At 66.0% G+C, this 112,317-nt stretch carries 108 protein-coding genes and 1 tRNA gene (1 of these 109 running past the window's edge); 75 read left to right on the top strand and 34 right to left on the bottom strand.

Annotated features, from left to right (window positions below; genetic code table 11):
* From HOP58_RS10285 to HOP58_RS10260, 6 genes are all read right to left on the bottom strand, one after another.
* A protein-coding gene (locus tag HOP58_RS10285) for a DUF501 domain-containing protein (RefSeq protein WP_234260235.1) crosses the window boundary here: on the bottom strand, positions 1–382 show its 5' portion. The gene continues 140 nt to the left of window position 1, outside the view; the window shows 382 of its 522 coding nt (coding positions 1–382); the start codon lies at positions 380–382; its stop codon lies beyond the left edge, outside the window.
* Complete coding sequence (locus HOP58_RS10280; RefSeq protein ID WP_010630238.1) at positions 354–683, bottom strand: hypothetical protein; 330 nt, start codon at positions 681–683, stop codon at positions 354–356. Before HOP58_RS10280 ends, HOP58_RS10285 begins: the two co-directional genes overlap by 29 nt.
* An 85-nt stretch (positions 684–768) precedes the next feature.
* Positions 769–1,239 (bottom strand): Cys-tRNA(Pro) deacylase, encoded by a 471-nt coding sequence (gene ybaK / locus HOP58_RS10275; protein WP_234260234.1) that lies wholly within the window; start codon positions 1,237–1,239, stop codon positions 769–771.
* Positions 1,236–1,649, bottom strand: coding sequence for a thioesterase family protein (locus HOP58_RS10270; RefSeq protein WP_010630236.1), 414 nt, complete (start codon positions 1,647–1,649; stop codon positions 1,236–1,238). The genes ybaK and HOP58_RS10270 overlap by 4 nt, the downstream gene beginning before the upstream one ends.
* Before the next feature lie 79 nt (positions 1,650–1,728).
* A complete protein-coding gene (locus HOP58_RS10265) occupies positions 1,729–2,544 on the bottom strand; it encodes a hypothetical protein (protein WP_234252337.1) in 816 nt (271 codons plus the stop codon).
* A 20-nt stretch (positions 2,545–2,564) separates the two neighbouring features.
* Entirely contained in the window at positions 2,565–2,999 is a 435-nt protein-coding gene (locus HOP58_RS10260) for a hypothetical protein (protein WP_234252785.1), read from the bottom strand.
* Between the two features lie 33 nt (positions 3,000–3,032).
* Here HOP58_RS10260 and HOP58_RS10255 point away from each other — a divergent pair, with 33 nt between their 5' ends.
* Positions 3,033–4,211: a PatB family C-S lyase gene (locus tag HOP58_RS10255; protein ID WP_234260233.1), complete on the top strand. Its 1,179-nt coding sequence runs from the start codon at positions 3,033–3,035 to the stop codon at positions 4,209–4,211.
* A gap of 53 nt (positions 4,212–4,264) precedes the next feature.
* Here the strand turns inward: HOP58_RS10255 and HOP58_RS10250 are convergent, their stop codons facing one another.
* Positions 4,265–5,197, bottom strand: a complete 933-nt coding sequence (locus tag HOP58_RS10250; protein ID WP_234260232.1) for a tetratricopeptide repeat protein — start codon at positions 5,195–5,197, stop codon at positions 4,265–4,267.
* A gap of 199 nt (positions 5,198–5,396) precedes the next feature.
* Between HOP58_RS10250 and HOP58_RS10245 the strand changes: the two genes are divergently transcribed.
* From HOP58_RS10245 to HOP58_RS10235, 3 genes are all read left to right on the top strand, one after another.
* Entirely contained in the window at positions 5,397–6,065 is a 669-nt protein-coding gene (locus HOP58_RS10245; protein WP_010630231.1) for a VWA domain-containing protein, read from the top strand.
* A gap of 116 nt (positions 6,066–6,181) precedes the next feature.
* Positions 6,182–7,162 (top strand): kinase, encoded by a 981-nt coding sequence (locus HOP58_RS10240; protein WP_234260231.1) that lies wholly within the window; start codon positions 6,182–6,184, stop codon positions 7,160–7,162.
* A gap of 91 nt (positions 7,163–7,253) precedes the next feature.
* Positions 7,254–8,021: a protein phosphatase 2C domain-containing protein gene (locus HOP58_RS10235; protein ID WP_234260230.1), complete on the top strand. Its 768-nt coding sequence runs from the start codon at positions 7,254–7,256 to the stop codon at positions 8,019–8,021.
* Between the two features lie 277 nt (positions 8,022–8,298).
* On the opposite strand, the gene HOP58_RS10230 is transcribed toward HOP58_RS10235, so the two are convergent.
* Positions 8,299–8,375: transfer RNA gene (locus HOP58_RS10230), tRNA-Met, on the bottom strand.
* Positions 8,376–8,574: 199 nt separating this feature from the next.
* Here HOP58_RS10230 and phbB point away from each other — a divergent pair.
* Positions 8,575–9,321 carry an acetoacetyl-CoA reductase gene (phbB, locus tag HOP58_RS10225; RefSeq protein WP_234252349.1) on the top strand — a complete coding sequence of 249 codons (747 nt, stop codon included), beginning with the start codon at positions 8,575–8,577 and terminating at the stop codon, positions 9,319–9,321.
* Positions 9,322–9,380: 59 nt separating this feature from the next.
* Here the strand turns inward: phbB and HOP58_RS10220 are convergent, their stop codons facing one another.
* A complete protein-coding gene (locus HOP58_RS10220; RefSeq protein ID WP_234260229.1) occupies positions 9,381–12,164 on the bottom strand; it encodes a DUF349 domain-containing protein in 2,784 nt (927 codons plus the stop codon).
* A gap of 278 nt (positions 12,165–12,442) precedes the next feature.
* Between HOP58_RS10220 and minC the strand changes: the two genes are divergently transcribed.
* The 4 genes from minC to sbcB all read left to right on the top strand — a co-directional run bounded on the left by minC (position 12,443) and on the right by sbcB (position 15,918).
* A complete protein-coding gene (gene minC, locus HOP58_RS10215) occupies positions 12,443–13,177 on the top strand; it encodes a septum site-determining protein MinC (RefSeq protein WP_234260228.1) in 735 nt (244 codons plus the stop codon).
* Between the two features lie 53 nt (positions 13,178–13,230).
* Complete coding sequence (gene minD / locus HOP58_RS10210) at positions 13,231–14,049, top strand: septum site-determining protein MinD (RefSeq protein WP_010630225.1); 819 nt, start codon at positions 13,231–13,233, stop codon at positions 14,047–14,049.
* Complete coding sequence (gene minE, locus HOP58_RS10205) at positions 14,046–14,297, top strand: cell division topological specificity factor MinE (protein WP_010630224.1); 252 nt, start codon at positions 14,046–14,048, stop codon at positions 14,295–14,297. The genes minD and minE overlap by 4 nt, the downstream gene beginning before the upstream one ends.
* Before the next feature lie 130 nt (positions 14,298–14,427).
* Positions 14,428–15,918, top strand: a complete 1,491-nt coding sequence (sbcB, locus tag HOP58_RS10200) for an exodeoxyribonuclease I (RefSeq protein ID WP_234260227.1) — start codon at positions 14,428–14,430, stop codon at positions 15,916–15,918.
* An 88-nt stretch (positions 15,919–16,006) separates the two neighbouring features.
* On the opposite strand, the gene HOP58_RS10195 is transcribed toward sbcB, so the two are convergent.
* Both HOP58_RS10195 and HOP58_RS10190 read right to left on the bottom strand, forming a co-directional pair.
* Positions 16,007–18,895 (bottom strand): insulinase family protein, encoded by a 2,889-nt coding sequence (locus tag HOP58_RS10195; RefSeq protein WP_234260226.1) that lies wholly within the window; start codon positions 18,893–18,895, stop codon positions 16,007–16,009.
* Complete coding sequence (locus HOP58_RS10190; RefSeq protein ID WP_234260225.1) at positions 18,892–19,575, bottom strand: SOS response-associated peptidase; 684 nt, start codon at positions 19,573–19,575, stop codon at positions 18,892–18,894. Before HOP58_RS10190 ends, HOP58_RS10195 begins: the two co-directional genes overlap by 4 nt.
* Positions 19,576–19,736: 161 nt before the next feature.
* Between HOP58_RS10190 and HOP58_RS10185 the strand changes: the two genes are divergently transcribed.
* The gene (locus HOP58_RS10185) at positions 19,737–20,354 is read left to right on the top strand and encodes a TetR-like C-terminal domain-containing protein (RefSeq protein WP_010630220.1); all 618 of its coding nucleotides are present in this window, start codon (positions 19,737–19,739) and stop codon (positions 20,352–20,354) included.
* Entirely contained in the window at positions 20,351–21,070 is a 720-nt protein-coding gene (locus HOP58_RS10180) for a 1-acyl-sn-glycerol-3-phosphate acyltransferase (RefSeq protein ID WP_010630219.1), read from the top strand. The genes HOP58_RS10185 and HOP58_RS10180 overlap by 4 nt, the downstream gene beginning before the upstream one ends.
* Here the strand turns inward: HOP58_RS10180 and HOP58_RS10175 are convergent, their stop codons facing one another.
* On the bottom strand, positions 21,071–22,357 hold the full coding sequence (locus HOP58_RS10175) for an HlyC/CorC family transporter (RefSeq protein WP_234260224.1): 1,287 nt from the start codon (positions 22,355–22,357) through the stop codon (positions 21,071–21,073).
* 75 nt (positions 22,358–22,432) lie between these two features.
* Complete coding sequence (gene ccsA / locus HOP58_RS10170; protein WP_234260223.1) at positions 22,433–23,233, bottom strand: cytochrome c biogenesis protein CcsA; 801 nt, start codon at positions 23,231–23,233, stop codon at positions 22,433–22,435.
* A gap of 292 nt (positions 23,234–23,525) precedes the next feature.
* On the opposite strand from ccsA, the gene ffh reads away from it, so the two are divergent.
* The 11 genes from ffh to HOP58_RS10115 all read left to right on the top strand — a co-directional run bounded on the left by ffh (position 23,526) and on the right by HOP58_RS10115 (position 34,710).
* Complete coding sequence (gene ffh, locus HOP58_RS10165; RefSeq protein ID WP_010630216.1) at positions 23,526–24,938, top strand: signal recognition particle protein; 1,413 nt, start codon at positions 23,526–23,528, stop codon at positions 24,936–24,938.
* 298 nt (positions 24,939–25,236) lie between these two features.
* The gene (gene rpsP / locus HOP58_RS10160) at positions 25,237–25,485 is read left to right on the top strand and encodes a 30S ribosomal protein S16 (RefSeq protein WP_010630215.1); all 249 of its coding nucleotides are present in this window, start codon (positions 25,237–25,239) and stop codon (positions 25,483–25,485) included.
* Positions 25,486–25,507: 22 nt separating this feature from the next.
* Positions 25,508–26,065: a ribosome maturation factor RimM gene (gene rimM, locus HOP58_RS10155; protein ID WP_026038340.1), complete on the top strand. Its 558-nt coding sequence runs from the start codon at positions 25,508–25,510 to the stop codon at positions 26,063–26,065.
* Positions 26,066–26,103: 38 nt separating this feature from the next.
* Positions 26,104–26,892, top strand: a complete 789-nt coding sequence (gene trmD, locus HOP58_RS10150; RefSeq protein ID WP_234260247.1) for a tRNA (guanosine(37)-N1)-methyltransferase TrmD — start codon at positions 26,104–26,106, stop codon at positions 26,890–26,892.
* A 134-nt stretch (positions 26,893–27,026) separates the two neighbouring features.
* Positions 27,027–27,383: a 50S ribosomal protein L19 gene (rplS, locus tag HOP58_RS10145; RefSeq protein ID WP_010630212.1), complete on the top strand. Its 357-nt coding sequence runs from the start codon at positions 27,027–27,029 to the stop codon at positions 27,381–27,383.
* A gap of 187 nt (positions 27,384–27,570) precedes the next feature.
* Complete coding sequence (gene xerD, locus HOP58_RS10140) at positions 27,571–28,452, top strand: site-specific tyrosine recombinase XerD (protein ID WP_234260246.1); 882 nt, start codon at positions 27,571–27,573, stop codon at positions 28,450–28,452.
* A 3-nt stretch (positions 28,453–28,455) separates the two neighbouring features.
* Complete coding sequence (locus tag HOP58_RS10135; protein WP_010630210.1) at positions 28,456–29,211, top strand: DsbC family protein; 756 nt, start codon at positions 28,456–28,458, stop codon at positions 29,209–29,211.
* 63 nt (positions 29,212–29,274) lie between these two features.
* Positions 29,275–30,591, top strand: a complete 1,317-nt coding sequence (locus HOP58_RS10130; protein ID WP_010630209.1) for a homoserine dehydrogenase — start codon at positions 29,275–29,277, stop codon at positions 30,589–30,591.
* A 4-nt stretch (positions 30,592–30,595) separates the two neighbouring features.
* Positions 30,596–31,984: a threonine synthase gene (thrC, locus tag HOP58_RS10125; RefSeq protein ID WP_234260222.1), complete on the top strand. Its 1,389-nt coding sequence runs from the start codon at positions 30,596–30,598 to the stop codon at positions 31,982–31,984.
* A gap of 290 nt (positions 31,985–32,274) precedes the next feature.
* Positions 32,275–34,092 carry a DHH family phosphoesterase gene (locus HOP58_RS10120; RefSeq protein ID WP_234260221.1) on the top strand — a complete coding sequence of 606 codons (1,818 nt, stop codon included), beginning with the start codon at positions 32,275–32,277 and terminating at the stop codon, positions 34,090–34,092.
* On the top strand, positions 34,093–34,710 hold the full coding sequence (locus tag HOP58_RS10115; protein WP_234260220.1) for a YitT family protein: 618 nt from the start codon (positions 34,093–34,095) through the stop codon (positions 34,708–34,710).
* Between the two features lie 43 nt (positions 34,711–34,753).
* Here HOP58_RS10115 and HOP58_RS10110 read toward each other — a convergent pair whose 3' ends face one another.
* From HOP58_RS10110 to HOP58_RS10100, 3 genes are all read right to left on the bottom strand, one after another.
* Positions 34,754–35,167, bottom strand: a complete 414-nt coding sequence (locus HOP58_RS10110; RefSeq protein ID WP_234260219.1) for a VOC family protein — start codon at positions 35,165–35,167, stop codon at positions 34,754–34,756.
* A 129-nt stretch (positions 35,168–35,296) separates the two neighbouring features.
* A complete protein-coding gene (locus HOP58_RS10105; RefSeq protein WP_234260218.1) occupies positions 35,297–37,885 on the bottom strand; it encodes a heavy metal translocating P-type ATPase in 2,589 nt (862 codons plus the stop codon).
* A 2-nt stretch (positions 37,886–37,887) separates the two neighbouring features.
* Positions 37,888–38,331 carry a MerR family transcriptional regulator gene (locus HOP58_RS10100; protein WP_234260217.1) on the bottom strand — a complete coding sequence of 148 codons (444 nt, stop codon included), beginning with the start codon at positions 38,329–38,331 and terminating at the stop codon, positions 37,888–37,890.
* A 292-nt stretch (positions 38,332–38,623) separates the two neighbouring features.
* Between HOP58_RS10100 and HOP58_RS10095 the strand changes: the two genes are divergently transcribed.
* The 8 genes from HOP58_RS10095 to rimI all read left to right on the top strand — a co-directional run bounded on the left by HOP58_RS10095 (position 38,624) and on the right by rimI (position 46,814).
* Complete coding sequence (locus HOP58_RS10095; RefSeq protein WP_010630202.1) at positions 38,624–39,955, top strand: outer membrane protein transport protein; 1,332 nt, start codon at positions 38,624–38,626, stop codon at positions 39,953–39,955.
* 240 nt (positions 39,956–40,195) lie between these two features.
* Positions 40,196–41,294, top strand: a protein-coding gene (prfB, locus tag HOP58_RS10090) for a peptide chain release factor 2 (protein ID WP_141638690.1) whose coding sequence is annotated in 2 segments (ribosomal slippage) — positions 40,196–40,270 and positions 40,272–41,294 — 1,098 coding nt in all. Because the reading frame shifts where the segments join, the coding sequence is not laid out codon by codon here.
* A 124-nt stretch (positions 41,295–41,418) separates the two neighbouring features.
* The gene (gene lysS, locus HOP58_RS10085) at positions 41,419–42,969 is read left to right on the top strand and encodes a lysine--tRNA ligase (protein WP_234252363.1); all 1,551 of its coding nucleotides are present in this window, start codon (positions 41,419–41,421) and stop codon (positions 42,967–42,969) included.
* A gap of 308 nt (positions 42,970–43,277) precedes the next feature.
* The gene (locus tag HOP58_RS10080; protein ID WP_010630199.1) at positions 43,278–43,664 is read left to right on the top strand and encodes a hypothetical protein; all 387 of its coding nucleotides are present in this window, start codon (positions 43,278–43,280) and stop codon (positions 43,662–43,664) included.
* Between the two features lie 77 nt (positions 43,665–43,741).
* Positions 43,742–45,151 (top strand): MFS transporter, encoded by a 1,410-nt coding sequence (locus tag HOP58_RS10075; protein WP_010630198.1) that lies wholly within the window; start codon positions 43,742–43,744, stop codon positions 45,149–45,151.
* A 28-nt stretch (positions 45,152–45,179) separates the two neighbouring features.
* Positions 45,180–45,488 carry a BolA/IbaG family iron-sulfur metabolism protein gene (locus HOP58_RS10070; protein WP_234260216.1) on the top strand — a complete coding sequence of 103 codons (309 nt, stop codon included), beginning with the start codon at positions 45,180–45,182 and terminating at the stop codon, positions 45,486–45,488.
* Positions 45,485–46,360 (top strand): hypothetical protein, encoded by an 876-nt coding sequence (locus HOP58_RS10065; protein ID WP_234260215.1) that lies wholly within the window; start codon positions 45,485–45,487, stop codon positions 46,358–46,360. Before HOP58_RS10070 ends, HOP58_RS10065 begins: the two co-directional genes overlap by 4 nt.
* Positions 46,353–46,814 (top strand): ribosomal protein S18-alanine N-acetyltransferase, encoded by a 462-nt coding sequence (rimI, locus tag HOP58_RS10060; protein ID WP_234252366.1) that lies wholly within the window; start codon positions 46,353–46,355, stop codon positions 46,812–46,814. Before HOP58_RS10065 ends, rimI begins: the two co-directional genes overlap by 8 nt.
* A 13-nt stretch (positions 46,815–46,827) precedes the next feature.
* Here rimI and HOP58_RS10055 read toward each other — a convergent pair whose 3' ends face one another.
* Complete coding sequence (locus HOP58_RS10055; protein WP_010630194.1) at positions 46,828–47,019, bottom strand: cell division protein ZapB; 192 nt, start codon at positions 47,017–47,019, stop codon at positions 46,828–46,830.
* Between the two features lie 117 nt (positions 47,020–47,136).
* On the bottom strand, positions 47,137–47,769 hold the full coding sequence (gene rsmD / locus HOP58_RS10050; protein WP_234260214.1) for a 16S rRNA (guanine(966)-N(2))-methyltransferase RsmD: 633 nt from the start codon (positions 47,767–47,769) through the stop codon (positions 47,137–47,139).
* 90 nt (positions 47,770–47,859) lie between these two features.
* On the opposite strand from rsmD, the gene ftsY reads away from it, so the two are divergent.
* The 4 genes from ftsY to rpoH all read left to right on the top strand — a co-directional run bounded on the left by ftsY (position 47,860) and on the right by rpoH (position 51,976).
* Positions 47,860–49,257 (top strand): signal recognition particle-docking protein FtsY, encoded by a 1,398-nt coding sequence (gene ftsY / locus HOP58_RS10045; protein ID WP_234260213.1) that lies wholly within the window; start codon positions 47,860–47,862, stop codon positions 49,255–49,257.
* Positions 49,254–49,922 (top strand): cell division ATP-binding protein FtsE, encoded by a 669-nt coding sequence (gene ftsE, locus HOP58_RS10040; protein WP_234252377.1) that lies wholly within the window; start codon positions 49,254–49,256, stop codon positions 49,920–49,922. The genes ftsY and ftsE overlap by 4 nt, the downstream gene beginning before the upstream one ends.
* Positions 49,919–50,923 carry a permease-like cell division protein FtsX gene (gene ftsX / locus HOP58_RS10035; RefSeq protein WP_234252379.1) on the top strand — a complete coding sequence of 335 codons (1,005 nt, stop codon included), beginning with the start codon at positions 49,919–49,921 and terminating at the stop codon, positions 50,921–50,923. Before ftsE ends, ftsX begins: the two co-directional genes overlap by 4 nt.
* A gap of 186 nt (positions 50,924–51,109) precedes the next feature.
* On the top strand, positions 51,110–51,976 hold the full coding sequence (gene rpoH, locus HOP58_RS10030) for an RNA polymerase sigma factor RpoH (RefSeq protein WP_010630189.1): 867 nt from the start codon (positions 51,110–51,112) through the stop codon (positions 51,974–51,976).
* Positions 51,977–52,096: 120 nt separating this feature from the next.
* On the opposite strand, the gene slmA is transcribed toward rpoH, so the two are convergent.
* The 5 genes from slmA to coaBC form a co-directional block, all read right to left on the bottom strand.
* Complete coding sequence (gene slmA / locus HOP58_RS10025) at positions 52,097–52,711, bottom strand: nucleoid occlusion factor SlmA (RefSeq protein ID WP_234260212.1); 615 nt, start codon at positions 52,709–52,711, stop codon at positions 52,097–52,099.
* A gap of 64 nt (positions 52,712–52,775) precedes the next feature.
* Complete coding sequence (gene argB, locus HOP58_RS10020; RefSeq protein ID WP_234260211.1) at positions 52,776–53,696, bottom strand: acetylglutamate kinase; 921 nt, start codon at positions 53,694–53,696, stop codon at positions 52,776–52,778.
* A gap of 31 nt (positions 53,697–53,727) precedes the next feature.
* Positions 53,728–55,137, bottom strand: a complete 1,410-nt coding sequence (locus HOP58_RS10015; protein ID WP_234260210.1) for a phosphomannomutase/phosphoglucomutase — start codon at positions 55,135–55,137, stop codon at positions 53,728–53,730.
* A 102-nt stretch (positions 55,138–55,239) separates the two neighbouring features.
* Entirely contained in the window at positions 55,240–55,722 is a 483-nt protein-coding gene (dut, locus tag HOP58_RS10010) for a dUTP diphosphatase (RefSeq protein ID WP_234260209.1), read from the bottom strand.
* Positions 55,723–55,763: 41 nt separating this feature from the next.
* Complete coding sequence (gene coaBC, locus HOP58_RS10005; protein ID WP_234252383.1) at positions 55,764–57,023, bottom strand: bifunctional phosphopantothenoylcysteine decarboxylase/phosphopantothenate--cysteine ligase CoaBC; 1,260 nt, start codon at positions 57,021–57,023, stop codon at positions 55,764–55,766.
* A gap of 132 nt (positions 57,024–57,155) precedes the next feature.
* Here coaBC and radC point away from each other — a divergent pair, with 132 nt between their 5' ends.
* The 11 genes from radC to HOP58_RS09950 all read left to right on the top strand — a co-directional run bounded on the left by radC (position 57,156) and on the right by HOP58_RS09950 (position 67,402).
* The gene (gene radC / locus HOP58_RS10000; RefSeq protein WP_010630183.1) at positions 57,156–57,830 is read left to right on the top strand and encodes a DNA repair protein RadC; all 675 of its coding nucleotides are present in this window, start codon (positions 57,156–57,158) and stop codon (positions 57,828–57,830) included.
* A gap of 387 nt (positions 57,831–58,217) precedes the next feature.
* Positions 58,218–58,454, top strand: a complete 237-nt coding sequence (gene rpmB, locus HOP58_RS09995) for a 50S ribosomal protein L28 (protein WP_010630182.1) — start codon at positions 58,218–58,220, stop codon at positions 58,452–58,454.
* Between the two features lie 26 nt (positions 58,455–58,480).
* Positions 58,481–58,636: a 50S ribosomal protein L33 gene (gene rpmG, locus HOP58_RS09990; protein WP_086509014.1), complete on the top strand. Its 156-nt coding sequence runs from the start codon at positions 58,481–58,483 to the stop codon at positions 58,634–58,636.
* A gap of 133 nt (positions 58,637–58,769) precedes the next feature.
* On the top strand, positions 58,770–59,603 hold the full coding sequence (gene mutM, locus HOP58_RS09985; RefSeq protein WP_234260208.1) for a bifunctional DNA-formamidopyrimidine glycosylase/DNA-(apurinic or apyrimidinic site) lyase: 834 nt from the start codon (positions 58,770–58,772) through the stop codon (positions 59,601–59,603).
* 23 nt (positions 59,604–59,626) lie between these two features.
* On the top strand, positions 59,627–60,817 hold the full coding sequence (locus HOP58_RS09980) for a class I SAM-dependent rRNA methyltransferase (protein WP_234260207.1): 1,191 nt from the start codon (positions 59,627–59,629) through the stop codon (positions 60,815–60,817).
* 1 nt (position 60,818) lies between these two features.
* Positions 60,819–61,133: a DUF2007 domain-containing protein gene (locus HOP58_RS09975; RefSeq protein ID WP_010630178.1), complete on the top strand. Its 315-nt coding sequence runs from the start codon at positions 60,819–60,821 to the stop codon at positions 61,131–61,133.
* Positions 61,134–61,152: 19 nt separating this feature from the next.
* Positions 61,153–61,593 carry a thioesterase family protein gene (locus HOP58_RS09970; RefSeq protein ID WP_234260206.1) on the top strand — a complete coding sequence of 147 codons (441 nt, stop codon included), beginning with the start codon at positions 61,153–61,155 and terminating at the stop codon, positions 61,591–61,593.
* Positions 61,594–61,776: 183 nt separating this feature from the next.
* The gene (ald, locus tag HOP58_RS09965) at positions 61,777–62,889 is read left to right on the top strand and encodes an alanine dehydrogenase (protein ID WP_234260205.1); all 1,113 of its coding nucleotides are present in this window, start codon (positions 61,777–61,779) and stop codon (positions 62,887–62,889) included.
* A 356-nt stretch (positions 62,890–63,245) separates the two neighbouring features.
* Positions 63,246–64,271, top strand: coding sequence for a tryptophan--tRNA ligase (locus tag HOP58_RS09960; RefSeq protein WP_234252393.1), 1,026 nt, complete (start codon positions 63,246–63,248; stop codon positions 64,269–64,271).
* Between the two features lie 127 nt (positions 64,272–64,398).
* A complete protein-coding gene (locus HOP58_RS09955; protein WP_234260204.1) occupies positions 64,399–65,601 on the top strand; it encodes a YeeE/YedE family protein in 1,203 nt (400 codons plus the stop codon).
* Positions 65,602–65,725: 124 nt separating this feature from the next.
* Positions 65,726–67,402: an NAD-dependent malic enzyme gene (locus tag HOP58_RS09950; RefSeq protein WP_234252396.1), complete on the top strand. Its 1,677-nt coding sequence runs from the start codon at positions 65,726–65,728 to the stop codon at positions 67,400–67,402.
* 82 nt (positions 67,403–67,484) lie between these two features.
* Here the strand turns inward: HOP58_RS09950 and acnA are convergent, their stop codons facing one another.
* Positions 67,485–70,235 (bottom strand): aconitate hydratase AcnA, encoded by a 2,751-nt coding sequence (gene acnA, locus HOP58_RS09945; protein WP_234252398.1) that lies wholly within the window; start codon positions 70,233–70,235, stop codon positions 67,485–67,487.
* Between the two features lie 170 nt (positions 70,236–70,405).
* On the opposite strand from acnA, the gene HOP58_RS09940 reads away from it, so the two are divergent.
* A complete protein-coding gene (locus tag HOP58_RS09940) occupies positions 70,406–70,615 on the top strand; it encodes a CPXCG motif-containing cysteine-rich protein (protein WP_010630171.1) in 210 nt (69 codons plus the stop codon).
* Between the two features lie 158 nt (positions 70,616–70,773).
* The gene (gene trxB, locus HOP58_RS09935) at positions 70,774–71,724 is read left to right on the top strand and encodes a thioredoxin-disulfide reductase (protein ID WP_010630170.1); all 951 of its coding nucleotides are present in this window, start codon (positions 70,774–70,776) and stop codon (positions 71,722–71,724) included.
* Between the two features lie 258 nt (positions 71,725–71,982).
* Here trxB and HOP58_RS09930 read toward each other — a convergent pair whose 3' ends face one another.
* Positions 71,983–72,219: a SlyX family protein gene (locus HOP58_RS09930; RefSeq protein ID WP_234260245.1), complete on the bottom strand. Its 237-nt coding sequence runs from the start codon at positions 72,217–72,219 to the stop codon at positions 71,983–71,985.
* A gap of 126 nt (positions 72,220–72,345) precedes the next feature.
* Here HOP58_RS09930 and HOP58_RS23160 point away from each other — a divergent pair, with 126 nt between their 5' ends.
* Complete coding sequence (locus HOP58_RS23160) at positions 72,346–72,810, top strand: cold-shock protein (RefSeq protein WP_026038334.1); 465 nt, start codon at positions 72,346–72,348, stop codon at positions 72,808–72,810.
* 143 nt (positions 72,811–72,953) lie between these two features.
* Here the strand turns inward: HOP58_RS23160 and HOP58_RS09920 are convergent, their stop codons facing one another.
* From HOP58_RS09920 to map, 7 genes are all read right to left on the bottom strand, one after another.
* The gene (locus HOP58_RS09920) at positions 72,954–73,361 is read right to left on the bottom strand and encodes a hypothetical protein (RefSeq protein ID WP_234260203.1); all 408 of its coding nucleotides are present in this window, start codon (positions 73,359–73,361) and stop codon (positions 72,954–72,956) included.
* A gap of 22 nt (positions 73,362–73,383) precedes the next feature.
* Positions 73,384–74,556, bottom strand: coding sequence for a succinyl-diaminopimelate desuccinylase (gene dapE / locus HOP58_RS09915; RefSeq protein WP_234260202.1), 1,173 nt, complete (start codon positions 74,554–74,556; stop codon positions 73,384–73,386).
* Complete coding sequence (gene dapD, locus HOP58_RS09910) at positions 74,543–75,568, bottom strand: 2,3,4,5-tetrahydropyridine-2,6-dicarboxylate N-succinyltransferase (protein ID WP_234260201.1); 1,026 nt, start codon at positions 75,566–75,568, stop codon at positions 74,543–74,545. Before dapD ends, dapE begins: the two co-directional genes overlap by 14 nt.
* A gap of 44 nt (positions 75,569–75,612) precedes the next feature.
* Entirely contained in the window at positions 75,613–75,957 is a 345-nt protein-coding gene (locus HOP58_RS09905; RefSeq protein WP_234252400.1) for a Spx/MgsR family RNA polymerase-binding regulatory protein, read from the bottom strand.
* Positions 75,957–77,264 carry a succinyldiaminopimelate transaminase gene (gene dapC / locus HOP58_RS09900; RefSeq protein ID WP_234260200.1) on the bottom strand — a complete coding sequence of 436 codons (1,308 nt, stop codon included), beginning with the start codon at positions 77,262–77,264 and terminating at the stop codon, positions 75,957–75,959. Before dapC ends, HOP58_RS09905 begins: the two co-directional genes overlap by 1 nt.
* A gap of 159 nt (positions 77,265–77,423) precedes the next feature.
* The gene (locus tag HOP58_RS09895) at positions 77,424–80,105 is read right to left on the bottom strand and encodes a [protein-PII] uridylyltransferase (RefSeq protein WP_234260199.1); all 2,682 of its coding nucleotides are present in this window, start codon (positions 80,103–80,105) and stop codon (positions 77,424–77,426) included.
* 11 nt (positions 80,106–80,116) lie between these two features.
* The gene (gene map / locus HOP58_RS09890; RefSeq protein ID WP_234260198.1) at positions 80,117–80,908 is read right to left on the bottom strand and encodes a type I methionyl aminopeptidase; all 792 of its coding nucleotides are present in this window, start codon (positions 80,906–80,908) and stop codon (positions 80,117–80,119) included.
* Between the two features lie 322 nt (positions 80,909–81,230).
* On the opposite strand from map, the gene rpsB reads away from it, so the two are divergent.
* The 18 genes from rpsB to tilS all read left to right on the top strand — a co-directional run bounded on the left by rpsB (position 81,231) and on the right by tilS (position 102,243).
* Positions 81,231–81,977: a 30S ribosomal protein S2 gene (rpsB, locus tag HOP58_RS09885; protein WP_010630160.1), complete on the top strand. Its 747-nt coding sequence runs from the start codon at positions 81,231–81,233 to the stop codon at positions 81,975–81,977.
* 184 nt (positions 81,978–82,161) lie between these two features.
* Positions 82,162–83,031, top strand: coding sequence for a translation elongation factor Ts (gene tsf, locus HOP58_RS09880; protein ID WP_010630159.1), 870 nt, complete (start codon positions 82,162–82,164; stop codon positions 83,029–83,031).
* Between the two features lie 115 nt (positions 83,032–83,146).
* Positions 83,147–83,908 carry a UMP kinase gene (gene pyrH, locus HOP58_RS09875; protein WP_010630158.1) on the top strand — a complete coding sequence of 254 codons (762 nt, stop codon included), beginning with the start codon at positions 83,147–83,149 and terminating at the stop codon, positions 83,906–83,908.
* Positions 83,909–83,912: 4 nt separating this feature from the next.
* Entirely contained in the window at positions 83,913–84,470 is a 558-nt protein-coding gene (frr, locus tag HOP58_RS09870; protein WP_010630157.1) for a ribosome recycling factor, read from the top strand.
* A 58-nt stretch (positions 84,471–84,528) separates the two neighbouring features.
* The gene (gene uppS / locus HOP58_RS09865; RefSeq protein ID WP_026038332.1) at positions 84,529–85,305 is read left to right on the top strand and encodes a polyprenyl diphosphate synthase; all 777 of its coding nucleotides are present in this window, start codon (positions 84,529–84,531) and stop codon (positions 85,303–85,305) included.
* Entirely contained in the window at positions 85,298–86,098 is an 801-nt protein-coding gene (locus HOP58_RS09860; RefSeq protein ID WP_234260197.1) for a phosphatidate cytidylyltransferase, read from the top strand. Before uppS ends, HOP58_RS09860 begins: the two co-directional genes overlap by 8 nt.
* A 16-nt stretch (positions 86,099–86,114) precedes the next feature.
* Positions 86,115–87,308 (top strand): 1-deoxy-D-xylulose-5-phosphate reductoisomerase, encoded by a 1,194-nt coding sequence (gene ispC, locus HOP58_RS09855; RefSeq protein ID WP_234260196.1) that lies wholly within the window; start codon positions 86,115–86,117, stop codon positions 87,306–87,308.
* A 64-nt stretch (positions 87,309–87,372) separates the two neighbouring features.
* Positions 87,373–88,731, top strand: coding sequence for a sigma E protease regulator RseP (rseP, locus tag HOP58_RS09850; RefSeq protein ID WP_010630152.1), 1,359 nt, complete (start codon positions 87,373–87,375; stop codon positions 88,729–88,731).
* Positions 88,732–88,874: 143 nt separating this feature from the next.
* The gene (bamA, locus tag HOP58_RS09845) at positions 88,875–91,196 is read left to right on the top strand and encodes an outer membrane protein assembly factor BamA (RefSeq protein ID WP_026038330.1); all 2,322 of its coding nucleotides are present in this window, start codon (positions 88,875–88,877) and stop codon (positions 91,194–91,196) included.
* 25 nt (positions 91,197–91,221) lie between these two features.
* Complete coding sequence (locus HOP58_RS09840) at positions 91,222–91,728, top strand: OmpH family outer membrane protein (protein ID WP_010630150.1); 507 nt, start codon at positions 91,222–91,224, stop codon at positions 91,726–91,728.
* Positions 91,729–91,773: 45 nt separating this feature from the next.
* Positions 91,774–92,814: a UDP-3-O-(3-hydroxymyristoyl)glucosamine N-acyltransferase gene (lpxD, locus tag HOP58_RS09835; protein ID WP_234252412.1), complete on the top strand. Its 1,041-nt coding sequence runs from the start codon at positions 91,774–91,776 to the stop codon at positions 92,812–92,814.
* 119 nt (positions 92,815–92,933) lie between these two features.
* Positions 92,934–93,377 (top strand): 3-hydroxyacyl-ACP dehydratase FabZ, encoded by a 444-nt coding sequence (gene fabZ, locus HOP58_RS09830; protein ID WP_035592045.1) that lies wholly within the window; start codon positions 92,934–92,936, stop codon positions 93,375–93,377.
* Positions 93,374–94,141 (top strand): acyl-ACP--UDP-N-acetylglucosamine O-acyltransferase, encoded by a 768-nt coding sequence (gene lpxA / locus HOP58_RS09825; protein ID WP_010630147.1) that lies wholly within the window; start codon positions 93,374–93,376, stop codon positions 94,139–94,141. Before fabZ ends, lpxA begins: the two co-directional genes overlap by 4 nt.
* Before the next feature lie 23 nt (positions 94,142–94,164).
* Positions 94,165–95,388 (top strand): lipid-A-disaccharide synthase, encoded by a 1,224-nt coding sequence (gene lpxB / locus HOP58_RS09820; protein ID WP_234260195.1) that lies wholly within the window; start codon positions 94,165–94,167, stop codon positions 95,386–95,388.
* On the top strand, positions 95,385–95,996 hold the full coding sequence (rnhB, locus tag HOP58_RS09815; RefSeq protein ID WP_234260194.1) for a ribonuclease HII: 612 nt from the start codon (positions 95,385–95,387) through the stop codon (positions 95,994–95,996). Before lpxB ends, rnhB begins: the two co-directional genes overlap by 4 nt.
* Before the next feature lie 212 nt (positions 95,997–96,208).
* Positions 96,209–99,712, top strand: coding sequence for a DNA polymerase III subunit alpha (gene dnaE / locus HOP58_RS09810; RefSeq protein WP_234260193.1), 3,504 nt, complete (start codon positions 96,209–96,211; stop codon positions 99,710–99,712).
* Positions 99,713–100,004: 292 nt separating this feature from the next.
* On the top strand, positions 100,005–100,958 hold the full coding sequence (gene accA / locus HOP58_RS09805) for an acetyl-CoA carboxylase carboxyl transferase subunit alpha (protein ID WP_234252414.1): 954 nt from the start codon (positions 100,005–100,007) through the stop codon (positions 100,956–100,958).
* Positions 100,942–102,243, top strand: coding sequence for a tRNA lysidine(34) synthetase TilS (gene tilS, locus HOP58_RS09800; protein WP_234260192.1), 1,302 nt, complete (start codon positions 100,942–100,944; stop codon positions 102,241–102,243). The genes accA and tilS overlap by 17 nt, the downstream gene beginning before the upstream one ends.
* A 32-nt stretch (positions 102,244–102,275) precedes the next feature.
* On the opposite strand, the gene HOP58_RS09795 is transcribed toward tilS, so the two are convergent.
* Complete coding sequence (locus HOP58_RS09795) at positions 102,276–103,256, bottom strand: Ppx/GppA family phosphatase (protein WP_346657456.1); 981 nt, start codon at positions 103,254–103,256, stop codon at positions 102,276–102,278.
* 445 nt (positions 103,257–103,701) lie between these two features.
* On the opposite strand from HOP58_RS09795, the gene rho reads away from it, so the two are divergent.
* The 8 genes from rho (at position 103,702) to HOP58_RS09760 (ending at position 110,370) form a co-directional block, all read left to right on the top strand.
* A complete protein-coding gene (gene rho / locus HOP58_RS09790) occupies positions 103,702–104,961 on the top strand; it encodes a transcription termination factor Rho (protein WP_010630139.1) in 1,260 nt (419 codons plus the stop codon).
* Between the two features lie 72 nt (positions 104,962–105,033).
* Positions 105,034–106,515, top strand: a complete 1,482-nt coding sequence (gene ubiD / locus HOP58_RS09785; protein WP_234260191.1) for a 4-hydroxy-3-polyprenylbenzoate decarboxylase — start codon at positions 105,034–105,036, stop codon at positions 106,513–106,515.
* Positions 106,516–106,530: 15 nt separating this feature from the next.
* Positions 106,531–107,310 carry an NAD(P)H-flavin reductase gene (locus HOP58_RS09780; protein ID WP_010630137.1) on the top strand — a complete coding sequence of 260 codons (780 nt, stop codon included), beginning with the start codon at positions 106,531–106,533 and terminating at the stop codon, positions 107,308–107,310.
* On the top strand, positions 107,307–108,020 hold the full coding sequence (folM, locus tag HOP58_RS09775) for a dihydromonapterin reductase (protein ID WP_234260190.1): 714 nt from the start codon (positions 107,307–107,309) through the stop codon (positions 108,018–108,020). Before HOP58_RS09780 ends, folM begins: the two co-directional genes overlap by 4 nt.
* Positions 108,021–108,057: 37 nt before the next feature.
* Positions 108,058–108,180 (top strand): hypothetical protein, encoded by a 123-nt coding sequence (locus tag HOP58_RS23035; protein ID WP_267963375.1) that lies wholly within the window; start codon positions 108,058–108,060, stop codon positions 108,178–108,180.
* 61 nt (positions 108,181–108,241) lie between these two features.
* Entirely contained in the window at positions 108,242–108,388 is a 147-nt protein-coding gene (locus HOP58_RS09770) for a hypothetical protein (RefSeq protein WP_234260189.1), read from the top strand.
* A gap of 308 nt (positions 108,389–108,696) precedes the next feature.
* Positions 108,697–109,779: a 3-deoxy-7-phosphoheptulonate synthase gene (locus tag HOP58_RS09765; protein WP_276574760.1), complete on the top strand. Its 1,083-nt coding sequence runs from the start codon at positions 108,697–108,699 to the stop codon at positions 109,777–109,779.
* A 78-nt stretch (positions 109,780–109,857) separates the two neighbouring features.
* Complete coding sequence (locus tag HOP58_RS09760; RefSeq protein WP_234260188.1) at positions 109,858–110,370, top strand: DUF3087 family protein; 513 nt, start codon at positions 109,858–109,860, stop codon at positions 110,368–110,370.
* 3 nt (positions 110,371–110,373) lie between these two features.
* On the opposite strand, the gene hemB is transcribed toward HOP58_RS09760, so the two are convergent.
* The gene (hemB, locus tag HOP58_RS09755; RefSeq protein ID WP_234260187.1) at positions 110,374–111,381 is read right to left on the bottom strand and encodes a porphobilinogen synthase; all 1,008 of its coding nucleotides are present in this window, start codon (positions 111,379–111,381) and stop codon (positions 110,374–110,376) included.
* Positions 111,382–111,609: 228 nt separating this feature from the next.
* Here hemB and elbB point away from each other — a divergent pair, with 228 nt between their 5' ends.
* The gene (gene elbB, locus HOP58_RS09750; protein ID WP_234260186.1) at positions 111,610–112,272 is read left to right on the top strand and encodes an isoprenoid biosynthesis glyoxalase ElbB; all 663 of its coding nucleotides are present in this window, start codon (positions 111,610–111,612) and stop codon (positions 112,270–112,272) included.
* Positions 112,273–112,317: the final 45 nt, after the last annotated feature.

Genomic DNA, 112,317 nt, shown 5'->3' with positions numbered 1-112,317 from the left:
GCATGACGTCCGCATAGCCGAGCCGCTCGACTTCGGCGCGCTGGACATCACTCATGTAACGCCAGCGCCTGTCCACGTAGTCGCGATGACTGGCGTGATAGGTGGCGAGAAAATCGGGCTCTTCCTGCAGTCTTGCCTCGAGCTGCTTGATGGCACCGGCCGCTTCGATCCGGGAAATCTCGACCTTGAGGCGCGCACAGCTCAGCCAGTACAGGGTGGGGAACGGCTTGCCGTCGACGATGGGGGCCATGCGCAGCACCAGCGGGGTGCCTTCGCCGTCCACGGCGGCGACGGCCTCGATACCTCGCGGAGCGCGGCCCAACTGCTCGGCAATGATCGCGAGCTGGCGGTCATCAGGCATCTGGTCGGTCTGGATCACCATCGTTGCGGTCCCGGATGAACTTGTTGGAGCGGCCCACGGCGCGAAAGAAGGTCCGGTTGAGCTGCTCCGGCGTGGGCACGTAGCCGCGCCACTGGCGTTCGCAGTACTCGTTGGCCCGTGCCATCAGCACGTCGTAGAGGCGATTGAACGGCGCATCATAATCGTAGGGGTCGGCGCCGAACAAGCGGATGTGCGGGTAGTCGGCGAAACGCTCCATGAAGTAGCGCTCCAGGTCGGCTTCCACGGCACGATGCTGGGCGACGTTGTCAGGGTCGAGCCAGAGGTTGTAGCGGATGGCCATAAAGGACTCCTACTGGCGATGAATGGCCCGTCTGACGGGTCATGGAAATTTGACTCCGGGAGAGCGACTTCGGCTCACGATGGAATCATATCCGGGCCAGCGGGGCCAGTCGCGCCTGACACAGACGGATCAGGTCGGCAGGGGCCAGGGCGATCTCCAGGCCGCGACGACCGCCGCTGACGTGCAACCGCGCGAGGCCCTCGGCGCTGGTGTCGACAAAGGTCGGCAGGCGTTTCTTCTGCCCCAGCGGGCTGATGCCTCCCAGCACGTAGCCGGTGGCGCGCTCGGCTTCGGCCGCTTCGGCCATGCCCGCTCGCCGGGCACCGGCTGCCTTGGCCAGTGCCTTGAAGTCGAGCTGGCCGGTCACCGGCACGATGCCCACCGCCAGGCGCCCATCGTCGAGCCTGGCGATGAGGGTCTTGAACACGCATTGCGGGTCGAGCCCCAGGGCGTTGGCAGCCTCTTCGCCGTAAGCCGGGGCGCGGGGATCGTGCTCGTAGCTGAGCAGCTCGAAGGGAGCCCCGTCGCGCTCCAGCACCTTGACCGCGGGCGTCATGCGTCGGTCGGCTCCTCGAGCGGCTGCAGATGGGCCTCGAGTGCCTGGCGCAGTTCGCCCTCGATGGGCACTGCGCGCTTGGTGTCATGGTCGAAGTGCACCATCACGGTATGGCCCAGATTGGTCAGCTCGCCCTTCTGCCACGCCTCCTGGGTGACGGTGAAGGAGCTGTTGCCGAGGCGCGAAACGTAGGTGCGGATCTCGATCTCGTTGCCGTAGTGCAGCTCGGCGCGGTAGTCGACTTCCATGCGCGCCATGATCAGCTTCCACTTGCGCGGATCCAGGTCCGGCGTGAACAGGCGAAACAGGTCGTTGCGTGCCAGCTCGAACCAGGCCGGCAGGCGGGTGTTGTTGACGTGGCCGAGAGCATCGGTGTCGTAGAAGGCGGGTTCGACGGTACGCACGAACATGTGAGAGTCCCTTTGCTGTCTTGTGGTCTTGTAGCGTGTCGTTGGCAGGTGGACAGCATTGCCCCGAGCAAACGCTAGGTCAAGAGCCTGTCGCCCGTCTCGCGCCATACCAGGCCTGGAGTCGCATCCACCCGAGCAGCCACAGCGTAGCCACGGCGAAGCCCGCGAGAGTTCCCCACAGCAGACCCAGGGTGGCGTAGGTGAGCGACACGCACAGGGCATAGCAGAGCAGCGCGCCGAGCCCGGCCGGATAGTGCTTGATCACCGTGGCGGCCGGCGCGGCGCCGTGGGTGAGGTGCAGGATCACCAGCAGGGGGTACATCGAGATCGGAAAGGCCGCCAGCATGCCGGCCCAGGACGTCGGCAGCACATGGGCCAGGCCGGTGACCAGGAAGACGATGGCGGTGGCAAGGCCGGCGCGCAGTATCAGTGGCTGCCAGCGCGAGCCGCCAGAGCGTGCCTTGGTGCGGGTTTCCGGTACGTGGCGATAGAGCCAGGTAAAGATGAAGATGGCCGCCAGGGTCACCAGCGTGCCGCTCAAACGGTCGAGTTCGAAGCGCGTCAGCGTGAGGCTCGTCAGCCACCAGGCGACGAGGCCGCCCGCCGTGCCGGCGAGCACTCCCTTCAGGCCATCGTGCCTGCCGCAAATGAGATAGCCGGCCCCCAGCGCCATGGTGGCGGTGAAGCCCGCCAGGCTGTAAACGGCGCTCTCGGCGGCAAAGCCCGGTGAAATCTCCAGGCCGATGAAGAACAACGCGATCGCCGTGCCCAGGGGATAGCCGGAGAGCAGGCCGGCCATGCGCGTGCTGACACGCTCGGCAACCAGCGAGAGCCCGAGCACGATGCCAATCGATACCGCGAGCTTGGCCAGTTGCCAGCTCAAGGGGACGTCCATGAGTTTTCCTTGTGGTGAGGCTATACCAGGCGCAGGCCCTGGCGATCGGCCCAGGCAGCTCCCACCGCATGGGGCAGTTTTTCTTGCAGGTGATCAGGCAGGGCGGCGCGCGCGTCGTCCACGCTGGCGAAGTCACGGTTGCGCAGCCAGCAGTAGGCCCAGGCGCAGGCCTCGTCGTCACTCTGCGGTACCGGACGCGCCGGCATCTGCATCAGCAGGAAGGTGGCGGTACGGGCTGCCCACAGGGGGATGTCGTCGCCCGCATCGGATTGGCTCCACGCCTCCAGGGTCTTGCCGTCGGGAGTGGCTTCCGGGTCGCCCAGGCGAGCGACCCGCGCCGTCTCGGCCAGGATCAATGCGAGGCGGTCCGGGTCGCCCTGCCCCAGTCGCCGCCACTGCGCGATCGTTGCCGACATGCCTCGGCGTGCCTTGGCATAGAAGCCGCTTTGCGGCATGGTTTCGCTCATATCTGCTTCCGAGGAAAGAACATGGAGTTCGATTTTGCCACGCCCATCGAGCGACGCCACCCCGAGGGGGGTGATTGGCCTTCGCAGAAATGGCACCGCTATGATGCCAGCATCCTGCCGCTATGGGTGGCCGACATGGATTTTCCCTCGCCGCCTCAGGTGATCGAGGCGCTACGGGCGAGGGTCGACCATGGCGTGTTCGGCTACGGGACGGTTCCTGACAGTCTCAAGCAGACGCTCTGCGAGTGGAGTTCTCGAGAGTACGGCTGGGCCATCGAGCCGGAGTGGCAGCTATGGCTTCCCGGCGTGGTCCCTGCGCTGCATCTGGCCAGCCTGGCGCTGACCGAGCCGGGTGAGGGCGTGCTGACGGTCACGCCCATCTACCCGCCGTTTCTCAAGGTGGCGGAGCGCACCGGGCGCGTGTCTCAGCAAGTGGCCCTGGCCGAGCCGGCCGGCCCCGGCGAGCCATGGCGGCTCGACCTTGCAGCGCTGGAGGCGGCCATCACCTCCGAGACCCGGCTGCTGCTGTGGTGCCAGCCGCACAATCCCACCGGGCGGGTCTGGCGACACGAGGAGCTGGCCGGCCTGGCGGCGCTGGTCGAGCGGCACGACCTGCTGGTGGTCTCCGACGAGCTGCACTGCGATCTGCTGCTGGATGAAGACGCCCGGCACCGCCCGTTGGCGGCGGCCTTCCCCGAGCTTGCGGCACGCATCATCACGCTGTGGGCGCCCTCCAAGACCTTCAACCTCGCCGGTCTGACCGCCGCCTGCGCGGTGATTCCGAACGGCGAGTTGCTCCAGCGCTTCGCGGCGGCGGCGCGTGGCCTGTTGCCTGACGTCAACGTGTTGGGGCTGGTGGCCGCCGAGGTGGCCTACGGGCAATGCAATGATTGGCGGCAGGCGCTGTTGCAGACGCTGCGCGGCCATCGCCAGACGCTGATCGAGCGGGTCGCCCAGTGGCCTGGCGTTGGCATGAGCGTGCCGGAGGCGACCTATCTGGCCTGGCTCGACCTACGCCGTGCCGAAGGGCTCGCCGGTCGCCAGGGCTCGCCGCAGCAGGTGTTGCTGCAAGAGGCGAAGGTGGCGCTTTCGGATGGGGCCGACTTCGGCTGGCCGGGGTTCGTACGGCTCAACTTCGGCACCACCGCGTCTCAGCTCGAAGCGGCGTTGACGCGTCTCGATGGCGTGCTGAAGGGATGAACGCCAGCGCCAGGGGAGGTCCCTGGCGCTGGCTCGTGCAGGAAAGGGCAGTATCAGTAGAGCAGGGTGAACAGCTTGCGCCGGTAGGTGACGGTCAGCGGATGCTCGGCGCCAAGGGCGTCGAACACCCTCAGCAGGGTCTTGCGTGCCGCGTCGTCGTCGTAGGCGCGGTCCTTGCGCATCACCTCGAGCAGCCCCTCGAGGCCGCTTTCGTAATCGCCATCGGCAATCTGGCGCATGGCGCGCTTGAAGCGAGCCTCGCTGTCGTCGCGTCCGGCCAGGGCGGCCAGCTCCTCGTCGCTTGGCGCCTCCTCGCGGAACTCGATGCTGGCGCGCACGCCACGTGCCGGGGCGGCGTCCCGCTCCTCGGGGGGGAGGTTGTCGAGCAGGGCGAGTGCCTCTTCGCCGCGGCCTTCCACCACCAGCGCCCGGGCCAGCTCTACCTGATAGGGGTAATGCTCGGGGTTCTGCTGCATCAGCTGTTCATAGATGGCACGGGCCGTGGCGGCGTCGCCCTGAGCCAAGGCCTCGGCGGCCTGCTCTTCAGGGCTGGCCGGCGCATCTTCCGGTGCCGGAAAGTAGCGCGCCAGCCACTCGCGGACCTCCTTCTCGGGCAGCGCGCCCTGAAAGTGATCCACCAGCCCGCCCTGGCTGATCAACTTGACGTCCGGCACCGAGCGCACGCCGAGCTGGGCGGCGATTTCCTGATTCTCCTCGATATTGAGCTTGGCCAGGATGAAGGTGCCGCGATATTCGCGAGTCAGCTTCTCCAGTATCGGCATCAGCACCTTGCAGGGCTGGCACCATGGTGCCCAACAGTCGAGCAGCACCGGCACCTGCATGGAGAACTCCAGCAGCTGCTGGATGTTGTTGCGGTCGACGTCGATGATCAACTGCTCATCGCTGGGCGCCGCCTGGGGCGAAGGTGCTGAGGTGTCTTGGGGCGCCGTCAGGGGGGCGCCGCTGCGAGGATCGACGATGGACATGGCGTTGGCCTTGCGCAAAGAGGTGAGTTCGTTCGAAAGATGCGGGTAAAGGCGTCGGGATTCAAGAGGCTGAGGCGTACGCTGGCTGCGCGTTGGTCAGTCTGCAACGGTGGGCGCGGCATCCCTGGCGGGGCTGTGATAGTCTCGTGTTCGTCCGGTCGAATCGGGGCCGGGCACCCCAGACATGAGGATCCATGGGATGGCAACGTACCGACTGAACGGCGATAGCGACCTGATCGACAACCCATCACCTCGCTGTGCATGCATGCTGGTGCTGGATACCTCCGCGTCGATGTTCGGCCCGCCGATCCGTGAACTGAACGCCGGCGTCCAGGCCTTCATCTCGGCCATTCAGGAGGACGACATGGCGGCCTGCTCCGTCGAGCTCGGCGTCATCACCGCCGGTGGCAAGGTCACCGAACAGTTGCCTTTCACCACGGCCATGAACATTTCCCAGTGTCGGCAGTTCACCGCCTCCGGCCTCACGCCGCTGGGCGGTGCCATGGAGCTGGCGCTTGATCGCCTCGAAGAGCGTACCGCGGCCTACCGCAAGGCCGGTGTCGCCTACTACCAGCCCTGGCTGGTGGTGATAAGCGATGGCGTGCCCACCGATCAGTGGCAGGCCGTTTCGGCCAGAGCACGGGCCCTGGCCCAGCAGCGCAAGCTGGTGGTGATGCCGGTGGGAGTCGAAGAGGCCGACCTCGAGGCGCTCAGCGCCTTCTCCACGCGCCCGGCCAAGCGCCTGGACGGCCTGAAGTTTCGCGAGTTCTTCCTGTGGCTGTCGGCCAGCATGAGCCGTGTCTCGGCCTCCTCTTCCACGACCGAGCAGGTCAAGCTGCCACCCACCGATAGCTGGGACAGCATCTGAACGGATATCGAGGCGCATGCGCGACGAGACGACGGCAACAGTCACTGACTTGACTACCGCCCGCCCGGCCAAGGTTCGATAATGATGACAGGCATGGTGGCGAAGGAGGTCGAGTGGTGACGCCCGCTTTGGTGGTGAGGGATTCGCAGGGCAAGGAGCGCCGCCTCGGCAAGCGCCTGGAGCGCGGTGGCGAGGGCGAGATATTCGCCCTGCGCGACCGTCCCGACGTAATCGTCAAATGGTACTACCCCGAGGTGCTCGACAGGCGCGGCGAGGAGCTGCACCGCAAGGTCGAGGCCATGCGCATCCTGCGCGACGCCCACATGACCCGCGACGTGTGCTGGCCGCTGATCCGCGTCTTCGACGACCGTCACCGCTGGATCGGTTTCGCCATGTATCGGGCGCGCGGCGTGAAGATGAGCTTTCTCGCCCACGCCTTGCTCTATCAGCGCTATTTTCCCGGCCTCGACCGGCGCCGGATCGTCGGCTACCTGATCCGTTTCGTCGAGATCGTGCAGCAGATGCACGAGGCCGGGGTGTGCATCGGCGACTACAACCTCAACAACGTGTTCTGCGTGCCCTCATCCGACCAGGTTACGCTGATTGACTGTGACAGCTACCAACTGCGCCTCGACGGCACCTTCTATCCTTGTCCCGTCGGCAGCCCCGACATGACGCCCAAGGAGCATCAGGGCGTCTCCTTCCGCCATACCATCCGCACGCCACGCAGCGAGGCCTTCTCGCTGGCCATCGTGCTGTTCAAGTGCCTGATGCTGGGGCGCCATCCCTACGACATCGTCGGTGGCGACGACCCGGTGCGCAATCTGAGGCGCGGCAACTTCGCCTACGGCCGCGGACAGCGCGATGTGCCGCAAGGAGTCTGGTACGACCTCTGGCAGGCACTGCCCGACACCCTCCGCGACATGTTCGTGACCACCTTCACGGTGGGGGCCGACGCCCCTATTCAGCGGGCCACGCTGCCGCAGTGGCACGCGGCGCTGAGCGACTATCGCGAGGCGTTGGCAGCCGGCAAGCATGTCGTGCACCTGGCAACGCCCGGTCGGCCCCAACGTTCGCAGGTACTGCATGCCCGCTGAGTTACCCGCCTTCCCGAGTGAGAGCACATCGTACTGGTCGACTCTGGCCGTGGCCACGGCCGGACTGAGCCATGTGGAGAAAACGCCAGCCATGCCCTGCCAGGACGCAGCGGGCGGCGTGACGACACCGCGCCCGGCGCTGGTGCTGGCCGATGGTGCCGGTAGCTCGCCGGCCTCGGATCTCGGTGCGCGTACCCTGGTCAGTGCCATGCTGCGGCTGGCCGATACCCTGGAGCCCCAACTGGCCTGGCTGCTCGATGGCCGCGAAGCGCCCACGGCCGATGCCGTGGAGCAGCTGGCCAGGCTGCTGGTGCGCCATGCCAAGGGCACGCTGCACGATCGGGCGGCCGAGCAGTGCCGGGCGGTGCGCGACTTGCGCTGCACGCTGCTGCTGGCGTTGGTAGGCCGCGAGAGACTGCTGTGGCTCAAGGTGGGCGATGGCGAGCTGGTGCTGGAGCACGCGGTGTCGGTGAGCGCTGCGCAAGAGCCACAGGACGCTATGGACGAGGAACCCGAGCTGATGCCGAGACTCTGCACGCTGGGCGAGCGCGGCAAGGGGGAGTTTGCCAACCAGACGCTGTTCGTCGATGAACGCCTGGCCTTCGAGCAGGTGCAGTACGGCATCGAGACGACGACGGCTTTGACCGGCATCGCCCTGATGAGCGACGGCGCCGCCGAGAAGCTGGTTGCCTTCGACGGCGGACAGGTCTCAGGACAGCTCAGCCACTGGCTCGACGATCTGCGCCGGGGCAAGCTGCGCCAGCGCGACCTGATTCGTCGCTTCTACAGCGAGAACTTCTGCCGCGGCACCAGCGGCGATGACCGCAGCATAGCGTTGGTAGCGCGTGATCTGCCTTGAAGCATCATGTTTTCTAACGGGCAATATAAAGCCGAGGCTTGTGGCCTCGGCTTTCGCATCGGGTAGCGGCGGCTGCTGACCCTGAAGGGAGAGCGAACCGACGGTCGTCGGTTCAGCGCCCGTGCGTGCAATGAAAAACCGAGGCTTATGGCCTCGGTTTTTCGAACTTGGTTGCGGGGGCCGCTGACCTTGAATCGAGAGCGAGTCGACGCTCGTCGGTGCAGCGCCCGTGCGGGCAATAAAAAACCGAGGCTTTTGGCCTCGGCTTTTTCGAACTTGGTAGCGGGGGCCGGATTTGAACCGACGACCTTCGGGTTATGAGCCCGACGAGCTACCAGACTGCTCCACCCCGCATCAACGTGTGGCGAATTCTACGCTTTTTCTGCGCTGTGTCAAGGTGGGGGACGTTGTTAGTGCAAGCGCAGCGCATGTGTCCATAATCATTAGGGAGCAACTTGAAGGCGATGCCTTCTGCCAGCATCCTGTTGTGGCTGGCCTGCTGCGCCAGGCCAAGCACTGCGAATACAAGCGTCATGAATCAGGGAGGTGGAATATGACTCAATCAGCACCCGTAGCGTGGGTCACTGGCGGAACCGGGGGGATCGGTTCGTCGATTTGCCGCGCACTGGCGGCAGCGGGCTACCACGTGGTGGCGGGATACCACAACCCGGAGAAGGCCAAGACCTGGCTCGAGACCCAAAAGGCCGATGGATTCGACAACATTTCCTTGTCAGGTGTGGATCTCACCAGCTATCAGGCGTGTGAAGCCGGAGTCAGGGAGATCGAAGAGGCCCACGGGCCGATCAGCGTTCTGGTCAACTGTGCCGGCATCACGCGCGACGGCACGATGAAGAAAATGACGCCCGAGCAGTGGCACGAAGTCATCGATACCAACCTCAATACCGTATTCAACACCTGCCGCAGCGTCATCGAGGGCATGCTCGAGCAGAAGTATGGGCGCATCATCAACATCTCCTCGATCAACGGCCGCAAGGGTCAGTTCGGTCAGGTCAACTACTCGGCGGCCAAGGCCGGCATGCACGGCCTGACCATGGCGCTGGCCCAGGAGACCGCTACCAAGGGCATCACCGTCAATACCGTGTCGCCCGGCTACATCGCCACCGACATGATCATGAAGATTCCCGAGAACGTGCGGGAAGCGATTCGCGAGACGATCCCCGTGAAGCGCTACGGCACACCGGAGGAGATCGCCAGACTGGTGGTATTCCTGGCCGACAAGGAGTCGGGTTTCATTACCGGCGCCAACATCGACATCAACGGTGGCCAGTTCATGGGCTGAGGGAGTCGGCAGGATTGAGGGAGGCGTGGGCCTCCCTTTTTCGTGTCCGTGCGCAGCGGTCAGGGCGGCGGCAGGCGCGTCAGGCGTGCCAGCAGCGAATCGAACTCTCCCACCTCGCGCTGCCACTGCTCGGGGGAGACCGGCCCGGTGGCCAGCAGGTTGCGTAGCACGATGCGGACTTCTTCGGCCTGACTCAGGTCGCGCCCCAGGCCTTCATTGAGACGCTCGACCTGAATGGCCAGGCGCAGCGGTTCGTCATGCTGACTGACCCGCCCCATGGCCAGCAGTGAGAGGTGCACGCGCAGGCGCGCCAGCTGTTCCTGAACCTCTTCGGCGGAGGGCGGATTTCTCCTGGCGGCGTTACGCTGCTCATGCGCACGGCGCATGTCTTCGGGTAGCGATGCGGCGGAGTCGAGGGGGACCTCGGTCATGACGTCGTTCTCGAGCCAGTCGGCATCGGCGCTCAGGTGGGCATCGAGTAACGGCCGGAAGGCCTGCCAGCGCTGTACTTCTTCCACCACGGCCAGGCGTGCCAGTCGCTCGCGCCGTGTGCGCACGATGCCGCTCCAGCGCCGGCGCATGCCTTCCGTGCGGCGCCCAGAAGGGAGCGGCTCCAGCGCCGTGGCGTGCTCGATCGCCTGCTCCAGCACGTGGCCGTCGCTGGAGCGGCTCGGCTGCCAGGCGTCCAGGCGGTCGATGAGCGCCTGCATGTCGTCCAGGTGCTGGCGCGCCTGATGGGCGCGGTCGTCGCGCTGGGCCTCACGCATGGCAAAGATCTGGTCGCAGGCTGTGCGGAATTCACGCCACAGCGTCTGCTCCTCCCCGCGAGGCGCACGGCCAAGCTCGCGCCAGCGCTGCTGTAGCGCCTTGGCTCTCTCGGCCCGGGTGTCAGAGGACATCTTCTGCTCGATGAGAGCGTTAACCTCGTCGACGAGGGTGCGCTTGGCGTCGGCGACTTCCTTGGCGCGCTGGTCGATGAGTCCCTGCAAGGCGAAGCGAATGCGGCCGAAGCGTCGTCCGATGGCCTGCGCCTGATCGCGCGGCACCGGCGAATAGCGACGCCACTCTTCACGCGCCTGGTCGCGGATATGCCGCAGGGCATCCGGGTCGGCATCGTTGGCAGGGGCGTCGAGCAGGGCTTCGAGCTGTTCGCACAGGCTGGTACGCGCCTCGAGATTGCGTATCCGTTCCTCGGCCTGCCGTTCATGCCAGGGTGCCAGGCGCTCGTGTATGCGGTCGGAGGCGCTGCGGAAGCGCTCGGAGAGCTCACGGCTGGCCGCGGCATCGCCCAGCTCCTTCCAGTCTCGCACCAGTTGACGGTGGCGGCGGTCGAGTTCGGCATCCGTGATGCCGTTGTCGTCGGCCAATTGGTCGATGGCCTGACACAGCTGCTCGCGCTTGGGGCCGGCAACGTAGCCACGCCAGTCGCGCAGTTCGGCCAGGCGAGCGCCGAGCCGCTTGAGCATCGCTTGATGCGGGTGCAGCTTCGCCGAAGGCAGGGTGTCTGCGCGGTGTTTCAGGCTCTGGTGCAGGCGACTGGCACCCTTGAACTCGCCGCGATCCAACAGTTTCTCGAGCTGCTCGAGGTCTTGGGTAAAGCGCGCGAGCCGCGCCTCCTGTCCCTCTTCCGTTGCATGCTCCTGGCCTGCCAGCAGCAGCCGGGCACGGGTCAGCGGCGGCGGAGGTGGCAGCTCGTTCGGCCATTGGCAGGCCTCGACGGCGCTGGTCAGAGATTCGACGTCCTGCTCCTGCAGCGCCCTTTCGATGTCGGCGGCATGCGCTTCGAAGCGCTCCCAGGTCCGCAGCACATGGTCATAGTCCGCCAGAATCGCGTCGTAGCGCTTGCGCAGCGCTGCGTCGGTCACGTGCAGGTCCGAGAGGGTCTGCCAGCGATTGGCCAGCAGGATCTTCTGAGAGCGCAGGCTGGCGATGTCCTGGCTGGTAAGGCGGTCGCCGCGTGGCAGGCCGGCAAGGCTCTCTTCCAGCGCTTCGAGCAGCGACTCGCGTGCTTCGGCGGCCTGCTCGCGGCGTCGGTCGGTCGCGGCGTTGGCGTGTTCGCGGGCCTCGTGATCCGAGAGAGTCTTGCGGCAACCCAAGCTGGCATCCTGGAAGCGACGCTCCTGTGCGGCGTCGGGCAGGTCGCCGAGCGCTTCCCAGGCACGCACCAAGTGGCGGAAGCGGCCGGCATAGAGGGGCTCCCAGGGCGCGCGGGCGTGGGCCTCCAGCTTCATCAGCAGACTTTCCCGCTGCTCGCGTGCCGCTGCCAGCGTGGCCGCATCGTTACGTAGTCGGTTCAGGCGTTCACGCGCCTGGCGCATGACCTGACGATCCCGGCGCGCCTGCTGGGCCAGACGCTGAAGGCCCTCTTCGCTGGTCACGCGGGCGGCTGCGGCATGGCGTACGGCGGCAATGCCGTTCTCGCAGGCCTGTTCGACCAAGTCCTCTTCCGCCGATAAACGCTCCACGGCGGCCAGCCGCAGCTGCTGGTTGTCACCCTCCAGGGCCACTCGCGAAAGCAGGACGCGGTTGTCGATGGATGCCACGTAGCGCAGGCGCTGGGCGAGGTCCAGGCTGCCGGCCTGCCCGGTGATCAGAGCGACCAGGCGCCCCAGCAGCTCGGGCTGATCCGGCTGGCGCTGCACCAGGGCAAGCAGGGTGTCGACCGAGTCGATCCTGTCAAGCGCCGCCCGGCGGACCGAGCTGTCCGCATCGAGGCACAGCGCTTCCAGCGCCTGGCGCTGGTCGGGTCGAGCCGGGTCGAGCCGGGCGATGGCCTGTCGTCGAATCTGGGCATCGGGGTGCCGCCAGCGTGGGGCGAAGAGGCGGCTGAGGAATCCGGGCATGGGGCATCCTGAGATTGAGAGGCGCAGCGGCCAGGCTGCGCAGGCCGTTTTTATTGCTGTCGAGGCGGCGTCTTTCGACTAATGTATGTTATCTAAGCACGCGCCGCCGCTGTGGAAAAGTCCGTCGGAACAGCAGGGTGCGGGCAAGCATCGGTCAGTATCGGCAAATGTCGGCAGGCGCCGGAGGGCTGCGGCTGGCCGTATCACCAGTTGCAGGGGGGATGGGAGTCGCTTAGCTTTAGTCCCACGACCCGACAACACCCCAGTGGAGTCCGGCAATGAGCCTCAAAGTGGACAGGGCAGAGATGGCATTCACCTTCAAGGGGGGCATGCTGCCCATGACGGTCATGGAGTTGGCAAGCGCCGACCCCGAACGCATCCGTGAGCAGCTGTCAGGCAAGCTCAGCCAATCCCCCGCATTCTTTCAGCATACACCTGTCGTTCTCAGCGTAGAGAAGCTGGATGAGCCCCACCTGGCCCTGGAGCGAATCTGTGCCGTGTGTCGCACCCACAAGCTGTTGCCGGTGGCCGTGCGCGGTGGTGCCGATCCCGTCAAGCAGTCGGCCTGGGCGCTGGGGCTGGGCTGGTTCCCGCCCACCGATGCCACGCGGGCTCGCACGCTCGAGGAGGTGCCATCTACCGAAGCGCCGGCACCGGAGGCGGCGAAGCAACCCGGAGTGGCAAGCGGCGGTCGTATCTATCGCGGCACGGTGCGTTCCGGCCAGCAGGTCAGCGCTCCGGAAGGCGATTTGGTGGTCATCGGGGCCGTCAACGCTGGTGCCGAAGTGCTGGCGGCAGGCAGTATCCATGTCTATGGCGCCCTGCGCGGTCGTGCGCTGGCCGGCATTCATGGCGATACCGACGCGGGTATCTTCTGCCGTGAACTGCGCGCCGAGTTGCTCTCGGTGGCAGGCACCTACAAGCGTCTCGAAGACATCGACCCGCACCTGCTTGGCTCCTCGGTACAGGTCGTGCTGCGCGATGCCCAGTTGGGCATCACCTCGCTGGACTAGTCGCGCCGCGCTCTATTTTCGTCATCCATCGTCCATTCAAAGGAATGTGTAACTTGGCCAAGATCATCGTAGTGACCTCAGGCAAGGGAGGGGTCGGCAAGACCACCAGCGCAGCGGCCATCGCCACTGGGCTTGCGCTGCGAGGCAACAAGACCGTTGTCATCGACTTCGACGTGGGGCTGCGCAACCTCGATCTCATCATGGGCTGCGAGCGTCGCGTGGTTTACGACCTGGTCAACGTGATCCAGGGCGAAGCCGGACTCAATCAGGCCCTGATTCGTGACAAACGAGTCGACAACCTGCACATCCTGCCGGCCTCCCAGACCCGCGACAAGGATGCGCTGACCTCCGAGGGCGTCGAGCGGGTACTCGAGAACCTGGGTAAGGATTTCGACTACATCCTGTGCGACTCCCCGGCCGGCATCGAGCGCGGTGCCCAGTTGGCCATGTACTACGCCGATGAGGCAATCGTGGTCACCAACCCCGAGGTCTCCTCGGTGCGCGATTCCGATCGCATCCTGGGGCTGCTCGCCTCCAAGACTCGGCGCGCCGAGCGCGGCGAGGATCCGGTCAAGGAGCACCTGCTGATCACGCGTTACAACGCGGCGCGGGTCGATCACGGTGACATGCTCAACCTCGACGATATCCGGGAAATCCTGGCCATCGACCTGATCGGCCTGATTCCCGAATCCGAGGCGGTGCTGCGCGCTTCCAACCAGGGCGTGCCCGTGACCCACGATGACAACAGCGATGCGGGGCAAGCCTACATGGATACCGTCTCGCGTCTACTCGGAGAGGAAGTGCCGCTGCGCTTCCACGAGTTCCAGAAGAAGAGCCTGCTGAGCCGTATGTTCGGAGGAGGTCGCCGGTGAAGTTGCTGGAGTTTCTGAAGCGAGAACGAAAGAAGACCGCCTCGGTAGCCAAGGAGCGGCTGCAGATCATCGTCGCGCATCAGCGCAGCCAGCGTGGCCAGCCCGACTACATGCCGATGCTGGAGAAGGAGCTGCTCGAGGTGATTCGCCGTTACGTCCAGGTGGACGACGACGCCATCAACATCAGCCTGGACAGTGAAGACAACTGTTCGGTGCTGGAACTCAACGTCACGCTGCCGCGCAGTTAGACGGCGGCTGAACGAGTCCGGCTGCGACTCGCTAGTCGTACGAGCGGTGCCCGCTGCTTCCTCGGCTGAGTCGTCCGCGGGGCTGTGTTAGGCTGTGCCGCTCAGGACGCAGTCAGGAGACACCGCGCCCATGGCGAAGCCAGATGCCGCCCCGATGACCTTCCTGTGGCACGACTACGAAACCTTCGGCGCCGACCCGCGGCGCGATCGCCCTTCGCAGTTTGCCGCAGTCCGTACCGATAGCGATTTCAACGAGCTCGGCGAGCCGGTCGAGCTGTTCTGCAAACCGGCGGACGACTATCTACCCCACCCGCAGGCGTGCCTGATCACCGGTATCACGCCGCAGCAGGCGCGTCGCCGCGGTCTGCCCGAGGCGGAGTTCGCCGGACGCATCCACGCGCTGATGAGCGAACCCGGCACCTGTGCGTTGGGCTACAACTCGCTGCGCTTCGATGACGAGGTGAGCCGCTGCCTGTTCTACCGCAACCTGCTCGACCCCTACTCCCGGGAGTGGCAGAACGGCAACTCGCGCTGGGACCTGATCGATGCGGTGCGCGCTTTCCATGCTCTGCGCCCCGCGGGCATCGCCTGGCCGAAGCGTGAGGACGGCTCGCCCAGCTTCCGCCTCGAGGATCTGACCGCTGCCAACGGCATCGCCCACGAGGGCGCCCACGACGCGGTGGCCGACGTGCGTGCCACCATCGCCCTGGCGCGGCTGCTCAGACAGCGCAACGCACGCCTGTTCGACTACCTGCTGGCGCTGCGCAGCAAGCGCGAGGTGGCCAAGCGTCTCGACGTGCCGGGGCGCAAGCCGGTGCTGCACGTGTCGCGGCGCTACCCGGCCAGCCGCGGCTGCAGCGCGCTGGTGATGCCGCTGGCGGAGCATCCCACCAACCCCAACGGGGTGATCGTCTACGACCTCTCGGTGGATCCTCAGGCGCTGATCGAGATGAGCGCCGAGCAGATCCGCCAGCGCGTGTTCGTCAGCAGCGACGACCTCGCCGAGGGCGAGGCGCGCATCCCGCTCAAGGTCATCCACATCAATCGCAGTCCGGTGATCCTGCCCGCGGCGGCGCTCAAGGACGTCGAGGGTCCGCGTCAGGGCGAATACGGCGAGATCGTCGAGCGCCTGGGGCTCGACCTGGCAGCCTGTCGGGCCAACTGGAAGCGCCTGATGGCCAGTCCCGAGGTTGGGGGCAAGGCCGCCGAGGTGTTCGCTCAGGCGCCGCCCGATGGCCCCCACGATCCCGACCTGATGCTCTACAGCGGCGGCTTCTTCTCCCCCGCCGATCGCCAGGAGATGCAGCGGGTGCGTGACGCCTCGCCCTGGGATCTGGTCGATGCGCGTTTTGCCTTTCAGGATCCCCGGCTGGAGGAGATGCTGTTCCGCTATCGCGCGCGCAGCTATCCCGACACCCTGAGCAGCGAGGAGCAGGCGCGCTGGGAGGCGTATCGCTGGGATCGTCTGAACGATGCTGCCGTGGCCGGTTTCACCCTGAGGGACTTCGCCCGTGAGATCGAGCGCTTCAATCAGGTGGCGCTGAGCGACCGCGACCGGGCGATTCTCGAGGAGCTGGTGATGCATGTGGAAGCGATGATGCCCGCTCAGGCCTTCGGCTGACGACATACGGCCAGACATGACTGCGCCCGGCCAATGGCCGGGCGCAGTGCGTTCTACGGTTCGGTTTCGGTTCGGTTTCGGTTCGGTTCTAGTCGTCGGCTTCGGGCAACGGCTCCAGGTGCCGGGTGAGGGCGGCAACGTCGCTGGGCTCGTCGCCCGGATCGTAGGCGATGGTGGCGATGGAGCGCTCGGTCAGGCTCGGCCAGGTCTCGCGCAGATCGTCGGCCGTCACCGCCAGGACGCGCTGAGCCAGCCGCTCGCGACGGTCGAAGCCGGTATCGCCGAACGACAGCGCGCGCCACAGGCGGTTGGTCAGCCCTGCAAGGCTGGTGTCGCGCTGCAGCAGGCCGTCATGCACGGCCTGACGGTAGGGGGCCAGGTCGGCGTCGTCCAGCGCCGTCAGGCTCTGGCCGAACTCCACCAGGAAGGCGTCGATGTGCTGCTTGATCTCGTCGCTGGTGACGTCGGGGGACTGTACCAGCAGGCTGAGCCCCGGGGCGTCCAGCAGCGGCGAGTAGCCGGCGCTGACCACGTAGCCCAGCTGCTCCTCGGTACGCAGGCGCTGATAGAAGGGCGTGTCGATCAACTGCCCCAGCACCGCCAGGCGCGCCTGACTGTCGAGCGAGCGGTCGCTGCCCTGCAGATAGCGCAGCACCAGCGACTCCTCGCGCGTCGTATGCGGGTGCAGGATGGGCAGCGCCTCGTCGATGCGCAGCGGCGTCAGGTCGGGGATCGCCTCTTTCTCCAGCGTGGGGGCCAGCATCTCGGCGACCAGCCGTCCCTCGCGCTTGGCCAGTTCGCCATCCAGGTTGCCGAGGGCCAGCGCCTGCAGGCGCAGCTCTCCGAGGAAGGCGTCGCGGAAGGTGCGCAGATCGTCCACCGTCAGCTCTCGGCTGGCGTCGAGCAGGCTCTGGGTCGGCCACTGCGGACGCATCAGCGCTTCGGCCAGGGTGCGATGGCCCTGGCGGAACAGCGCTGCCTGCGGGGCATTGCGCCATTCGCGCTGCAGGCGATAGCGCACGCGCTCGAAGCTGGCCTCGTCGATGTCGCCATGGCGCAGCTGCTCCAGGGTGCGGCGCATCACCCGGTCCTGACGGTCGCGCCAGCCGGCAAAGGCCAGCGTGATGCCGCGGGCATGGGGGTAGGCCTCGACATCGTGGCCGGCCAGTCGCGCCGCATAGAACTCCTCGTTGAGACTGTCGTCCAGCCAGCCCGCCAGCAGGTGGGCCAGGACGGCATGCCGCGGGTCGCTGCTGGCCGTGGGATTCTGCAGGCTGAAGCGCCACTCGACCTTGGGCGTGTTGAAGCTGGCATCCGCCATGTGCCAGAGCTCGAAGCCCGGTTCCTCCAGCAACTGCGCGGGTCGTTCGTCCTGCTGGTCGAGCAGGGCCAGGTCTTCGGCGATGAACGGATTCGGCGCTGGCAGGGCGAGCCCCGCCAGGGGCTGAGCGGTGCTCGCCTCGGGCTCCACTTCACGCCAGGGGGTATTGAACCAGGGTGACGTCTGCTCGCCCTCCACTTCGGGACCGCTGTAGACCCGCAGCAGCAGCTCGGGGCGCAGGGCGTCGAGATAGGTGGCGATCAGTTCGGGCTCGAAGCCGTCCATGCGATAGGCGGCGTACTGCACGTCTTCCACCGGGAAGCGCGCCAGGTTCATGGCCAGCCGCATGGCGCTCTGCAGCGGTGAGCCATGCTGCTGAAAACGGAACTGCTGCTCGGCGAGCTGGGCCTGCTCGTCGTAGCGCCACGCCTCCAGCCCCTGTTCGCGGATCTGCTCGATGGCGGCGAACAGGGTGGCCTCGATCTCGTCGATGCGCTCGGCCCCGGCCGGCGTCAGGCTGACGCTGACGGTGAACAGCGCGTGGCGCTCGTCGCCACGGCCCACGCCGGCGGAGAGACCGTCGGCCAGACCGGCGTCGCGCAGGACCGCGAACAGGCTGCCTTCGCCTTCATGGCCGAGCAGATGGGCGAGGAAGTCGGCGGGCTTGTGACGGTAGTGCTGGAGCGAATCCGGCACCGGGAACATGAAGCGCACATGGCGGCTGTCGCGCACCGACTGCAGCTCCACATGGCGCGGCAGCGCCGTCTCGTCGATCAGCGGCTCCTCGATCACCGGGCGCTCCAGGCCGCGATCGGCGATATCGGCGAAGCGCTCGGCCACCATTGCTTCCAGCTCGTCCAGCGGCTGCGGACCCACCAGCGTCAGGTGCATGACGTTGGCGTCGTAGTAGCGCTCGTAGAACTCGATCACCCGCTCGCGCAGGGTCGGCTCGCCGGCGGGCGGGTCGGCCAGGGTCTCACGGCTGCCCACCGAGAAGCCCGTGGTGGGGTTGGCGGGATTGAGCACCTGATTGAGCACGTCGTTCTCACGGCGGCCATCGTCGCGGATGCGCGCCATGTATTCGGAGTGCACGATATTGCGCTCGCTCTCCAACTGATCGGCATTGAACAGCGGCGTGAGGAAGAACTGGCTGAAGCGATCCAGAGCGCCGGGCAGCGCGGCGGGTTCGACCTCGAAGAAGTAGTTGGTGTCTTGCGGCGCGGTGAAGGCGTTGTGGCTGCCTCCGTGACGGCGCAGATAGCCCTGGTAGGCATCGGCTTCGGGGAAGGGCTCGGTGCCGAGAAACAGCATGTGCTCGAGGAAGTGCGCCAGCCCGGCCAGATCGTCCGGATCCTGAGCGCTACCCACGCCAACGTTCATCGAGGCGGCGGCGCGGTCGGCCGTCACGTCGCTGACCAGCAGTGCGGTCAGGCCGTTCTCGAGCGTCACTACCCGGTAGTCGCGTTCGTCATGGGGGCTGACGTGGGGCTCGATGACCTCCTCGATGGCCTCTTCATAGTCATGTGCCGCTTCCTCGGCCTGCTGCGCCTGGACCAGGCCCGGGAGCAGCAGGCCGGTAAGCAGCAGGCCGGCAAGCCAGGGCAGAGGGCGCCGAGGGCCACGGCCTGGCAGAGTCGGTTGGGGCTTGAGCATCATGTCTCCTGTTCGTTCCAGCGCAACATGGGGCCTGTGGGGTGTGCGCAGGCGGGATCCTGGTTGTTGGGATCGTTGACCCTTCTTGATACAGGAAAGGCGCCCAACAGTTCCCTCGGCGCGGGGCGCAGCAGCGCCCGTGCCGTTTCCACCGGTGTGTCGGGGTCGAGCCAGCGCTGGGCGTCGTCGGCAGCGATCAGCGCCGGCAGCCGGTCGCCCAGCGGAGCCAGGAAGTCGTTGGTCGGTACCGTCACCAGTGCCATCGAGTCGGTGTGTTCGGTCAGCGTCGTGTGGTAGCGGCACCAGATGCCCGCCAGCAGCAGCGGGGCGCGATCGACCCGGGTGACCAGAAACGGCTGCTTGAAGCGAGGCTGCACCTTCCACAGATAGACCCCGCCGACCGGCACCAGGCAGCGGCGAGCGCCGAAGGCCTCGCGAAACATGGGGCGAGCGTCGAGGGATTCGGCGCGGGCGCAGTGGGGGGCGTGGTCGAGCACGCTCAGCCAGGCGGGGGTCAGCCCCCAGAACACTGGCCTCGTGCAGGTCCTGTCCGCTTCCAGACGAATATGCGTCAGCGTGCGCCTGGGTGCCACGTTGGCGCCGGTCAGCAGGGGAGTCTCCTGGCACAGCCCGGGTAGCAGTCGAGCGAGGTCGAGCTGAGGAATGTACAGGCGGCCGGCCATGGAATCTCCGGGTATCGGGGTGGCGTCAGGGTAGCCAAGTCGAGGGGTAGTGAACAAGGCTTCACTCGCAATGGTCGAAAACAGTGTTCGATGTGCGCTATCCTACGCTACCGTGCGAAGTAATCCGCTCACGAGATTGGTAACGTTCTGCGAGGAACTCGATGGCTCGTCCCCGACAGCATGCGCCCGAAGCGCTCCATGCCCAGGTCATGGCAGCATGCGATGACTGGCTGCAGAGCAATCCCGTACACGCGCTCTCGCTGCGAGCCCTGGCGCGTGAGGTGGGCTGTGCGCCGAGTACGTTGCTCAAGCTCTACGGCAGCTTCGGCAACCTGCTGCAGCATGTGAACATCGAGACGCTGGCGCGCCTGCGCATGGTCATCGAGCCGCTGACCGAGGGCGTGGCGCCGGAACGGCAGATGCGCTCCCTGGCGCTGGCCTACTGGCAGTTCGCCCAACGCGAGCCGTTCCGCTGGCAGCTACTGTTCGATTATCCGCTGGCCCAGGAGGGCGAGCTCGACCAGCGCCAATCCGACATGATCGAGGCACTGTTCCTGCGCGTGGAGAACGGCTTGAAGGAGTATCAGCCGGCGCTTGGCGATCTCGAGGCCAGGCGCCTAGGGCGCACCCTATGGGGCAGCGTGCACGGTCTGGTACAGCTTGGTCTCAATGAGCGTCTGGGCTATTGGCAGGGGCAGCAGCTCGAGGTGCCGGAGCTCCTCGACCAACTGCTCTCCACCATCCTCGCCGGCCTGAAGCATAGGTCCGATATCGCGTGAATCTCGTCCTGTACGGGCTGCTTGCCGTCATGCTGACCGCCGGCGGCTGGCACATGGTGCGCAAGCCGCGTCCGGTCATTCGCTATCTCATCTTTCTGCTGGTCCACTGCTGCTATCGGCTGCGCCTGCGCGGGCTCGAGCATATTCCCGCCAAGGGAGCGGCGGTGGTGGTGTGCAACCATGTCAGCTTCATGGATGCGCTGGTGATCGGCGGCGCGAGCCCACGCCCGTTGCGCTTCCTGATGGACCGCCCGATCTACGAGTCGCCATGGCTCAACTGGCTGTTCCGCCTGGTGGGAGCGATTCCGGTGGAGTCCGACCGGCGCGACCCCGGTAGCGTGCGTCGTGCGCTGGAGGAGGTCAGCCGGGCACTGCGCAGCGGCGAGGTGGTGATGCTGTTCCCCGAAGGCCGCCTGACGCCGGATGGCGAGGTACATGCCTTCCGACGCGGGCTGGAGACGATTCTGGCCCGGGACCCGGTGCCGGTGATTCCCGCCGGCCTGGCCGGCCTGTGGGGCTCGTGGACCTCCCATTGCAACGGCCCGGCACTGTCTAAACGGCCGCACCGCTTCCGGGCCCGGGTGGCACTCTATTTCGGCAAGCCGATTCCGCCCAGGCTAGCGCGGCGAGAGCGCCTGGAGGCGCAGGTGCGCGTACTCAAGGGCGAGGCGGACGGCTGGGCCTGCCGGCACAGCCTTGGCGCTCCCAGGCGCTGATCAAGGCTGACGCTGGCGGCTGCTTCGAACCGTCTGCCAGCAGCGCGCCGAGGTGATCAAATTGTCGCGCACCTCGATGATTTCCATGCGTACACTACCGATCTGCAGGCAGGCCGGGCCGTCGGGGAAGGCTTCCAGGTGCTCGAGGATAAGGCCGTTGAGGGTCTTGGGGCCATCGGTGGGCAGCTTCCAGCCCAGGGTACGGTTGATGTCGCGGATATTGGCGGTGCCGTCGATCACGTGGCTGCCGTCGTCCTGGCGATGGATCTCCTGATCCTGCCCGGCCACGTCGGTGGTGAACTCGCCGACGATCTCCTCGAGAATGTCCTCCAGCGTGACCAGCCCCTCCACGTCGCCGTACTCGTCCACCACGATGCCGATGCGGCGTTTCTGTTTCTGGAAGTTGAGCAACTGGGTATGTAGCGGCGTCGATTCGGGAATGAAGTAGGGTTCGCGGGCCTCCTGCACGATCGAGGCCTTGGTCACCTCGTCACGGGACAGGAAACGTGCCGCATTGCGCAGGTGCAGCATGCCGATGATGTTGTTGATGTCGCCCTTGAACACCGGCAGGCGGGTGTGCTGGCTGGTGCGGATCTGGGTCAGGATGGTCTCCAGCTCGTCGTCGAGGTCGATGCCTACCACCTCGTGGCGCGGCACCATGATGTCGTTGACGGTGACGTTCTCCAGATCGAGGATCGACAGCAGCATGGCCTGGTGGCGATGGGGGATCAGCGTGCCCGCCTCGTGCACCACGGTGCGCAGCTCGTCGCGGGTCAGGCTGTCGCCGCCCCCTTCGATGCTCTTGATGCCGGTCAGCTTGAGCAGGCCGTTGGAGATCGCATTGACCAGCCACACCAGCGGATAGAGCAGCTTGAGCAAGGGCTCCAGTATCAGCGAGGCGGGGTAGGCGATGCGCTCCGGCTTGATCGCCGCATAGGTCTTGGGGCTGACCTCGGCGAAGATCAGGATCACGATGGTGAGCAGCAGCGGGGCGATGGCGGGGCCGGTGACCTCGCCGAAGAAGTGGATGGCCAGCACGGTGGCGATGGCGGCGGCCAGATTGTTGACCAGATTGTTGCCGATCAGGATCACGCCGATCAGCCGGTCCGGGCGCGCCAGTAGCCGCAGGACCCGACGAGCTCGACTGTCGCCGCTGTTGGCTTCGTGATTGAGCCGGTAGCGGTTGATCGACATCATGCCGGTCTCGGAGCTCGAGAAGAAAGCGGAAAGGCAGATGAGCAGGAAAAGCAGGCCGAACAGCAATCCCACTGGGAAGTCGTCGCTCAAGGTCGTTGGATCCTCGCTGGCGTGTCAGCCCCGTTTGTAGGGATTCGCTCCGGCAGTGTCAAGGCGACCTGCGCTTCAGGTGCGGTTGAGGATGACTTCGAGCACGAACTTGCTGCCGAAATAGGCCAGTAGCAGTACGGCGCAGCCGCCCAGGGTCCAGCGTACGGCGCGCATGCCGCGCCAGCCCAGAATGTGATGACTGACCAGCAGTATGGCGAAGATCACCCAGGCCGCCAGCGAGAGGATGGTCTTGTGGGCCAGATGCTGGGCGAACATGCTCTCGACGAAGGCGAAGCCGCTTAGGATCGACAGGGTCAGCAGCGCCATGCCGGCCCAGATCAGCTCGAACAGCACCCGCTCCATGGTGGTCAGCGGCGGCAATACCTGTACCACGCCACGGGTATGGTGGTGGCGCAGGGCATGATTCTGCAGCCCCAGCAGCACCGCCTGGCAGGCGGCGATGAAGAGAACGCCGAAGGCGAGTGCCGAGCTCATGGCGTGCAGGGCGATACCCGGGGTCATGCCGCCGGTGCGCTCCGGGCTCGGCAGGCCCACGGCCAGCAGCAGGGCGATGCCAGAGATCGGAAACAGTCCGACGGCCACGCTCAGCACCGGCTTGGCCAGGCTCACGCCGAGCAGCAGAAGGACCATGATGGCGGTCAGTATCACCGCGCTGGTGGAGAGTCCGGGCATCAGGCCGGGGCTCTGGTCGATCAGCTTGAAGGCTACCGGGAGGTGGAACAGCAGGCCCATCAGACCCAGGACGCGAACCAGAGCCGGGCGCTGCGGCACGCGCCGCAGCAGCGTAAGCCCTTGCCAGGAGGCTGCGCCCAGATAAAGAAGGAAGGCCATGAGGGCCAGAGGAAGCGCCTGCATCAGTGTCGTCCGTGCGCCGTCGCCAGCGTCAGTGCCTCTCGGTGGATGGAGTCTGCCGAGGCCACTATACCCAATCCTCGCTGCGGCGCACAGCCGTGGACGGGGAGCGCATGCATGGAGACTGACCGCCGCAGCGCGTATAATGTGGCCCAGACTCTTCAAACCGCTTTATCAGGGCTGTTTCCTCAGCGTGCGCCAGCGTGTCACCACCTATGTGACCCCTTGTCGCAGATGCCTCCCGAACTCCGTGAGGCATCGCCCCGAGCCGACAGCCTGACAGCCGGAGTGGCTTATGTTCCAGAACCTCAGCGAGCGCCTTTCCCAGACGCTCAAGTCCATCAAGGGTCAGGCACGCCTGACCGAGGACAACATCAAGGACACCCTGCGTGAAGTGCGCCGGGCGCTGCTTGAGGCCGACGTCGCCCTGCCGGTGGTCAAGGCCTTCATCGAGCGCGTGCGCGAGCGCGCCGTGGGCCAGGAGGTGTCGAAGAGCCTTTCGCCGGGGCAGCAGTTCGTCAAGATCGTCCAGCAGGAGCTCGAGGCGATCATGGGCGAGGCCAACGAAGGGCTCTCGCTCAAGGGCTCCCCTGCGGTAGTGCTGATGGCCGGCCTGCAGGGTGCGGGCAAGACCACCTCGGTGGCCAAGCTGGCGCGCTTCCTCAAGGAGCGTGAGAAGAAGAAGGTGCTGGTGGTTTCCGCCGACGTCTATCGCCCGGCAGCCATCGACCAGCTCGAGACCCTGGCCGGTGAGGTCGGGGTCGACTTCTTCCCCTCGCGCAGCGACCAGAAGCCGGTGGCCATCGCCGAGGCGGCGATCAAGCACGCCAAGATCCAGTTCCATGACGTGGTGCTCGTCGACACCGCCGGCCGCTTGGCCATCGACGAGGCCATGATGGCCGAGATCGCCGAGCTGCACCGCACCTGCCAGCCGCAGGAAACCCTGTTCGTGGTCGACGCCATGACCGGTCAGGACGCCGCCAACACGGCCAAGGCGTTCCACGAGGCGCTGCCGCTGACCGGCGTGATCCTGACCAAGGCCGACGGCGACGCCCGCGGCGGTGCTGCGCTGTCGGTGCGCCACATCACCGGCAAGCCGATCAAGTTCATGGGTGTGGGCGAGAAAATCGACGCCCTGGAGCCCTTCCACCCGGATCGGGTGGCATCGCGCATCCTCGGCATGGGCGACGTACTGTCGCTGATCGAGGAGGCCGAGCGCACGGTCGACAAGAAGAAGGCCGAACAGCTCGCCAAGAAGGTCAAGAAGGGCGAGGGCTTCGACCTCGAGGACTTCCGCGACCAGCTGCAGCAGCTCAAGAAAATGGGCGGCATGGGGGGGCTACTCGGTAAGCTGCCGGGCATGGGGCAGATGGCCGAACTGGCCCAGGGGCCCGGTCCCGAGAAGGAGCTGGGCAAGCTCGAGGCGCTGATCAACTCGATGACGCCTCAGGAACGGCGCAAGCCCGAGATCATCAACGGCTCGCGCAAGCGCCGTATCGCTGCCGGTGCAGGCCTCCAGGTGCCCGATCTCAACCGTCTGCTCAAGCAGCACAAGCAGATGCAGAAGATGATGAAGAAGGCAGGCAAGAAAGGCGGCATGCAGAAGATGATGCGCGGCATGTCCGGCATGATGGGCGGTGGCGGCCCGGGTGGCCCCGGCGGCGGGATGGGCGGCATGGGCGGCCCCGGCGGCTTCCCCTGGCGCTGAGCCGCACTGTGGCTTACGCAGTGAGGGGCAGAGAGGGGCGATTCCATGGGCAGTGCCCGAGAGGCTCGAAAAAGGGTTTCAAAGCGGGGCTGATTTCCGTAGAATGCTGCGTCTTCATGGCAGGACCGTGGCAATGCCCGGCTGCACGCTTGTAAAAGCACTTGCAAAGAAAGTGACCGAATGACGCGAAAGCGGGTCCACGGACCCGCTTTCCTGGCAGAAGCCGAGTACCCTGGCCGTTCGCCGGGGCCGGCGCATCGGTATTAAACGTAACCTCAACCGAAGGATAGTCAACGCCATGGTTACCATTCGTCTGGCACGTGGTGGCGCCAAGAAGCGTCCCTTCTACCACCTGACCGTGACCGATTCACGCAACTCCCGCGACGGCCGTTTCATCGAGCGTCTGGGCTTCTTCAACCCGATCGCTCGCGGTCAGGAAGAGCGCCTGCGCGTCGATCTGGACCGCGTTGCTCACTGGCAGGACCAGGGCGCACAGATGTCCGACCGCGTGGCCGAACTGGTCAAGGAAGCCCGCAAGCAGGCCTGAGCCTGTGCAGTTCGGTGATGTCATGAGCGAGCAGGCCGCACGCAGCGAACGCGACGACCATGTAGTGCTGGGCAAGTTGACCAGCCCCTACGGCGTCAAGGGCTGGCTCAAGGTCTACTCCCATACCGGCCCGATGGACGGCATCCTCGAGTACTCCGAGTGGGTGCTGCGCCAGGGTGGCACCCTGAGTCGCCATCGTCTGCTGCAGGGGCGGCGTCACGGCAAGGGCCTGGTGGCCCTGCTGGAAGGCGTCGATTCGCGCGAGGCCGCCGAGCGCGTGTCAGGTGCCGAAATCCTGCTGCCCAAGACCGAGCTGCCACAGCTCGAAGGCGACGAATACTACTGGCACCAGCTCGAAGGGCTCACGGTCGTGACTCGCGAGGGTACGGTGCTGGGGCGTGTCGCTTATCTGTTCGAAACCGGCGCCAACGACGTGCTGGTGGTCAGGGGCAACCCGCAGGGGGAGCCGCCGGCCATCGACGATCGTGAGCGTCTGCTGCCCTTCCTGCCCGACGAGGTGATTGTCGAGGTGGATCTGGCGGGTGGCACCATGACCGTCGACTGGGACCCGGACTTTTGAGCCTCGAGACAGAGGCCGGGGCGAGCGCAGCACCGGACATGTGGGTCGGTGTGGTATCGCTGTTTCCCGAGATGTTCGAGGCCATCGCCCGGCACGGTGTCACCGGGAGAGCGGTCAGCCAGGGGCGAGTGGCGCTGGAGTTCTGGAACCCGCGCGACTACGCCACCGACAGGCATCGCACCGTGGACGACCGGCCCTATGGCGGCGGCCCCGGCATGCTGATGAAGGTCGACACCTTGCGCGCGGCCATCCATGCCGCTCGTCAGCGGGCGAGCGAGGCCACCGGCCAGCGACCCAGGGTCATCTACCTGTCGCCCCAGGGGCGCAGGCTCGACCAGCAGGGTGCCCGCGAGCTGGCTTGCGGCCCACCGTTGGTGGTGGTGGCCGGGCGCTACGAAGGTATCGATGAGCGCATCGTGGAGAGCGACATCGATGAAGAGTGGTCGATCGGCGACTATGTGCTCAGCGGCGGTGAGCTGCCGGCCATGGTACTGATCGACGCCGCGGCAAGACTGGTTCCCGGTGTGCTGGGACATCAGGACTCCGCGGTCGAGGACTCCTTCAATGAGGGGCTGCTGGACTGCCCGCACTATACGCGCCCCGAAGAGATCGACGGGCGGCGGGTGCCGGAGGTGCTGCTCAGCGGCCATCATGGCGAGATCCGACGTTGGCGGCTCAAGCAGTCGCTGGGGCGGACCTGGCTGAGGCGCCCCGACCTGCTGGAAGGCAGGACGTTGAGCGCCGAGCAGCAGAAGCTGCTCGAGGAGTTCATCGAAGAATACGCCCTGTCAGGTGACAGGGCGGAGGTGCAGGACGCGAGGCGCTGAGCCCTGGGGGCCATGCATCGTGGACCTGCGTCACCCATCATCTCCCGCGCTCTCGAGCCAGGCTCGGGCGCCGGGATCACGCGCCGCCGTTTATTTGCAAGGAGCGGCGGCGCCGAATAGTGAGGAGTTTTGTCATGAGCAGCAAGAACAAGGTGATCCAGGCGCTCGAAGCCGAGCAGATGAGCAAGCAGGTGCCGGATTTCGCCCCGGGTGACACCGTGATCGTGCAGGTCAAGGTCAAGGAAGGCAACCGTGAGCGTCTGCAGGCCTTCGAAGGCGTGGTGATCGGCAAGCGCAACCGCGGCCTGAACTCCGCCTTCACCGTGCGCAAGATCTCCCACGGCGTGGGCGTCGAGCGTACCTTCCAGACCTACAGCCCGCTGGTCGACTCCGTCGAGGTCAAGCGTCGCGGCGACGTGCGCCAGGCCAAGCTGTACTACCTGCGTGAGCGCAGCGGCAAGTCTGCCCGTATCAAGGAAAAGCTGTCGTAACGAAAGCGTGCGCGGGTCGTGCCCGAGTCCGGCCCGCTCGTGGTTTCGTTATGCCGCAAGCCCCGCCACCGCTCACGCGGGGCGGGGCTTCGTCGTTTCAGGCCGTGCCTGCGCATGGGTTCCAGGCCTGCGTATGGTTTGCAGATCTGTGTATGGAGAATAGGGCATGCCCCATGACGCCCGATCCCTGACCCTGATCGAGACCTTCCTCGACGCTCTGTGGCTCGAGCGCGGGGCGAGCGAGCACACGCTCTCGGCCTATCGACGCGATCTCGAGGCCTGGGCGGGATGCTTGGACGAGGCGGGCGGCGACCTGCTGGCACCGGACCAGACGCTGTTGCCCGCCTGGCTCGACGAGCGGCGCAGCGCCGGCTACCAGCTGCGCAGCAATGCCCGGTTGCTCTCCAGTCTGCGCGGCTTCTATCGCTGGGCGCTGGCCGAGGGTCGCATCGAGCGCGACCCGCTGGCCGAAGTGCGCCTGCCGCGGGTACGGCCCAATCTGCCGGACACCCTCGACGAGGACGAGGTGGAGCGCTTGCTGGCGGCGCCGGATCTCGGTACCGATCTCGGTCTGCGCGACCGCGCCATGCTCGAGGTGCTGTATGGCTGCGGCCTGCGAGTGTCGGAGTTGGTGGGGCTCAGCGTGGATGCCGTCAACCTGCGTCAGGGTGTGGTGCGGGTGCGCGGCAAGGGCGACAAGGATCGGCTGGTCCCGCTGGGGGAGGAGGCCGTACACTGGCTGACACGCTACATGCGCAGTGCCCGTGGGGCGCTGATGAACGACACGACACGCCCCGCGCTTTTTCCCGGACGTGGCGACAACTGCATGACACGCCAGACCTTCTGGCACCGGATCAAGGCCCATGCGCGCACGGCGGGAATCACGCGACCGCTGTCGCCGCATACGCTGCGGCACGCGTTCGCCACGCATCTATTGAATCATGGAGCCAATCTGCGTGTCGTACAGCTGCTGCTCGGTCACAGCGATCTGTCGACCACGCAGATCTACACCCACGTTGCGCAGGCGCGACTCGAAGCCCTGCACGCCGACCATCATCCTCGAGGCTGAATCATGATCGCGTTAACCCATCGTCTAGCCGGCTCCCTGTTCGCCCTGGCCGTTCCTCTGGCGTCGCTGCTGCTGCCTGCCGCTGCCTGGGCCGGTGCCGCCGAGCGACTGGCCGAAAGGCTGGAAGTCAACGGCCAGCCCATGCCGGTTGCCAGCGTGCACGAGACCCCGGTGCCGGGCTTCTATCTGGTGCGCCTGGAGACCGGCGAAGCCTTCTACAGCGACGCCGAAGGCAAATACTTCCTGGTCGGCGATCTCTACGAGAACGGCCAGGGTGGGCTGACCAATCTCACCGAGCAGTCACGCAACGTCGAGCGGACCGAGCAGCTTGCCAACGTGCCGGAGAGCGAGCGCGTCGTGTTCCGCGGCACGGCGGAAAAGCAGGCCGAGATCTTCGTCTTCACCGATACCACCTGCCCCTACTGCCGCCAGTTCCACGAAGAGGTGCCGACACTCAACGAGATGGGCATCGAGGTGCACTATCTGGCCTTTCCACGTGCCGGCATGAACTCCCAGGGCGCGCGGATTCTCGAGCAGATCTGGTGCGACGGCAACCCGACCGAGGCGATGAACGCGAGCAAGCGACAGGAAACGCTGTCGGGCGGTACCGACTGCGACAATCCGGTCGAGGCACAGTATCATCTGGGCATGACCGTGGGCGTGCAGGGGACACCGGCCATCGTGCTGCCCGATGGGCGGCTGGTGCCGGGCTACGTGCCCGCCGAGCGCCTGGCCGACATGCTCGGCCTGGCGGAATGAGGGCAGACCAAGAGCTGCCGATTAGGTAAACGCTGGACATTGACACCACATGGGAGCAGGACATTGAAACCGGTGAGAGTGGGAATCTGTGGTTTGGGTACCGTCGGTGGCGGCACCTTCAACGTGCTGACGCGCAACGCCGACGAGATTGCGCGGCGTGCCGGCCGCCCGATCATCATCGAGCAGGTGGCGCTTCGCAGCACCAACCCTGAGTGCGACCTCACCGGGATCAAGACCACCAATGACGTCTTCGAGGTGGCCCGTAACCCGGACATCGACGTGCTGGTCGAGGTGCTGGGTGGCTACGACGTTCCCCGCGAGCTGGTGCTCACCGCCATCGCCAACGGCAAGCACGTGGTCACCGCCAACAAGGCGCTGATCGCGGTACACGGCAACGAGATCTTCCAGGCCGCCCACGAGCAGGGCGTGATCGTCGCCTTCGAGGCCGCGGTGGCCGGTGGCATTCCGGTGATCAAGTCGCTGCGTGAGGGCCTGGGCGCCAACCGTATCGAATGGGTGGCGGGCATCATCAACGGTACCGGCAACTACATCCTGACCCATATGCGCAGCGAAGGGCGCGCCTTCGAGGACGTGCTGGCCGAGGCCCAGGCGCTGGGTTATGCCGAGGCCGACCCCACCTTCGACGTCGAAGGCATCGATGCCGCCCATAAGCTGACCATCCTGGCCTCCATCGCCTATGGCGTACCGCTGCAGTTCGAGAAGGTCTACACCGAGGGCATTTCCCGGGTCACCGCCGACGACGTCGAGCAGGCCGACAACCTGGGCTATACCATCAAGCACCTGGGTATCTCCAAGCGCACCGAGCATGGACTCGAACTGCGCGTGCATCCGACCCTGATCCCCAAGGAGCGGCTGCTGGCCAATGTGCACGGGGTCAAGAACGCCATCGCCATCATGGGCGACGCCGTGGGGCCGACCCTCTACTACGGCGCTGGCGCGGGCTCCGAACCCACCGCCTCGGCGGTGGTGGCCGACCTGCTCGACGTGGCCCGCGACATCACCACCGATCACCACTACCGCGTGCCCTACCTGGCCTTCAGCGGTATCGGCGAGGACGATGGCGGTCTGCCGATCCTGTCCATCGAGGACATCGTCACTGCCTACTATCTGCGCCTGCTGGCGGTGGACCGCCCGGGCGTGCTGGCGCGGGTGGCTACCATCCTCTCCGAGCAGGGCATCTCCATCGAGGCGCTGGTGCAGAAGGAGGCCACCGAGGGCGAACTGGTGCCAATCATCCTGCTGACTCACAGCTGCCGCGAGAAGCACATGAACGAGGCGATCCGTCAGATCGAGTCGATGGCCGACATCGCCGGACCGGTCACGCGGATCCGCGTCGAGTCGCTGGACGAGCAGGAGTAAGGGCATGCGCTACATCAGTACCCGCGGGCAGGCGCCTGCGCTCTCTTTCGAAGAGGTCGTGCTGACCGGCATGGCCAGCGATGGCGGTCTCTACGTGCCGGAAACCATTCCGCAGCTCTCCCGTGAAGAGCTTGCCGGCATGGCCGGGCTCTCCTATGCCGAGATCGCCTTCCGCGTGATGCGGCCGTTCGTCAATGGCGAGATCGACGACGAGACCTTCCGCGGCATCGTGCGTGACGCCTACGCCACCTTCAGCCACGACGCCGTGGTGCCGCTCAACCAGCTCGACGCCAACCACTTCCTGCTGGAGCTGTTCCACGGCCCCACACTGGCCTTCAAGGACGTTGCCCTGCAGCTGCTGGGGCGTATCCTCGATCACCTCCTGGCCAAGCGCGGCGAGCGCGCGGTGATCATGGGCGCCACCTCCGGCGATACCGGCTCGGCGGCCATCGAAGGCTGTCGCCACTGCGACAACCTCGACATCTTCATCCTGCACCCGCACAACCGGGTCTCCGAGGTGCAGCGTCGCCAGATGACCTCGGTGCTGGCCGACAACGTCTTCAACATCGCCATCGAGGGCAACTTCGACGACGCCCAGGCGATGGTCAAGGCCAGCTTCGCCGACCAGGGCTTCCTCGATGGCACCCGCCTGGTCGCGGTGAACTCGATCAACTGGGCGCGCATCATGGCCCAGATCGTCTACTACGTGGCCGCTGGCGTGGCGCTGGGTGCGCCGCACCGTCAGGTCAGCTTCTGCGTGCCCTCGGCCAACTTCGGCAACGTCTTCGCCGGCTACATGGCCTACCGCATGGGGCTGCCGGTCAAGCAGTTCATCATCGCCACCAACGCCAACGATATCCTGCACCGCACCATCGCCGCCAACGACTTCTCCAAGCAGGAGCTCAAGGCGACCCTGGCGCCCTCCATGGATATCGTGGTGTCGTCCAACTTCGAGCGCTTGCTGTTCGAGGCCTACGAGCGCGACGGTGCCGCCGTGGCTGCGCTGCTCGAGCGCTTCCAGTCCGAGCCGACTGCGCTGGCGGATGCGCCACTGGAGCGGCTGCGGGCGTTGTTCGCCAGCCATAGCGTCGACGATGCCACCATCCTCGAGGTGATCCGCGAGGCGCACCACCGTACCAAGGAGGTGCTCGACCCGCACACCGCCACCGGCTACCGTGCCGCCGAGCGCGCCCGGGCCGATGCCGAGACGCCGATGATCACCCTGGCCACGGCCCACCCGGCCAAGTTTGCCGAGGCGGTGGTCAAGGCGGGCTTCCCCGGTGTGCCGCTGCCGCCGCACATGGACGATCTGCTGGAGCGCGAGGAACGTTACACCGTGCTGCCGGCGGAGCTGGCGAAGGTGCAGGCGTTCGTGGCCGAGAACCGGAGGTAAGCACCTTCGTTGACCGTCGCTGGCTGGCTCGGAGCTATGCCGGCGACAGGTCTTCGAGGAGGCGCTGTGAACCCATCCCTGGGCGCTATATTTGCCATCCATGGCAAATAACCTCCTCTACGACCTGTCACCTGCGCTCCTCGCTTCGAGGCAGCCCGAGCGGTGAACGGTGCCCTGCTCTCCTCGCATCGAGGCAGCCCGAGCGGTGGTAAGTGTCGGCGAAGATAGGCCCGGCGCCACTCGATGCCCATTAGCCGGCCGCAAAACCCGTCATGCAACAGGAGCCACGCTTGGACGCGACCGCGCCGCCCAATCTGCACGCCCGACTCAAGCCGCGGCTGTTGCTGCGCCCACGCAACGAGGCTCTCTACGCCCGCGCGCTCAGCGAGGGGCTGACCGAGCTGCAGGCCCGGGTGCTGGCCGGTCGCCTGACTGACTACGAGGGTGAGTTGGCACCGCTGACTCAGCCCAGCCTGCGCTATCTCGAACATCCGGAGCGCCTGGCCGACGGTCGTCGCGCCGCCGAGCGCATCGCTACCGCCGTGGCCGAAGGCGAGCACATCGGCATCCTCACCGACTACGACGTCGACGGCATCACCTCCCACGTGGTCATTCGGCGTACCCTGGTGGAACTCTTCGGCGTGCCGGAGTCACGCCTGCACAGTCTGATCGGCCATCGTATCCACGACGGCTACGGCATCAGCCTGCCGCTGGTGGAGCGCACGCTCGGGCTCTCGCCGCGGCCGACGCTGGTGATCACCGCCGACTGCGGCAGCTCCGACGAGCCGCGCATCGCCCGGCTCAAGGCGGAAGGCATCGACGTGGTGGTGAGCGACCATCACGCCCTGCCGGTGGAAGGGCCGCCGCCCTCGGCTCATGCCGTGGTCAACCCGACCCGCGACGACTGCCAGTACCCCGACCGCACCATTGCCGGCTGCATGGTGGCCTGGCTGGTGATGTCGCTGACGCGCAGCGTGCTGGTGGAGTGGGGCGTGATCCCCGAGGCCACGCCCAAACTCTCCGCCTGGCTCTCCTACGTGGCGCTGGGCACCGTGGCCGACTGCGTGTCGCTGGGCGCGAGCCCGGCCAATCGCGCCGTGGTCAGCCATGGCCTGACGCTGATCAACCGCATGGAGGCCGCCTGCTGGCGTGCCATGGCCGCCCGCCTGGGCGAGGACAGCGTGCCGTTCTCCGCCGAGACGCTGGCCTTCCAGATGGGGCCGCGCATCAATGCCCGCTCACGTCTCGACGATCCCTACGCGGCGCTGCACTTCATGCTGGCAGGAGACGATGCCACGGCGATACGCCACCTGCAGACGCTGGACGACGACAATCAGTCGCGCAAGACGATCGAGGCGGAAATGGTCGAAGAGGCCCGCGCCCTGGCCCTGCCTCAGCTCGAGGCCGACCGGCCGGCGCTGATCGTCCACCTCGAAAGCGGCCATCCCGGGGTGCAGGGCATCGTCGCCTCGCGCCTGGTGCAGGCCTTCGGCCGGCCGGCGCTGGTGCTCACGCCGGCGGCGGCGCCTGGCATGCTCACCGGCTCGGGGCGCTCCATCGAGGCGCTGCACCTGCGCAATGCGCTGCAGCGCGCCCATGAACTGGCCCCCGAGGCGCTGCCGCGCTTCGGCGGGCATCGCGGCGCAGCCGGGGTCGGCGTGCCGGTGGAGCAGCTGGAAACGTTCCGGTCAGCCCTGCTGCAAGCGGTGAGCGAGCAGTTGGGAGAGGCCGAGCTGTTCCCTCATGTCTTCACCGACGGGGCACTTGCCCCCGACCAGCTACGACTGACCACCCTGCTCGAGCTCGAGGCGCTGGGCCCCTACGGGCGCGAGTTCGACGCGCCGCTGTTCGATGGGGAGTTCCTGATCGAGTCGATACGTGCCGTGGGCGCCGAGGGCAATCACCTCTCGATGCATCTCTCATCGGGTGCGACGAGTCTCAAGGCGATCTGGTTTCGCGCTCTAACGCCAGGAGAACTGCCCGTCTTCGGCCTGGGCGATCGGTTGCGCTGCGCCTATCGGCTCAATCGCAATCGCTGGCGGGGCCAGGAGTCGCTGCAGCTGATGATCGAGTATGCCGAGCCGCTCCGCCATCCCAAGGAAACGTGAATGGATCCGCAAGATCTTCCCACCGATCCCCATCGTCCCTACGAGGACGTGATGGCGATGCTGGTGGGCACGCTGTTCGTCGCCCTCGGCGTCAGCTTCTATACCCAGGCGCTGCTGCTCACCGGCAGTACCGCCGGCATGGCCTTCTTGATGCAGTACGCCACCGGCTGGCGCTTCGGGGTGTGGTTCTTCCTCATCAACCTACCGTTCTACTACTTGGCGGTGAAGCGCATGGGTTGGTCGTTCACCCTGCGCACCTTCGTCGCCATCGCTCTGGTGTCGCTGTTCTCCGAGCTCACCGGCAAGTGGGTCGTTTTCGACAGCCTCAATCCGCTCTACGCCTCGCTGATGGGCGGCAGCCTGATCGGCATCGGCATGCTGGTACTGTTCCGCCACCGTACCAGCCTCGGCGGCATCAACATCCTGGCGCTCTATCTCCAGGCGCGCTACGGCCTGCGTGCCGGCTACGTGCAGCTCGGTATCGACGGGCTGATCATGCTCATCGCCTTCTTGGTACTGCCGGCCGACAGGGTAGCGCTCTCGGTGCTGGGCGCGGTGGCACTCAACCTGATCATTGCCCTGAATCACAAGCCCGGTCGCTATATGGGCGTGAGCTAAAAAGCGGCTTCGCTCGCCGATTTTTCGGTGGGTATCGCTCTTGTCAGTAATTCGGCCAGACGCCCGGCGTAGCCAACTCGATGAGGTGCCCGTCGGGATCGCGGAAGTAGAGACTCTCGCCACCGCGGGGCCAGTGGGTGCGCCCTTCGATGGCCACGCCATGGTCATCCAACTGGCGCTCCCAGGCGGCTAGCTCCTCGATGGCGAAGGCGAGATGCACCCGCCCTTTGCCGTCATGGGGCGGAATGGTGCCCATCTCGTTGGGCAGTACCACGGTTTGCAGCGTCTCGCCTTGCAGGAACAGCAGTAGCACCGAGCCTGCACCGGCATCGTAAGCGGTGAATCGATGGTCGGCGTTGAAGGGCACAAGGCCCATCACGCCTTCGAAGAAGACCCGCGCCCGGTCCATGTCGTCGACGTAGAGCGCGGTCTCCAGTACGCCGTTGAGCTTGGGCATGGCCATCACTCCCTCTGGCATATGCTTTCAGCTTAGCAGGTGCTGTCGACCGTCCGGCTTAGCGGCGCCACCAGAACCACCACACGATAAGAGCGATCAGCGCCAGGCCGGCGAGGTTGACGATCCAGCTCATGGCAGCATCTCCTCTGTTCGTGCCGGTGCTGCCTGACGCCCGGAGCGGATATCGCCACGGGTCTTGAGCAGCCGCAGCCGGTTGGCATTGCTGACTACCGTGATCGAGGAGAGCGACATGGCCGCCCCGGCGATCATGGGTGAGAGCAGCATGCCGGTGAAGGGGTAGAGCACCCCGGCAGCGATGGGAATGCACACCACGTTGTAGCCGAAGGCGCCCACCAAGTTCTGCTTGATGTTGCGCAGGGTCATGCGGCTGATCTCGATGGCATCGGCGATGCCATGCAAGGAGCTGCGCATCAACGTGATGCCGGCGCTCTCGATAGCCACGTCGGTGCCCTGGCCGATGGCGAAGCCGACATTGGCCCGGGCCAGCGCCGGGGCGTCGTTGATGCCGTCGCCGACCATGCCGACCACCTCGCCGGCCTGCTGCAGACGCTCGATCTCGGCGTGCTTGTCCTCGGGTAACAGCCCGGCGCGGAAGTCGTCGATGCCCACTTCGCGGGCGATGGCCGCAGCGGTATGCTCGTTATCCCCGGTGAGCATCACCACCCTGAGGCCGTCGGCCTGCAGTCGCTTGACCGCCGCCACGGTGTCGGCCCGCAGCGGGTCGCTGATGCCGAACAGCGCAGCAAGCCTGCCCGCCACGGCGAGATAGACCACAGTGCGTGCCATGCGCTCCAGTTCGCCGGCAAACTCATTGCCAGCGGAGAGGTCGATACCGGCCTCGCGTAGCAGCCGGGCATTGCCCAGCAGCAGCGCTTCTCCATCAGGCCCCGTAGCCTTGACCCCGCCGCCGGTGACGCTGTCGAAGCCGCTGATGTCGGCGGCCTCGGCGCCGGCCTGCTCGGCGTGGTTCAACAGAGCGGCTGCCAGGGGGTGCTCGGAGCCGCGCTCCAGTGCCGCCACCAGTCCCAACAGCTTCGCCTCATCGTCAGTGCTTCTTTCGCCGGGGAAAAAGTGCGCCTCGGTAACCCGCGGCTTGCCCTCGGTCAGGGTGCCGGTCTTGTCCACCACCAGGGTGGTGAGGCGGCTGGCGGTCTGCAGCGCTTGGCCGTTTCTCACCAGTACGCCGTGCTCGGCGGCCTTGCCCACGCCGATCATGGTCGAGATGGGCGTGGCCAGCCCCAGGGCGCAGGGGCAGGCGATGATCAACACTGTGGTGGCGGTGACCAGCATGTGGATCAGCCGCGGCTCGGCACCGAAGTTGAACCAGGCCAGTGCCGTGATTACGGCGATGATCATCACCGCAGGCACGAAAATGCTCGATACCTTGTCGGCCAGCTCGCCGATGGGCGGACGCGAGTTCTGGGCCAGGGCCACCTGTTCGGTGATCTGACCCAGGCGCGTGTCGCTCCCCACGCGGGTGGCGCGATAGACCAGGCCGCCGCGACCGTTCACCGTGCCGGCGCTGACCTCGTCGCCTTCGCCCTTGGCCACCGGTAGTGGCTCGCCGGTGAGCATCGACTCGTCGATATGACTGCTACCACTGCTCACCACGCCATCCACCGGCAAGCGTTCGCCGGGGCGCACGCGAATGTGGTCGCCTTCGCGTACCGCTTCGATGGGCAGCTCGCGCTCGTCGTTGCCGCGGATGACCCGCGCCGTACGGCTCTGCAGGTCGAGCAGGCGCTTGAGCGCCTCGCTGGTGCGCCCGCGGGCGCGCAGCTCCAGGGCGTTGCCCAGCAGCACCAGGCCGATGATCATCGCCGAGGCTTCGAAGTAGATGCCGTGGGCCACCGCCGGCAGCCAAGGGGCGAAGGCCACCACCGCCATGGAGTAGAGCCAGGCGGTGCCGGTCCCCATGGCGATCAGGGTGTCCATGTTGGCCTGATGGTGCTTGAAGTTCTTCCAGGCGTTGACGAAGAAGTGGCGGCCGGGGCCCACCAGTATCGCCAGCGTCAGCAGGCCGATCACCAGCCAGTAGAGCCGCCCCATGCCCATCGGGTGAGGATGGTAGACGAACATGCTGGCCATCAGCGGTACCGCCAGTGCCAGCGACCAGAAGCTTCCACGCAGGCGGCGCCGATAGGTCTCGGCATCCTTGGCGGTGCGGGCTTCCTCGGCCTGGCGCAGGTCGACGATGGGTTCGGCGTCGTAGCCCGCGGCCTGCACGGCCTTCACCAGTGCCTCGGCATCGATACGACCGTGCACCTGGGCCACGCGGGTGCCGAAGTTCACCGATGCCGTGGCCACGCCCGGGGTGCGCTCCAGCGCCTGCTGCACGCTCTTCACGCAGCTGGCGCAGGTCATGCCCGAGATCGCCAGACGGTAGGTCGTGCCGCCTTCGCGGCGGGGGGCGTTGACGCTATCGGCCAGCGGCGTGGCAGGCTCGGCTACCGGCCGTTCGTTGGCAGCCGCGCCAGCATCGCTGGCAGACCCGGCCTGGGGCGGGTAACCGGCCTGGGCCAGCGCGTCGTCGAGTCGTTCGGCATCCAGGGTGGAATTCACCACCAGACGCTTCTCGGCGGGAAAGCCGGTGACCTCGGCCTCGGGGTCGAGAGCCTGGATCGCCTCGCGCATGCGCTTCACGCAGTTCTGGCAGTTCATGCCCGGTACGCTGCGCTCGAGATGGAACTGACTCATGTTCATAGTTCCTCGCCGACTCGGGAGCAATGGGAGTGCGTCGCCTCGGGAAAGCTTTCGATCAGGCGGCACAGGCTGTGGCCGTCGGGGGTGCCGTCGGGCATCTCGGCCCAGGCGTCGAGTGCCTGCTCCATGCGCGAGGCCAGCGCTTCCAGCTCGCGGATGCGGGCACGGATCTGCGGCAGCCGGCTGGCCAGCAGGTCGCGCACCATGGGGCAGGGCGAGTCGCCCTGATCGGCATGGGCCAGGATGTTGCCGATCTCGGCTACGCTGAAGCCCAGTGTGCGGGCACGCTGGATGAAGCGCAGCCGTTCGAGATCGGCCTGGTCGAACAGCTGATAGCCGTTGTCGGGGTCGCGCTGGGGATGCAGCAGGCCTTCCCGTGTGTAGTGACGCACCGTCTCGGCGGTGACCTCGGCCCGCCGGGCCAGTTCGCTGACTTTCATGATGGATCTCCTGGCAGATAGGGACCATGTCAGCAGTGTAAAACCTTTGGGTAACACAAAGGTCAAGCGTGCACGCAGCGCCTCGAGAGGTGGGCTTGCTGCAACGCACAAAGGAAAAGTTCAATGGTTTACGCTAAAACTCAACTAAAGTATTACGCCATATGGCATTAAAACGAACGTTTGGCCTTGAATCGAACGGATGTTTGGCGAAAACTGGCTTGGTAGGGCACCGCTCCGCTGAGGACGGAACAATAACCAGCGCCAGCTCGTATCTGGAAGAGGACGTCGAGACATGCAGAACAAGTTCAACAGGATTACTTGGGCCGTGGCCATCGCCGCTGCCGCCTTCGCCAGCCAGGCCAACGCCGGCGGTTACCAGATCAACGAGCAAAGCGTCAGCGGCCAGGGCTATGGCCATGCCGGACGGAGCTCCAACGTCAACGATGCCACCATCGTCTTCGGCAACCCGGCGGGCATGTCGTTCCTCGACCGTGCCCAGCTCACCGCCGGTGGTACTTACCTGAACGTTAACAGCCGCATTCGCAACGCACGGTCGGACTCCTCGATTGATGGGGCAGCTGCAGGGCTCCCGGTGGCTCCAGGTGATGTACAGGTGCCGTTGGGCCCGATTGATGGCACCAATGATGGCGATATGGTCCCGGGAACCCTGATCCCCTTTGCTTTTTATGCCCATCCAGTCAATGAGCGGTTGGCCTTTGGCTTCGGTGTTTATGCTCCTTTCGGTTCCAAAACCGAGTATGAAGATACGTTCGAGGGGCGAAATTTTGGCAACTATACTGAGGTGAGGGTCATAAGTGCTCAACCTACGGTATCTTATCGGTTCAACGACCAGTGGTCGGTCGGCGTGGGTGTTACTTACAATCGCGTTGACGGCGAATTGGCAACCAGGATTCCTGGCACTCTTTTAGGTCGCCCCGGTGGACCAGACGGAGAGGTTCGGGTTGAAGGTGACGATGAGGCTTACGGTTATAATATCGGGGTGATGTATCAGCCGGTCCCTGAGACGACGTTTGGTCTGACTTACCGCTCAAAGGTTTCCTATACCTTGGAAGGCTCGTCTCGAGCGTCAGGTGGTGCTGAGGCATTGATTCCAAACCAGAATGCTTCTCTTGAGTTGACCACGCCAGAAACGGTCAACTTTTCTGTCACCCAGCAAATGTCAGATAGATTGAAGCTGATGCTCGGAGCCTCTTGGGCGCGCTGGAGCCGTTTCGAAGAGATCCGCATCGATGGTAGTCTCAACCCGGACCCCATTACCCAGGAGACTCAGAACTACTCCAATGCCTGGGCCTTTGGCGTTGGTGGTGAGTATCAGCTCAACCGGCAGCTGGCGCTTCGTGCCGGCGTCACTATAGACAATACACCAACCAGCGATGAGTTCCGCAGCGTGCGTATCCCATCTGATGATCGACGCATTTTCTCGATCGGTGCTGGCTGGAGTCCGACTGAAGATATTACCCTGGACTTCGCCTACTCATATCTGACCGAGCGTGGTACCACCATCGACAGGCAAAGAACGTTAGGGCCAATGGAGTTGGATTATGCTGCCGATTACAAAAACGAGGCCCACGGCTTCGGCGCTCAGCTGACCTATCGCTTCTGAGTCAGTCAAACGCTTGATGTGAGTCAGGCATTCGTTCAAGGCCCGGCAGCTGATGAGCTGCCGGGCCTTGTGCGCAGGGGCTGAGATTTTGAGGGCTAGTCTGGGATTGGCCTGCCGGTCGGCAAGGATGCGCCCCTGCGCCGAGTTCGCTACAATAAGCGCCTTTTCCGCGCCGTCCGCCCAGGGTTCGTATCCTTCGGCGGCGTCGTTACTCCCTAGCGAATCAGGCGAGCGAGCCCCATGCTGGAAACCAACCCCATTCACAACCTCATCAAGGACCTGGCCGAACGGACAGACGTCCTGAGGGGGTATCTTTGACTATGCCGAACGCAAGGATCGGCTAGAGGAAGTCTCCCGCGAGCTGGAAGACCCGAACGTCTGGAACGACCCCGAGTACGCCCAGAAGCTGGGCAAGGAGCGCGCCGCGCTGGAGCTGGTGGTCGAGACCATCGACGAGCTGGACCAGGGGCTGGCGGACAGCCGCGACCTGCTCGAGCTGGCCGAGATGGAGGAGGACGAGGACACCGTCGCCGAAGTTCGCAAGGAGCTCGACGGCCTGCAGGCGAGCCTAGAGAAACTCGAGTTCCGACGCATGTTCTCCGGTGAGATGGACGCCAACAACGCCTACCTCGACATCCAGGCCGGCTCCGGTGGCACCGAAGCCCAGGATTGGGCCAACATGCTGCTGCGCATGTACCTGCGCTGGTGCGAGCACCACGGCTTCAAGGCCGAGATCACCGAGCTTTCCGCCGGTGAGGTGGCGGGTATCAAGTCGGCCACGATTCACGTGCAGGGCGACCACGCCTTCGGCTGGCTGCGTACCGAGACCGGCGTGCACCGTCTGGTGCGCAAGAGCCCGTTCGACTCCGGTGGCCGTCGCCACACCTCGTTCGCCTCGGTGTTCCTGTCGCCGGAGATCGACGACAGCTTCGAGGTCGATATCAATCCGGCGGATCTGCGCGTCGACACCTACCGCTCCAGCGGCGCCGGCGGTCAGCACGTCAACACCACTGACTCCGCGGTGCGTATTACCCACGAGCCCACTGGCATCGTGGTGGCCTGTCAGAGCCAGCGCAGCCAGCACGCCAACCGCGACTTCGCCATGAAGCAGCTCAAGGCGAGGCTGTGGGAGCACGAGATGGAGAAGCGCAATGCCGCCAAGCAGGAGGCGGAAGACTCCAAGGCCGATATCGGCTGGGGCAGCCAGATCCGCTCCTACGTGCTCGACGACCAGCGCATCAAGGACCTGCGGACCGGTGTGCAGACCAGCAACTGCGACCGGGTGCTGGATGGCGATCTGGACGCCTTCATCGAAGCCAGCTTGAAGCAAGGCTTGTAAGCGGCACTAGCGTTTGCCGATACGGTAGAGCCCCTCGATTCGAGGCGTGAAATAACGCGCCTCTCTGGTCGAGGGGCGTCTTGTCTCGGTATCTTTCGAACGGATGAATCCAACAGGTAGCAACATGGCCAACCAGAGCTCCTCCCCGGAAAGCCCCCAGACCGACGAGAACCGTCTGATCGCCGAGCGTCGGGCCAAGCTGGCGGCACGCCGCGAGCGCGCCGCCGCCACCGGTGGCAGCGCCTTCCCCAACGACTTCCGCCGCGACAGCCTGGCGGCCGAGCTGATCGATGAGCTGGGCGAGAAGGACAAGGCCGAGCTGGAGGCGCTCGGCCGTCCGGCTGCGGTGGCCGGGCGCATCATGCGCAAGCGCGGCCCCTTCCTGGTGATCCAGGACCCCAGCGCCACGATTCAGCTCTACGTCGACAAGCAGGGCCTGCCGGAAGAGGTGCTCGAGGACATCAAGGGCTGGGACATCGGCGACATCGTCGCGGCCCGCGGCCCGGTGCACAAGTCGGGCAAGGGCGACCTCTACGTGATGATGGAAGAGGCCAAGCTGCTGACCAAGAGCCTGCGCCCGCTGCCGGACAAGTTCCACGGCCTGACCGACATGGAGGCGCGCTACCGCCAGCGCTACGTCGACCTGATCATGAACCCCGACTCGCGCAAGGTGTTCGAGACCCGCGCCGGGGTGATCAGCGCCATGCGTCGCTTCTTCGAGGAGCGCGGCTTCATGGAGGTGGAAACCCCCATGCTGCAGCCGATTCCCGGTGGTGCCACCGCGCGACCCTTCATCACCCACCACAATGCGCTGGACATCGACATGTACCTGCGCATCGCCCCCGAGCTCTACCTCAAGCGCCTGGTGGTGGGCGGCTTCGAGAAGGTGTTCGAGATCAACCGCAACTTCCGCAACGAAGGCCTCTCGACCCGCCACAACCCCGAGTTCACCATGGTCGAGTTCTACCAGGCCCATGCCAACCATCATGACCTGATGGATCTCACCGAAGAGATGCTGCGCACCATCGCGCTCAAGGTGCTGGGCACCACCACGGTGGTCAACACCGTGCGCAATGCCGAGGGGGAAGTGCTCGAGACCTTCGAGTACGACTTCGGCAAGCCACTGAAGCGCATCAGCGTGTTCGACTCGATTCTCGAGTACAACCCGGACATTCACGCCGAGGCGCTGGCCGACGAGGCCGCCGCGCGGCAGATCGCCGAGCGGCTGGACATCGACGTCAAGGACGGCTGGGGCCTGGGCAAGATCCAGATCGAGATCTTCGAGAAGACCGTCGAGCATCGTCTCAAGGACCCGACCTTCATCACCGACTACCCCACCGAGGTGAGTCCGCTGGCGCGACGCAACGACAGCAACCCGTTCGTCACCGAGCGCTTCGAGTTCTTCGTCGGCGGGCGCGAGATCGCCAACGGCTTCTCGGAGCTCAACGACGCCGAGGACCAGGCCGAGCGCTTCCGCGCCCAGGCCGCGGAGAAGGAGGCCGGCGACCTCGAGGCGATGTACTACGACGCCGACTACGTGCGCGCGCTGGAGTACGGCATGCCGCCCACTGCCGGTGAGGGCATCGGCATCGACCGCCTGGTGATGCTGTTCACCGACAGCGCCTCGATCCGGGATGTATTGCTGTTCCCGGCCATGCGTCCTGAAGGGGAATGAAGGGGCTGCGCTTCGGCCAGGCGTTGTTGCTAGGGAATGAGGCGAACACCTGAGCGCCTAGCCTGGCCTTTGCTCGCCTCCTTCCGCTGGGAGCGGTGGCTGAGCAAGGGGCGCCGGGGGGAGGCCGGAGAGGAGGTCTTTTGCCAGGGATGGCAAAAGTAGCGCCCAGGGATGGGTTCACAGCGCCTCCTCGAAGGCCTGCCCCCCGGTAAAGCCCCGGACTTCTCTGTGTCGACCCGGCGGAAGTATTGGTAAGCGGCGGCGCTAGCGCCCATAATGATCACCGTTTCGACGTCGAGGAGACCGCGATGAAACTGCTCAACCGCTCCGCCCTGAGCGTCAGGCCGACCCGGCACTTCGTGGACTGGATCAATGCGCTGGAACCCACCATGGGGGAGGACGACCTCACCCTGGAAGACGTCGAACGTGAAAGCACGGTCTATCTGATTCCCGAAATGGACACCCCGGAGGCCCTGGAGGCCTTCGTGCGGGAGCGCTATCTCGAGATCCTAGAGACCGAGCTGCGCGCCTGGGAAGAGGACGAGCGGCAGTGGCCCGAGGCCCTGGACTGGGCACTGTTCCAGCGTTTCCTGCAAGTCGAGCACAGCTATCTCGCCATCGACCTGGACGACGAAACGGCGCTGGAAATCTCCGAGGTCGACGATTCCCTGTTGCTGGAAACCGACCAGGACTAACCGCCTTTTCTTAAGCATCACGAGAAACCGGCTGCGGCCGGTTTTCTCGTTACGAACTCCGCAGTGATGGAAACCGAATGAGCCGACTCTTTTCGACCCGGCCCGGCGACGATGGCCTGCCGGGTCCCGAGCGACGCCTGGCGCTGCTGGCGCTGATTCTCGGCACGCTGATGGCGGTGGTCGACGTCACCATGGTCAACATCGCGCTGCCGTCGATAGCGCGCGATCTACAGATTTCCGATGCCCGCGCGGTGTGGGTCACCAACCTCTACCAGATCGTCTGCGCCGCCTTCCTGCTGGTATGCGCCTCCTTCAGCGAGATGATCAGCCGCCGGCGCCTCTACGTGGCCGGGCTGTTCCTGTTCGTGTTCGCCTCGCTGGGCGCGGCGCTGTCGCGCAGCCTGGAGTGGCTGCTGCTGTTTCGTGCCCTGCAGGGTCTGGGGGCGGCTGCCACGCTCTCCATCGGGCCGTCGCTCTACCGTTCTATCTTTCCCACCCGGCTGCTGGGCAGCGCGCTGGGGCTCTCGGCACTGGTGGTAGCGGGTGGCTATGCCGCCGGCCCGGCGCTCGGCGGGCTGATTCTCTCGGTGGCCAACTGGCCCTGGCTGTTCGCCCTCCACCTGCCCCTGGGGCTCATCTCGCTATGGCTGGCCTGGCGCGCGCTGCCGCGTGAGAAGGGGCGTCGCGGCGGCTTCGACGGGCGAGGGGCTCTGGGCTCGGTGATCATGCTGGGCAGCTTCTTCCTGGCCATGGACACCCTGGCCCACGGTGCGCCGCTGTGGCAAGCGCTGGCCTGGCTGGCCGTGAGCGTGGTGGTGGGCTGGCTGTTCCTGCGCCGCCAGCGCCGGGCCAGTCATCCGCTGCTGCCCCCGCAGCTGTTCCGCGTGGCACGCTTCCGCCTGGCGGTTTCCGCCTCGGGCCTGGCCTTCGTCGGCCAGGGGCTGGCCTTCGTCGCACTGTCGTTCCTCTATCAGCAGGAGATGGGCTTCTCGCCGCTGCACACCGCCTGGCTGTTCACACCCTGGCCGCTGGCCATCATGCTGGTAGGGCCGCTGGCCGGCCGCCTGGCCGACCGCGTCAATCCCAGCCTCATGGCCAGCACCGGGCTGGTGCTGCTGATGCTGGGGCTGGCCTCGCTGGCGCTGCTGCCCGAGGATGCCGGGTTGCTCGACAGCCTGTGGCGAACGGCGCTGTGCGGCATCGGTTTCGGCCTGTTCCAGCCGCCCAACAACCGCGAGATGATGACCAGCGCGCCGCGCGAGCTCAGCACCAGTGCCTCGGGAGTGCTCAGCACTACGCGCACCGTGGGGCAGTCTCTCGGCGTGGCCCTGGTAGGCGCCTTCATGGCCGCCAGCGCGCCGGTGCAGATCACGCTATGGGTCGGCTGTCTGGCCTGTCTGCTGGCGCTCGGTGCCAGCCTGGCACGGATGCCGCTTGCCGGTCAGGCGCTGTCGCAGGTGAAGTCGCCGGACAAGCGAGTACAATGACCCCATGTTTCATCATCGAGGAGCCACCATGAGCATTCAGGCCGTCATCGAAGAGAAGCTGCAGGCCCTCGAGCCCACCCACGTAGCGGTGGAGAACGAGAGCCATCGACATGCCGTTCCGGCCAATTCGGAGACTCACTTCAAGGTCACGGTGGTGTCCGAGCACTTTCAGGGCTTGATGCCGGTGAAGCGCCATCAGCGCCTCTATGCGCTGTTGGCCGATGAGCTGGCAGGGCCGGTACACGCCCTGGCGCTGCACCTCTACACGCCCCAGGAGTGGGCGTCCCGCGGTGCGGCGCGGCCCGACTCCCCCAACTGCCGCGGCGCCGGCAAGTGACCACCGAACCGCAGCGCCTCCAATATCTGGAGGCGATGGGGCTGACCGCCTGGGTGGCGCGCTACCAGCTGCCCAATGCCCGGCCGACCGAAGCCTGCGAGTGGACGCTGCCCGAGCGGGCGGTGCCCGCGCCGCCCGCTGAGCGGCTGCATGCGCTGCTGGACGAAGCCGAGGCTGCGCCCCGTCAGGCGCCACCGGCGTCGACGGCAGGCGAAAGTGCACGCCCCAGGCCGCCCCGTCGTGCCCGGCAGCTGCTGGGTATCGAGCCCGAAGGCGAGACACCTGAGACAGACACTGCCCCGCTCGGCGTGAAAACGGCGAACGCCGATGCACCCAGCCCGGAGACGAGCCCGGAGACGACGCCCACGATGCCACGGCAGGCGCAGGAGCCACTGCGCTTCACCCTGCAACTGGCCTGCCTGGCCGGACGCTGGCTGGTGTTCTTGCCGCAGCCGTCGGCGCCGGATGCCGCCCAGAGCGAGCTGCTGAGCAATGCGCTGAAGGCCGCCGGGATCGACGTTCCCGTGCCGCTGGTCTTCGAGACCTTTCGCTGGCCGCCCATGGAGAACCTGCCGGTCGAGGCCCCCCTGGAAGAGGCGCGGGAAGGACTTGCTGCTTTCATTGACGGCAGCACGCAGAGGCGCGGATGGTCGCCCGAGCGGGTGCTGATCTTCGGCCGTGACGAGACCCTCATGCGGCTGCTGGAGACGAGTGAAGGCGAAGGCCGGGTCGAGCCGCTGGGTCTGCCCGGCTGGCAGGGGCCCGGCCTGGATGAGCTGGAGCAGAGCGCCGCGGCCAAGCGTTCGCTGTGGCCCACGCTGCTGGCGTGGCGGCAGGCCTGGTCGGTGAAGGACGCCGAGGCCGATGACTGAAGGCGAGGTGCGGTGCCTCTCGCTTGGCGATCTGGAGCGGCTGGCGGCACTGGAACGGCAGCAGCCTCGTCACTGGTCCGCTGGCCAGCTGCAGGCCGCGCTTGAGGATCGCGACTGCTGCGTGTTGGGTATCGAGGTCGAGTCGGCGCTCATCGGCCACGCCGTGGTGGCCCGGCTGCCTTTCGAGGCCGAACTGCAGGCCATGCTGGTCGCACCCGCCATGCGCCGCCGCGGTCTGGCGGCGGCGCTGCTGGAAGCGGTGGTGGAGCAGTGTCGGCGCTGGGGTAGCGAGAGGCTGTTGCTCGAAGTGCGGGCGGGTAATGTGGCGGCCATCGCGCTCTATCGGCGTGCCGGCTTCAGCGAAGATGGCCGGCGGCGCGGCTATTACCCGCCCTTGGACGAAGCAGCCGACGCGGCGCGAGAAGATGCCTTGCTAATGTCGCGCCGCTTGTAAGAGAAGTCAGGTTTCAGCTGCGCTCGGTTTCCACTTCGTCGAACTTGCCCAGCAGGGCGGTCAGACGGCGCTCCCACTCTTCGCGCTCCTGCTTCAGCCGGCTGTTTTCCTCGCGCAGCTCCTCTGCCTCCATTTTCAGCAATTCCAGGGCCTCGACGGCACTGGCCACTTTCTGTTCGAGCCGGTTGAAGAGTTCGGTGCTCATCGTGTTCTCCTGAAATAGGTCCTGGCGGGGCGGGCCCTTGCCCGCACTGAATCCGTTGCGCAGCGTAACGCCGAGGGCCGAGGCTCGGCAAGCGTAGCCGAACGGCGACGCAGGTCCTCAGGCGCCGGGCTTCGCCTGGCGTCGGTAGAGCCGGCCGGTGCTGTCGCCGGCGCGTACTTCGCGATGCAGCGCCCAGCTCTCGGGGACCTCGATGTCGAGGCCCGTTTCGGCCTCCAGATAGATCCACGCATCCGCCATGAGCCAGCCCTGCTCCAGCCGTTCAACGCAGGGGGGCGCCAGGCCTTGGCGGAAGGGCGGGTCGAGAAAGACCAGCGAGAAGGGGCCGAGGCCGGTCGGGCCGGCGGCGAGCAGCTCGAGGGCATCGGCGCACCGCACCGTGCCTCGTTCGCCGACGCCCAGGGTTTGCAGGTTGTCGCCGAGGGCCTGGGCAACCCGGGCGTCACGCTCGACGAACAGCGCCTCGGACGCGCCGCGGGAGAGTGCCTCCAGGCCCAGTGCGCCGGTACCGGCGAACAGGTCCAGTACCCGTGCTCCCGGGGTGGCGGCCGTCAACCAGTTGAACAGCGTCTCCCGCACCCGGTCGGGGGTGGGACGCAGCCCGGGGCTGTCGAGCACCGGCAGTAGCCGGCGACGAAACTCGCCGCCGATGATGCGCAGGCGTCCGCCGCCCTTGGGCGAGTGGGCGCCGGAGCGGGGGTGGGGGCGGGTAGGAGTGTGGCGTCGGGTCATGAGGGCGAATTGTACCCGTCGCCTTGTCCACAGTCATGATGCGCGGTGTTAGGATGTAGCGATCATTCACCCGTGAGGCTGAATTCCCCCATGTTCGGTTTTTTCAAGCGCAAGAAGCAGCAGGAACAGCAGCAGGAAGAGCAGCAGGATCGGCGACCGACGCAGCCCGAAGAAGAGGAAGCGGGCGAGGGACAAACCGCCGAGGAAGCGCCAACAGACGCCACGGCTGACGAGACGGTCAGCCAGGCGGCGCCCGCCGAGCCGGACGTGGTCGATGCCCCGCGCGTCGAGGAGCGTGCCATGGCCGGCCCCGCGGCGGACGAGGCGCACGAGCGCACCGAGGCGTTCGACGAGCTCGACCGGGAAGAGGAGAACGAGGTGCTGCGCGCTGAGGCGCTGGCTCCCGAACCCGAACCTGAGCCTGAGCCCGAGCCCGAGCCGGCACCTCAAACGACAGCTGGGCCTGAGCCGGAACCTCAGCCTGAGCCCGAACCGGAGCCCGTGCGCACGCCGCTGCAGGAGAAGCCGGTGGCCGAGAAGCAGGGCTGGTTCGCGCGCATTCGTTCCGGCCTGGGCAAGACCCGCGCCAACCTCACCGAGGGCATCGCCGGGCTGTTCCTGGGCAAGAAGCAGATCGACGACGAGCTGATCGAGGATCTCGAGACACAGCTGTTGATGGCCGACGTGGGCATCGAGGCCACCACCGAGATCATCGACCGCCTGACCGAGCGCGTCTCGCGCAAGGAGCTCAAGGACCCCCAGGCGCTCTATCGTGCCCTGCAGGACGAGCTCGCCACGATGCTCGATGCCGTGGCCAAGCCGCTGGCGCTGCCGGCCAAGGGCGAAGGCCCCTTCGTGATCCTGGTGGTGGGTGTGAACGGGGTGGGCAAGACCACCACCATCGGCAAGCTGACCCAGCGCTTTCAGCGCGAGGGGCGCAGCGTGATGCTGGCCGCCGGCGACACCTTCCGTGCTGCGGCGGTGGAGCAGCTCAAAGTGTGGGGCGAGCGCAACAAGGTGCCGGTGATCGCCCAGCACACCGGTGCCGACAGCGCCTCGGTGATCTACGACGCCGTGGCTGCGGCCAAGGCGCGCAAGATCGACGTGCTGATTGCCGATACCGCCGGCCGGCTGCACAACAAGGGGCATCTCATGGAGGAGCTCAAGAAGGTGCACCGGGTGATGGGCAAGCTCGACGATACCGCTCCCCACGAGGTGATGCTGGTGCTCGACGCCGGCACCGGCCAGAACGCGCTTTCCCAGGCCAGTACCTTCAACGAGGCGGTGCCGGTCACCGGCATCACCCTGACCAAGCTCGACGGCACCGCCAAGGGCGGCATCATCTTCGCCCTGGCCAAGCAGCTCGGTACGCCGATCCGCTTCATCGGCGTGGGTGAAAGCCTGGATGACCTGCGTCCCTTCGAGGCCCGCGACTTCGTCGACGCGCTCTTCGATCAGGGCGATGAGGGAGCCGCCGCCTCGTCATGATCCTTTTCGAGCATGTGGGGAAGCGCTACGGCGGACGTTTCGAGGCGCTGGCCAATATCGATTTTCGCGTAGAGCGCGGCGAGATGGTCTTTCTCACCGGCCATTCGGGCGCCGGCAAGAGCTCGCTGCTGCGCCTCATCATGCTGCTCGAGCGGCCGACCCGCGGCCGGGTGCTGGTTGCCGGTCACGACATCGGCCGTCTGCATCCCAGCCAGGTGCCGTTCTATCGCCGCCAGATCGGCGTGGTGTTCCAGGATCACCAACTGCTGCACGACCGCTCCATCTTCCACAACGTGGCGCTGCCGCTGGAGATCCGTGGCTTCGAGCCGCGCGAGGCGGCGCGGCGAGTGCGGGCGGCGCTGGACAAGGTGGGCCTGCTGCATCGCGAGAAGGCGCTGCCCATCGAGCTTTCCGGCGGTGAGCAGCAGCGCGTGGGCATCGCCCGGGCGGTGGTCTGCAAGCCTTCACTGCTGCTGGCCGACGAGCCTACCGGCAACCTCGACCCGCAGCTCTCGGCCGACATCATGGCACTATTCGAGGACTTCAATCGTATCGGCACCACGGTGATGATCGCCAGCCACGACCTGGCGCTGATCGCCCGCCTGCGGCATCGCGTGCTGCGCCTGCGTGAAGGCCGCCTGGTGGCCGACGAGGAGGCCGCATGAGCCCTCAGCCGCGAGAAGGCGGTGCGAGCCGCCGCCAGCCGCCTGCGCCGCCGCGCGGCGCCCGTACCCAGCGCACCCGCTCCTCGAGCCGCTTCCGCGGCTGGCTGCGTCACCATCGCGCCATGTGCCTCGACAGCGCCCGGCGCCTGCTGCGTGCTCCCATCGGCAGTCTGCTGACCATGCTGGCCATCGCCATTGCCCTGGTGCTGCCGGCGGCGCTGTGGCTGGCGCTGGACAGCGCGCGTCTGCTCGATGCCGAGCTGGAGGAGAGCGCTACCTTGACCGTCTACCTCGAGCATCAGGTCGACGAGGGCCAGGCCGGGCGCATCGACGAGGCGGTGGAAGCCCACGAGGGGGTATCGCGTACCCGGCTGATCAGCGCCGCCGAGGGCATGGCCGAGTTTCAGCAGGCGCTGGGACTGGCCGACGCCCTGGGCCGGCTCGAGGACAACCCGCTGCCGGCCAGTATCGTGGTGGTGCCGGTGGACCCGGCTCCCGAGGCCGTGCGGCAACTGGCCGGAGAGCTCGAGGCGCTGAGTGGCGTCGACGAAGTGCGCCTCGACCTGGCCTGGCTCGAGAGGCTGCGCCACTTGGCCGAGCTGGGCAGCCGCCTGGCGCTGGCGCTGGCGGTGCTGTTCGGCCTGGGCGTGCTGCTGGTGGTGGGCAACACCATTCGCCTGGCGGTGGAGAGCCGTCGCCAGGAGATCGAGGTGGTGATGCTGATCGGCGCCACCCACGGCTTCGTGCGCCGGCCGTTTCTCTACAGCGGGGCCTGGTACGGCCTCGGCGGAGGTCTGCTCGCCTGGGGGCTGCTGGCGCTGGGCAATCAGTGGCTGGCGCTGCCGGTCAGTGCGCTGGCAGCCAGCTACGGCGCCACCTTCACGCTGCCGCAGTTGGGGCCGGAGGGCTCGGCAACGCTGCTGTTGTGCAGTACACTACTGGGCTGGCTGGGTGCCTGGATCGCCGTGAGCCGCCACCTCGCGGAGGTTCGGCCGCGGTAAAGAGCAGAGGTTCGGCCGCGATAGAGCAGAGGTTCGGTCGCGGTAAAAGGCCGCAGGGCCGAGGCCGCGCTAGCGACCGCGCCCAGCATCTGCCACGCTGTCGGCAGACAAGGGAACGTTATCGGCTTTTGCCCGTCTAAACGGGCGATTGAAGCGTATATTAGGTTTTCAAGGAGACAACCTGCAATGAGCACCAGTCTTCTGCCGGTGGGTCACCTCTCTCCGGGACATGACCTGAACGGGTACATCCAGGCGGTCAACGGCATTCCCATGCTCACCGCCGAGGAAGAGCGCGAGCTGGCCTTCCGCCTTCACGACGAAGGCGATCTGGAGGCGGCGCGTCGTCTGGTGTTGTCGCATCTGCGTTTCGTGGTGCACATCGCCCGCAGCTACTCCGGCTACGGTCTGCCTCAGGCCGACCTGATCCAGGAGGGCAACGTGGGCCTGATGAAGGCCGTCAAGCGCTTCGACCCCAATCAGGGCGTGCGCCTGGTTTCCTTCGCCGTGCACTGGATCAAGGCCGAGATTCACGAGTTCGTGCTGCGCAACTGGCGCATCGTCAAGATCGCCACCACCAAGGCCCAGCGCAAGCTGTTCTTCAACCTGCGCAGCGCCAAGAAGCGCCTGGCCTGGCTCAACAACGACGAAGTCGACGCGATCGCCCGCGACCTCGACGTAAAGCCCGAGGTGGTGCGCGAGATGGAAGGTCGCCTGGCGGCCCACGATGCCGGCTTCGACGCCTCGCCCAGCGAGGACGAGGATTCCGCCTATCAGGCGCCGGTGCATTACCTCGACGATGACGGCTCCGATCCTGCCGTGCAGCTCGAGGACAGCGACTGGGAAGACGACGCCAACCGGCGTCTGAAGATGGCGCTGGAGGCGCTGGACGAGCGCTCGCGGGATATTCTGCAGCAGCGCTGGCTGGCCGACGACAAGGCCACCCTGCATGAATTGGCCGATGTCTACGGCGTCTCCGCCGAGCGTATTCGCCAGCTCGAGAAGAACGCCATGAAGAAGATCCGCCAGCAGTTGGGCGACACCCTGGCCGCCTGACGCGGTGGCCTGCTTCCAGCGAACTCTGCTGAGGACATGAACAGCGAAGCCCCGACCAGTGGTCGGGGCTTTGTCGTAGGTGTGGCCTAGTCGTTGGTGCGGCCTGGTCGTTGGCGTGGCCTAGGCGCTCTGGGTAAGCGGTTCGCGCATCAACTGCGCCGAGAGCAGCGCCCACTGGTCGTCCCAGTGCTCGGTGGGTCGGCGCTGGAAGTCGCTGCGCACGTACTGCGAGATGCGCCCCTCGGCTACGGCGATCAACAGGTTGGCGGTGGCCGATACCGGCAGCACGGTACGTCGTCTTTCGCGCAGTTCGGCCTCGCGCAGCACCTGCTTGAGCTGGGTCTCCACGCGCTCGAAAAGCTGGTGAATGCGCAGTCGTAGCCGGGCGGTCTCGCCGGTCAGGACGTCGCCTTCCAGCAGGCGCGAGAGCCCCGGGTTCTTCTCGGCAAAGGCCAGAAGCAGGGTGAGGATCTGGCCGCAGCGCGGTACCGCCTCGTGCACTTCCTCGAGAATGCGCGAGATACGCTCGAACAGGGTTTCCTCGATGAACGAGATCAGCCCCTCGAACATGCGCGCCTTGCTCGGGAAGTGGCGATAGAGGGCGGCTTCGGAGACGCCCACCTGGCGCGCCAGCGCCGCGATGGTGATGCGTTTGCCGCTGTCTTCTTCCAGCATCAGGGCGAGCGCCTGCAGGATCTGCTCGCGCCGGCTGGTGATCTGTGTAGCCTGCGTCATGTGGGTCTTCTGTTATTCATGGCCGGCGGCGTCCCAGCCCGGCATTGCCGGGCTGGGACGCCGCTCAGGCGTTGTCGTTCCCTTGTCGGTCGGCATCGGTGATCAGGGTGCCGACCCCCGCGTTGGTGAATATCTCCAGCAATGTGGCGTGGGGTACACGCCCGTCGATGATATGGGCGCTGCGTACGCCACCCTTCACGGCATCGAGCGCGCAGCGGATCTTGGGCAGCATACCACCATGGATGGTGCCATCGGCGATCAGGGCGTCAACCTGCGCGGTGGTCAGCCCGGTCAGCACCTCGCCCTTGGCGTTCATCAGGCCGGCCACGTTGGTCAGCAGCATCAGCTTCTCGGCGCCCAGCGCCTCGGCCACCTTGCCTGCCACCAGGTCGGCGTTGATGTTGTAGCTGTTGCCCTTGGCATCGACGCCGATGGGCGCGATTACCGGGATGAAGTCGCGCTCGGCGAGCATCTCGATCAGGTCGGTGGAGACGTGCTCCACCTCGCCCACGTGGCCGATGTCGATGATCTCGGGGGCGGTCATCTCCGGCGTCTTGTGCTCGACCTTGAGCTGACGCGCACGGATCTGGGCGCCGTCCTTGCCGGTGAGGCCGATGGCCTTGCCGCCGCACTGGTTGATCAGGTTGACGATCTCCTTGTTGACCAGCCCGCCGAGCACCATCTCCACCACGTCCATGGTCTCCGAGTCGGTGACCCGCATGCCGTTGACGAAGCGCGACTCGATCTTCAGCTTGGCCAGCAGATCGCCGATCTGCGGCCCGCCGCCGTGTACCACCACCGGGTTGATGCCCACCTCCTTCATCAGCACCATGTTGCGTGCGAAGGAGTCGATCAGGGTGTCCTCGGTCATGGCATTGCCGCCGTACTTGACGACCACGGTCTTGCCGGAAAAGCGCTGGATGTAGGGAAGTGCCTCGGAAAGCACTTCCACTACCAGGCGCGGGTCACGAGTCGTTTCGGTCATGGTCCTTCCTTCAATGAACGAAGCGCTGCCGTCAGCTCGGCAGCGTCAGCGCCGGGTCGACCTGTTTCAGGGCGTCGGCAAACCGGTTGCGGATACGTTCGAGCGCCGCATCGCTCTTGCCCTCGAAGCGCAGCACCAGCACCGGGGTGGTGTTGGAGGCGCGGCATAGGCCCCAGCCGTCCTGATAATCGACGCGAATGCCGTCGAGGGTAGTCTTGACGCCATCGTCGCCGAAGTCGCCCTCGCGAGCCAGCTTCTCCACCAACTCGAACTTGTTCTCGTCGGTGACGTGAACGTTGATTTCGGGGGTGCCGATATCCTGCGGATAACGGGCGAAGAAGGCGTCGGCATCCATGCCCTGTGTGGAGAGGTGCTTGGCGAGGATCTCCAGCAGTCGGGCGGCACCGTAGATGCCGTCGTCGAAGCCGTACCAGCGCTCCTTGAAGAAGATGTGGCCGCTCATCTCGCCGGCGAGCAGGGCGCCGGTCTCCTTCATGCGCGCCTTGATCAGCGAGTGGCCGGTGCGCCACATCTCCGGCGTGCCGCCGGCCCGCTCGACCACGCCCGCCAGGTTGCCGGTGCACTTGACGTCGAAGATGACCCGGGCGCCGGGATTGCGCGACAGCATGTCCTCGGCGAAGGCCATCATCAGGTGGTCGGGGTAGATCAGCTTGCCGCTCGGCGTGACCACGCCGAGGCGGTCGCCGTCGCCGTCGAAGGCCAGGCCGATGTCGGCGCCGGTCTCCTTCACTGCGCGGATCACATCCTGCAGATTCTCGAGCTTGCCGGGATCGGGGTGATGGTTGGGGAAGGTGCCGTCGATCTCGGCGAACAGCGGCACCGTTTCGGCGCCGAGCTTCTCGATCAGCTTGGGTCCGAGCTCGCCGGCCACGCCATTGCCGCAGTCGACCACCGCCTTGAGCGGGCGGGCCAGTTCGATGTCGCCGACGATGCGCTCGAGGTAGGCGTCACGCACGTCCTCATGGCGCACGCTGCCCTGGCCCTCGGTCAGATCGCCGGACTCGATACGCCGGTAGAGCGCGGTGATCGCTTCGCCGGAGAGGGTCTCGCCGCCCAGCACGATCTTGAAGCCGTTGTAGTCCGGCGGATTGTGGCTGCCGGTGACCATCACCCCGGAGGCGGTGCCTTCGAGAATGTGCGTGGCGAAGTAGAGCACCGGCGTGGGTACCATGCCGATGTCGATCACGTCGCGGCCGGCGGCGGTCAGACCGCGCATCAGCGCCTCGCTGAGTCGCGGGCCGGAGAGGCGGCCGTCGCGGGCCACCACCACGGTGGACTCGTTGCGCGCCGCGGCTTCCGAGCCGATGGCGCGGCCGATCTTCTCCACGGACGCCTCGGTGAGCGTGTCGTCGACGATGCCGCGAATGTCGTAGGCGCGGAAGATGGAGGCCGGTACGCTGCTGTTGGTGGCTTGGCTCATAACGGTTCCTTGTCGGACAAGTGTGAATTCATGTGCCTGGTTGCGAAGACCCTGCCGCAAGGCCCTCTCCTTGGGCCGTGTGCGGCAGCGTCGTGTCGGTCGTCAGTGGCGCCCCGAGCTGCCGAAGCCGCCTGCGCCACGCAGGCTGGCCTCGAAGTCGTCGACGACTTCCAACTCGGCCTGGACCACCGGCACCAGGACATACTGGGCCAGACGCTCGAAGGGCTCCAGTACGAACGGGGTGTTGCCACGGTTCCAGGCCGAGATCATCAGCTCGCCCTGGTAATCGGAGTCGATCAGTCCTACCAGGTTGCCCAGCACGATACCGTGCTTGTGACCGAGGCCCGAGCGCGGCAGGATCACGCCGGCCAGGCCCGGGTCGCCGATGTGGATGGCGAGTCCGGTGCGCACCAGCTCGCACTGGCCGGGCTCGATGGTCAGCGGCGCGTCGAGCAGGGCGCGCAGATCCATGCCGGCGGAACCCAGGGTGGCATATTGGGGCAGGAAATCGCGCAGACGCTCATCGAGCAGCTTGACCTCGAGGCGCGGCTTTGGGGCTTGGCGGACTGGCTGGGACTCGGACATGGTCGTTCCGTCAGGTTGGCTGAATGTCTGGGTGAATCGCGTTAGTGAACGGGGTGCTCGGCCAGGCGGCTCAGGGCCTGTCTCAGCACGGCCCTGGCGAGTTCGAGCTTGGGCTGCGGCGGCAGGCTCTCGCCGCCTTCGCCCTGGCCGTCGCGCCACATCAGCAGGGCGGCGTTGTCGTCAGCGCCGAAGCCGAGCCCCGCGGTCGAGACGTCGTTGGCCACGATCATGTCGAGCCGCTTGCGCTCGAGCTTGTCGCGGGCATAGGCCTCCAGGTCACGGGTCTCGGCGGCGAAGCCCACCACGAAGGGACGTCCACCTGCAGCGTCGCGTCGGTCGGCCACGGCCGCAATGATATCCGGATTCTTGATCAGCCTGAGCGTCAGGGTCTCCTCCCCCTCACGCTTCTTGATCTTGTGCTCCGCTGCCGTCTCGGCACGATAGTCGGCCACCGCCGCACAGCCGATGAAGATGTCGCACTCGCCGGCCAGTTGTTGGCTCGCCTCGTGCATCTGCAGCGCCGTCTCGACCTCAATGCGGGTCACGCCCGCCGGCGTCGGCAGGCTGACCGGGCCGCTGATCAGGCTGACCTTGGCGCCGAGCTCCGCAGCAGCGGCGGCCAGGGCGAAGCCCATCTTTCCTGAGCTGTGGTTGGAGAGATAGCGCACCGGGTCCAGCGGCTCGCGGGTGGGGCCGGCGGTGATCACAATATGCAGCCCCTGGGCGGCTGCCTGTCCCTTGCCGGGCGCCGTAAGCAGTTCGGCCGCGATTGCCTCAGGCTCGAGCATGCGCCCAGGGCCAACGTCGCCGCAGGCCTGATCGCCGCTGTCAGGCCCCAGCAGCCGCCAGCCGTCCTGTGCCAGGCGCTCGGCATTGCGCTGGGTGGCGACGTGGCGCCACATGGCCTGGTTCATGGCCGGTGCCATGACCTTCTCGGCTTCGCTGGCCAGGCACAGGGTCGTGAGCAGATCGTCGGCCATACCCTGAGCCAGGCGCGCCATCAGGTCGGCGGTGGCCGGAGCGATCAGGATGATGTCGGCCCAGCGGGCCAGTTCGATATGCCCCATGCCCGCCTCGGCCTCGGGGTCGAGCAGCGAGGTGCGCACCGGTTCGCCGGTCAGCGCCTGTAGCGTCAGCGGTGTGATGAAGGCCTGGGCGCCCTCGGTCATGACCACGCGTACTTCGCAGCCTGCCTGCTTGAGCAAGCGGGCGAGCTGAGCGCTCTTGTAAGCAGCAATGCCAGCGCTGATGCCGAGCAGAATGCGCCGGCCGGCAAGCCGATTGGCGGACTGCGTTGCCATGAGAATTTCCTGAACTGAAACCCGACCGCCTACCTTACCACTGCCGTTGAAGTTGCGCAGCCGCCGCCTTAGGTGAAGGTCGGTTACAATGGCGGCCTACCGTTCAAAGGAAGCGTAGCAAGGAGACAGGGAATGTCGATTCGCGACTGGCCCGAGGGCGAGCGCCCGCGGGAAAAACTGCTGACGCTGGGGGCCGAGGCGCTCTCCGATGCCGAACTGCTGGCGATCTTCCTGCGCGTGGGGGTGGCGGGGCGCTCGGCGGTAGACCTCGCCCGCGACCTGCTCACGGCCTTCGGCGGCCTGCGCCAGCTGCTCGAAGCCGACCAGACGCGCTTCTGCGCCGAGCGCGGCCTGGGGACGGCCAAGTTCGTCCAGCTACAGGCAACCCTCGAGCTTTCCAAGCGCCACCTTGCCGCTCAGTTGGCCCGCGGTAATGCGTTGACTTCCCCCACCCTGGTGCGCGCCTACCTGGCCACCCAGTTGCGCCATCTTGGCCACGAGGAGTTCGCCGCGCTGTTTCTCGATACCCAGCACCGCGTGATCCGCTTCGAGTCGCTGTTCCGTGGCACCCTGGACAGCGCCTCGGTCTACCCGCGTGAGGTAGCGCGCCGGGCGCTGGAGCTGGGCGCCGGGGCGATCATCTTCGCCCACAACCACCCCTCCGGCGTGGCTGAACCCAGCGATGCCGACCGGCGCATCACCGAGCGGCTGCGTGAGGCGCTCTCGCTGTTCGAGATCCGGGTGCTGGATCACTTCGTCGTAGGCGACGGAGACGTGGTGTCTTTCGCCGAGCGAGGCTGGCTTTAGGTGGGGAACCGGCTGCCCTCGGCCATGCGGCGTTGAACCTTGCTTCGCAATGCCGATGCCACTCTCGATGACGCTGAGGGGCGCCGGTGGCAGGTCGGCGAGGAGGTCATTTGCCATGGATGGCAAATGTAGCGTCCAGGGATGGATTCACAGCGCCTCCTCGCCGACCTTTGCCGCCGGCAAAGCCCATAAGAGAGGAAAGCTTGCGGGAGAGGGGGTAAGGGAGTGTAGAATATGCGGCTACTTGTTGCCTGTAGGGGTGCACTCTGCTATAAAGTGCAGCCTTTGAATTCCCTTGGGTCAAATGACAACGGGGTCGTTCCCGGTTTGCCCGACAGGTTTTGAACACTCAGGTTTGACCACCTGGCCAAGCGGTTGGAGGCTCCCATGTCCAAAGTATGTCAGGTTACCGGCAAGCGCCCGGTGACTGGTAATAACGTTTCACACTCCCAGCGCAAGACCCGTCGTCGCTTCTTGCCGAACCTGCACACCCACCGTTTCTGGGTGGAGTCCGAGAACCGCTTCGTCAAGCTGCGGGTCTCCTCCAAGGGTATGCGCATCATCGACAAGAAGGGCATCGACGCGGTGCTCAGCGACATCCGCAAGCGCGGCGAAGCCGTCTAAGCGACCAGATCAGGGAGTAAGCAGCCATGCGTGACAAGATCAAGCTGGTGTCCAGTGCCGGTACCGGTCACTTCTACACCACCGACAAGAACAAGCGGAACACTCCGGACAAGCTCGAATTCAAGAAATTCGACCCGGTCGTCCGCAAGCACGTGATGTACAAGGAAGCCAAGATCAAGTAAGCCGATCCGGCGTCCGCTCCCAAGGCGGGCGTCCCTGGCGACTTGACGGCTTCCAGCCGCAGGTAGCAAGACCTGTCCTCCTGAACCCGGTTTTTACCGGGTTCAGGCGTATCTATTTCCGGGATTTTTCATCATGCCCGAGCTTCCCGAAGTCGAGACCACCCGGCGCGGCATCGCCCCCCACGTGGAAGGACGCGAGATCGTCGAGGCGATCGTGCGCCAGCCGCGGCTGCGCGTGCCGGTGCCCGAGGATTTCATCGAGCGTCTGGTGGGCTCGCGTATCGGCACGCTGTCGCGCCGCGCCAAGTACCTGCTGCTGCCGATCGAGGACGAGGGGAGAGCGAGCACCGGCAGCCTGATCTGGCATCTGGGCATGTCGGGCAGCCTGCGCATCGCCCGGCTGGGTGAGCTGCCGAAGAAGCACGACCACGTCGACCTGGTGTTCGACGACGGCGCTATCCTGCGTTACCACGACCCGCGCCGTTTCGGCTTCGTCGACTGGCTGGCCGGCAGCGCCGAGCGCGACCCGCGGCTGGCGAACCTGGGGCCCGAGCCGCTGTCGGATGCCTTCGACGGCGAACGCCTCTACCAGCTCTCCCGGGGCCGGCGCATGGCAGTCAAGCCGTTCCTGATGGACAATGCCGTGGTGGTGGGCGTGGGCAACATCTACGCCAGCGAGGCGCTGTTCCTGGCCGGCATCGACCCGCGCCGAGCGGCAGGGCGCATCTCCCGCGAGCGCTACGCGCGCCTGGCGGCAGCCATTCGCGAGGTGCTGGCCGCCGCCATCACCCAGGGCGGGACGACGTTGCGCGACTTCGTCAGCGGCACCGGCGAGCCGGGCTACTTCAAGCAGCGCCTCAACGTCTATGGCCGCCACGGCCAGGGCTGCCGGCGCTGCAATGGCGAGCTGCGGCTGGTGACGCTGGGCCAGCGGGCCAGTGTCTTCTGCCCCTCTTGCCAAACATGATCCCCCATTCCACGAGACCGACCATGACCCAGACCCTGCGCCTCAAGAAGAACGCCGACCGCCGCCTCAAGGCCGGTCACCTGTGGCTCTACTCCAACGAGGTCGACATCGAGGCCACGCCGCTCAAGGGCCTCGAACCGGGCGCCCAGGTGGTGGTCGAAGCCGCCAACGGCAAGGCCATGGGCGTGGCCTACGTCAATCCCAACTCGCTGATCTGCGCCCGGGTGGTGTCGCGCGATCCCAACATGCGTCTCGACCGCTCGCTGCTGGTGCACCGCTTCAACCAGGCGCTGTCGCTGCGTCAACGCCTCTATGCCAAGCCGTTCTACCGGCTGGTGCACGGCGAGGGCGACCTGCTGCCGGGGCTGGTGGTGGACCGCTTCGACGATGTGCTCGTGGTGCAGCTCAACACCCTTGGCATGGAGCGCCTCGCCGAGGAGGTCGTCGCCGCGCTGGACAAGGTGGTGTCGCCGCGGGTCATCGTGTTCAAGAACGACTCCTCCGGGCGGCGCCAGGAGCAGCTCGAGAGTCAGGTCACCCTGGCCAAGGGCGAGCTCGACGGCCCGGTGCTGATGGAAGAGAACGGCGTGCGCTTCCACGCTCCGGTGCTCGACGGCCAGAAGACCGGCTGGTTCTACGATCACCGCGCCAACCGCGCCTGGCTCAACGGCCTGGTGGCCGGCAAGCGGGTGCTGGACCTGTTCAGCTACATCGGCGGCTGGGGCGTGCAGGCGGCGGCCCATGGCGCCAGCGAAGTGCTGTGCGTGGACGCCAGCGCCCAGGCCCTGGAGCGGGTGGCCGAGAACGCGGCCCTCAACGGCCTGCACGAGCAGGTGGCAGTGGGCGAGGCCGATGCCTTCGAAGCGCTGACCTCGCTCAAGGCCGACGGCGAGCAGTTCGACGTGGTGATCCTCGATCCGCCGGCCTTCATCAAGAAGCGCAAGGACATCCCCAACGGCGAACGCGCCTACGCCAAACTCAACCGCGATGCGATGCGCCTGCTGGGCCGCGACGGCCTGCTGCTGTCGGCATCCTGCTCCATGCACCTGGCCCCCGAGCGGTTGGTGGACGTGGTACGCGGTGCGGTGCGCCATCAGGACCGCCACGGTCAGATCGTCTATCAGGGCCACCAGGCGGCGGACCATCCGGTGCATCCGGCGATCCCGGAAACCGCTTACCTGAAGGCTTTGGGCGTCCGCGTCTTCCGGGATTGAAATGAGCGGCTACGTACGCGTCTTCGCCCACTCCAATGCGCTGCTGGTCAGCCACGTACGCAACGTGCTGGACGCGGCGGGCATCCCCGTGGAGCTGCGCAACATGGTGCTGGGCGGCGGCGCGGGCGAGCTGCCCCTGGGCGAGTGCGAGCCCGAGGTGTGGGTGGCGGTGCACAACCGTGAGCGTGCCGAGGCGTTGATCCAAGCGGCCCTGTCCGGCGCTGCCGACGCACCGGACTGGCGCTGCCCCCACTGCGGCGAAGCGCTGGAGGGCGTATTCGATACCTGCTGGCGCTGTGGCACGTCCAAAACCTGAACCTGCAAGGGAGTGCACCATGACACAGGAATGGGACCTTCCCGATCCGTTCGTCATCGAGCTCGAGGTGCAGGCCTCGGCCATCGACGAGTACGGCCACGCCAACAATGCCGCCTACCTGCGTTGGGTCGAGCAGGTGAGCTGGGCGCATTCGGAGCATCTCGGCCTCGATCTGGCCCGCTATCGTGAGCTGGACCGGGCCATGGCCGTGCACCGCCACGAGCTCGACTACCTGGCGCCTGCCTTTGAAGGAGAGCGCCTGGCGCTCGCCACCTGGATCATAGGCTGCGACGGCCGCCTGACCCTGACCCGCCGCTTCCAGCTCGCTCGGCCCGCCGATGGTCGCACTCTGCTGCGCGCTCGCACCCGCTTCGCCTGTATCGAACTCTCCAGCGGTCGGCCGCGCCGCCTGCCCGAGGAGTACGTGGCGATATACGGTGGAGCGCTGGTGGTCGAGTGAGGCCGTGATTTTTTTGTCATCACACTCTTAAAAGCAACGATTTCCTGCTGCTACGGCCTTGAGAATGGGTTTTTGCCGTTCTTTACCGTTGGTACTTCGTGTATGGACTGACTGTGCTGTAATGGGCGTGACGATCCCCTGACAAGAACGACCCCTAACAAGACAGTACCGCAGGAGGTACCCATGAAGATCGCCGTGCCGAAGGAAATCAAGAACCATGAATATCGCGTCGCCCTGACTCCCACCGGGGCGCGGGAGCTGGCGACGCGTGGCCATTCGGTGACCGTTCAGGTGGGTGCCGGAGAGGGAGCGGGTTTCGCCGATGCCGACTATGAGGCGGCGGGCGCCCGGCTCGAAGCCAACGTCGATGCCCTGTGGGGCGAGGCCGAGCTGATCCTTAAGGTCAAGGAGCCGCAGTCGGAAGAGGTGGCGCGGCTCACTCGCGGCCAGACCCTGTTCACCTACCTGCACCTGGCGGCTGAGGAGAAACTGACCCGCGGCCTGATGGAGAGCGGGGCCACCTGTATTGCCTACGAAACCGTGACCGACCGTCAGGGCGGCCTGCCGCTGCTGGCGCCCATGAGCACCGTGGCCGGTCGCATGGCCATTCAGGCCGGCGCGCACAGCCTGGAGAAGGCCCAGGGCGGCTCCGGCGTGCTGCTGCCCGGCGTGCCCGGCGTGGCGCCGGGCAAGGTGACCGTGATCGGTGGTGGCGTGGTGGGCGAGAACGCCGCGCGCATGGCGCTGGGGCTGGGTGCCGAAGTCAGCGTGCTGGACAAGTCGATTGCACGCCTCGAAGTGCTCGACGACCGCTATCAGGGCCGCATGAAGACCGTCTTCTCCACTGCCGACGCCATCGACGAGGCGGTGCGCGAGAGCGACCTGATCGTGGGTGCCGTGCTGATTCCCGGCGCCGCCGCACCCAAGCTGATCACCCGCGCCATGCTCACCGACATGAAGCCCGGCAGCGTGCTGGTGGACGTCGCCATCGACCAGGGCGGCTGCTTCGAGACCAGCAGGCCCACTACCCACGCCGAACCGACCTACGTGGTCGACGGTATCGTCCACTACTGCGTGGCCAACATGCCGGGCGCGGTGGCGCGTACCTCGACCCAGGCGCTGACCAACGCCACCCTGCCGTTCGTCATCGCCCTGGCCGACAAGGGCTGGAAGCGGGCGCTGGCCGACGATGCCCACTTCCTGCCCGGGCTCAACGTCCACGACGGACAGATCACCTACCGCGCCGTGGCTGAAGCGTTTGGCCTGGAAAGCGTCGATCCCGCCACTCTGGTGTAACAAATGGCTGCGCGAGCGAATCGCTGCGTTGCGCGGTGCCGAAGCGTCGGACCGTCGGAATCCTCACATATACCCCATATGCTCCGGTTGACTCACAGCCTTCGGCTTCTCGCCCCTTCGGGGCCAGCCTACGGCTGTTTGTCGCTTCGCTCGGTACTGTGCTCCGTGCGCCTTGCGACCCACAGGGATGTGGGAAGTGCGTTGGTTCGTCGGGAACGAACCTAGCCGCTTCATCTCGCTCGCCAATTTGTTAAGCGCTTCACGAATCGCTTCGGCGAGCGGCGCCGGGGCGGTCGCCTTGACCGCCCCCTCGCGTTACCATAGCGGGCATTTCCGACAAGCAGAGTCCGCTTTCCATGAGTGCAGCTTCCCAGAAGACACGCGTTCTCACCGGTATCACCACCACCGGTACACCGCACCTCGGCAACTACGTCGGTGCCATCAAGCCCGCCATCGCCGCGAGCCAGGACCCGAGCGTGCAGTCCTACTACTTTCTCGCCGACCTGCACGCACTGATCAAGTGCCAGGACCCGCAGCGGGTGCAGGAGTCGCGCCTGGAGATCGCCGCCACCTGGTTGGCGCTGGGGCTCGATACCGACAACGCCATCTTCTACCGCCAGTCGGACATTCCCGAGATCCCCGAACTCACCTGGATGCTCTCCTGCGTGTGCGCCAAGGGCCTGATGAATCGCGCCCACGCCTATAAGGCGGCGGTGGCCGAGAACGAGGCCGCCGGCAACCAGGACCCCGACAAGGGCATCACCATGGGCCTGTTCGGCTACCCAGTGCTGATGGCCGCCGACATCCTCATGTTCAACGCCCACAAGGTGCCGGTGGGGCGTGACCAGATCCAGCACATCGAGATGGCCCGCGACATCGGCGGGCGCTACAACCACCTGTTCAAGGGCGAATACTTCACCCTGCCCGAGGCGGTGGTCGACGACGAGGTGGCAGTGCTCAACGGTCTCGATGGGCGCAAGATGTCCAAGAGCTACAACAACACTATCCCGCTGTTCGTCTCCGAGAAGAAGCTGCTCAAGCTGGTGCGCAAGATCAAGACCAACTCGCTGGAGCCCGGCGAGCCCAAGGACCCGGAAGGCTGCACCCTGTTCCAGATCTACTCCGCCTTCGCCAGCCGCGAGGAGCGCGAAGCGATGCGTGCCGAGTACGCCAACGGCATCGGCTGGGGCGAGGCCAAGAACCGCCTGTTCGAGCAGCTCGACACTCAGCTGCGCGAACCGCGGGAGCGCTACCAGGCGCTGATGGAGGACCCCGGCCACATCGAGAGCGTGCTGCAGAAGGGCGCCGAACGAGCCCGCGCCGAGGCCGCGCCGTTCATGGACAAGCTGCGCCAGGCCGTGGGCCTGGGACGTTTCGTCTAACCTTCGAAGCTGACCTTGGAAGGGAGTTGAACGGGGCGCCTGCGGGCGCCCCGCTGCGTTGGGTGCACGCTGGCGGACTGCGGCCGAACTTGCCAAGCTGCAGGGGCAACTCGAAAGGAGAAGTTTCATGGCCACTGCATTGGAAGCGAAAGGGCCCCGGCAAATCTCCCTGGCACTGGGGGCACTGCTGCTGGCTGGCGCTGTGTTGATCGGCCTGGCCTATGGTACCCGCCTGGGTCTGCTGATGATCGTCGGGGCACTGCTCGGCGTGTCGCTCTACCATGCCGCCTTCGGCTTCACTGCCGCCTGGCGGGTGTTCATCAGCGAGCGACGCGGGCGCGGGCTGCGCGCCCAGATGGTGATGCTGGCCATCGCCGTGCTGCTGTTCTTTCCCGCCCTGGGGGCGGGCACCCTGTGGGGCCAGAGTGTGACCGGCTTCGTCTCTCCGATAGGCATCTCGGTGGTGGTGGGCGCCTTCCTGTTCGGCATCGGCATGCAGCTCGGCGGTGGCTGTGCCTCGGGCACGCTGTTCACCGCCGGCGGCGGTAACGCCCGCATGGTCATCACCCTGATCTTCTTCATCGTCGGCTCGGTGATTGGCAGCGCTCACTTCACCTGGTGGATGGGCTTGCCGGCCTTTCAGCCGGTATCGCTGGTGCAGACCTTCGGCGCCGGCGGCGGTATCGCCGTGAGCCTGACTCTGTTCGCTGCCATTGCCGCATCCACCATATTGCTGGAGAAGCGCCGTCACGGCGGTCTTGAGGAGGCGCCGCGGGCCAACTTCAGCCAGGGGCGTTGGCTCACCGGGCCCTGGCCCTTGCTGCTGGGTGCCGTGGCGCTGGCGCTGCTCAACTTCGCCACCCTGGCGCTCGCCGGGCGCCCTTGGGGCATCACCTCCGCTTTTGCCCTGTGGGGGGCCAAGGTCTACGAGTTCATTGGTGGCGACGTGAGCCAGTGGGGCTACTGGCAGAGTCCCGATAATGCCGCGGCGCTGCGCGCCAGCGTGTGGAGCGACATCACCACGGTGATGAATGTGGGGATCATTCTCGGTGCCATGGTGGCCGCCACTCTGGCCGGGCGCTTCGCGCCGACCCTGCGCATTCCGCTCGGCTCGGTGATGGCGGCAGTGATCGGCGGGCTGATGCTGGGCTATGGCGCGCGGCTCGCCTTCGGCTGCAACATCGGCGCCTACTTCAGCGGCATCGCTTCCGGCAGCCTGCACGGCTGGGTGTGGCTGGTGGCGGGTTTTGCCGGCAATGCGGTCGGCGTGCGACTGCGTCCGCTATTCTTCGGGCGCCCCAGCGAGGGATCCCGGGCCAAGAGCGGCTGAGTCTGTGCGCCATGGTGCGGGAGGCGTGGTAGAGTTACGCCAAAGCGCCACCAGAGCGCTCGGGAAACCCGCCTGTCGAGCGATTCCCTACGGCCCGGTTCCAGTCACCGTATCGAGACAAGAGATGCCTGAAAGCAAACGTCCACTTTACATTCCCTACGCTGGTCCTTCGCTGCTCGAGATGCCGCTGCTCAACAAGGGCAGCGCCTTCACTCGCGAGGAGCGGCTCGAATTCAATCTGGTCGGTCTGCTGCCGCAGAACGTGGAGTCCATCGAGGAGCAGGCCGAACGGGCCTACCACCAGTACCAGCAGTGCCATAGCGACCTGGAGCGGCATATCCACCTGCGGGCGATCCAGGACGACAACGAGACGCTCTACTATCACATGGTCATGGAGCATCTCGAGGAGATGCTGCCGATCATCTACACCCCCACGGTGGGGCAGGCCTGCGAGGAGTTCTCCAACATCTACCGCAGCCACCGCGGTCTGTTCATCAGCTACCCTGACCGGGAGCGGATGGATGACATCCTGCGCAGCGCCACCAAGGACAAGGTCAAGGTGATCGTGGTCACCGACGGCGAGCGTATTCTCGGTCTCGGCGATCAGGGTATCGGCGGCATGGGCATCCCCATCGGCAAGCTGGCGCTGTATACCGCCTGTGGCGGCATCAGCCCAGCCTATACGCTGCCGATCATGCTCGACGTGGGCACCAACAATCAGACGTTGCTCGACGATCCCATGTACATGGGCTGGCGTCATCCGCGCATCTCCCAGGAGGAATACGACGTCTTCCTCGAGGACTTCATCGCCGCGGTGAAACGGCGCTGGCCCAACGTGCTGCTGCAGTTCGAGGACTTCGCCCAGGCCAATGCGGTGCCGCTGCTGGAGCGCTATCGCGACCAGCTGTGCTGCTTCAACGATGACGTGCAGGGCACTGCGGCGGTGGCCGTGGGCACCCTGATGGCGGCCTGCCAGGCCCGTGACGAGACCATCGCCGACCAGCGCGTGGTGTTCGTCGGCGCCGGCTCCGCTGGCTGCGGCATCGCCGAGCAGGTCGTCATCGCCATGCAGGCCGAAGGCCTCAGCGAGAAGGAGGCGCGGCGGCGGGTGTTCATGGTCGACCGCGAGGGGCTCGTCACCAGCGATCAGGAGTGGCTGCGCGACTTCCAGCGCCGCCTGGCTCACGATCCGGCGCTGGTCAAAGAGTGGCAGGACCAGTCGCTGCTCGAGGTGGCGCGTCACATCAAACCCACCGTGTTGATCGGTGTCTCGGGGCAGCCGGGGCTGTTCTCCGAGGAGGTCATCCGCGCTATGCACGCCGGCTGCGAGCGCCCGGTGATCATGCCGCTCTCCAACCCTACCTCCCGCGTCGAGGCCGTGCCGGCGGACGTGATCGAGTGGACCAACGGCCAGGCCCTGGTGGCCACCGGCAGTCCCTTCCCGCCGGTGGAGTACGAGGGCAAGATCTACCCCATCGCCCAGTGCAACAACGCCTACATCTTCCCCGGCATCGGCCTTGGCGTGGTGGCCAGCGGTGCCAAGCGCATCACCGATACCATGCTGATGACCGCGTCCCGGGCGCTGGCCCGCGAGGCGCCGCTGGTGAAGGAGGGCAAGGGGGCATTGCTGCCGCCGCTGTCCCACATCCGCGAGCTTTCCAAGGCCATTGCCTTCGAAGTCGCCGCCCAGGCCCAGCAGGAGGGGATGGCGCTGCGCACCGACGGCATCAAGCTGCGTCAGGCCATCGAGCGCAGCAGCTGGACGCCGGAGTATCGCAGCTATCGGCGACGCTCGTTCTGAACCAGAAGCACTAGCCCTGCAATGGCAAAGGCCCTGCCGGTTTTCCGGCAGGGCCTTTGCGTGAGGGCAGGTTGGTAGAGGCCTACGCCGCGCCGATCATCCGCCGCAGCACGTAGTGGAGAATGCCGCCGTGGCGGTAGTACTCCAGTTCGTTGGCGGTGTCGATGCGGCACAGGGCTTCGATCTTCTTCTCTCCCTTGGCGCTCTTCACCGTGACCGTGACCTGGCCACCCGGGGTGAGGTCGGCCAACCCCTCGATGGAGATCGTCTCGTCGCCGGTCAGGCCGAGTGTCTTGCGGCTCTCGCCCTCGGGGAACTGCAGCGGCACCACGCCCATGCCGATCAGGTTGGAGCGGTGGATACGCTCGTAGGACTCGGCCAGCACCGCGCGCACGCCGAGCAGCCGTGTGCCCTTGGCCGCCCAGTCCCGCGACGAGCCGGTGCCGTACTCCTTGCCGGCCACCACCACCAGCGGCGTGCCCTTCTCCTGATACTTCATCGCCGCATCGTAGATCGCCATCTGCTCGCCCGAGGGCACGTGGCGGGTCTCGCCGCCCACCACGCCGTCGAGCATCTCGTTGCGGATACGCACGTTAGCGAAGGTGCCGCGCATCATCACTTCGTGATTGCCGCGCCGGGAGCCGTAGGAGTTGAAGTCCACCGGCTTGATGCCGCGCTCCTGCAGATAGCGACCGGCAGGGCTGTCGGGCTTGATCGAGCCGGCCGGCGAGATGTGGTCGGTGGTCACCGAGTCGCCCAGGATGGCGAGGATATGGGCGTCTCTGACGTCCTCGATCGGCTCCGGGGTACGGCCCATGCCCTCGAAGAAGGGCGGGTGCTGGATGTAGGTGGAAGAGGGCGACCACTCGTAGACCTGGCTATGGGGCACCTGCAGCGCCTTCCAGGTCTCGTCGCCCTCGAACACCTCGGCGTACTCCTTGCGGAACATCTCGGTCTTGACCTTCTCCACCGCATTGGCGATGTCGGCCTGTGAGGGCCAGATGTCCTGCAGATAGACCGGATTGCCGTCCTGGTCCTCGCCCAGCGGGTCCTGGGTGAGATCCAGGCGCACGTTGCCGGCCAGGGCGTAGGCCACCACCAGCGGCGGCGAGGCGAGCCAGTTGGTCTTCACCAGCGGATGGATGCGCCCTTCGAAGTTGCGGTTGCCGGAGAGCACCGAGGCCACGGTGAGGTCGCCGTCTTCCACGGCCTTCTCGATGGGCGGCGGCAGCGGGCCGGAGTTGCCGATACAGGTGGTGCAGCCGTAGCCCACCAGGTTGAAGCCCAGCGCATCCAGATCGTCCTGCACGTCACCGGCGGCCAGGTATTCGGTGACCACCTTGGAGCCCGGCGCCAGCGAGGTCTTGACCCACGGCTTGGTGGTGAGCCCTTTGGCGCGGGCATTACGCGCCAGCAGGCCGGCGGCCAGCATCACGCTGGGGTTGGAGGTGTTGGTGCAGGAGGTAATGGCGGCAATGACCACGGCACCAGGGTTGAGCTTGAACTGCTCGCCGTCCAGCTCGACGTTCTGGCTGTCATGATGCTCGTAGCTGTCGTGGACACCGACGGCGGTCTGCCCGCCTTCGGAGAACAGGCGACCTTTCTCTTCGCTGGGCGGTGCCTTGCCGTTCTCTTCCCCCTGCATCAGCTTCTCAAAGGTGGTTTTCATGTCCTTGAGCGCCACCCGATCCTGAGGCCGCTTGGGGCCGGCCAGGCTGGCCTCGACGTCGCTCAGGTCGAGGTGCAGGGTGTCGCTGAAGATTGGCTCGTCGCCGGGCTCTCGCCACAGCCCCTGGGCCTGGCAATACTCCTTCACCAGAGCGATCAGGCTGTCGTCGCGGCCGGTCAGGCGCAGGTAGGCCAGGGTCTCGTCGTCGACCGGGAAGAAGCCGCAGGTGGCGCCGTATTCCGGCGCCATGTTGGCGATGGTGGCGCGGTCGGCCAGCGGCAGGTCGGCCAGGCCGTCGCCGTAGAATTCGACGAACTTGCCTACCACGCCGCGGCTGCGCAGCATCTGGGTCACCGTCAGCACCAGGTCGGTGGCGGTGATGCCTTCCTTGAGCCTACCGGTGAGCTTGAAGCCGACCACTTCGGGAATCAGCATCGACACCGGCTGGCCGAGCATGGCGGCTTCGGCCTCGATGCCGCCGACCCCCCAGCCGAGCACGCCGAGGCCGTTGATCATGGTGGTGTGGGAGTCGGTGCCTACCAGGGTGTCGGGGTAGGCAAAGGTCTTACCGCTCTCCTCCTTGGTCCACACCGTGCGGCCCAGGTACTCCAGGTTGACCTGATGACAGATGCCGGTGCCCGGCGGCACCACGCTGAAGTTGTCGAAGGCGTCCTGACCCCAGCGCAGGAACTCGTAGCGCTCGCGGTTGCGCTCCATCTCGATGGCGACGTTGTCCTTGAAGGCGGTGGGGTTGCCGAACTTGTCCACCATCACCGAGTGATCGATGACCAGATCCACCGGCGACAGCGGGTTGATGCGTGACGGATCCTCGCCGAGCTTTTCCACCGCGGCGCGCATTGAGGCCAGGTCCACCACGCCGGGAACGCCGGTGAAGTCCTGCATCAGCACCCGTGCCGGGCGATAGCCGATCTCGCGATTCGAGCGTCCGCCCTGCTGCCAGTCGATCAATGCCTGGATGTCCTCGCGCGCCACGCTCGGGTCGTCGGCGAAGCGCAGCTGATTCTCCAGCAGGATCTTCAGCGTCTTGGGCAGCCGGTCGATGTTGCCCATCTCCTCGGCCACCTTGGGCAGCGAGTAGTAGTGATAAGTGGTGCCGTCTGCGGCCAGGGTCTGCAGCGTATCCGGCATCTCGTCACGGCTCATGAAGGCCTCCTGTCACGGTTGAGAACGGTCCTTTTCGTACTCTCGTCTTTATCACATGGTCATGATAGGTCCCCCTTTCAAGCGCTGCCCAAGGTTTCTATGCTGAAGGAAAATCCGTTGCATGGCGCCGAGGCTCCGCCGGGGGAGGAGTTGGCGCCGGGAGTTTCGTCATGCATGAAGAACGCCTCGACAGCCATTCCGTTCACTGCCCCTACTGCAGCATGCCCTTCGACCTGCCGCTGGATCTCTCGCAAGGCAGCCACCAGACATGGGAAGACTGCCCGTTCTGCTGCGCACCGATCCAGGTGCGGGTCGACGTGTCGCCCATGGATGGGGAGCTGGAGAGCCTGATGCTGGGTCGCGATGACGAGGTGCTGTAGGCTGGCCCGTGCTCTGGCGGGCCGAGCTCGGAGGCACCCACCGCGAGCCATGGGCTGGTACAATGGCGGCAACCGTCTCTCCGGCGACAGGCAACGACCGTGCCCGGAGCGAGTCAACTCCCCCCCTCTTTGCGTTTTCGAACAGCGAGGATCTCTTCATGAGCGAAGCGCGTCACGAACGCCTGATCATCCTGGGCTCCGGCCCGGCCGGCTATACCGCCGCCGTCTATGCGGCACGGGCCAATCTCAAGCCGGTGTTGATCACCGGTATCCAGGCCGGCGGTCAACTGACCACCACCACCGACGTGGACAACTGGCCCGGCGACGATGCCGGGGTGCAGGGGCCCGAGCTCATGGAGCGCATGAAGCGCCATGCCGAACGCTTCGATACCGAAGTGCTGTTCGACCATATCCATGAGGTGGACCTGCGCAACCGCCCCTTCACCCTGAAGGGCGACAGTGGCAGCTACACCTGCGACGCCCTGATCGTCGCCACCGGTGCCAGCGCCCGCTACCTGGGGCTGCCCTCGGAGCAGCAGTTCATGGGCCAGGGGGTGTCGGCCTGTGCTACCTGCGACGGCTTCTTCTATCGCAACAAGGAGGTCGTGGTGGTGGGCGGCGGCAATACCGCCGTGGAAGAGGCGCTCTATCTCTCCAACATCGCGTCGAAGGTGACCCTGGTACACCGCCGCGACAGCCTGCGCGCCGAGAAGATCCTGCAGGACAAGCTGCGCGAGAAGGCCGAGAGCGGCAACGTGGTGCTCGAGTGGAACCACGTGCTGGAAGAGGTGCTGGGCGACGCCAGCGGCGTGACCGGCGTGCGTATCCGTTCCACCCTCGACGACAGCGTGAAGGAGATCGAAGCGCCTGGCGTGTTCATCGCCATCGGCCACAGCCCCAACACCGGCATCTTCGAGGGGCAACTGGAGATGCATGACGGCTACATCAAGGTGAAGTCCGGCCTCGAGGGCAATGCCACCGCCACCAGCATTCCTGGCGTGTTCGCCGCCGGCGACGTGATGGATCACGTCTACCGCCAGGCGGTGACCTCCGCCGGCACCGGCTGCATGGCGGCGCTGGATGCGGAGCGCTACCTGGACGATCTGTAAAACAAATCTGGGAGCTGCTTGGCTATGAGCCCGCGGCTTCCTGGCGTCAGGCCTGTTCGGGGGCGCTGTGAACCCTTCCCTGGGCGCTACCGATGCCCTGCTTCGCTCTCGCGTCCTGCTTCGCTTGCAGGACCGGGGCTGGCCATCCATGGCCAGCCCGTTCGGAGCAATGCTCCTCACCCATGGCATCGGACCCCCTCTCAGGCCTGCCCCCAGCGCCGCTTGAGTTGGTGGCGCCAGATCTTGGTACAGAACCGGTCAATAGTGCGGCGGCACCTCGTCCTGTAGTGACGGTGCCGCCATCTCCGCTTCCTGCAGCGCCTGCTGTTGATCGCGCAGCTTCTCCTGCATCAGCGCATTGATGCGCTCCAACTGGGCCAGGCGCCGTTCCTGGCCGGCGACGGCCTGATCCAGCGTGTCGAGCCAGTGCTCCTGGTAGGCGATACGGCTTTCCAGCGCCTCCAGGCGTGCAGCGAGCGCATTCTCGGGGCTCATGCTAGAATCGTCGCGCTGCGTGTCGCTGTTCATCGTGACACCTTCATCGGTCGACGAGGCCTCGGGTCGTGTCGTCATAGATATCTCGTTTCAACATTCCACATAACAAGTGAGCAATACGGATCCATGAATCGCAAGGTTATCTTTCGCTGTACGTTGATCAGCCTATTATTGGCACTGCCGGCTCCACTGCTGATCGTTCTCTTTCTCTCGCTGTTCGGCGGCGAGCTGGCGGCTCAGCTGTTCCCCATTCTGGAGGGCGGCGGCGTGGCGCCGGGCTATCTTGCCGTGGCTGCCGCCGCCTTCGTGCTGCTGCTGATCGCCACTCTCACCCTTCACGCCTTCAGCCCCCGGCTTGCGGTACTCGCCGAGGTGGAAAACGACGACCGCGAAATCGGCGAAGTGAAGTGGTTCAACGTCAACAAGGGTTACGGCTTCATCAAGCGCGAGACGGGTGAAGACGTGTTCGTTCATTTTCGCGCCATTCGCGGTCGTGGTCACCGTACCCTGGCCGAGGGGCAGAAGGTGCGTTATCACGTGATAGAAAACGATCGGGGGCTGCAGGCCGACGACGTCACCGTCATTACTTGAACGAAGCGCCTGCGCTCGACCAGGCGTTGTTGGAGTGTGGAAAGAGAGCACTTCCGCCTAGCCTGGTCATCGCTCGCCAGCTTTCGCCAGCTGGTCAGGCTCAAGAACATCGCCCCGCTTTCGCGGGGCGATGTCGTTTGGGGTCACTGGCCGGAGTCGGGCCAGTCGATGGCGCCTTCGCTGCCGTCGGGGAGCACCTGCCAGAAACGGTCGGGGTCGTCGCCGGGCTGCCAGCCGCCCAGCGAGCAGCGCACTTCGCAGCCAAGCCGGGCGGCGGCGTCGCGGGCGCAGTCGCAGTCGCGCGGCCAGGGCGTACGGTCGCTGTCGAACCACAGGCTGGCGAAGCCGTCGGCGGCTTTCTCCACCAGCAGTACCGGCACGACCTGCCCGTCGAAGTGGCCCCGGGTCTGCCACTTGTTGCGCCCGGCCGCACGCAGCGGGGCAGCGTCCAGCGTTTCGCCCAGCCAGGCGTCGATGGCCTCGAGCGGCGCCTGGCGCAGGTAGACCTCGATGTCCGGATAGTTCAGCTGGCTCTCGTGCGAGTCGGGCATGGTGAACTCTTCCTTGGCGTATTCAGGGCTGGGCGGAGCCGTTGACGAAGAGCTTACCCAGAATCGCTTCGTAGATCCGGCTCAGGTCGTCCAGATCGGCGGCACGCACGCGCTCGTTGGTCTGGTGAATGGTGGCGTTGCGCGGCCCCAGCTCCACTACCTGGCTGCCCAGGGTGGCGATGAAGCGTCCGTCCGAGGTGCCGCCGCTGGTGGAGAGCTTGGGCCGCCGGCCGAGTACGGCCTCGACGCCGTGCAGGGCGGCATCCACCAGTTCGCCTTCGGCGGTCAGGAACGGCTCGCCGTTGAGGGTCCAGTCGAGCTGATACTCGAGGCCGTGGGCGTCGAGGATGGCCTGGGTGCGCTCGCGCAGCTGGTCGTGGGTCACTTCGGTGGAGAAACGGAAGTTGAACACCACCTCCACGTCGCCGGGAATCACGTTGGTGGCCCCGGTGCCGGCGCGGATGTTGGAGATCTGAAAGCTGGTAGCGGGGAAGAAGTCGTTGCCCGAGTCCCAGTGTTCGCGCACCAGGGCATCGAGCGCAGGCATGGCCTGGTGGATGGGATTGCGCGCCAGGTGCGGGTAGGCCACGTGGCCCTGGATGCCCCTGATGTGCAGCACGCCGCCCAGCGAGCCGCGGCGGCCGTTCTTGATCACGTCGCCGAGCACGTCGGTGGAGGAGGGCTCGCCGACGACGCAGTAGTCGAGCCGCTCGTGGCGCTCGCGCAGGTGCTCCACCACGGCCCGGGTGCCGTCCACCGCCGGACCCTCCTCGTCGGAGGTGATCAGAAAGGCGATGCGTCCATGGTGATCGGGGTGGGCGCTGACGAAGCGCTCCACCGCGGTGATCATGGCCGCCAGGCTGCCCTTCATGTCGGCGGAGCCGCGGCCCCGCAGCATGTCGTCGTCATCGATGCAGGGCTCGAAGGGCGGGTATTCCCAGTAGGTGTGCGGCCCGCTCGGTACCACGTCGGTATGGCCGGCGAAGGCCAGCACGGGGCCGTGGTGGCCGTGGGTCGCCCAGAAGTTTTCCACGTCGCCGAAGGGCAGGCGCTCGATGTGAAAGCCGAGCCGCTCCAGGCGCTCGATCATGAGCGCCTGGCAGCCCAGGTCGTCGGGCGTGACCGAGGGGCGGCGGATCAGCTCCATGGCGAGCTGCAGGGTCGGGGAGAGCCCCTGTGGCTCAGTTGTTGGCATGCAGGGCCTCGTTGAGCGCGATGGCGCTCTTGTTGGTCAGGCACTCGATGCGGCCGTTCTGCGAGTTGCGGCGCAGCAGCAGGTCGCTCTGGCCGGCCAGCTCGCGGGCCGCCACGGTCTTGACCTCCTGGCCCTGGTCGTCGAGCAGGGTGACCTTGGCCCCGGCGGTGATGTAGAGCCCGGCTTCCACGGTGCAGCGGTCGCCCAGAGGGATGCCGATACCGGCGTTGGCACCGATCAGACAGCCTTCGCCGACCTTGATCACGATGTTGCCGCCGCCGGAGAGGGTGCCCATGGTGGAGCAGCCGCCGCCCAGGTCGGAGCCCTTGCCCACCAGCACGCCGGCGGAGATGCGCCCCTCGATCATGCCGGGTCCTTCGGTGCCGGCATTGAAGTTGACGAAGCCCTCGTGCATCACGGTGGTGCCTTCGCCGAGATAGGCGCCCAGGCGTACCCGGGCGGTATCGGCGATGCGCACGCCGCTGGGCACCACGTAGTCGGTCATCTTGGGGAACTTGTCGACGCAGTCCACCGAGAGCGCGCGGCCTTCGAGGCGTGCCTTGAGGCGGCGGGCGGGCAGCTCGTCGATGTCGATCGGGCCTTCGCTGGTCCAGGCTACGTTACGCAGCAGGCCGAACATGCCGGTGAGATCGAGTCCGTGGGGCTTGACCAGACGGTGCGACAGCAGGTGCAGCTTGAGGTACACCTCGGGCACGCTCTGCGGCGGCACGTCGCTGTCGATGAAGGTGGCGACCAGCGGGCGTTGGCTGTCCGCCAGCGCCTCGGCCAGTTCGGCCTGGGCCACGTGGCCTGCGGCCTTGAGCGCCTCGGCGATGTCGCCGCAGTGCTCCGGCAGGAAGCTGACGGCACCGTTGGCGCTGGGGATGTCGAGCACCTTGCCGACGGCTGCTACCAGGCTGGCATCCGGTTTGAACAGCGGGGCCGGATAATAGATCTCCAGCCAGTCGCCCTGGGTGTTCTGGGTGCCGATTCCGAAGGCAAAACTCAACATGGGGTGTCCTCGTTTCTTGATGGTAAGTCTTTATGGTAAGGGGGTCAGCCTTTGAGGTCGTCGTAGTCGCCGTCGCGATAGCCGACGCGAATCTCGTCGCCGGTATCGAGCAGCGGTCGCTTGAGCAGGGTGGGGTTGGCCATGATCAAGGTGCGGGCCTTGTTGGCGTCGAGATCCTGCTTGTCCTCTTCGGGGAGATTGCGCCAGGTGGTGCTGCGCCGGTTGAGCGCCTCCATCACCGGCACGCGCGCGAGAATGTGTTCGAGCAGGGCGGCGGAGAGGCCGTCCTCGCGCAGGTCGTGGACCTGATACGGCAGGCCCTTCTCGTCCAGCGTCTTGCGTGCCTTGCGGCAGGTGTCGCAGTTCTTGATCACGAACAGGGTTGCCATCATGCCCTCCTTTCGATGAAACGGCGAATCCGGCCGGCGGCTTCGACGGTGGGCTCGAGTTCGGCCACCAGCGCTAGACGTATGCGTCCGGCACCGGGATTGGTGCCGTCGGCGCCCTGGCGCCCCATGCCGTCGCCGGTAGTGGGGTGACCCATGCCGTCGCCGGCAGCGGGGCGACCCATCCCGTCGCCGGTAGCGGGGCGACCCATCCCGTCGCCGGTAGCGGGGCGACCCATATAGGAACCGGGCAGCACGCTGACGTGCTCGGCGGCGAACAGCTCGCGGGTGAAGGCTTCGTCGTCGCCGCCCGGTACCGCCGGCCATAGGTAGAAACTGGCTTCGGGCGCGGGAAATTCAAGCACCGGGGCGAGAATTTCGGTCACCGCAGAGAACTTCGCGCGGTAGGCATCGCGGTTGGCACGTACGTGGGCCTCGTCGTTCCAGGCGGTGATCGAGGCGTGCTGCAGCGGCAGCGACATGGCGCAGCCGTGGTAGGTGCGGTAGCGCTTGAACGGGGCGATCAGCTCGGCGTCGCCGGCGACGAAGCCCGAGCGCAGCCCGGGCAGGTTGGAGCGCTTGGAGAGCGAATGGAACACCAGGCAGCGACGGTAGTCGTGGCGACCCATCGCCGCGCAGGCCTCCAGCAGCCCCGGCGGCGGTGCGTCTTCGTCCAGGTAGAGCTCGGAGTAGCACTCGTCGGAGGCGATGATGAAGTCGAACTCGTCGGCCAGGGCGATCAGCTTCTCGAACTCGGCCCGCGGCGTCACCGCGCCGGTGGGGTTGCCCGGCGAGCAGAGGAAGAGGATCTGCACCTCACGCCACACCTCGGCCGGCACGGCGTCGAAGTCGGGGCGAAAGCCGCTCTCGGCCCGGCAGTCCAGGTAGAGCGGCTGGCCGCCGGCGAGCAGGGTGGCGCCCTCGTAGATCTGATAGAAGGGATTGGGCACCGCCACCCGTGCCGGGCGGCTGCGGTCCAGCGCGGCCTGGACGAAGGCGAAGATCGCCTCGCGGGTGCCGTTGACCGGCAGCACCTGGTGCTCGGGGTCGAGCCCGTCGAGACGAAAGCGACGACGGGCCCAGTCGGCAATGGCGCCACGCAGCTCGGGGATACCGGCGGTGGCCGGATAGCGGGCGAAATCGAGCTGGTGCGCATGCAGCGTGGCCAGTGCCTCGGCGAAGGGCGCATGCTGCGGTTCGCCGATGGTCAGCGGGATGTGCGCGAGCTGCGCAGGCGGTGTCACACCGGCCTTGAGCGTGGCGAGCTTCTCGAAGGGATAGGGCTTGAGGGCGTCGAGATCAGGGTTCATCGGTGTCCAGGCGCCGGTAAGCGGCGTCGTTGTCGTGGCTGCGGGCAGACCGACGATTATAGGGAAGCCCCTGACTTGCCTCAAACCAATCGCGCCCGGCTTAAAGCAATCGCGCTCGGCGCGGACCAATAGCGCTCCTGGCGCTAAGCGCGGCGGGTCTCAGCCCGCCACGTCCAGCACTTCGATCAGCCTCGCGCGCAGGCGCTGCTGGCGCTCGGGGTCGGTCAGCGGTGCGCCCGACTTGTCGGTGATGAAGAAGACGTCCTCCACCCGCTCGCCCAGGGTGGCGATCTTGGCCGCCGAGAGCGAGATGTCCTGCTCCATGAAGATGCGCCCGACCCGGGCCAGCAGGCCGGGGCGGTCGGGAGCGGTCAGCTCCAGCAGGGTACGCTCGTTGGCCGGGTCCTGCTCGATCAGCACCTCGGTGGGCACCTTGAAGTGGCGAAGCTGGCGCGGCGTATGGCGGGTGACGATCTGCGGGTAGTCGTCGGGGTCGTCGAGTTCCTCGACCAGGTGCGCGCGGATCTCCTCGATGCGGGCCGGATCGCGAATGGCTCGCCCGAGATCGTCGAGCACGATGAAGGTGTTGAGCGTCCAGTCGTTGCTCGAGGTGGCGATGCGGGCGTCGTGGATCGACAGTCCGAGCTGCTCCATGGCGGCGGCGGTGGCGGCGAACAGGTCATCCACCGAACGGGTGTGGATGAACACCTTGGTGCCGCCGTCGGACATGTCGTCGGCGGGGGCGCTGATCAGGATCAGCGGCAGCTCGGAGCCGCCATGGGCGAGAATGCCCATGGTCTGCCACACGATCTCGCTGGGGGCGTACTGCAGGAAATACTCCTCGCCGAGCAGCTCCCAAAGACGCTCGACCTGCTCCAGGTCGGCGCCCACGGCCGCCAGCAGCGAGCGCGCCTCGTTGCGCGTCTCGGCGACCCACTCCTCGCGGTCGAGGGGATTGTCCAGACCGCGGCGCAGGGCGCGCTTGGTCTCGGCGTGGAGCTGGCGCAGCAGCGAGGCCCGCCAGCCGTTCCACAGCGTCGGGTTGGTGGCGTTGATGTCGGCCACCGTCAGCACGTAGAGGTAGTCCAGGCGGGTCTCGTCGCCGACGTGGGCGGCAAACTCGCGGATCACGTCGGGGTCGGTGATGTCGCGCTTCTGGGCCACCATCGACATCACCAGATGGTTCTCCACCAGCCAACTCACCAGCCGCGTGTCGCGGCTCGACAGGCCGTGACGCTCAGCGAAGCGCTCCACGTCGTGGGCGCCGAGAATCGAGTGGTCGCCGCCGCGGCCCTTGCCGATGTCGTGATAGAGCCCGGCGATCCACAGCAGCTCCAGCTTGGGCAGCTGGTGCACCAGTTCCGCCACCACCGGGAACTCCTCGCGGGCCTCGGGCTTGCGAAACTGGTGAATGAACTTGAGCAGGCGCAGGGTGTGGGCATCCACCGTATAGATGTGAAACAGGTCGTGCTGCATCAGCCCTACCGCTTGACCGAACTCCGGCAGGTACTTGCCGAGCACGCCGTAGCGATTCATGCGCCTGAGCTGACGCGCCACGTTGCCGCTCGAGCACAGCAGCGACATGAACAGGTGCTGGTGCTGGGCGTCGTCGCGGTAGAGGTCGTCGATGAGATGACGGTTGTCGCGAATCAAGCGGATGGTGTCGGCGCGTACGCCCTCGATCTCGGGATGCTCCGCCATCAGCAGGAACAGCTCCAGCAGCGCGTAGGGGTGCTCGCGGAAGACCGAGCGGTGACGCGCCTTGATATAGCTCCCTTCGATCACGAAGCGCTCGTTGAGGTCGGTGATCTCGAGCTTTTCGCCGCCGCGCAGGATGGCTTCGTCGAAGTGCTGCAGCAGCATGTCGTTGAGCCCCGCCAGCGCCGTCACGTGGCGGTAGTAGCGCTTCATGAACTGTTCGACGGCCAGGCGCTCGGGAGTATCGCGGAAGCCGAACAGCTCGGCGATGGTGCGCTGGTGGTCGAACAGCAGGCGATCCTCGGCGCGCCCGGTGAGCATGTGCAGGGCATAGCGCACCTGCCACAGGAAGGCCCGGCCCTGGCTCAGGATGTGCAGCTCGGCGTCGTTCATGAAGCCGTTCGCCACCAGGTCGCCGTAGCGCTGGCTGCCGAAGTGGCGCTTGGCCACCCAGCCGATCATCTGGATGTCGCGCAACCCGCCCGGTGAACTCTTGATGTTGGGCTCGAGGTGGTACTCGGAGTTGTTGAAGCGGTGATGGCGGCTGATCTGCTCCTGCCACTTGGCTTCGAAGAAGCGGTCGGCGGGCCAGATGCGCTCGGGCGCGATGCGCGCCTTCATCGCCTCGCGCAGCGACTCGGGGCCGGCCAGGGTGCGCGACTCCATCAGGTTGGTGATGATGGTGATGTCGGCACTGGCCTCACGTTCGCAGTCGGCCAGCGAGCGCACGCTGTGGCCGATCTCCAGGCCGATGTCCCACAGCAGGGTGATGAAGGCGGTCAGCGGCTCGCGATAGGGCGAGTCGTCGTCGTCCGCCAGCAACAGCATCAGGTCGATGTCGGAGCGTGGGTGGAGTTCGCCGCGTCCGTAACCGCCCACGGCGAGCAGCGCCACGCCGTCGTCGGGCCACTCCTGCAGCGACCACGCCACGCCGAGCAGCTGGTCGAGACACCAGGCCCGGCCGTGCACCAGGTCGCGAATGTCGGCGCCGGCACGGAAGCGCTCGTCCAGGCGCTGCTGAATGTCGCGCAGCGCCGCCTTGAACGGCGCTATCGGCGAGCGAGTGCCGGCGAGTTCGCTGCGGAAGGTGGCAGCATCGAACAGCGTCTCATCGGGAACGAAACGGTAGTGGTGCAGCAGCATGTTGGCTCGACTCAGTGGTCGAGGAAGGAGAAATCTTCCTCGTGGCGCGCCGTGAGCACCTCGACGCCGGTTTCGGTGACCAGCAGGGTGTGCTCCCACTGTGCGGACAGACTCTTGTCCCGGGTCACCGCGGTCCAGCCGTCGCGCAGCACCTTGGTCTGGTGCCCACCGACGTTGATCATCGGCTCGATGGTGAAGCACATGCCGGCGGCCAGGGTGGCGTCGGCCTCGGGCGCGTAGCCGTCATAATGCAGCACCTGGGGGTCTTCGTGGAAGGTGGCGCCTATGCCGTGGCCGCAGAAGTCGCGCACCACCGAGTAGCCGTTGGTCTCGGCATGGCTCTGGATGGCGCGAGCCAGCTCGGAGAGGCGCGCGCCCGGCCGCACCAGGGCGATGCTCTTGTACAGGCACTCCTGGGTCACCCGGCACAGCCGTTCGCCCTGGATGTTCTCGCCGACGATGAACATCACGCTGGAGTCGCCGTGGTAGCCGTCGGCGGTCTTCACGGTGACATCGACGTTCATGATGTCGCCTTTCTTCAGCTTCTTGTCCGGATCGGGAATGCCGTGGCAAACCACGTGGTTGAGCGAGGTGCAGATCGACTTGGGAAAGCCGTGATAGTTGAGCGGTGCCGGAGTGGAGCCCAGCTCGTTGACGATGTAGTCGTGGCACAGGCGATCCAGCTCGCCGGTGGACACCCCGGCCTGGACGTGGGGGGCGATCATCTCCAGCACGCTGGCGGCCTGGCGACCGGCCTCGCGCATCTTCTCGATCTCGTCGGGCGTCTTGATGGCTATGTTCATGGAGTCTCGTATCGGAGGAATGGCAGTGCCGGCAGCATGGGATAAGGCGGCGGGCGACTTCATCTCGTGGATGAACTATGGTATAAAGCCGCGCGCTTTCCTGCAATCGTCAGGGTCCAGGCCAAACGGCCGGCCGGCGAGGCAGCGACAGCGTCGGCGGCGAGTCGCCCAAGCGCCTGGCGCAGCACGACTCGAGCCGTTAACTCAACAGCCTTGAAAACACACACGTACCGGCACATGGTCCCGGGTGCTGCCGCGGTTCTTCCCGGCGGTCGGATCCATGGGGTGCGTGGAGGCCTAACCCGATTTTCAGGAGTCATCCATGGCACACGTCAACATGCGTGACCTGCTCAAGGCAGGCGCACACTTCGGTCACCAGACCCGTTACTGGAACCCGAAGATGGGCAAGTTCATCTTCGGCGCTCGTAACAAGATCCACATCATCAACCTCGAGCACACCCTGCCGGCCCTCAACGAGGTGATCGACGTGGTCGAGAAGATGGCCGCTTCCAACAACAAGATCCTGTTCGTCGGCACCAAGCGCAGCGCGAGCAAGATCATCAAGGAAGAAGCCAATCGCGTCGGCATGCCGTTCGTCAACCACCGCTGGCTCGGTGGCATGCTGACCAACTACAAGACCATCCGTCAGTCGATCAAGCGTCTGCGCGACCTCGAGACCATGCGCGAGGACGGCACCTTCGACAAGCTGACCAAGAAAGAAGTCCTGATGGCGACTCGCGAGCAGGACAAGCTCGAGCGCTCCATCGGCGGCATCAAGGAGATGGGCGGTCTGCCCGACGCGCTGTTCGTCATCGACGTGGACCACGAGCGCATCGCCATCAACGAGGCGAACAAGCTCGGCATCCCGGTCATCGGCGTGGTGGACACCAACTCCGATCCTGATGGCGTCGACTACGTGATTCCCGGCAACGATGACTCCATTCGCGCCATCCAGATCTACGTCAAGGCGATTGCCGACGCCTGTGCGCGTGCGAAAGAAGGTCGTCCCGACGAGTTCGTCGAGGTCACCGAGGGTGAAAGCGGCGACGCTACTGCCGCCGCCGAGTAACGGCGCGTTGCTCGAGCCGGCACTGCCGGCACTGCCGGCTCGGCAGGGCGGTCGCCCAGTGCGTCCGCCCGCTACCGTTCCGCCACGGCGGAGCGAGTGTTCACCGGGCCTTCGGGCCCGGCGCCCTTATTCCCAGGTCGAACCTGGATCAACCCGGGTTCCACTTACCAAGAGGTGAATTACCATGGCAGCGATCAGCGCTTCCCAGGTCAAGGAGCTGCGCGAGCGTACCGGGCTCGGCATGATGGAGTGCAAGAAAGCACTCACCGAAGCGGGTGGTGACATCGAACTCGCCATCGAGAACCTGCGCAAGAGCTCCGGCCTGAAGGCCGCCAAGAAGGCCGGCCGTACCGCCGCCGAAGGCACCGTGGTGACCCGTGTCGCCGCAGACGGCAGCTACGGCGTGGTGGTCGAGATCAACTCCGAGACCGACTTCGTCGCACGCGACGACAACTTCAAGGCCTTCGCCGACAAGGTCGCTGACGCCTTCTTCGCCGCCAAGAGCGAGGACGTGGCTGCCGTGATGGCCGGCGAGCTCGAGAGCGCTCGCGAGCAGTTGGTGCAGAAGATCGGCGAGAACATCGGTGTGCGTCGCTGCGCCGTCGTCGAGGCGCCGGCAGGCGCGCTGGTGGGCGAATACGTCCACGGCGGCCGCATCGGCGTGCTCACCGTGCTCAAGGGCGGTAACAGCGAAGTGGCCAAGGACGTTGCCATGCACGTGGCCGCGATCAACCCGGCCGTGGCGCTTCCCGAGGACATGCCTCAGGAGCAGCTCGACAAGGAGAAGGCGATCATCCTGGCTCAGCCCGACATGGCCGGCAAGCCCGAGCAGATCGCCGAGAAGATGGTCGAAGGCCGCCTGAAGAAGTACCTGGCCGAGAACAGCCTGACCGAGCAGCCCTTCGTCAAGGATCCGAACCAGTCCGTGGCCGAGTTCGTCAAGGCCGCCGGCGGTGAGGTGCTTGGCTTCACCCGCTTCGAAGTGGGCGAGGGCATCGAGAAGGAAGAGGTCGACTTCGCCAAGGAAGTCATGGAACAGGCTGGCCGTCGCTAAGGTCAGAGGTTCCAGCTCGAGAACGGCGTGCGCGAGAGCGCACGCCTTCTCGTATCCGGCTCCCGCGCCGGACGTAGTAGAGTAGCTTCATCCCCTTGACGCCAGGAGAGTTGCCATGCCCCCGACCGATCACGTCGACAGCCTCGCCAAGCCCCGTACCGACAAGTCGAAGTACAAGCGCATCCTGCTCAAGCTCTCCGGCGAAGCGCTGATGGGCGAGCACGATTTCGGCATCGATCCGCAGGTGCTCGACCGCATGGCGCTGGAGATCGGTCAACTGGTGGGTATCGGTGTACAGGTCGGTATCGTCATCGGCGGCGGCAATCTGTTCCGCGGCGCGGCGCTCAACGCAGCGGGCATGGATCGGGTCACCGGCGACCACATGGGTATGCTGGCCACGGTGATGAACGCCCTGGCCATGCGCGACGCGCTGGAGCGCTCCAACATCCGCTCGCGGGTGATGTCGGCCATTCCCATGAGCGGCGTGGTCGAGCACTACGACCGCCGCACGGCGATTCGCTACCTCACCTCCGGCGACGTGGTATTGTTCTCCGCCGGTACCGGCAATCCTTTCTTCACCACGGACTCGGCCGCCTGTCTGCGCGGCATCGAGATCGACGCCAATGTGGTGGTCAAGGCCACCAAGGTGGATGGGGTCTACGACAAGGATCCGGTCAAGCACGCCGATGCAGTCAAGTACGATCATCTGAGCTACGATGATGCGCTCGACCAGAAGCTCGGCATCATGGATTTGACCGCTATCTGCCTGGTGCGGGACCATGACATGCCGGTTCGCGTCTTCAACATGAACAAGCCGGGCGCCCTGCTGAATCTGGTGGTGGGCGGCAAGGAAGGCACGCTGATAGACAGAGGTTGACACCGTGATCAATGACATCCAGAAAGATGCAGAAAGTCGCATGAAGAAGAGCCTCGAGGCCCTTCATGCCAACTTCAACAAGATTCGTACCGGGCGTGCTCACTCCAGCATCCTCGACTCAGTCACCGTGGACTACTACGGCAGCCAGGTGCCGCTCAACCAGGTCGCTTCGGTGAACATCGAAGATGCCCGCACCCTCTCCGTGGTGCCCTGGGAGCAGAACATGGTGCCCAAGATCGAGAAGGCGATCATGACCTCCGACCTGGGCCTCAACCCGTCGAGCGCCGGCAACGTGATTCGTGTGCCGATGCCGATGCTCACCGAAGAGACCCGCAAGGGCTACATCAAACAGGCCCGCTCCGAGGCCGAGAACGCCCGCGTGGCGGTGCGCAACGTACGCCGCGATGCCAACAGCGATCTCAAGGCCCTGCTCAAGGAGAAAGAGATCTCCGAGGACGAGCAGCACCGTGCCGAAGACGTGATCCAGAAGCTGACCGACAAGTACATCGGCGAGATCGACAAGCAGCTCGAAGTGAAGGAACACGACCTGATGCAGGTCTGAGCAGCGCCGGGTGGCCCTGCCTGGCCACCCGGATCTCCCACCGCCATTGCGAGACATCATGACGTCAGCGCAGACCTCTGCATCGAAGATGCCACCGAAGCCCCCCGGCGACGGCCTGCCGCGCCATGTGGCGGTCATCATGGACGGCAACAACCGCTGGGCGCGTGCGCGAGGGCTCTCCGGTATCCGTGGCCATCATGCCGGCGTCGAGGCCGTGCGGGCGGTGATCCGGCGCGCCGCCGAGCGCGGCATCGAGACCCTGACGCTGTTCGCCTTCTCCAGCGAGAACTGGCGTCGCCCCGAGGCTGAAGTGAGCGCTCTTATGGAGCTGTTTCTCCTCGCGCTCAAGCGTGAAGTGAAGAAGCTCCACAAGAACGGCATCCGGCTCTCGGTGATTGGCGACCGCTCCGCCTTCTCCAGCTCGATCCAGAAGCACATCGACAGGGCCGAGGCGCTGACCCGCGACAACCAGCGCATGCATCTGGTGATCGCGGCCAACTATGGCGGTCGCTGGGACATTGCCATGGCGGCGCGCCGTCTGGCCGAGCGTGCTGCGGCCGGGGAGCTGGATCCGGCTGCGGTCGATGAGTACGCCGTGCAGGGCGAGCTTTGCCTGGCCGATGAGGCGCCGGTGGATCTGTGCATCCGCACCAGCGGCGAACAGCGCATCTCCAACTTTCTGCTGTGGCAGATGGCCTATGCCGAGCTCTATTTCACGCCGCTGCTGTGGCCCGATTTCGATGGCGATGCCTTCGACCTGGCAGTGGACGACTTCCGTCGACGGCAGCGCCGCTTCGGTATGACCGACGAACAGATCGAGGCTGAAGGTGCTTAGACAGCGAGTCATTACGGCGGCATGGTTGGCGCCGCTGATGCTGGCCGGACTGTTCGGCCTTACGGGCGGTGCCTTTGCCCTCTTCACCGGCGGCATCGTGCTGCTGGCCGCCTGGGAATGGACCAATCTGGCCGGGGTGAGCGAGACGACCCGGCGGCTGGCCCTGGTGGCGGGCATGGCGCTGCTGATGCTCGTGCTGTGGGCAGCAGGCGCTGCGCTGTTGGTCGGGCTCCTGTGGCTGGCCGTGGCTGGCTGGCTGGTCAATCTCTATTGGATCGTTCAGTACCCTGCGCGAAGTGAGCAGTGGCAGTCCATGGCCATGCGCCTGAGCATGGGGCTGTGGGTGCTGCTGCCGACCTGGGTCGGCTTCAACGTGCTGCGCGATACCGGCGGCATCTGGTTGCTCTACGTGCTGCTGCTGGTATGGGGGGCCGATATCGGCGCCTATTTCAGCGGTCGCGCCTGGGGCAGGCGCAAGCTGGCGCCGGCGGTCAGTCCGGGCAAGTCCTGGGAAGGCGTGGCCGGCGGGCTGGCGGTGACGCTGATGCTGGCGCTGGTATTTGCCACCTGGCAGGGGTTGGGTGCGGCGGCTGGCTTGGGGCTGGTCGTGGTCACGGCGATCGTGACGCTGGTCTCGGTGATGGGCGATCTTTTCGAGAGCATGCTCAAGCGCTTCCGCGGTATCAAGGACTCCAGCAACCTGCTGCCGGGCCACGGCGGCGTACTCGACCGCATCGACAGCCTGACCGCCGCGGTGCCGCTGTTCGCGCTGCTCTCGCTCGGGGTCCTGTAGCGTGGATCGCCGTGAGATGAGCGACTCTCGCCGGCAACAGGGCGTGACGGTGCTGGGCGCGACCGGTTCCATCGGCACCAGCACGCTGGACGTGATCGCACGCCACCCCGAACGTTACCGGGTGCATGCGCTGACTGCCCACCGCTCCCGCGAGGCGCTGCTGACCCAGTGTTTGCGCCATCGACCCAGCCTGGCCGTGCTCGACGAGGAGCACGATGCCGCCTGGCTGCGTGAGCGCCTCCTGCAGGCGGGTCTGGCCACCGAGGTGCGGGCCGGGCAGCAGGCGCTCATCGAGGTGGCAAGCGACACCGAGGTGGACGTGGTGATGGCGGCCATCGTCGGCGCCGCGGGGCTGCTGCCGACGCTTGCCGCGGTGCGCGCCGGCAAGCGGGTGCTGCTGGCCAACAAGGAAGCCCTGGTGATGTCCGGGGCGCTGTTCATGGACGCCGTGTCGCGCCATGGTGCCACGCTGCTGCCGATCGATTCCGAACATAATGCCATCTACCAGTGTCTACCACCCGAGCACCGTGGCGGTCTGGCTCGTCACGGCGTCACCCAGTTGCTGCTGACCGCCTCTGGCGGGCCGTTTCGCGGCTGGTCGCGGGAGCGCCTGGCGGCGGTGACGCCGGAGCAGGCCTGCGCCCACCCCAACTGGTCGATGGGGCGCAAGATCTCGGTGGACAGCGCCACTCTGATGAACAAGGGGCTGGAGCTGATCGAGGCGTGCTGGCTGTTCGATGCCCGGCCGGAGCAGGTGCAGGTGGTGGTGCATCCGCAGAGCGTAATCCACTCCATGGCCGCCTACAGCGACGGCTCGGTACTGGCGCAGTTGGGCAATCCGGATATGCGTACGCCGATCGCCTACGGCCTGGCCTGGCCGGAGCGTATCGAAGCCGGCGTCGAGGCGCTGGATCTGTTCCAGATCGCCCGGCTCGATTTCGAAGCGCCCGACGAGACGGCTTTCCCCTGTCTGCGGCTGGCGCGCGAGGCGATGCGGGAGGGCGGTACGGCACCGGCGATCCTCAACGGTGCCAACGAAGTGGCCGTCGACGCCTTCCTGGCGGGGCGCTTGAGCTTTCCGGGAATCGGTGAGCTGGTGGGCGAGGTTCTCACGGCACTGCCGGCAGAGAGCGGCGATGACCTGGAAACCGTGCTCGGCGCCGACGCCCGGGCGCGGCAGGCGGCGCACACTTGGCTGAAGCGGGGCTGAATCGGGGTTGAAGAGAGGCTGAGCCGCTTTTCGCCGACGTAGTAGTCATTTCAAGGAGGCTGTATTGGGCCTGATCCAGAACGTGCTGGCCGTCATCGTGGTGCTGGGGCTGTTGATCACCTTCCACGAGTTCGGCCATTACTGGGTGGCGCGCCGCTGTGGTGTCAGGGTGCTGCGCTTCTCGGTGGGCTTTGGCAAGGCGCTCTGGTCCCGTACCGACCGTCACGGGACCGAGTTCGTCGTGGCGGCGATTCCCCTTGGCGGCTACGTCAAGATGCTCGACGAGCGCGAGGCGCCGGTACCCGACGATCAGCTCCACGAAACGTTCAACCGCAAGACGGTATGGCAGCGTATCGCCATCGTCGCGGCCGGGCCGCTGGCCAACTTCCTGCTTGCCATCGTCGCCTACTGGGCGCTGTTCGTCGCCGGCACCACCACGGTGGCACCGGTGGTGGGCGAGGTGGCGCCCGATTCCCCGGCGGCCCGCAGCGGTCTGCAGAGCGGCCAGGAGATCGTCTCGGTGCAGGGCAACGGCGTGCGCTCCTGGGACGAGATCAACCTGCGCCTGATCGCCCACATCGGTGCCAGCGGTGAGCTGACCATCGATGCACGTGACGACGCTGGCTCGAGCGCGCAGGAGTACCGCCTGCCAGTGGAGAACTACCTGGTGCGCCAGGATCCGCCCCAGCCGCTGGCCACGCTGGGCATCACGCCCTGGCAGCCGCGTATTCCCGCGGTGCTGGGCCAGGTGCTGGATGGTCAGGCCGCCGCCGAGGCGGGGCTGCAGCCGGGCGACGAACTCTTGTCCGTCAATGGGGCGCCCATCGCGGAGTGGATGGATTTCGTCAGCGTGGTGCGGGCCAACCCCGGCGAAGCGCTGGAGCTCGAGGTGCAGCGCGACGGCGAGCCTGTGACGTTGACGCTCATTCCGGGCAGCCGCGAACTCGAGACGGGCGGTACCATCGGCTACGTGGGCGCCGGGGTGGAGCCGGTGGAGTGGCCCGAGGAGTTCCGGCGCGAGATCCGCTACGGCCCCGTGGCTGCGCTGGGGCAGGCAGTGAACCGCACCGGTGAGATGACGGTGCTGACGCTGGATGCGATCCGCAAGATGCTGGTGGGGCTGATCTCGCCGACCAATCTTTCCGGACCCATCACCATCGCCCAGATGGCGGGGGATACGGCCCGTACTGGGCTGGAGACCTTCGTCAGCTTCCTGGCCTATCTCTCCATCAGCCTGGCGGTGCTCAATCTGCTGCCGATACCGGTGCTCGATGGTGGCCACCTGCTTTATTATTTCGTCGAAGCCGTCCGCGGCCGGCCGGTATCGGAGCGGGCTCAGGCGCTGGGATTGCGAATCGGATTGGCAATGGTCGGAACTTTGATGCTGATGGCGCTCTATTTCGATCTGATGCGTCTCTGGTAGCGTGCGCCTCCAACGGGAGGCACAGGGAGGTGGAGCTGCGCTCCGCCTTGTCAGTCACCCGCACATATGTATATGGTGCCTGTCTGTACAGGCAGGCGGATCAACGCGAGCGAAGCGACTGCATGAATATCAAGACCCTTGGACTGGCGGCTCTGCTGCTGGCCGGTTCCGGTACGGTGCTGGCCGAATCCTTCGAAGTAACCGACATTCGCGTGGAGGGGCTGCAGCGGGTATCCGCCGCCTCCGTCTTCAACGCCTTCCCCATCAGCGCACGAGACCGAGTGGATGATCGCGAGCTGGCCGAGGCGGCGCGCAGCCTGTTCGCCACCGGTCTGTTCGACGACATTCAGCTTGCTCGCGACGGTGACGTGCTGGTCATCCAGGTCGTCGAGCGACCGACCATCTCACGGCTGAACATCAGCGGCAACCGTCGGCTCTCCGAGGAGGACCTGCGCCGCGGTCTGCGCGAGGGCGGGCTGGCGGAAGGCCAGGTGCTTCAGCTCTCGACTCTCGAGGACATTCAGCGCGAGCTGGAGGGCGTCTACCAGGCCCAGGGGCGCTACAGCGCCCGGATCGAGACCAACGTGCGCGAGATCGACGAAGGCCGCGTCCAGGTCGATATCGAGATCAACGAAGGTGCCGTGGCCAAGATTCGCCAGATCAACATCGTCGGCAATCGTCAGTTCAGTGACGACGAGCTGCGTGACGTGTTCGAGCTCAACGACCGCCCCGGGCGCTTCTTCGGCTGGTTCTCCCGCGACGAGTACTCCCGCGAGGCGCTGGCCGGCGACCTGGAGCGTCTGCGCTCTTTCTACCTGGACCGCGGCTACGTCAATTTCGACATCACCTCGACCCAGGTCTCGATCAGCCCGGACAAGTCGCAGATCTTCGTCACCGTCAACGTCGACGAGGGCAGCCAGTATCGCCTGGGCGACGTGCGCTTCGTCGGCGATCTGCAGATCGGCGAGCGTGAGGCGCGCAACCTGCTGCAGGTGGAGAGCGGAGAGATCTTCTCGCGCAGCAACGTCACCGCTTCCACCGAGGCGCTGCGCTCGCGCCTGGGTGCCGAAGGCTTCGCCTTCGCCCGGGTCGACGGCATACCCGAGCCGCGCGCCGACGGTTCCACCGTCGACCTGACCGTGCGTGTCGACCCGGGTCGTCGTGCTTACGTGCGGCGAATCAACTTCATCGGCAACACCACCACCCAGGACGAGGTGCTGCGTCGTGAGATGATCCAGATGGAAGGGGCGCCGGCCTCCACCGACTCGATCAGCCAGTCGCGCCGTCGCCTGGAGCGTCTGGGCTTCTTCCGTCAGGTCGAGGTGGAAACCCAGCCTGTGGCTGGCGAGCCGGACAAGCTCGACGTCACCTACACGGTGGAGGAGCAGCCCTCCGGCTCGATCTCGGCGAGCATCGGCTTCTCGCAGAGCGCCGGGGTGATCTACGGCGCCTCGCTGGCCCAGAACAACTTCCTGGGTACCGGTAACCGGGTCAACATCGGCGCCCAGCGCAGCGACACCTTCACCAGTGTCAACTTCGGTTTCACCGACCCGTACTGGACCCTGGACGGCATCTCGCGCGGCTACAACGTCTTCTATCGCGAGACCGATTTCGAAGACTCGGATATCTCGACCTACTCCACCGACGCCTACGGCGCGGGGATCAACTTCGGCTATCCGGTCAGTGAGCTGTCGCGCCTCAACTTCGGCGCCAGCATCGAAGACCTGACGGTCAAGACCTATCGCGACACGGCGTCGGAAATCGTGCGCTACGTCGAGGACCAGGGCGACAACGCCCAGAGCCTCAAGCTCACCGCCAGTTGGACGCGCAACAACCTCAACCGCGGCATCATGCCCACCTCGGGCAACTATCAGCGCCTGTCGCTGGAGACCGCCGCGCCGGGCAGTGACGCCGACTACTACAAGCTGCGCGCCCGCGCCCAGCAGCTCTTCGCTCTCAACGAGGAGGAGACCTGGGCGCTCAAGTTCGGCACCACCCTGGGCTACGCCGACAGCATCGGCAGCGATCCCTATCCGTTCTACGAGAACTTCTTCGCCGGCGGTCTTGGCTCGGTGCGCGGCTTCACCGCCAACACCCTGGGCGAGCGCACCACCCCGCGCGAGGCCGGGCGCGACCGCACCCTGGGCGGCAACGTACTGATCGAAGGCAGTGCCGAACTGCTCTTCCCGCTGCCGTTCGTCGAGGATCAGCGCTCGCTGCAGACCGGCTTCTTCCTCGATGCCGGCAACACCTTCCTGACCAGTTGCTATGACATCATGGAAGGCGACGGGCCGTCGAACTGCTCCTCCGGCGTCGATCTGAGCGAGCTGCGCTACAGCATCGGTGTGGGGCTCTCCTGGCTGACGCCCGTGGGCCCGCTGACATTCAGCATCGCCGAGCCGCTCAACGACAAGAGCGGCGACAATACCCAGTTCTTCCAATTCTCGCTGGGACAGACCTTCTGATCCGGCTCCTCAAGGAGTAATTTGAATGCGCAAGTTGACGCTCTTTTTGTGCATGGGTCTGTTCGCCGCGCTGTCTGCGCCGGCCTATTCGACCGAGGTGGCCGTTCTCGACTGGCGCGGGGCGCTGCTCTCTTCCAATGCCGCCCAGCGCTCGATGGAGCAACTGGAGAGCCGGCTTGCCGGCCAGCAGCAGGAAGCGCAGTCGCTGGGGCAGGAGCTGTCCCAGCTGCAGCGGCGCCTGCAGCAGGAGGGCGACAGCCTGCCCGATGATCAGCGTCGCTCGCTGATCCAGGAGTTCCAGCAGAAGGGCAGTCGCTTCGAACAGCTGCGTCAGCAGATCATGGAAGAGCAGATGCGCGCCGAGCAGAATTTCCTGCAGGAAGCCGAGCCCAAGCTGGAGCGGGCCGTGGAGCAGGTGATCTCGCGGCACAATGTGCAGGTGCTGGTGGAGCCCCAGGGCGTATTGCACTCCGAGCGGGACCTGCCCAACCTGACGGGTGAAGTGATCGAAATACTCAACTCGCTCAATTGATCCACTCGGCAGCGCGCTGCCGAAACGTTGTCGATACGGGTTTCCATGACGCACCCTGCTACTCCGCAATACACACTGACCGAGCTCGCCGAGCGGCTCGGTGCCCAACTGATCGGCGACGGCAGTCGCCGCATCAGGGGGTTGGCGACCCTCAAGGAAGCCGGCCCCGATCAGGTGGCTTTCGTCGCCAATCGCTCCTACATCAAGGACCTCGCCAACTGTCGAGCCGGGGCGGTGCTGCTCCACCCCGAGCATGGTGCCGCCTGCCCGGTGGCTCGCCTGGAGCTGGCGAATCCCTATCTCGGCTATGCCCACCTGTCCCAGCTGTTCGACCCGATCCTGGCCGCTCCCGTGGGCGGTATCCATCCCACGGCGGTAGTGGCGGAGGACGTGGTGCTCGGGGCGCGGGTCGAGATCGGCCCCAACGCCGTGGTCGAAGCCGGGGTGGAGCTCGGCGACGAGGTGGTGGTAGGGGCCGGCAGCTTCATCGGGGCGGGTTCATGCATCGGTGACCAGTCGCGGCTGCACGCCAACGTCACCGTCTGTCATGGCGTGATCATCGGCAAGCGTGCCCTTCTGCACAGCGGCTGCGTGATCGGTGGCGACGGCTTCGGCTTCGCCCACGACGGCGGGCGCTGGCACAAGATCGCTCAGCTGGGCGGGGTGGTGCTGGGCGACGACGTCGAGGTGGGCAGCTGCTCCAGCATCGACCGGGGCGCGTTGGACGACACCGTGATCGGCAACGACGTCAAGATCGACAGTCAGGTGCAGATCGCCCACAACGTGCGTATCGGCGACCACTCCGCCCTGGCCGGCTGCGTGGGCATCGCCGGCTCCACACGGGTCGGCAAGAACTGCATGCTGGGCGGTGGTGTGGGGCTCTCCGGGCACCTGACGATCTGCGACGGCGTGCAGGTCACCGGCATGAGTCTGGTGACCAACTCGATCCACGAGCCGGGGGTCTACTCGTCGGGTACCGGTGCCATGTCCAACGCCCAGTGGCGCAAGAATGCGGTACGTTTCAAGCAGCTCGACGACATGGCAAGGCGTCTGGCGCGTCTCGAGAAGCGCGATCAGCAGGGTTGAGGCAGGATCGGGCGGCGTTATAATTCCTCGCCTGCCGTTTGCAGGCTTTCGGGAAGCCGGGCGCGACGCTTGCTGGACGTTCGCCAAGGCTTCCCTACTTCATTTCAGAGGTCGCTACGATGGTAATGGACATCAACGAGATTCGTGATTATCTGCCGCACCGTTACCCTTTTCTGCTGGTCGATCGGGTGACGGAGCTGAGCCTTGGCGAATCCATCGTGGGCTACAAGAACGTCAGCATCAACGAGCCGTTCTTCAACGGTCATTTTCCTCACCATCCGATCATGCCCGGTGTGCTGGTGCTTGAGGCGCTTGCCCAGGTATGCGGTATTCTCGGGTTCAAGACCGTCAACAAGCTGCCTGCTGACGGTTACGTCTATTATCTAGTGGGTAGCGACAACGTGCGTTTCAAGCGGCCGGTGATGCCGGGCGATCGCCTGAAGCTGGAAGCTAAGGTCGAACGTGAAAAGCGCGGCATCTGGAAGTTCGCCTGTCGTGCTACCGTAGAGGGTGAATTGGCCTGCGAGGCCGACATCATCTGTGCCGAGAGGAAGGTTTCTTGATACATAGCACCGCCATCGTCGATCCTGGGGCTCGTCTTGCCGAGGACGTGGAAGTCGGTCCCTTCAGCGTGATCGGACCGGATGTCGAGATCGGTCCCGGCAGTCGTATCGGCCCGCATGTGGTGGTCAAGGGGCCGACCGTGCTTGGAGCCCGGACCCGGATCTTCCAGTTCGCTTCCGTAGGCGAGGATTGCCAGGACAAGAAGTATGCCGGTGAGCCGACCCGGCTGGTGATGGGCGACGACAACGTCATCCGTGAGGGCGTGACCCTGCACCGTGGCACCGCTCAGGATCGCGGCGAGACCACCATCGGCTCGCGCAACCTGTTCATGGCCTACGTGCATGTCGGGCACGACTGCGTCATCGGCAACGACTGCGTGCTGGCCAACCAGGCCACGCTTGCCGGGCATGTGACCCTGGGCAACTTCGTCATTCTCGGTGGGCTTTCGGCCATTCATCAGTTCTGCCATTTCGGCGACTACGCCATGGCGGGAGGCGGTTCGATCATCACCAAGGACACGCCGGCCTTCCTGATGATCAATGGCAGTCCGGCCAGGCCTCATGGGCTCAATCTGGTCGGCCTCAAGCGCCGGGGCTTCTCGACCGAGGCGATCAAGGCACTGGGCGAGTGCTACAAGCTGGTCTATCGTCAGGGCCTGACCGTGGCCCAGGCGCTGGAGGAGATCCGCAACCGCTACGCCCTGCCCGAAACCGAGGCCTTTGCCGCTTCCATCGAGGTCTCGACACGCGGCATCGTTCGCTGAGCGGACGTCGAAACGGGTCCGATATGAGCCAGTTAGCGCGTGTCTACATCGTCGCCGGCGAGATGTCCGGCGACCTGCTCGGTGCCAGCCTGATGCGGGCGCTCAAGGCGCGTCACCCCGGTGTCGAGTTCCGCGGTATCGGCGGGCCGGGGATGATCGCCGAGGGCATCGACAGCCGTTTTCCTCTCGAGACGCTCTCGGTCATGGGGCTGGTCGAGGTGCTCAAGCATCTGCCGGAGCTGATTCGGGTGCGCCGTGCGCTGCGCGCCGATGCCCTGGCCTGGCAGCCGGACGTGATGATCGGTATCGACGCGCCCGATTTCAATCTCGGCCTCGAGCGTCAGCTGCGCGAGGCGGGGCTCACCACCGTGCACTACGTCAGCCCCACGGTATGGGCCTGGCGTCAGGGTCGGGTCAAGGGCATCGTCCGCTCGGTGGATGCCATGCTCACCTTCCTGCCCTTCGAAGCCGCCTTTTACGAGAAGCACGATCTGCCAGTGGCTTTCGTCGGTCATCCGCTGGCTGACGAGCTGCCGTTGGCCAACGATCGTGGTGCTGCACGAGAGGAAGTCGGCTTGCCGCTCGGCGTGTCGGTGCTGGCCGTGCTGCCGGGGTCTCGGGCCAACGAGATCCGCTTTCTCGGCGAGACGTTTCTCGACGCCGCTGAGCGGCTGTGTCGCGAACGCCCCGACTTGCGGGTAGTGATACCGGCGGCCACCCCGCTGCGCCGCGCCGAGCTCGAAGCGCTACTCGAACACCGGCCCTTGTTGAGCGAGCGCGCCGTGTTGCTCGACGGACGTGCGCGACAGGCCATGGTGGCCAGCGATGCCGTGCTGCTCGCTTCGGGTACGGCGGCGCTTGAGGGCATGCTGTGTCACCGCGCGATGCTGGTGGGCTATCGCATGGCGCCGCTGACACACTGGCTGGCCAAGCGCCTGGTCAAGACGCCGTGGATCTCGCTGCCCAATTTGATCGCTCAGGAGACCTTGATCCCCGAGCTGATCCAGGATGCACTCACGGCCGAGGCAATCGTCGCGCGCATCGGTCCGCTGCTCGATGACGGCGAGACGCGTGCCGCCCTCGAAGCGCGGTTCGCCGCTATGCATGCCGGGCTGCAGCGCAACGCCAGCGCTCGTGCGGTCGAGGCCATCGAGGCCGTGGTGGCGGGGCGGCCGCTGCCCGAGTCGGTGGCAAGCGATACCATGACAGCCGATCCCGAGGTAGAGGCCAGGAGAAGCGAGACATGAGCGAGTCTGCCTTTCCCCAACTGGTCATCGACTACCAGGGCCACTTGCTGGCCGGCGTCGACGAAGTGGGCCGCGGACCGCTGATCGGCGCGGTGGTGGCCGCGGCGGTGATCCTCGACCCGCTGCGCCCCATCGCCGGCCTGACCGATTCCAAGAAACTCACGCCGCAGCGTCGCGTGGAGCTGGACGCGGAGATCCGCGACAAGGCACTGGCCTTCGCCGTGGCCGAGGCGTGCCATGCCGAGGTCGACGAGCTGAACATCTACCATGCCACCCACCTGGCCATGCGCCGGGCGATCGATGCGCTGCCGCTGGTGCCGGAGTACCTGCTGGTGGACGGCAATCGACTGCCTGGGCATCATGTACCCGGTCAGGCGGTCGTCAAGGGCGACGCCCGCCATCCGGCCATCGCTGCGGCCTCGATCCTTGCCAAGGTGGCCCGCGACGCCCAGATGGTGGCGCTCGACGCGCTCTTCCCCGAGTACGGCTTCGCCCGCCACAAGGGCTATGCCACGCCCGAGCATCTGGACGCGCTGGAGCGCCTCGGGCCTTTGCCCGAGCATCGCCGTTCCTTCGCTCCGCTGAAAGGACAACTCGAGCTGCTTTAGTCCATGAGTCGCTCCCAATACAGCGAGGGCGCCGGGGATAGGTCGTAGCGGGGGTCTTTTGCCATGGATGGCAAAAGTAGCTTACAAGGATGTATTCACAGCGCCCCCGCGAAGGCCTATCGCCGGATCAGCCCGAGCGGATTTGAGTTATATCGCAGGCCCGATAGCCTGTTTTTCGTGTCGACCATTTACCGCCAAGCCCCGAGCCTCTTATGACCACGCCCTTCGTACACCTTCGCGTCCACACCGAGTACTCCCTGGTCGACGGTCTGGTACGGCTCAAGCCGCTGATCAAGGCCACTGCCGAGCGTGGCATGCCGGCGATGGCCGTGACCGACGAGGCCAACCTGTTCGGCCTGGTCAAGTTCTACCGCGGTGCCCAGGGCAGCGGGCTGAAGCCGATCATCGGCGCCGACCTGTGGCTCGCCAATCCGCATGACGAGACGCACCCTTACCGGCTGACCCTGCTGGCGATGAACGACACCGGTTATCGCAACCTCACCGAGCTGATCTCGCGGGGCTGGATGGAAGGGCAGCGCCAGGGGCGGGCGCTGCTGGAGAAAGCCTGGGTGCTGGAGCAGAGCGAAGGGTTGATCGCCCTCTCCGGCGGTCGCGAAGGGGAGATCGGTCGCCACCTGCTGGCCGACCATCGCGACGAGGCACGCACGCTGCTCGAGGAGTGGCAGGCGGCCTTTCCGGAGCGCTTCTACCTGGAGTTGACCCGCACCGGGCGGCCGCTGGAGGAAGAGTGCGTGCACCTCTCGGTGGAGCTGGCCGTGACCACGGGCACGCCGGTGGTGGCCACCAACGATGTGCGTTTCCTCGAGCGTGACGACTTCTGGGCCCACGAGACCCGCGTTTCCATCGGCGAAGGCAAGGCGTTGGACGACCCGCGCCGCGAGCGCAAGTACACCGAGGAGCAGTACCTCAAGAGCCCGGCGGAGATGGCCGAGCTGTTCGCCGACATCCCCGAGGCGCTCGAGAACAGCGTGATGATCGCCGCGCGTTGCAACGTCGACGTGCGTCTGGGCGAGATCTTCCTGCCGGAGTTCGAGATCCCCGAGGGCATGACCCAGGACGAATTCTTCCGCAAGGTCTCCCACGACGGCCTCGACGAGCGTCTCGACTTCCTCTACCCGGTAGAGAAATACCCCCGCGACGGCGCCGAGTACGCCGAGATCGACAAGCGCTATCGCGAGCGCCTCGACTTCGAGCTCGACATCATCATTCAGATGGGCTTCCCCGGCTACTTCCTGATCGTGATGGACTTCATCAAGTGGGCCAAGGACAACGACGTGCCGGTGGGGCCGGGGCGCGGTTCGGGTGCCGGCTCGCTGGTGGCCTACGCACAGAAGATCACCGACCTCGACCCGCTGGAGTACGACCTGCTGTTCGAGCGCTTCCTCAACCCCGAGCGGGTCTCGATGCCCGACTTCGACGTCGACTTCTGCATGGAGAAGCGCGACCGGGTGATCGATTACGTGGCCGACCGTTACGGGCGCAACGCGGTGTCGCAGATCGTCACCTTCGGCACCATGGCGGCCAAGGCGGTGGTGCGCGACGTGGCCCGCGCCCAGGGTAAGCCCTACTCGCTGGGCGACAAGCTCTCCAAGCTGATCCCCTTCGAGGTGGGCATGACCCTGGCCAAGGCCATCGAGGCCGAGCCGGCGCTCAAGGAGTTCATCGAAAACGACGAGGAGGCCGCCGAGATCTGGGAGATGGCGGTCAAGCTCGAAGGCATCACCCGCGGCACCGGCAAGCACGCCGGGGGCGTGGTGATCGCGCCGACCAAGCTCACCGACTTCTCGCCGCTGCTGTGTGACGAGGAGGGCAACGGCCTGGTCGTGCAATTCGACAAGAACGACATCGAGGAGGCCGGGCTGGTCAAGTTCGACTTCCTCGGCCTGCGTACCCTGACCATCATCGACTGGGCGCTGGAGATGGTCGACAAGGTGCGCGCGGTCAAGGGCGAAGGGCCGCTCGACATCGACAGCATCCCGCTCGACGACAGCCCCACCTTCGAGATGCTCAAGCGCGCCGAGACCACGGCGGTGTTCCAGCTCGAATCCCGCGGCATGAAGGAGCTGATCAAGCGCCTGCTGCCCGACTCGCTGGAAGACATGATCGCCCTCGTCGCCCTGTTCCGCCCGGGCCCGCTGCAATCGGGCATGGTCGACGACTTCATCAACCGCAAGCACGGCCGTGCCGAGCTCGCCTACCCGCACCCGGACTACCAGCACGAGTGGCTCAAGCCGGTGCTGGAGCCCACCTACGGCATCATCCTGTATCAGGAGCAGGTGATGCAGATCGCCCAGGTGCTGGCCGGCTACACTCTGGGTCAGGCCGACATGCTGCGGCGTGCCATGGGCAAGAAGAAGCCCGAGGAGATGGCCAAGCAGCGCAGCGGCTTCATGGAAGGCTGTGCGGCCAACGGCATCGACAAGGAGCTGGCGGGCAACATCTTCGACCTGGTGGAGAAGTTCGCCGGCTACGGCTTCAACAAGTCGCACTCGGCAGCCTACGGCCTGGTCTCCTACCAGACCGCCTGGCTCAAGACCCACTACCCCGGCCCGTTCATGGCCGCGGTAATGTCCACCGAAATGGACAACCTCGACAAGGTGGTGCCGCTGATCGAGGAGTCGCGTCGCATCGGCCTCACCGTGACCCCACCGGACGTCAACATCGGCGGCTACAAGTTCACCGTCGATACCGAGGGTCGCGTGGTCTACGGCCTGGGCGCCATTCGCGGCGTGGGCGAGGGGCCCATCGGCGCCATCGTCGAGGCGCGTGAGGCCGACGGCCCGTTCAGCGACCTGTTCGACTTCTGCCGCCGGGTCGACCCCAAGCGCATGAACAAGCGCACCCTGGAGGCGTTGATCCGCTCCGGTGCTCTGGACAACCTGGGGCCGAATCGAGCGGTGCTCGCCGCCGCCCTCGAGGATGCCCTCAAAGCCGCGGCGCAGACCCAGAGCAATCAGAGCCTGGGCATGATGGACATGTTCGGCGAAGCCTTCGCCGACGACGAGGCCGAGAGCGATCCCTACGAGGCCTACCGCCGCGCCCGCGAGTGGACCGACAAGGAGCGCCTGGCCGGCGAGAAGGAGACCCTGGGGCTCTACCTCACCGGCCATCCCATCGACGAGTACGAGAAGGAGCTTGCCCGCTTCGTCTCCACCCGCATCGTCGATCTCAAGCCGTCGCGGGAGCCGCAGCGGGTGGCGGGTCTGGTGGTGGCGGTGCGCACCATGAAGTCCAAGCGCGGCGACACCATGGCCTTCATTACACTGGACGACCGTACCGGGCGCATCGAGGCCTCGCTGTTCGGCGAGCTCTACGATCAGCTGCGCGGCCAGATCGAGGCCGACCAGGTGCTGATCGTCGAGGGCGAGGTCTCCAGCGACGACTTCTCCGGCGGCCTGCGCCTGCGCGGCAAGGAGATCACGCCGATGGTGGCCGCTCGCGCCCGCTACGGCGAGGCGGTGGAGCTGTCACTGGACGGCACCCGGGTCAACGGCCGGCTGGTGGAGAGTCTGCGCGAGAGCCTCGTGCCGCACCGCGACGACGGCGGCCTGCCGGTGCGCCTGCGCTACCGCAACGAGGCCGCCGCCGGCTGGCTGGAGCTGGACGCGCAGTGGCGCGTGGCCCCCAGTGACGAGCTGCTGATTGCGCTGCGCGAAGTGGAGGGGCAGGATGGGGTGCGCTTGAAGTACCGCTAGGCCTACCACTTTGCCTTCGGCGGCAGGTCGTCAAGGCCGCCGGGGCTGACCGGCGACAGGCCTGCGAGGAGGCGCTGTGAACCCATCCCTGGGCGCTACTTTTGCCATCCATGGCAAAAGACCTCCTCTTCGGCCTGTCCCCGGCATCCCTCGGTGTTGGCGAAGTCCGCATACGTCGCCTTGCGCCGTGCGTTGAGGGTGCGATAATGCCCGACATTCGATTTTATGGCTTCCGGGGCGAACAGCGTTCATCATGCCCCGGCGACAGCAAAGACAAGGCGGCCCAGCCACTATGAATCCCAACTACCTCGATTTCGAACAGCCCATCGCCGAACTCCAGGCCAAGATCGAAGAACTGCGCCTGGTCGGCAACGACAGCCAGCTCAACCTCAGCGACGAGATCAGCCGCCTGGAGGAGAAGAGCCGCAAGCTCACCGAGTCGATCTTCAAGGACCTGACCCCCTGGCAGGTCTCCCAGCTATCGCGTCACCCCCAGCGCCCCTATACGCTGGACTATCTCGAACACATCTTCACCGACTTCGATGAGCTGCACGGCGACCGTCGCTTCGCCGACGATCCGGCCATCGTCGGCGGCGTCGCCCGGCTGGACGATCGTCCGGTGATGGTCATCGGTCACCAGAAAGGGCGTGAGGTGAAGGAGAAGGTGCGGCGCAATTTCGGCATGCCGCGCCCCGAGGGCTACCGCAAGGCATGCCGCCTGATGGAGATGGCCGAGCGCTTCAAGATGCCGGTGCTGACCTTCATCGACACCCCCGGCGCCTACCCCGGCATCGATGCCGAGGAGCGCGGCCAGAGCGAGGCCATCGCCTACAATCTGGCGGTGATGTCGCGGCTCAAGACCCCGATCCTCTCCACCGTGGTGGGCGAGGGCGGCTCCGGTGGCGCCCTGGCCATCGGCGTGTGCGATGAGCTCGCCATGCTGCAGTACTCCACCTACTCGGTCATCTCGCCGGAAGGCTGCGCCTCGATCCTGTGGAAGAGCGCCGAGCGAGCCGCCGATGCGGCTCAGGCCATGGGCATTACCGCCGAACGGCTCAAGGAGCTGGGTTTCGTCGATACCCTGATCGAGGAGCCGCTGGGCGGCGCCCACCGTCAGCCCCTCGTCACCGCCGAGCGGGTCAAGGAGTCGCTGCTGGCGAGCCTGGATCGACTCGAGGCGATGGAGACCGATGCTCTTCTTGAAAGACGCTATGAGCGTCTGATGAGCTATGGCGCTCCGGCATAAGAGAGAATCGCTGCAAGCCCTGATCGACGACGCCCTGGCGGAGACCCCGCCGGGGCGTGTCGTCTGGGTGGCACTCTCCGGCGGGCTGGATTCGAGCCTGCTGCTTACGCTGGCGGCCCAGGCCTGTCGGTGTCATCCCCGCCCGCTGCACGCCCTACACGTTCATCATGGCCTTCAGAGTGCCGCCGATGGCTTCGAGCGGCACTGCCGTCGGCTTGCCTCACGGCTCGGCGTGCCGCTGTTCGTCGAGCGCGTCGCGGTCGAGCGTGACGCCGGGCTGGGGCTCGAGGGGGCGGCGCGGGAAGCGCGTTACGCGGCGTTCGCCCGCCGTGTGGCACCGGGTGAGACGCTGCTGCTGGCCCAGCATCGTGACGATCAGGCGGAAACCTTTCTGCTCGCCGCCCTGCGCGGCAGCGGCGTACGCGGCCTGGCGGGCATGCCGGCGGAACGCGAGTGGCAAGGGCGACGCCTCGTGCGCCCGCTGCTGACACGCTCACGGAGCGAGCTCGAAGCCGAGGCGGCCCGGCTCGGGCTGCGCTGGGTCGATGACCCCAGCAATACCGATGAGGCGCTGGACCGCAACTTCCTGCGTGGCAGCGTATTGCCGCTGCTGCAGTCGCGCTGGCCCCAGGCGGCCACAGCCCTGGCCGGCAGCGCCCGGCTTGCCGGCGAGGCGGAGCAACTGCTCGAGGAGCTTGCCGCAGGCGACCTCGCTGCGCTGGGCGACGACCCGGGTTGCCTCGGCGTTGAAGCGTTGCTGAGGCTTTCTACGCCTCGGCGGCGCTCGCTGTTGCGTCACGCCTGTCGCCGGTTGGGTGTGTCCACACCGCCGGCGGGTCGTCTCGAAACGCTGCTCGAGCAGCTCGAGGCGCGCAGCGACGCCCAGGTCCGGGTGAGCTGGAGCGGCGCCGAGGCGCGCATCTGGCGCGGCCAGCTCTACCTGCTGCCCTCTTGTGAATCGCTGATGCCGGAATGGACCCTCGAATGGGACGGCAGGGCACCGCTGGTGTCGCCCTGGGGCGAGATCGGTGTCGGCTTGGCGCCCGTCGAGGGCCCCCCGGTGCGCCTGACGCTGAAGGCTCGCCAGGGCGGCGAGCGACTGCGCCTTGCCGGGCGTGGCAGCCGCGACCTCAAACGTTTGCTGCAGGAGGCTCTGGTGCCGCCCTGGGCGCGGGAGCGTGTCGCGGTGGTCTGGCACGAGCAGACCCCGGTAGCGGCGCTGCTGCTGCCGGAAGGGCGCTGGCTGGCCGTGGCGGCTGGGTGGTGTTCTGTGGCGAGAGCGTAGTCCGTAGCGAGAGAGGAGTGAGCGGCGCTGCGTTATGCCTGCTGCAATGGTGCACAAGCCAGCATGTCGTGCAGCACGCCCTCACGCAGTGCCCCATCGGCATAGTTCATCGTCGTCAGCTCGAATGTCTCGAAGATGGCTCCGAGAATGGCCACGCCTGCGGGAAAGATGCGCGAGCGGTCCGGCTTGAGTCCCTCCAGCGTGACGTTGTCCAAACGCTCGCATTCGATCAGGCGCTGGCGTAGCGTCTGCAAGCCGCTGCGGTTGACGATGCCCGGCTGGCCACCGCTTGTGGCAAGCACCGAAGCGGCCGCCTTGATGGTGCCGCTGGAGCCCAGCGCTTCGCTCCAGCCCAGCTCGCGATAGTTGGCCTCAATGGCCGCCAGCCGGGCCAGTACGTCCGCTTCCGCCCGGCGCATGTTGGCTTCGTTGACCTTGCCGTCGCTGAAATGTCGGCGAGTGTGGGTGACGCAGCCAACGTCGAGGCTCTGCAGCAGCAGCGGCCCCGAGGGATCCCCGATGATGAACTCGGTCGAGCCACCGCCGATATCGACGACCAGGCGACGCTCGTTCGCGGCCAGCGTGTTGGACGCCCCCAGGTAGATCAGGCGGGCCTCCTCCTCGCCGGAGATGATCTCCACGCGGCAGCCCAGCAGGGCTTCGGCCCGCTCGACGAAGGATTGCCGATTGAGCGCCGTGCGCAGCGCACTGGTGCCTACCACACGCAGACGATCACGGGCCACTCCCGCCAGGTAGGGAAGGAAGCGGTCAAGACAGGTCAGCGCACGCTGGATGGCAGCTTCGTCCAGATGATTGCGGCTATCCAGGCCGGCGGCCAACTGCACCTTTTCACCGCAGCGCGTCACCACCTGCAGCCGGTCGTCCTGATAGCAGGCAACCAACAGGTGAAAGCTGTTGGAACCCAGATCGATGGCTGCCAGTTGCCGTGGGTCTTGCCGTTGGAGCATGGCGTCATCGTTGGCGGTTTGAGGCCGATCCTTGGGTGCAGTCATCTAAGCGTCCTGATAGCGGATGGCTAAAGGTTGCGGCGCTGGCGCGAACGTGTCAATCGCACGGGGGTTGATCGATGGGGTTGCGTTCGTCGCCGGCCTTGACTAACATCGAGACGTTCGCCTGTTCCGAATGCTTTCCGACCGCGTCGCGGTCAACATCAAGTCGTCAGACAGCCCCTTCTTGTCGCTCGTTGTCATGTGCCGAAGCCATGGTGGCACTTGAAACGCACAGGCGATGAATCCATGCGACACGAAGCGCTGCTCCCTCTTACACGATACCGTGCCTCGACCTCTTGCGCAGAGTGGTCGTAGCGCAACGAGCATCGCTCATGAGCGGCAGCTCCATCGGGCTCTGAACGCACCCAAGCGGCGTACCGTTCTTTATCCGCACATTCCCACGGCCGCCGTGCCGCCACGCTGACATGAGCAACTTCCGAACACACCGATGAATCTTACCGAACTCAAGCAAAAAACCGTGCCAGAGCTCTTGGAGCTCGCCCGCGAGATGGGCATCGACAACCTGGCCCGCTCACGCAAGCAGGACATCATCTTCGCCATCCTCAAGAAGCACGCCAAGAGCGGCGAGGATATCTATGGCGACGGTGTTCTGGAAATTCTTCAGGACGGCTTCGGCTTCCTTCGCAGCGCCGACAGCTCCTACCTGGCCGGTCCCGATGACATCTACGTCTCGCCGTCGCAGATCCGTCGCTTCAACCTGCGCAAGGGCGATTCGATCTCCGGCAAGATCCGTCCGCCGAAGGAAGGGGAGCGCTACTTCGCGCTGCTCAAGGTCAGCCAGATCAACTTCGACAAGCCGGAAAACGCCAAGCACAAGATCCTGTTCGAGAACCTCACGCCGCTGTTCCCCCAGGAGCGGCTGCGCATGGAGATCGGCAACGGCTCCACCGAGGATCTCACCGCACGCATCATCGATCTCACCGCGCCCATCGGCAAAGGCCAGCGCGGCCTGATCGTCTCGCCGCCCAAGGCGGGCAAGACGTTGATGTTGCAGAACATCGCCACCTCGATCACACGCAACAACCCCGAGTGTCACCTGATCGTGCTGTTGATCGACGAGCGCCCGGAAGAAGTGACCGAGATGTCGCGCACCGTGCGCGGCGAAGTGGTCGCCTCCACCTTCGACGAGCCGCCGGCGCGCCACGTGCAGGTTGCCGAGATGGTGATCGAGAAGGCCAAGCGGCTGGTCGAGCACAAGAAGGACGTGGTCATCCTGCTCGACTCCATCACCCGTCTGGCGCGTGCCTACAACACCGTGGTGCCGAGCTCCGGCAAGGTGCTCACCGGCGGTGTCGACGCCCACGCCCTGGAGAAGCCCAAGCGTTTCTTCGGTGCCGCACGTAACATCGAAGAGGGTGGCAGCCTGACCATCATCGCCACCGCGCTGGTCGATACCGGCTCGAAGATGGACGAGGTGATCTTCGAGGAGTTCAAGGGCACCGGCAACATGGAAGCCCACCTGGACCGCAAGCTCGCCGAGCGCCGTGTCTACCCGGCCCTCAACATCCGTCGTTCCGGCACCCGCCGCGAGGACCTGATCGCCTCCGAGGACGAGATGCAGCGTATGTGGATCCTGCGCAAGCTGCTCAACCCGATGGACGATACCGCGGCCACCGAGTTCCTCATCGACCGCCTGAAAGATACCAAGACGAACCTCGAGTTCTTCGAAGCCATGAAGCGCCGCTAAGCGGGATCGGCGGTGCGCAAAGGGGCGGCATGCTATGCTGCCCCTTTCGTCGTTCCGGAAACGGGAATTGCAATGAAGTACAAGGATCTGCGCGACTTCATCGCCGCTCTGGAGGCTCAGGGCGAGCTGATACGAGTTTCAGCCGAGGTGGACCCCTATCTCGAGATCACCGAGATCTGTGACCGCACCCTGCGTGCCGGTGGCCCGGCGCTGCTGTTCGAGAACGTCAACGGTCACGACATGCCGCTGCTGGGCAACCTGTTCGGTACGCCCAAGCGGGTCGCCATGGGCATGGGCCAGGACAGCGTCGAGGCGCTGCGCGAGGTGGGAGAACTGCTCGCCTTCCTCAAGGAGCCCGAGCCGCCCAAGGGCTTTCGCGACGCCTGGGACAAGCTGCCGATCTTCAAGCAGGTGATGAGCATGGGGCCGAAGACGGTGCGCAGCGCCCCGGTACAGGAGGTAGTGCTGGAGGGCGACGACGTCGACCTCGGCCGCCTGCCGATCCAGCACTGCTGGCCCGGCGACGCCGCGCCGCTGGTTACCTGGCCGCTGGTGGTGACCCGCGGGCCGCACAAGAAGCGCCAGAACCTGGGCATCTATCGTCAGCAGAAGCTGTCGAAGAACCGTCTGATCATGCGCTGGCTGTCGCACCGCGGCGGCGCGCTCGACTTCCTGGAGCACCAGCAGACGAACCCCGGCGAGCCCTTCCCGGTGGCGGTGGCGCTGGGCGCCGACCCGGCGACGATTCTCGGCGCGGTGACGCCGGTGCCGGACTCACTCTCCGAGTATGCCTTCGCCGGGCTGTTGAGAGGCTCGCGCACCGAGCTGGTCAAGTGCGGCCACGCCGATCTGGAAGTGCCTGCGTCTGCCGAAATCATTCTGGAAGGCTTTATCTACCCCGACGACACGGCGCCGGAAGGCCCCTACGGCGACCATACCGGCTACTACAACGAGGTCGACGAGTTCCCGGTGTTCACCGTGACGCGCATGACGATGCGCCGCGATGCCATCTACCATTCGACCTACACCGGGCGTCCGCCCGACGAGCCGGCGATCCTCGGCGTCGCACTCAACGAAGTGTTCGTGCCGATCCTGCGCAAGCAGTTTCCCGAGATCGTCGACTTCTACCTGCCGCCGGAGGGCTGCTCCTACCGCATGGCAGTGGTGACCATGAAGAAGCAGTATCCGGGCCACGCCAAGCGCGTGATGATGGGCGTATGGAGCTTCCTGCGCCAGTTCATGTACACCAAGTTCGTGGTGGTACTCGACGACGACGTCGACGCCCGCGACTGGAAAGACGTGATCTGGGCCATCACCACCCGCATGGATCCGGCCCGGGACACCGTCATGGTCGAGAACACGCCGATCGACTATCTCGATTTCGCCTCGCCGGTGGCGGGGCTGGGCTCCAAGATGGGGCTCGACGCCACCAGCAAGTGGCCCGGCGAGACCGATCGTGAATGGGGCACGCCCATCGTCATGGACGAGGCCGTCAAGGCCCGCGTCAGCGAACGCTGGGACGAATTGGGTATCCGCCTGCCCCCTACACCCTGACGACAAGAGGCCTGCATGACCCCCAGGACCCTGACCTGCCAAGTGATGGCAGTGGAGGATCTGACCCCCGACGTGTTCCGCGTGCGCCTGGAAGGGCGCGCCGAGGCCATGGCCCATGATCCGGGCCAGTATCTGGAACTCAAGCTCGATGACGAGACCTGGGTGCCGTTCTCCATCGCCAGCGCCCATAGTGGCGACGGCACCCTGGAGCTGCACATCCAGCACTGGCCCGAGCGCGAGAACTCCGCCCGGTTGCGCGAGCTGGTGGTGGTAGCCCACCACCTGACGGTGCGCCTGCCCGGCGGTGACTGTGTGCTCGATCCGACCAGCCAGCGGCCGCTGCTGCTGATCGCTGCCGGTACCGGCTTCGCCCAGATGAAGGCGATCGTCGAGGCTTCCCTGCACGAGACGCCTGAGCGGCCCATCGAGCTTTGGTGGGCGGCCCGCGAACGCCGTGATCTCTATCTCGAGAGCCTGCCTCGACAGTGGGCCGAGAACCACGAGAACCTGCACTTCCACGTGGTTACCGAGGTGGCGCCGCAGCCGCCAGTGGCCGGCGAGCGTGTTCAGGGCCATCTGGGTCGTATCGACCAGGCGCTGACCATGGGGCTCGACGACGTCAGCGGTCATGACGTCTACCTCTCCGGCTCGCCGGGCATGGTCTACGCCTGCGTCGACGTGCTGGCCTCGCTGGGGCTCGAGCCATCGAGGGTCTTCTCCGACGTCTTCGCCTATGCGCCGCGCCAGCCGCTGGTGCCCACTGCCGGGGTACTGCGCCGGGGGAGTGCGGGGTGAGCGCCTCGCCGATCCTGATCACCGGCGGTGCCCAGCGCCTGGGGCGCCACTGCGCCGAGCGGCTGGTCGACGACGGCCATCCGGTGATCGTCAGCTATCGGCGCGAGTGGCCGGAGCTCGAGGCGTTGCGCAGCCGCGGCATCGTCACCCTGCTGGCGGATTTCGCCACCGAGGCAGGCATTCTCGACTTCATCGCGCGCCTCAAGCAGCAGACGCCATCGCTGCGTGCCATCGTGCACAACGCCAGCGACTGGGCGCCGGACGGCCACGACGAGACGGCGGGCGCCACCTTCGAGCGGCTGTTTCGCGTACACATGCTCGCTCCTTACCTCATCAACCTCCACTGCCGCGAGTTGCTCGAGGCCTGCGGTGAGCCGCAGCGCGACATCGTGCACATGACCGACTACGTGGCACGGAAGGGCTCGAAAAAGCATGCCGCTTACGCCGCCACCAAGGCGGGGCTCGAGAACCTGACGCTGTCGTTCGCGGCCTTGTATGCCCCCCAGATTCAGGTCAACGCCATCGCGCCGGCATTGATCATGCTGGGCGAGGACGACGACGAGACCTATGCCGAGCAGGCCCGGGCCAAGTCGGCCATGGCCATGGTGCCGGGGCCGGGCGTGATCTATCAGAGCCTGCGCTACCTACTCGACAACCGTTATGTCACCGGGATCACGCTGCCGGTCGATGGCGGGCGCCATCTTCGCTAGACTATTAGCCACCGGCATGAGCTGAAAGGAGACGAACATGGCACCGCCCAAGGAGTATCATGATGAAAGTGGCCCGCTGTGGCTGCTGGCCCTGTTGGCAGTACTGGCGCTGAACCTGCTGCCGCTGATCCTCGGTGTGAGCCGCGCCGTGCTGGCCTGAATACGGGCTTGCCAAGCCTGCCGCGATGCGGCACGATGAATCCAGAACAGTGGAGACGACCATGACACTGACCGCGAACCTGACAGCAAGCGATGCAAACCGTGCCTTTGGCGCGGTAATGTCGTTTGGCTTCGATGGACAGTCGTTTGGCTTCGACGGTCAGTATTGGTACTGGTTTAGCGCCGGTGTGCCGGCGGCCGGGTCCTGAATCGGACACAGCTGCAAGGGCACACCCAACCGGGTTGCCTTCCATCATGAAACCCCTGGTCGGCAACCCGACCGGGGGTTTTACGTTTTGTGCGTAATGTTGGTAGACCCCATAAACGGAATCGACTCGAGGAGACGCACCATGACTGCATACCGCGCCACTTTCGCCGCCCGTACCCGCCACGATTACTATGGCTGGGGCTATGGCTGGCGATTTAGCGCCGCGCGGTCGGTCCAGTGCGCCACCTCCGACCGTGAGATGACCGGTGGCATGACGACACGATGTTTGCCGACCTCACGGAGTTGACCATGAATGCCCCCGCGACACTTGCTGAACGCCCGACCGATGGCCATGCCGACATGGCCCCTACCACATCCAGTCGGGTCGAGATGACGCTACCCACACCTGGCGAGCTCAGACGCCGTTTACCCCTGGCACCGCCGGTGGCCGAGCGGCTCGCCGCGCAGCGCCGCGCCATCCGTGACATCGTGACGGGGCGCGACGACCGTATGCTGGTGGTGGTTGGCCCCTGCTCGATCCACGATCCGCTGGCCGCGCTGGAGTATGCCCGGCGGCTTGCCGAACTCGCCCCGAGGATTTCCGACCGCCTGCTTCCCGTGATGCGGGTCTACGTGGAGAAGCCGCGCACCACGGTGGGGTGGAAGGGGCTGGCCTACGATCCCGACCTGGACGGAAGCGGCGACATGGCGCGCGGGCTGCACCTGTCTCGCCACATGATGCACGAAATCGCCGTCCTGGGCCTGCCGGTGGCCACCGAGGTGCTGCAGCCGATGCTGGCCAGCTACTTCGACGATCTGTTGGCCTGGGTAGCCATCGGTGCGCGGACCACCGAGTCGCAGCTGCATCGCGAGCTTGCCAGCGGCCTGGAGGCAGCGGTGGGGTTCAAGAACGCCACCAGCGGCGACGTGGGCGTCGCGGTGGATGCCATTCGCGCTGCCGCGCACCCGCACCAGCATTTCGGTCTCGATGACCAGGGCCGCCCCGCGCTGCGGGAGACATCCGGCAATCCCTATGCCCATGTGGTGCTGCGTGGCGGTCGCCATGGGCCCAACCATGACAGCGGCTCGGTCGCTGAGGCGTGTCGGACGCTGGAGCAGTCGGGGCTGCCTGCGCGTTTGATGGTGGACTGCAGCCATGCCAATGCGCGCAAGGATCATCGCCGTCAGGGCGAAGTGCTGCGCGACGTGATAGCTCAGCGGATACGCGGCGAGACGGCCCTGATGGGGCTGATGCTCGAGAGCCACCTGGAAGAGGGGCGTCAGGAGCTCTCGCTCGGAGCCCTGCGCTACGGCGTTTCGGTGACCGACCCCTGCCTGGGCTGGCAGGCCACCGAGGCGCTGTTGCTGGAAGCGGCTGACCGGTTGCGCTGAGAAGAAGGGCACACGGCTGTACCTGAGCGAGGGATGCCGGGATAATTCCCGGCATTCTCGTTGCAACAGGAGTTGGGCATGCCGTTTTCCTTCGAATACCACGACCCCGAGACCTATCGCCGCAAGGCCCGGCTCATCAGTCTGGCCATGGCCGGTCAGCTCATCGTCTTCGGCCTGGTGTTCTCCCAACTGCTGGTGGCGGCCTTCGGCTCCAGCCTGTGGCTCAACGCTCTGGGCGTATTCCTGGGGTTGCTGGCCACCAGCCTGACCTTTGCCGTACTGCGTGAGCGCCCCTGGATGACCGAGATGCGCTATGTCTGGCAGCTCAAGCACCAGCTCTCACGGCTCAGCAGCTACCTTGCCACCCTGCGCCGGGAAATGGACCAGGGCAATCACGTGGCCCTGCACCTGATGACCGCCTACCACCAGGGCATGGCCCAGCTTGCCGAACTCAACGGCCGCACCCTGGACGACGATGCCGAGCAGCTCGGCGAACGCGCCAGGATCCGTCAGCTGCGCGAAGAGCGCGGGCTGTCCGAGCGGGTCGATGGCTTCGACCCCAACGATCTGGCAGCCTTCAAGCGTAGTTAGAGGCTAACCGGCAAGCAAACGGGCGGCGCGCTTGGCGAAATAGGTCAGGATACCGTCGGCCCCGGCGCGCTTGAAACAGATCAACGACTCGAGCATCACCTCGTCGCCGTCGAGCCAGCCGTTGTCGAAGGCGGCCATGTGCATGGCGTACTCGCCGCTGACCTGGTAGGCGTAGGTGGGCACCTTGAGCTCGTCCTTGATGCGTCGCACCACGTCCAGGTAGGGCATGCCGGGCTTGACCATCACCATGTCGGCGCCTTCGGCCAGATCCAGGGCCACCTCGTGCAGTGCCTCGTCGCTGTTGGCCGGATCCATCTGGTAGGTGCGCTTGTCGGCCTTGCCCAGGTTGGCGGCGGAGCCCACCGCGTCGCGGAAGGGACCGTAGTAGCGCGAGGCGTACTTGGCGCTGTAGGCCATGATGCGTACGTTGTGCAGATGCTCCTGCTCGAGCACCTGACGAATCTCGCCGATGCGTCCGTCCATCATGTCGGAGGGGGCCACCACGTCGGCGCCGGCATCGGCGTGAGACAGGGCCTGCTTGAGCAACGTCTCCACCGTGCGGTCGTTGAGCACGTAGCCGGTGTCGTCGATGATGCCGTCCTGGCCGTGGATGGTATAGGGGTCGAGCGCCACGTCGGTCATGATGCCGAGCTCCGGCACGGCGTCCTTGAGCGCTCTCACGCTGCGCTGCACCAAGCCGTTGGCGTTGTAGGCTTCCTCGGCCAGCTCACTCTTCAGCGCCTGATCCACCACCGGGAACAGGGCCAGGGCCGGGATGCCCAGCTCGTACGCCTCGCGTGCCTCCTGAATCAGCAGGTCCAGCGACAGGCGCTCGACGCCCGGCATCGAGGGCACGGCCTCTCGGCGCTGTTCACCGTCGAGCACGAATACCGGCCAGATCAGATCGGCGGCGGTCAGGGTCGACTCCCTCATCAGGCGGCGCGAGAAGTCGTCACGCCGCATGCGGCGCATACGCGTGGCGGGAAATTGGCGCATGGTCTGGAAACTCAAGGTTATCTACTCCGGCTGTGGCCACTGCCGCCCTGACGTCAGCTGGCGGCAGTGTGCCTGGAAAGAATGATGGTGCAATGACAAGCGAGTGTATGGAACGAGTATATCAGTGCCACCCCAAGCCGAAAGTCGCGCCTTGTCGCACCCCGCACGACTCTCTAAAGTGTTGGCTTCGGGAACCAAGGCTGAACCCTTCATTCGAAGCGCCTTCACAACAAGGAGAAAGGCATGAGCAAACAAGTGGCGGTCATCCTGTCGGGTTGCGGTGTCCAGGATGGCTCGGAAATCTACGAGACCACGCTGACCCTGCTGCGGCTGGATCAACTGGGTATCGGCCATCGTTGCTTCGCGCCGGACATCATGCAGCACCATGTGATCGATCATCGCAGCGGTGAGGTGGTCGAGGGTGAGGCGCGCAACGTGCTGACGGAATCGGCGCGCCTGGCGCGAGGCAATATCGCACCGCTCGACGAGCTGGACGTCGATGAGTTCGATGCCGTCATCCTGCCCGGTGGCTTCGGTGCGGCCAAGAATCTCTCCAACTTCGCCGAAGCCGGTAGTGACATGGAGCCGCTGCCCGAGCTGGTCGAGGCGCTGGCTCCCTTTTACCAGACGCGCAAGCCCATCGGTCTGATGTGCATCGCCCCCGCCCTGGTGCCCAAGCTGCTGGGGCCGGGCATCGCCGTGACCATCGGCCACGACCCCGGCGTTTCCGGCGCCATCAGCTCCATGGGCGGGCTGCACCGCAGCTGCGGCGTGGAGGAGATCGTGGTGGACTTCGAGAACCGTGTGGTGACCACCCCGGCCTACATGCTCGCTACCCGTATCGGCGAGGCCGCCACCGGCATCTTCAAGCTGGTGGAGCGTATCGACGAGCTGATGGATCTCTGAGCCAGGGCGGTAATGCGGTAATTCGGTAATGCAAGCGCCCCGCTT

Origin of the sequence: Halomonas sp. MCCC 1A11062 (genome assembly GCF_021404355.1) — a bacterium.
Lineage (GTDB): Bacteria > Pseudomonadota > Gammaproteobacteria > Pseudomonadales > Halomonadaceae > Halomonas > Halomonas aerodenitrificans.
This window is presented reverse-complemented; position numbering and strand designations above follow the sequence as displayed.

Excerpts from the sequence above, each read along its gene's own strand:
- HOP58_RS10280 (WP_010630238.1), bottom strand. The coding sequence starts at position 683 with ATGGCCATCCGCTACAACCTCTGGCTCGACCCTGACAACGTCGCCCAG.
- ybaK (WP_234260234.1), bottom strand. The coding sequence starts at position 1,239 with ATGACGCCCGCGGTCAAGGTGCTGGAGCGCGACGGGGCTCCCTTCGAG.
- HOP58_RS10270 (WP_010630236.1), bottom strand. The coding sequence starts at position 1,649 with ATGTTCGTGCGTACCGTCGAACCCGCCTTCTACGACACCGATGCTCTC.
- HOP58_RS10265 (WP_234252337.1), bottom strand. The coding sequence starts at position 2,544 with ATGGACGTCCCCTTGAGCTGGCAACTGGCCAAGCTCGCGGTATCGATT.
- HOP58_RS10260 (WP_234252785.1), bottom strand. The coding sequence starts at position 2,999 with ATGCCGCAAAGCGGCTTCTATGCCAAGGCACGCCGAGGCATGTCGGCA.
- HOP58_RS10255 (WP_234260233.1), top strand. The coding sequence starts at position 3,033 with ATGGAGTTCGATTTTGCCACGCCCATCGAGCGACGCCACCCCGAGGGG.
- HOP58_RS10250 (WP_234260232.1), bottom strand. The coding sequence starts at position 5,197 with ATGTCCATCGTCGATCCTCGCAGCGGCGCCCCCCTGACGGCGCCCCAA.
- HOP58_RS10245 (WP_010630231.1), top strand. The coding sequence starts at position 5,397 with ATGGCAACGTACCGACTGAACGGCGATAGCGACCTGATCGACAACCCA.
- HOP58_RS10235 (WP_234260230.1), top strand. The coding sequence starts at position 7,254 with ATGCCCTGCCAGGACGCAGCGGGCGGCGTGACGACACCGCGCCCGGCG.
- phbB (WP_234252349.1), top strand. The coding sequence starts at position 8,575 with ATGACTCAATCAGCACCCGTAGCGTGGGTCACTGGCGGAACCGGGGGG.
- HOP58_RS10220 (WP_234260229.1), bottom strand. The coding sequence starts at position 12,164 with ATGCCCGGATTCCTCAGCCGCCTCTTCGCCCCACGCTGGCGGCACCCC.
- minC (WP_234260228.1), top strand. The coding sequence starts at position 12,443 with ATGAGCCTCAAAGTGGACAGGGCAGAGATGGCATTCACCTTCAAGGGG.
- sbcB (WP_234260227.1), top strand. The coding sequence starts at position 14,428 with ATGGCGAAGCCAGATGCCGCCCCGATGACCTTCCTGTGGCACGACTAC.
- HOP58_RS10195 (WP_234260226.1), bottom strand. The coding sequence starts at position 18,895 with ATGATGCTCAAGCCCCAACCGACTCTGCCAGGCCGTGGCCCTCGGCGC.
- HOP58_RS10190 (WP_234260225.1), bottom strand. The coding sequence starts at position 19,575 with ATGGCCGGCCGCCTGTACATTCCTCAGCTCGACCTCGCTCGACTGCTA.
- HOP58_RS10185 (WP_010630220.1), top strand. The coding sequence starts at position 19,737 with ATGGCTCGTCCCCGACAGCATGCGCCCGAAGCGCTCCATGCCCAGGTC.
- ccsA (WP_234260223.1), bottom strand. The coding sequence starts at position 23,233 with ATGCAGGCGCTTCCTCTGGCCCTCATGGCCTTCCTTCTTTATCTGGGC.
- ffh (WP_010630216.1), top strand. The coding sequence starts at position 23,526 with ATGTTCCAGAACCTCAGCGAGCGCCTTTCCCAGACGCTCAAGTCCATC.
- rpsP (WP_010630215.1), top strand. The coding sequence starts at position 25,237 with ATGGTTACCATTCGTCTGGCACGTGGTGGCGCCAAGAAGCGTCCCTTC.
- rimM (WP_026038340.1), top strand. The coding sequence starts at position 25,508 with ATGAGCGAGCAGGCCGCACGCAGCGAACGCGACGACCATGTAGTGCTG.
- trmD (WP_234260247.1), top strand. The coding sequence starts at position 26,104 with ATGTGGGTCGGTGTGGTATCGCTGTTTCCCGAGATGTTCGAGGCCATC.
- rplS (WP_010630212.1), top strand. The coding sequence starts at position 27,027 with ATGAGCAGCAAGAACAAGGTGATCCAGGCGCTCGAAGCCGAGCAGATG.
- HOP58_RS10135 (WP_010630210.1), top strand. The coding sequence starts at position 28,456 with ATGATCGCGTTAACCCATCGTCTAGCCGGCTCCCTGTTCGCCCTGGCC.
- thrC (WP_234260222.1), top strand. The coding sequence starts at position 30,596 with ATGCGCTACATCAGTACCCGCGGGCAGGCGCCTGCGCTCTCTTTCGAA.
- HOP58_RS10115 (WP_234260220.1), top strand. The coding sequence starts at position 34,093 with ATGGATCCGCAAGATCTTCCCACCGATCCCCATCGTCCCTACGAGGAC.
- HOP58_RS10110 (WP_234260219.1), bottom strand. The coding sequence starts at position 35,167 with ATGCCCAAGCTCAACGGCGTACTGGAGACCGCGCTCTACGTCGACGAC.
- HOP58_RS10105 (WP_234260218.1), bottom strand. The coding sequence starts at position 37,885 with ATGAGTCAGTTCCATCTCGAGCGCAGCGTACCGGGCATGAACTGCCAG.
- HOP58_RS10100 (WP_234260217.1), bottom strand. The coding sequence starts at position 38,331 with ATGAAAGTCAGCGAACTGGCCCGGCGGGCCGAGGTCACCGCCGAGACG.
- HOP58_RS10095 (WP_010630202.1), top strand. The coding sequence starts at position 38,624 with ATGCAGAACAAGTTCAACAGGATTACTTGGGCCGTGGCCATCGCCGCT.
- lysS (WP_234252363.1), top strand. The coding sequence starts at position 41,419 with ATGGCCAACCAGAGCTCCTCCCCGGAAAGCCCCCAGACCGACGAGAAC.
- HOP58_RS10080 (WP_010630199.1), top strand. The coding sequence starts at position 43,278 with ATGAAACTGCTCAACCGCTCCGCCCTGAGCGTCAGGCCGACCCGGCAC.
- HOP58_RS10075 (WP_010630198.1), top strand. The coding sequence starts at position 43,742 with ATGAGCCGACTCTTTTCGACCCGGCCCGGCGACGATGGCCTGCCGGGT.
- HOP58_RS10070 (WP_234260216.1), top strand. The coding sequence starts at position 45,180 with ATGAGCATTCAGGCCGTCATCGAAGAGAAGCTGCAGGCCCTCGAGCCC.
- rimI (WP_234252366.1), top strand. The coding sequence starts at position 46,353 with ATGACTGAAGGCGAGGTGCGGTGCCTCTCGCTTGGCGATCTGGAGCGG.
- HOP58_RS10055 (WP_010630194.1), bottom strand. The coding sequence starts at position 47,019 with ATGAGCACCGAACTCTTCAACCGGCTCGAACAGAAAGTGGCCAGTGCC.
- rsmD (WP_234260214.1), bottom strand. The coding sequence starts at position 47,769 with ATGACCCGACGCCACACTCCTACCCGCCCCCACCCCCGCTCCGGCGCC.
- ftsY (WP_234260213.1), top strand. The coding sequence starts at position 47,860 with ATGTTCGGTTTTTTCAAGCGCAAGAAGCAGCAGGAACAGCAGCAGGAA.
- ftsE (WP_234252377.1), top strand. The coding sequence starts at position 49,254 with ATGATCCTTTTCGAGCATGTGGGGAAGCGCTACGGCGGACGTTTCGAG.
- ftsX (WP_234252379.1), top strand. The coding sequence starts at position 49,919 with ATGAGCCCTCAGCCGCGAGAAGGCGGTGCGAGCCGCCGCCAGCCGCCT.
- rpoH (WP_010630189.1), top strand. The coding sequence starts at position 51,110 with ATGAGCACCAGTCTTCTGCCGGTGGGTCACCTCTCTCCGGGACATGAC.
- slmA (WP_234260212.1), bottom strand. The coding sequence starts at position 52,711 with ATGACGCAGGCTACACAGATCACCAGCCGGCGCGAGCAGATCCTGCAG.
- argB (WP_234260211.1), bottom strand. The coding sequence starts at position 53,696 with ATGACCGAAACGACTCGTGACCCGCGCCTGGTAGTGGAAGTGCTTTCC.
- HOP58_RS10015 (WP_234260210.1), bottom strand. The coding sequence starts at position 55,137 with ATGAGCCAAGCCACCAACAGCAGCGTACCGGCCTCCATCTTCCGCGCC.
- dut (WP_234260209.1), bottom strand. The coding sequence starts at position 55,722 with ATGTCCGAGTCCCAGCCAGTCCGCCAAGCCCCAAAGCCGCGCCTCGAG.
- coaBC (WP_234252383.1), bottom strand. The coding sequence starts at position 57,023 with ATGGCAACGCAGTCCGCCAATCGGCTTGCCGGCCGGCGCATTCTGCTC.
- radC (WP_010630183.1), top strand. The coding sequence starts at position 57,156 with ATGTCGATTCGCGACTGGCCCGAGGGCGAGCGCCCGCGGGAAAAACTG.
- rpmB (WP_010630182.1), top strand. The coding sequence starts at position 58,218 with ATGTCCAAAGTATGTCAGGTTACCGGCAAGCGCCCGGTGACTGGTAAT.
- rpmG (WP_086509014.1), top strand. The coding sequence starts at position 58,481 with ATGCGTGACAAGATCAAGCTGGTGTCCAGTGCCGGTACCGGTCACTTC.
- mutM (WP_234260208.1), top strand. The coding sequence starts at position 58,770 with ATGCCCGAGCTTCCCGAAGTCGAGACCACCCGGCGCGGCATCGCCCCC.
- HOP58_RS09980 (WP_234260207.1), top strand. The coding sequence starts at position 59,627 with ATGACCCAGACCCTGCGCCTCAAGAAGAACGCCGACCGCCGCCTCAAG.
- HOP58_RS09975 (WP_010630178.1), top strand. The coding sequence starts at position 60,819 with ATGAGCGGCTACGTACGCGTCTTCGCCCACTCCAATGCGCTGCTGGTC.
- HOP58_RS09970 (WP_234260206.1), top strand. The coding sequence starts at position 61,153 with ATGACACAGGAATGGGACCTTCCCGATCCGTTCGTCATCGAGCTCGAG.
- ald (WP_234260205.1), top strand. The coding sequence starts at position 61,777 with ATGAAGATCGCCGTGCCGAAGGAAATCAAGAACCATGAATATCGCGTC.
- HOP58_RS09960 (WP_234252393.1), top strand. The coding sequence starts at position 63,246 with ATGAGTGCAGCTTCCCAGAAGACACGCGTTCTCACCGGTATCACCACC.
- HOP58_RS09955 (WP_234260204.1), top strand. The coding sequence starts at position 64,399 with ATGGCCACTGCATTGGAAGCGAAAGGGCCCCGGCAAATCTCCCTGGCA.
- HOP58_RS09950 (WP_234252396.1), top strand. The coding sequence starts at position 65,726 with ATGCCTGAAAGCAAACGTCCACTTTACATTCCCTACGCTGGTCCTTCG.
- acnA (WP_234252398.1), bottom strand. The coding sequence starts at position 70,235 with ATGAGCCGTGACGAGATGCCGGATACGCTGCAGACCCTGGCCGCAGAC.
- HOP58_RS09940 (WP_010630171.1), top strand. The coding sequence starts at position 70,406 with ATGCATGAAGAACGCCTCGACAGCCATTCCGTTCACTGCCCCTACTGC.
- trxB (WP_010630170.1), top strand. The coding sequence starts at position 70,774 with ATGAGCGAAGCGCGTCACGAACGCCTGATCATCCTGGGCTCCGGCCCG.
- HOP58_RS09930 (WP_234260245.1), bottom strand. The coding sequence starts at position 72,219 with ATGAGCCCCGAGAATGCGCTCGCTGCACGCCTGGAGGCGCTGGAAAGC.
- HOP58_RS23160 (WP_026038334.1), top strand. The coding sequence starts at position 72,346 with ATGAATCGCAAGGTTATCTTTCGCTGTACGTTGATCAGCCTATTATTG.
- HOP58_RS09920 (WP_234260203.1), bottom strand. The coding sequence starts at position 73,361 with ATGCCCGACTCGCACGAGAGCCAGCTGAACTATCCGGACATCGAGGTC.
- dapE (WP_234260202.1), bottom strand. The coding sequence starts at position 74,556 with ATGCCAACAACTGAGCCACAGGGGCTCTCCCCGACCCTGCAGCTCGCC.
- dapD (WP_234260201.1), bottom strand. The coding sequence starts at position 75,568 with ATGTTGAGTTTTGCCTTCGGAATCGGCACCCAGAACACCCAGGGCGAC.
- HOP58_RS09905 (WP_234252400.1), bottom strand. The coding sequence starts at position 75,957 with ATGGCAACCCTGTTCGTGATCAAGAACTGCGACACCTGCCGCAAGGCA.
- dapC (WP_234260200.1), bottom strand. The coding sequence starts at position 77,264 with ATGAACCCTGATCTCGACGCCCTCAAGCCCTATCCCTTCGAGAAGCTC.
- HOP58_RS09895 (WP_234260199.1), bottom strand. The coding sequence starts at position 80,105 with ATGCTGCTGCACCACTACCGTTTCGTTCCCGATGAGACGCTGTTCGAT.
- map (WP_234260198.1), bottom strand. The coding sequence starts at position 80,908 with ATGAACATAGCCATCAAGACGCCCGACGAGATCGAGAAGATGCGCGAG.
- rpsB (WP_010630160.1), top strand. The coding sequence starts at position 81,231 with ATGGCACACGTCAACATGCGTGACCTGCTCAAGGCAGGCGCACACTTC.
- tsf (WP_010630159.1), top strand. The coding sequence starts at position 82,162 with ATGGCAGCGATCAGCGCTTCCCAGGTCAAGGAGCTGCGCGAGCGTACC.
- pyrH (WP_010630158.1), top strand. The coding sequence starts at position 83,147 with ATGCCCCCGACCGATCACGTCGACAGCCTCGCCAAGCCCCGTACCGAC.
- uppS (WP_026038332.1), top strand. The coding sequence starts at position 84,529 with ATGACGTCAGCGCAGACCTCTGCATCGAAGATGCCACCGAAGCCCCCC.
- ispC (WP_234260196.1), top strand. The coding sequence starts at position 86,115 with ATGAGCGACTCTCGCCGGCAACAGGGCGTGACGGTGCTGGGCGCGACC.
- HOP58_RS09840 (WP_010630150.1), top strand. The coding sequence starts at position 91,222 with ATGCGCAAGTTGACGCTCTTTTTGTGCATGGGTCTGTTCGCCGCGCTG.
- lpxD (WP_234252412.1), top strand. The coding sequence starts at position 91,774 with ATGACGCACCCTGCTACTCCGCAATACACACTGACCGAGCTCGCCGAG.
- fabZ (WP_035592045.1), top strand. The coding sequence starts at position 92,934 with ATGGTAATGGACATCAACGAGATTCGTGATTATCTGCCGCACCGTTAC.
- lpxB (WP_234260195.1), top strand. The coding sequence starts at position 94,165 with ATGAGCCAGTTAGCGCGTGTCTACATCGTCGCCGGCGAGATGTCCGGC.
- rnhB (WP_234260194.1), top strand. The coding sequence starts at position 95,385 with ATGAGCGAGTCTGCCTTTCCCCAACTGGTCATCGACTACCAGGGCCAC.
- dnaE (WP_234260193.1), top strand. The coding sequence starts at position 96,209 with ATGACCACGCCCTTCGTACACCTTCGCGTCCACACCGAGTACTCCCTG.
- accA (WP_234252414.1), top strand. The coding sequence starts at position 100,005 with ATGAATCCCAACTACCTCGATTTCGAACAGCCCATCGCCGAACTCCAG.
- tilS (WP_234260192.1), top strand. The coding sequence starts at position 100,942 with ATGGCGCTCCGGCATAAGAGAGAATCGCTGCAAGCCCTGATCGACGAC.
- HOP58_RS09795 (WP_346657456.1), bottom strand. The coding sequence starts at position 103,256 with ATGACTGCACCCAAGGATCGGCCTCAAACCGCCAACGATGACGCCATG.
- rho (WP_010630139.1), top strand. The coding sequence starts at position 103,702 with ATGAATCTTACCGAACTCAAGCAAAAAACCGTGCCAGAGCTCTTGGAG.
- ubiD (WP_234260191.1), top strand. The coding sequence starts at position 105,034 with ATGAAGTACAAGGATCTGCGCGACTTCATCGCCGCTCTGGAGGCTCAG.
- HOP58_RS09780 (WP_010630137.1), top strand. The coding sequence starts at position 106,531 with ATGACCCCCAGGACCCTGACCTGCCAAGTGATGGCAGTGGAGGATCTG.
- HOP58_RS23035 (WP_267963375.1), top strand. The coding sequence starts at position 108,058 with ATGGCACCGCCCAAGGAGTATCATGATGAAAGTGGCCCGCTGTGGCTG.
- HOP58_RS09770 (WP_234260189.1), top strand. The coding sequence starts at position 108,242 with ATGACACTGACCGCGAACCTGACAGCAAGCGATGCAAACCGTGCCTTT.
- HOP58_RS09765 (WP_276574760.1), top strand. The coding sequence starts at position 108,697 with ATGAATGCCCCCGCGACACTTGCTGAACGCCCGACCGATGGCCATGCC.
- HOP58_RS09760 (WP_234260188.1), top strand. The coding sequence starts at position 109,858 with ATGCCGTTTTCCTTCGAATACCACGACCCCGAGACCTATCGCCGCAAG.
- elbB (WP_234260186.1), top strand. The coding sequence starts at position 111,610 with ATGAGCAAACAAGTGGCGGTCATCCTGTCGGGTTGCGGTGTCCAGGAT.